Here is a 115,343-nt window from a genome sequence, read left to right on the forward strand (position 1 = left end):
ATTAGTCCTTTTAAAAAATCGCCAAAGCCAGCAACAACTATTTGATCTGGGAACCCACCCTTCTTTCCCAGAAAACACCAAAGAGATTCGCAATAGCGAATGGGCAGTTGCACCAATTCCTATGGATCTACAAGATCGAAGAGTCGAAATCACAGGGCCTGTCGACAGAAAAATGGTAATTAACGCTCTAAACTCTGGAGCCAAAACATTTATGGCCGACTTCGAGGACAGCAATGCTCCGCTTTGGGAAAACTGTCTTCAAGGGCAAAAAAACCTAAAAGATGCGGTTAACAAAACTATTTCGTTTTATAACCCTAAAAAAGATAAAACCTACAGGCTTAACGAAAAAACAGCCACATTAATCGTACGACCAAGAGGCTTACATCTTAATGAAAAACATCTTTTATCAAAAGGTGAAGAAGTATCTGCTTCTCTATTTGATTTTGCTTTGTACCTGTTTCATAACAATGAACAGCTTAAAGAAAACGGTACCGGGCCTTATTACTACATCCCTAAACTAGAGCATTTTACTGAAGCCATATGGTGGAACGATGTAATTGATTTTTCTGAAAACTACTTAGGCATCAAACACGGAACAGTAAAGGTGACAGTTTTAGTAGAAACTATTACAGCAAGTTTTCAACTCGATGAAATTATCTATGCATTAAAAGATCACATCGTTGGACTGAATTGCGGAAGATGGGATTATATTTTTAGCTACATCAAAAAACTAAGAAATCACCCAGGTTTTGTAGTTCCTGATCGTGCCCAAGTAACAATGACCAGTCCTTTTATGGATGCATATAGCAAGCTGGTAATTCAAAGATGTCACAAAAGAAATATCCTGGCAATTGGCGGTATGGCTGCACAAATCCCAATTAAAGATGACGAAGACAGAAATGCAATTGCATATGCCAAAGTACAAGCAGATAAAGAGCGAGAAGTAAAAAACGGTCATGACGGTACATGGGTAGCACATCCGGGATTGGTAGCACTGGCAATGCGCGTATTTGATACTCATATGCCAAATCCAAATCAAATGGATGTAAAACGTGATGATATAAACATTACCGAAAATGATCTTTTAGCCATCCCAAAAGGTACGATTACCGAAAAAGGAATCCGGCAAAATATTAACGTAGGAATTCATTATATCGCCACCTGGTTGGGAGGGAATGGAGCAGTAGCATTATATCATCTTATGGAAGATGCCGCTACTGCAGAAATTAGCAGAACTCAAATATGGCAATGGCTACAACATGAAGTAGTTTTAGAAGATGGCAGAACACTTAATAACTCATTATTCACTACTCTTTTCAAAGATGAACTTGAGGTAATTAAAAAGCAGGTAGGAAACGTACTCTTCGAAACCGAAAATTATCAAAATGCCATCCAGATATTCGAAAAACTGGTAACCTCAGATGAGTTTGAAGAATTTCTTACCACCAGAGCATATCAATACATATAAAGTAAATCAATATATAGTAAAATCAATAAGTCATGAACACAGAACAAAGAATAGAAGAATTGATTATCGATTGGACCACAAATCCAAGATGGAAAAATGTAGAACGTCCTTATACTGCCCAAGAAGTAGTAAAGTTACAAGGTTCATACAAAATCGAGCATAGTGTAGCTAAACAAGGTTCTGAAAAACTATGGATGAAACTAAAAACTCAGAATTTTGTAGCGGGATTAGGAGCACTAACAGGTAACCAGGCTGTACAGGAAGTAGAAGCAGGATTAGAAGCAATATACTTAAGTGGGTGGCAAGTGGCCGCCGATGCAAATCTTGCCGGACAAATGTATCCAGATCAATCTCTATATCCTGTAAATAGTGTTCCGCAAGTTGTAAAGAGAATTAATAATGCATTACTGCGAGCAGATCAAATACAAGTAGTAAATGGCGAGGAAAACAAAAAGGATTATTTGGTTCCTATCGTTGCAGATGCCGAAGCCGGTTTTGGAGGAAACCTAAATGCTTTTGAATTGATGAAGTCTATGATAGAATCGGGTGCCAGCGGAGTTCATTTTGAAGATCAATTAAGTTCTGCAAAAAAATGCGGCCATCTTGGCGGAAAAGTATTAGTTCCCACCCAGGAAGCTATTAATAAATTAGTTGCCGCTCGTCTTGCCGCAGATGTAATGGGAGTACCTGCAGTTATTATTGCACGTACCGATGCTGATGCTGCTAATTTATTGACCAGTGATGTAGATGAACGCGATAGAAAGTTTGTTACAGGAGAACGCACAGATGAAGGTTTCTTTTATGTTAAGAACGGGATAGAACAAGGCATTGACAGAGGGTTATCATATGCTCCTTATGCCGATCTTATTTGGATGGAAACCAGTAATCCCGACTTAGAACAGGCTCGTGAATTTGCCGAAGCTATCCATGCCAAATATCCAGATCAAATGCTGGCATACAATTGCTCTCCTTCTTTTAACTGGGCTGCAAAGCTTTCTGTTTCAGAAATGGAAACATTTAGAGAAGAGTTGGCTGCTATGGGGTACAAATTTCAATTCATTACTCTTGCAGGATTTCATGCATTAAACACAAGTATGTTTGAATTATCTAAAGCATATAAAGAAAGAGGAATGGCTGGCTATTCTGAATTACAAGAAAGAGAATTTGCGCTACAAAAAGACGGATTTCGTGCAGTAAAACATCAGGGATTTGTAGGCACCACATACTTTGACGCTGTACAAAATACAGTAACTGCAGGTAAAGCTTCGACTGTAGCTATGGAAGGTAGCACAGAAGTCGAGCAGTTCTAAACATAAAGCATGATTTTTTCCGATTTTTACAATTATTGTGCTTTAAAACGGCACTCATTAAGGTGAGTGTCGTTTTTTTAATCATTACTCGCCTCTAAAAACAACAAACGTTAATCACATTTCCACCTAAAATCTGATATTTTATACTTTGTGTTTCCTTTAAAATTATAGTGCCACCATTCTGTTCTAATGGTCTTAAAGCCATGCTTCTCCATAGTTTCCTTTAACAACTTACGATGCCCAAGTACCGTTTTCGAAAGCGATTTATACGAATGATGCGCTTCTTTTCCGAAATGATCAAAACCTGTCCCCATATCAACATGCCCACCTGCCGATCTAACCAAAGTTATATCTACAGCTGCTCCTCTATTATGTACAGATCCTCCTTTTGGGTCTGCGACATATCCAGGGTTAGGAAAAATCTTCCACATTTTTTTCTGTACACTATATGGTCGATAGCAATCAAAGAATTTTATTCTGTATCCTTGAGTAAGCAAATCATTATTTACCTTTATAAGTGCTTCTGCCACGTCTTTTCTAACAAAGCATTTGGCGCAAGAATATACTTTTTCTTTTAAAAAATTATCAGAAGTAGCATATTTCATATCCAAAATAAACTCATCAGACAAGCTTTCTATGTTTACAAAATCCTTATCATTCGAAGAAACTTCTATACTCGGTCCACCGATAAGCATTACTATCGAATCTTTTTTTCTGAGCATACTCTGTTCTACTTTCTTCCCTCGTAACTGTAGTGCTTTAGATTTTTCTATAAGAGCAATCGTCTGGACCGTAGGTCCAGGAGTCATTTTTGCTTCACTACAGGAAAAAAAGAGTACAGAAAAAATCAACAAGATTAATTTTTTCTCAATCATATCCTTTTTGTTTTATCCCAATTACAATACTAATCCAGTACGTATTAATGCCTTAAATTTCCCTCAAAATTCAGTTTATTTACGCACTTGATTCCTTATAAATATAATCAATATTTCCATTATAAGTATTTTCTTACTTCTCTATAAGTGAAATATATTTTATATTTTATGTTAAATAACACGAATTTACCTGTTACTTAAAGGTTTTTTCTACATTTCCGCAGGCAAGCATTTTTTTTCCATAATATGGATTTCTAACTTCTTTAGAATCAGATAACCAATACCCTCCTTCTCCATCAAATGCCATAGGACAAAATTGCTTATACACTTCACCCGATGTAATTTCTGCTTTACCTATCAGTTTTTCTACTTCACTAGTTAGTGTTACAAAAAAATCACGTTGTTTTTTGATGTCTTTGGTTAGTGAAATGAGTTTTGAAACTGCTTTAAGCTGCTCATTTTCTTTTGAATCCTCTATAACTGCTTCTAATTTTTTTGTTTCTCCCTGCACAATACTACTTTCAGAATTTACTAAAGCTGCTTTTACAGATAGATACAAACCATATATTTCTTGAATTTTTACATCAGAAAACTTAACTTCTGATCTAGAATCGGTCTTATTATAATCGGCAATTTCATTTACACTATCATCTACAGTAACCGATTCGGGTTTCTTATCTTTATTACAGGAAACTCCTGCCAAAGTTATAAATACTATTACTATAAAAAATCTTCCTGTTGTTCTCAAAATACTACTACACATGCAATTATACACTAAAAATTAATCTAGTTTCTTTACTATTAAGATGTCAAAAATACTCTATATATAAAACAATCGCCAATGCATTTTTACTTTTTAAATGATTTTTTAACAAAACAATACCATTCTAAATAAGAGGCTTTTATATTTTTTTTAGATATTTTTGCCGGGAAAAAATTGTTAGGAATGCTTTTTGAAGATTTAAAACCCCAGATTACTTATATACTTAAAGACAATGACGAATCTGTTACAGACAGATTGTACATGATTTGCAAGCTACTTAAAGACAATATAGATCACTATGATTGGGTTGGTTTTTATTTTAAAAACGAAGACAAAGAAGAATTAAAACTTCGTACATACGTTGGTGAAAAAACAGATCACGATATTATTCCTTTCGGAAAAGGAATCTGTGGTCAGGTTGCTATTTCTAATGAGAATTTTGTGGTTCCTGATGTGCAGGCACAAAATAATTATATTGCATGTAGTCTAACTGTTAAATCAGAAATCGTAATCCCTCTATTTAAGAACGGAGAAAATATTGGGCAGATTGATATTGACTCTGAGAGCTCAGATCCTTTTACAGAAAAAGATGAACGATTTTTAGAATTTGTAAATCAAGAAGTTGCTAAAATCCTTTAATTATTGTTCCTTCGTTGGTGCAAATATTAAATCATTTTACATATGAAAATCTTAGTCACGGGGGGATTGGGGTTTATTGGTTCTCACACCGTTGTAGAGTTACAAAACAAAGGGTATGAAGTTGTTATTATCGACAACTGTTCGAATTCATCACCCGATGTGATTAAAGGAATTTGTGAAATCACAGGAAAAGATCTCATTTTCGAAAAATTTGACCTTAGAGAAAAGGATAAGGTTCAAGATTTTTTTAACCGTCATAATGATATAGAGGGGGTTATTCATTTTGCAGCATCAAAGGCTGTAGGTGAAAGCGTAGAAAAACCTTTGTTATACTACGAGAATAATTTATCGACTCTGGTATATATCCTTCAGCAATTAGCTAATAAACCATCGGCAAGTTTTATTTTTAGTTCTTCTTGTACGGTATATGGTCAGGCAGATGAGTTACCAATTACAGAAGATGCCCCGGTTAAAGCAGCAGAGTCTCCTTACGGAAACACAAAACAGATCGGGGAAGAAATCATAAGAGATACCTGTAAGGTATATCCTGCCTTAAAAGCCATTGCATTACGTTATTTTAATCCAATTGGAGCGCATCCTTCGGCAGAAATCGGAGAACTTCCTATTGGAGTTCCTCAAAACCTGATTCCTTTTATTACACAAACAGCAATAGGGCTAAGAGAGCAATTATCTGTATTCGGTGATGATTACCCCACATCAGACGGAACCTGCATTAGAGACTACATACATGTCGTAGATCTTGCAAAAGCTCATGTAGTAGCCCTACAACGATTATTAGAAGGCAAGAATGCTTCTAATTACGAAGTATTTAATGTAGGCACTGGTACAGGAAGTTCTGTTCTAGAAGTGATACAATCCTTTGAAAAAGTATCTAAGCAAAAACTAAACTACAAAATTGTAGAACGAAGAGAAGGTGATATCACAGCAGCTTATGCAGATACTACTAAAGCAAATAGTGAACTAGGTTGGAAAGCAAAAAGTAGCTTGGACGACTCTCTTACTTCTGCCTGGAAATGGGAACAAAAGGTTAGAAGCTAGACACAAAAAAATAGAACTAGTATATAAAAAACCCTGAAGAATAACTCTTCAGGGTTTTTTATTTTAATATATCAACCTACTTTTTAGTAGAATTTAGATCTCTTATCTTCTATTTCTGCAGCTTCTTTAAGTGCTTCAAAAACTTTGGTATTCACTGCTCCTGTCTGAGCTTTGGAAACTTGTGATGCATAACTCATATATGTATCTAAACCGCTAGCTGGTGTTTTCTTAGTTACTTCTATAACATATACTCCGTTGTTACCAACAATAGGACCAGATACTTTTCCTGCTTCTAAAGCAAAGGCTGTTCCCACTACTTTTGGCTCTGTTCCTGCTCCGCTAATAGTTGGAGTTTTCATAGTTAATGCAGAAGCGACTTTTACAGTTTGCCCCTGACTTTGAGCAATTGCATCTAGTGCGCTACCAGAAATTTTACTTTTTAATTTTTCTGCCTTCTTTTTATTAATCAAGATCGGCTTTATAGTTAGACTTGCATCTTCTACTTTCATTGATCCCTTATCTTCTTTTTCGGTTAATTGAACTACCGCATATCCTTCAGGGATATCAAAACGTTTTATTTCACCTACTTTAGATTCTTCATTAAAAGCCCATTGCACAACTGCTCTTCTAGCTCCTAATCCAGGGATATTCTCATCTAATTCTTTGATTTTATTTACAGGTCGTACTGTTAATTCATTTTCTTTAGAAACTTCCTCAAAATCTTTGTCTCTAGCCGAAATCTGAAACTTGGTTGTTTCTGTAAAAATAGCATTGATCGTTTTTTCACTTGGCTCAACCTTTTGAGCTACTGTAGCTACTTTTATAGCTTTTTGCTCATTTTTTTGATCTTCTATATTTATAATATGATATCCAAATTGTGTTTCAATAATTCCCTGATCTCCAGTTTTATTTTCGAAACAATAATCATTAAAAGCAGGAACCATTCTACCTGGTGAGAAATACCCAAGATCTCCTCCTTTATCTTTACTAGAAGTATCTGCAGAGAATTGTGTTGCCAGCGCCGAGAATTTTGTATTATCTGCTTTGGTTACTACAATAATACTATCTGCTAAGGTCTTTGCTTCTTCTTTAGTTCGTTTTGTATCACCTGCAGTACCTAATCCAGCCCAAGAAACCAAAATATGACTTGCTTTAACCGAGTCTGGCATTTGTTTTTGGGCAACTACTTTTGAAATTTTAATATAATCTCCATCTTTATATGGCCCATATACACCTCCTATACCTAGATTATAAATTGTATCTGCTTCTGTAGTGGGTAAATCTTTTTTAAACTTGAATCCCCCATCAAATTTTAAAGCAGAATTTTGATTTACAAACTCTTCTGCATCTTTTACATCAATGTTTTTGAATCCTAAAACCGAATCGTTCGTTTTGGTTGCTTCATTAAACTCTACTTTATCATCTAATAATGCAGCTACTTCTGCTTTTATTTGATTCTCATCTTCTTCGCTAGGAACTTCATTAAATAGCACATAACGTATACTTCTCGAAGCTTCTGCCTTATATTGATCTTTATGAGCATCGATATATGCTTTAATTTCTGCATCCGTCACTTCTACTTCTGTATCTTCAATACTAGAGAATGGAAGCTGTATATATTTGATATCTACATTATCATTTTCCATTTTATAAGCCAGCTCTCCTTCTTTTAGTGTAGATCCTACACCAGCTTTAATCATATTGAGATAAGTTTGCTCTCTAGCACCTTTACTTACAGAAACTTCAAAATCTAACCATTGTTGATATGCTTGTGGCGAAGTAGCTTTTACATTAGCAACATATTCTTGCATTTTGGCTTTATCAAAAACTCCAGCTTCATTCAAAAACGTTGGGTTATTTGCTAATGACTCTTCTAATAACTGGTTTACCTGATCTTCTCCTACTCTAATGTTCAGTTCTTCGAATTGCTCTTCAAAAACTGTTTCTCTCAATTCTTGATTCCATACATAATTTACAGCCTGGATACTTGATGTTCCTCCTCCAAAACTTCTTGATGCTAGCTCTACTTTTCTAGCAAACTCTGTTCGATCAATATCTTTTCCGTTTATTGTTGCAATCGTATTTTCAGCTTTCTGGGAAATAGCTCCTCCATTACGAATCAAATCTGCTAACACAAAAGAGAAAAGTGCTAATGCAATGATTACGATTAGAAAAACCGAACGCTGTCTGATTTTATTTAAAACTGCCATGGTATATTATAATTTATTCAAAATATAGTGGGCGAAAATACCATTTTATTGTAATAATACCAATTAAAAAACTGAAAGTCTTATGAAGTTTTAACTCTTTCGGTTTTTAATATAGAATAGTGTGGTTTCTACGTACTTTTATTACTTTAAAAAATTTGATTTTTTTGTCTTAAAACACCACAAACAATCAAAAGCTGAGCTGTTGCATATGTAGTCATAATCCATATGTTACTCATAGGCAAAGGTTGATAAAACATTGTAAATGCCAAAATGCTATCAGAGATCATAAAAAACAGGGAACCTATAAAAACCATAAGAAAACTCATTTGAGAGACTCGTTTCTCTCTTAAATATGATGCATTTGACATTAACAAAATCACGATCATATACACCATCACAGGGATTAACATATCTCCTAGCCCAGGGTATAACAAATAGAACAAACCTGCTCCATAAGCAACGGTTAGCATAAGAAAAATCTTGTTTTTTTTGTGCTTATTATGCTTTTTAAGAAACACCAAAATATACATTACATGTGCCAACAAAAACATAACTAGTCCTGCAATAAAGAAAAGTTGAGATTGTATAACAAATAAAAGTAGTATATCTCCGGCCAAAGAAAACAACAAGGCCAATATCATTAATCTAAATATAGAAATACCCAGTCCTTTTCTATGTGCCAAAAAAAAGATGATTAATGAACCCAGAATTGAAGGTTTCGTAATATTTCTAAGATCCGAGTACGCTTCATTACTACTACAAACCAGATCACATATCACAATAATGATATAAAATACAACAAATACTACAATCCCCTGGTTTCGTGTTTTTTTGCTCATCGCAATAGTATTATTAATCCTCTGGTATCACATGTAATTCTACAATCTCAATTTTGGTATTAGAAGTCTCTATAATTTTAATTTTGAAACCATCTATTTTCACTTCTTCTCCTTGTTGAGGAATTTCTTCGGTATGGTTTACAATCATCCCTCCCAATGTTTCATAATTTTCATCTTCTGGAAGGTCTAATTTATAGGACTCGTTGATGTGGTCTACTTCTATTCGTGCAGAAAATCGATAATCATTTTCTGACAATTGTTCTTCGATAAGTTCTACAGAATCATGTTCGTCTTCAATTTCACCAAAAAGCTCTTCTACAATATCTTCTACTGTAATAATACCACTGGTACCTCCATACTCATCGATCACCACTGCTATACTTTTATGTTTTTTGGTAAGAAGATTAAGCACATCTTTAACAAACATTGTTTCTGGCACAAAAACTACTGGCAAAAGAATTGATCTTAACGATTTAGGTTTTTTAAATAACTCGAAAGAGTGTACATACCCAATGATATCGTCTACAGTATTGTTATACACAATTATTTTTGACAGACCTGTATCTATAAATAAGGTACTCACTTCTTCTATTGATTGTAATTTCGCTACGCCCACTATCTCTGTCCTGGGAACCATTACTTCTCTCGACTTAACGTCTGAAAAATCCAATGCATTTTGAAAAATCTGGATTTCACTATCAATTTCGTCATGCTCCTCGATAGTTTCCATTTGCTCGTTTATATAATCTCCTAATTCTGTTTTACTAAAAGCAAGTTGAACTTGATCCCCATCTGTTTTCAGAAATTTTTTGAGCACAAAATCAGAAACCCAAATTACAAATGATGAAATAGGTGTAAATACAACATAGAAAACATATGCCGGAAATGAAAAGGCTTTGAGTAACGTATTAGAATAAATTTGAAAGAACACTTTAGGTAAAAATTCTGCTGTAATTAGAATCACCAAAGTCGAAATACATGTTTGCAATAGTAACGTAATACTACCTGCTATTTCAGGAAAATACCCAGCTATTATTTTCATCAGTATTTCACCCATATAAAACCCATATATAACTAATGCTATATTATTGCCTACAAGCATTGTTGCAATAAATTTGGAAGGTTTTTTTGTTAAACGGGCTAGGATATTTGAGATAAATCCCCCTTGTTTTTTCTCAATCTCTATGTGTATTTTATTAGAAGAAACATAGGCGATTTCCATTCCTGAAAAAAAAGCTGAAAGAATAAGGGAAAGAATAATAACAATGATATGTAATTCCATGAATTAGTCTTTGTTATTGGCGTCAAATCGTTTTCTAAAGTTTCTTTTAAAGAAAAACATAAAAATTGCGGCAATTGCAAAGAAAATATAGAGCATACTTCTTCCGCCTTCTTGTCCCCATTCTGCATATGCTTCGTAGATAAAAAAACACATGATCGCCAAATAGGCATATTCAAAAAATCTAAATACTTTCATCATAGTACTGGATTACTCCTCTATAAACATTACCCCATCATTTATTCTTGAATTCAAGATAGTAAAATCCTGATTAGCATCAAAACCATCTGCTTCATTAATTGTTCCATCTGGCAAATAACTTTTATAGGGCTGGTCTGTAAATATCCAATTAATATTTTGGTCCCAATATAACTGCTTGGCTTGCAAATGGGTACTATCTGCAGTTCGTATATCTACATTACCTCTCATATCGATTAAGCCTGTTTGCTGGTAAGAAATTGCATAATCTGAGGTAACCACACTTACTTTTCCTTCTTTATCAATAATATCTAACACAATACCTTCTGGGAATTCGTGATATACGAAAGGTTTATTAGAATAATCTAATATTTTTGATGTTTTAAGTATTGCTGTAAGCCTTCCTGAGTCTGTATATTTAAGATTTATCTCATACCCTTCTGCAATAGGGGCGTCTTCTAAGATTAAACCTCCCAGATCATTTTTTGTTGTTGATTGACATGAAAAAAACATTGTCACAGCAAATGCTGTGACAATGTTTACTATTATATATATATATTTATTTTGCATTATAGCTTTGGCACTCTAACCGTTTCACCAATCCAGCATCCAATACTTACAGATTTTTTTTCTGGGTTGTTAAAAATATCAGTTTTTGATGGTGCTTTAGCATGATAGTTAGCTGCAAATTTATTTGCCGTAGATTTTAAACTTGGATCTACTTTTCCTGCTCTTCGAGCATAGTTTTCTGCCAACCAATATACTGCTCTTTTACTAAACACATCGTCTCCACAGCTATTTGCACTACTTGCTATCATACTTGCAATTCTAAGATAACAAACTCCCATAGATGGTCTATGCTTAAGTGCTTTTCTATAGTATGATCTAGCTTTTCCTTTACTTCCTTGTCTTTTCATCACTTCACCAATCTTGAAATAAACTTTAGCCTTATCTCTCGTTTTAGTTTCTAATTCTGCAGATTGATTAAAATACTTTAATGCAGTTGTTGTCTTCTTATCTTTTAATGCTAATATCCCTAAATAATAAGCTGATTTTGCAGATGGTTCTGTTTTATGTAGTGCTTCTACTAACTTAAAAAACAATGGATCATCGGTACAATCTTTAGACGACATTCTTCCTGCTGCTCCTTTTAACCAACCTGCATCTGTTTTTTTAGATTCAAACTGTCCAGTATAAAGAGGTATTAGGTTTTTACAATCGGCTAACTCTCCAAGTTTCTGGTTAATCCCTGCTTTTACTTTACTAAAGGCATTTAGGTTAATACCAGAATTTTTTAGTTTTCTTTTTTCTTTAGACGATAATGTAGTTCCTGATTCTTCTTTTTCTGTAAGCTCTGCAATTGTTTTTGCCAACCTACTTTCTTCATTCTCTATCTTTTCTGTAATATCATCATATAGATCAAAAACTCCCTGAAGTTCTTTTTTTCCTTCACCATGAAGATCAACAAAAAGAGAGAAATAAGTATATAATTTCTTAGGTCTTTTAAAGTTTTTCTTATCTTTTGTATATGCTTTATCAAACTCTACAAACTGATTTTCTTTACTATCAATTTTATTATCATACATTAACTGACCTATATCAGAATGCATATCACCTATTTTAGTTTTTGCCGGGAAGTACTGAAAACGCTCTTTCCATAATGTAATGATTTCATTTGCAAGAGCAGATTTCTCTGCAGCAGAAGCTTTTTTATATTTAGCTGCTAACAATTTTTGTCCAAATTGATATGTTGCGACGCTATATGTAGGACATTCTTTTCTCACCTTCCACAGAGGTTCCTCTGCAGCAGTATAATTCTTTACCTTAGCATGCTCATAAGCGATGGATGCTGTAGTTGCACAGTCTGTAGCCTGAGCACTTACTTTTGTAGCACTTAAAACTAATCCTGTTGCTATTATAAATAAAACTTTAGTATTCATAGCTGTAGTAATTATTGTATTTAATTAAATTTTATTTTTCTGAACCATTTATCATTTAATGACAAACTTAAAGAGATATTAAAAAACTCTTCTTTAACAAGTCCAAAATTTGTTGTTCCCCGTTGACCATACTCAAAACCTATATTAGTATTCGAGAATAATCTACCAACTGGTAAGCCTACTCCAAAAGATATGCCAAACTCATTAATCGAACCGTTATTAATATTTAATCCTGTCTCCTCATAACGAAATCCAGCACGGTATACAACCCTGCTAAAATAGCCTGTTAACGAGTTATAATTAGGAATATAATATCCTCCCGTTTTGAATTTTGAAGCGTTCTCGTATACAACATTATCCTGGTTAGATACAAGATTCGTAAATTTTCCAGAATCCATGTATATATATTCTGCGCCTACAAACCATTTTTTAGGTTTCCCAATCCCGGCACCAAATTTAAATTCGGCAGGAAGATCTATTTCTTTGTCTTCTACAGCAACATCTTGTCTTTCTATAACTCCTTCTCTACCACTATTATCAATTACAATCGTAGCAAGTTCCCTCGTACTATCTGTTGTTAATTCAAAAGAAGGTGTTGACACTGCAGAAGCAACTAGTTCTAGTTTTTCTGTGATCATAGTTTTATACGTCACTCCAAAAGATAAGCTAAAGGATGATAAATCTGAACTATTTATTTCTCTTGTATCAAATTGAACACCTGGTCTTCGTAATATTGTTTTGTTTTCAATATTCCCAAAGTTATAATTTAAATCTAAACCTACGCTTAGATTCTTGTTAACTTTGAACCCTGTAGACAAAAAGACCTTATTCAATCCTCCTTTTCCGGTGAATCGAAGCTCGCTTCCATCATCTTTAACACTATTAAGTTCATACCCTACAGAAGTAAGAGGAATAACTCCAAAACCAAAACCAAATTTGCCAGCAGGAATACCAATAGCCAAATAATCTAATGAGGCGTTTTCTCCAGATGATGATTGATTGGCATTACTAATCTTATATCTACGATATGAGGCTCCTACTGTATATGTTGTGAGTCTCAATTCTCCATAAGACGCAGGATTTTGAAGATTTAAATGGATACTATCTGTATATATACTCAATCCCCCCATCGACCTGTTTTCTACTGTTCCTTTGAATTTCGGAATCCCTATCCCATAAAAAGAATACGGAGACGAAGTCCCTTCCTGAGCGTAAGATATTATGGTAACGTGTACCAATATGATTACTAAAATCTTCTTTATCATTTACTATTATTAAAAGCTAAAATGCGGTTTAATCCCTCCAACAAAAAATTAGAAGTGGCAAATATGCTATTTTTTAATCTTTTAGACAAAAAATGTGCATCTCCACCAGTTAAAATAACTGTTAAATCAGTATAAATGTTGCAATATTCTTCAATTACTCCATCAATTTCATGCAAAATTCCAAAAACTACTCCCGAATGTATTGCTTCTTCTGTACTGTTTCCTATATGATTTTTTGGATCAGTTACCTGTAACAATGGTAGTTTTGCTGTATAATTATGAAGACTCTCATATCTAAGTCGCACTCCCGGCCCAATTGCGCCACCAAGATACTCTTCTTTTTTGTTTTTAAAATCATATGTTATACAAGTTCCTACATCAATTACCAATACATCCTTATTAGGAAACTGATCTACCGCCGCTGCTACCAAAGCTAATCGATCTATTCCTAGTGTAGTTGGGGTCTTATACAGGTTTTTGAATGGCATTTCTACCTGATGATCTAACATAAGCGTATTATACAAACGCTTAACATGTGTTATATGATTCTCTTCTATAGTAGATACTGAAGAAATTATGGCATTGGTGATCAAAGGGTATTCTTCTTTGATATTTTGGATTGTTTCTTTAAAATGATATTGTTCAATCCTTTTTTTATAGACAATTTTCGATTCTTCAAAAACTCCTATTTTGGTATATGTATTCCCTACATCAATAATGAGATTCATACTTTTATTTGTAAGTCGTAAAAATACAAAACGATTTTTTTAATTTTTTCTTTTGAGTATTAAAAAAAGCGTTCTATATTTGCATCCGCTTACAGCAAGGTGCCTTAGCTCAGTTGGTAGAGCAAAGGACTGAAAATCCTTGTGTCCCTGGTTCGATTCCTGGAGGCACCACCTTAAAAAACCCGAACAAATGTTCGGGTTTTTTTATTACATATCATTAAAAGGTTTATACTATTCCTCTACCGGAACTGTTTTTGTTGGTATCGTGAAACACTTATTCTCTGTATTGCACAACCTTTGAGAGGCAGGTGGTATATTACCTCCCTTAACTACGCTTGTGTTCACCAATTTGGTGATTTTTATCTTTTCTAACCCTAATGATTTTATATTCTTATTTGTGCTCATAACAATTCGGTTTATAGGTTCTCGATACTAAAAATATAGTTTTTAACTAACTTCCAATACAATATACTAATTGATATTTATAAATTTAAAGCATAAAACACTGAATTTGATACTACAGGGCTTTACCTCATATCTCTAAATGCTTGATAAAATAGGATGGATAAATACCTGTTTTTTTATAGAATGCAGAAGAAAACGATTGTGCATTTTTAAACCCTACCTCTTCTGCAATGGCCTTTATCGTATAAGAACGTAATGATTTATTAGATGTAAGCTCATCTACCGCAAAATCAATCCTTAAATTATTAAGGTAATTGGCAAAGTTGACATTTTTATACACATTTATAATCTTTGATAAATATGCGCTATTCGTATTCAGCTCTTTAGCTAATGAATTAAGTGTGTAATGTTTTTTAGAAAATTTAACCGAATTCTCAAAATTATGAAGCTTTTTTAATACCGTTTCTACAACATCTTTTGGGATATCTATATCTTGTTTTTTTGAAATATTAGTATTGATATCAACAAACTCTAGTAGATTATGTTCTTTATTTTTTTGATCTTCAAGTAATCTTAAAAAACGTTTTCTATTTACATAGCTTTTGCGAAAACCATATGTAGCAAGTATGATCAAAACAACAAGAAATACAATTAGAATAGTTATCGTTTCTTCTTTTAAGAATTTATCGCGCTGCAATTGATCTATTAATTTTTCTTTTTCAGAAATTAATTCTACAGTATCATATCTCTCATTAATGTTTTTGGTTAAATATATTTGATTAGCATGTCTTATGCTATCTAATCTTAATAATGTATTGATGTATTCAATTTGTTTTTCAAGATTTTTTTTTGCTTTAGAATCAGCAATCAAATAATCGTATGTATCGATTAATTCGGGAATAACATCTTCAGTTTCTTTGAGAATACGATCTACATTTCTAAAATATTGTATACCCTTCTCTACCATACCCTGATCCTGATATGAACGAGCAATATAATAATCACAGATAGCAACTCTTGTCTTTATCTCATCTGATTTTTGTATTAAACTTTTTCCTTTTTTTAGACTATCAATTGCCTTATTGTAGTTTTTAGAGAAATATTCATACATCCCCGAATACATCACAAAATTAGAATAGATAGATATATCATTTGTTTTTAATGCTTCCCGAATTCCTTTATCAATATAATCTTCGGCCAGTTTAAATTGATTACTATAAATGTATGAATCAGTAAGAGCAAATAGAACTCTATTATACGTGCTTGAGGTTTTAAATTTAGGGTTTTGATCTAAAAAGTTTAAATACTCCAAAAATATAGTTTGAGCCTCTTCCCTTTCTCCTGCCGTATTTTTTAATAATCCTATATTAAATTTCAGCTTTAGATATAACAGCTCATTCCCATTTTCTTTAGCAGATTTTGATGCTATGAGATAAAGTTCTAAAGCCTCTTTATAGTTTCCTTCTTCATAACGCGTATTACCCTTACGTAAATAACCCAATGCCGGATATCTTTCATAATTTTTACTCTTGGTAATTGCAATAAGACTATCTGCATAATGTAATTGATTAGAACGGCTTAGTTTGGATAAAAAATAATATGCATCGGCCATACGCAATGTATCTAATTGATATATAGCTTTATCGAGGGAGACCTGTGCTATTTTTAATTTTAGGGAGTCTTCTTGTTGTTCTGCAATTATCTCTTTTAACTCATCAAAATCTAGTAAAACCTGAGCATCATTAGGCCTTTTAACTTGTCCGCGTAATGGCTGCGCAAAAACAAATAAAATTAGCAGATAACCTAAAAATGAATACTTCCTGATCATTAAAGTGATTTTTATAGTATTTGAAACCTGCTCAACAGAATTCGAAAACCATATCTTATTAATTCAATATATAAGTGAATGACATAAAAAATAATACGAAATAAAACTACCAAAAAAAACAATGTGAATGATTTATTCAATACATAGTTTGGTATACAATAGCAAAAATCAAACTCTTGCAACATACACAAAGTATCAGTTTAAATTTATAAATATCAAGAATATTACTTTGTATTTCATGTACTCATCGTCATATTTTTGAATTCTGTAGAAGGTGAAATACATACCAATCTTAAAACTAATTTCATCAAATACTAATTTTTAAAACTCTTAAAGCCATGAAAAAAACCAAATTCTTAGTTTCAATTTTAAATTTGACTTTTGTAATATGTTTACTACTGACTTCTTGTGAATCAGAAAATGAAGAGTTACCTCTAGAACAAGTTTCTAATGCAACCGAAAACAGTAGCAACACCAAATCAAGGGCCTTGAGTTCTCAAAATGTGTATCGATATTATAGTGGGGGGTCTGCATCTCTTCATACCTATAAAACACAAGGAGGTCAAGGTATTGGAATAGGTCGTAGAGAAGGGGTTTCCTTTAGGACCGACGTAGCCAGATCTCGTCGAGAAATTGATTTTAACACATATAACGAATTATACTTTTTGTTACATCCGAGAAAAATAGATTTCGTTTTAACAACTAGCCCTACCGAAATTTTAACTTTAATAAGTAAAGGGTGGAAAGATGTTTCCCGACTTGTTTTAATACATAAAAAACCAGGTAACGGAAGAAAAAAACTCTATCGCTTTTACAATACTCAACACTCTGATCACCTGTATACCAAAAATTATTCTGAAGGTATTAACGCCGGATATAAATATGAAGGAGTAACTGGCTGGGTGTATTAAAAATATAATCGATAAGAAAAGGTGCCTTCAAAAATCATTTTGAGTTTGTGAGTAAAATACATGTTGATATTTATCTGAAGGAGTTACACCACGAAAAACCCAAACATCTGTTTGGGTTTTTTGTTTTTATAACATGAGTCAAAAGTCTAACATTCTAGGTTTATCCCGACACTTTTATGGTCTCTGTTAGAACATATCCATCGGTTGTATTTCCTGTTACAGAATTCGCTATACTGCGATTAATATCACCAGAAAAAATACCATCCTGAGCATTCGAAGTATCAAAATCTCCTTTATAATTCGTAGTAGCATAGACTGCTTTAGAAATATCTTCGGGAAAAGCAACTTGAGTAATAAGCAATGATTGCCCCGATGATTTTAAAATTTCTAAGTGAAGATGAGGAGCTCTACCTGGGTACCATCCAGGATATATACTTATAAACGAAGCGTTACCACTGGTATCTGTAGTTTGTCTTCCTCTTAAAAATTTTTGACTTGTGAAATCTCCATCTAACTGACCAGAATATTCAGAATAATTTCCCTTTGCATCACATTGCCAGATATCTACAAACGCTCCTGCTAATGGTTTACAATTGTCATTTACATTTTGCACCTGTATTGTTATTTTTAAAGGAATTCCTGTACGATCACCAATTATATTTTCTTTTACCAAATCTGCTGGTGTTTTTATTGGAAACGGCCCTGCTGTTTCTACTGGAGAGACAACACATGATCCTGCATCTACTACGCCTCCTGCATCATCATCTTTATTACAAGATGTTATTAACGTTGGAATTGCTATAATAGAGCCTATTCCTGCCATTCCATTTTTTAAAAATTTCTTTCTATCCATAATATCATCATTTGTGGTTGCAGGGGCGTAATTACATTACTATAATATAGAAACGCCCCACAACACTTTATTAATCTGTATTTTCTATTACAACATTTACTATGAATAACACCTCGGCTACTACCTCCTCTCTCAAAAGACTGAAATACATTTAAATGTTACAAAATGTTATATATAAACAACAACTAAAGTTAATTATACCCTATTTTTTACTTTTTCCTAAATTCTTAAAAAATTACTTCTTGTCTAATTCAGAGGTATTGGTGACCATCGAGGTTCATACACATCTACAGAAGTCTGCAATTGAAATCCGACATTAGAAGTTTCAGTGGTTTTAGCAATGCCTCCTTTTCTATTTTCATCACCAATTTCAAAGACAATATAATTACCTCCTTCTGGTGATAGTGAACCTCCAGAAACTTCTTTAGAAATCCCAGAAACAGTAATTTGTTTTATACGGCTATCTAAGAAACTGTAATAACTTAAATCCAGAAAAGACAATTTCTTATTATCAATACTCCAGATTGGCTGATCTTTATTCTCAGCAATCAACGTATTAGAACTTCCGTCTGGTTTGATAGTATAAGCATGAGTATAAGACACATCGTCTTCATCATAACGCCAGGTTTTTGTATATGCCAGTACAGGATTAGTTGCGTCATGATTCCAACTCAACTCTTCGTACCAAAATTGATCTTTATTAGGCGAACTTTGAATAACCGTAAGATCACTCATTACTATTTGAGTTCCCGAATCAATTTTTGACTCTACAGTAACCATTGGGATTGTATACAAATTAGTGGAAAATTTCGTCAAATCATCATTGTTACCATCAATATTAGAATTACCGGTCATTACAGAGATTGCTAATGTTTTTCCATCAGGGGAAACTCCTAGAGATCTTACATCCAAACCAAAATTTGATATTTTGGACAACTCTTTTGTTTTTACATTTACTCTAAAAGCTTCCCAGGCACTTTTTGCTGGTCCCTTTGCACTAGCAAAATATACGTATTTGGCATCTGGACTCCACGACACATAACCAGATACCGGACCGGCATCTGCTAATTCGACCACATTAGAACCATCTGGATCCATCATATATATTTTCCTGGTATCACCAAAGGCAATTTTATGGTTCCCAAGATCTTTTTTTATCTCTTGTAATATGGTACTGGTTGGTTTCGTTGTAGTTGGTATTGTATCTGGAGTATCATCTGCTTCGCAAGAAAGAAAAAAAGTAATGCTTACTACAAAAATCACACCCTTCATTAAAACTTTATTTTTCATTTTATTTATTATTCTTTTGTGGTTTTTGGATTATAATAACAATCTCTAGATCAAAGAAAACGCCCATAATACCTCATTAATTCTTAATATGACGTACTGCTTCTACTATGTGAATATCTTCTCCTGCTGTAACTTGGGCAGTGGTAGGTATAGATAATATATCGGGAGTTATACCAATTCCTTCAAAAGATTGAAACGTATTGTTATATTTAATTTCTACATCATGAGTTGAAACCCGGGTTTTCCATTTTCCTCCTCCATTAGTTAAGGTAAAAATGTCGCTCCCTGCAAAGATTCCAAAAGTCGTACTTCCTATTGTTCTACTATGAGACTGGGTTTTCATTGCAGCTGTAAAATACTCTGCTGCACTTGCCGTTCCTTTTGAAGTTAGCACTGCAACTTTTTTGGTAAATTGAAATGCCCCTGAAGCTACAATGGTATTATCTTCTGGAAAAACTCCCGCGACAAAACCTCCTTCTACTCTCGCATCAGGATATCCTTCGAACTCCTTTGTTGCCCATTCGCCAAGAGAAGCAACAGTACTTCCTGTAGATGTTTTTATTCGTTGTCGTATCAATTCTATCGGGGTATTATTTGTAAAAAATCTACCTGCCAAATAATATGCAAATGGTCCTTGCCCACCTCCATTAGTACGAACATCTATAATAATTCCTGCTTTATTTTGTAGTGCTGTTAATGCTTCGTCAACAATAGCTTTAAAATTATTAAACTCACTGTCATTTTCATTTACAGGTTCAAAATTTTTGGAATTGATATATCCAATATTAGAATCACTTGTTACAGTACCATACGATAAATATGGGTTATTGGCACTGCTCGAGACGATACTTACTTTACCAGCAGTATTGTTTTGGATCATATTTTGAATATTCCTATCAAATTCTGGTTCAAACCCTGCTTCTTGATTAGCATTAAAAGTTAAACTACTATGCCCATCTTTGACAATAGTACCCATTATCGTTTCGAAAATCCCAAACAACTGATTATCCGAAGTTGTACTAGTGATTTTCGGATAATATGTATCATACACATTCTGCCAGTCTATATTTTTTCTGTGCATTAAAGGATAATGTCTATCATAGATTTCCCAAAATTCTTTAAACACCTTTTGTTGTTCTATTAAAGTGCTATTACCATCTGGTATTGTTACATCATCATCTTTACTACAAGAACCAATAATCAATACCAACAAAAAACCTAATAGCGGCAATCTAAATATATTCTTCATCATTATTTTCTTTCAGTAGTTCAAAAACCGAACACATCTTTTAAACATTTCAATTTATCTGGGTTGTAATCAAAAACCAGATGTATTCGGTTAATTTTATTTATTATCTTTTATAGGTACCATCTGGCAATTTTGCTGGCATTTTATATGCTGGATTTGTAAATATTACCCAGGCTTTTGTATCGGTTGCTTCTACTTTGGCTCTAGTGTTTAACCTCCATTCATTGTCAATTTCACTTAATCTATTTTCTTGTGCCCCAAGCATAGAACTCATCACCCAGTATAAATATTCGCCAACCTGGCAATTGTAGTCACAGGTAGTATCATCATAAGTATACCAGGCATTGGCAGGATAGCTAGCTGGCGGAGATTGAAAGTGCCCTCCACGGGCAACATCCATTGCTTTACTTATTTCTGATCCCGATTGAGAACTAAAGACTCTGGGATAAGCTCTTTCATGCCCGCCATTAGTGATAATATGCCACACTTCTTCTAAAGCAGCATCAAATGATCCCGTATGCCCGTTTGTATGCCATGCTGGCACGGTTTCGTCTGCTCCTAGATCTTGGCCAACTTTAAACCCTGCAGGAGGATTAAAATTATCTCTATCTGCTTCTGTTTTCCACATAAATAAAAAAGCTTTGTTAGATTTCATCGAATTGTGAATCGTTGTATTATCAATCGAACCATCTTCGTCATTATCTAAATATTGAGCCATTAAATTAGCTGCATGTAACAGCTTAACATCTTCTACCGCAGCTACAGCATAAATTGGAATATCAAAAACCATAACTTTTCTGTTAAATGCACTAAAACCCGTATCTGTATTTTCTACAATTTTAAAATTTGGATCATTACCTGCATTAATCGTTCCTGTTGTTGGTATTGTTGCAATATCATCGTCATTTGAGCAAGCTACACAACTTAAAATGGTGCAGGTTACTACTATCACATTTACTATTCTAAAATGGTTTTTCATACTTTATTATTTTGTTATTTTATATTGGGTTATTTCTTCTTCAGTCATCCAGTGAACCCTTTCTGCAGGAGCAGCATTAATCGTGAAATAATAAAAATCTTCTGCTTCTTTCTGTGTAAATCCAACCGACTTGTAATAATTGATATATGGTAAATGCACAGCGTGACCTACAGGATACGAAGTAGCGATTGGTTGTCCGGGAGCTGCTCCCCAGGAATGTACTCCGATGCGACTTCCTTGTTCGCGTGTTCTTTTTACCCCTCCTACATACATATCTACTGCTCCAGAGGCGATAACAGAACGTGCAGACAAATGAAATTCTATTCCGCTATTATGCATTTTTTTGGAAACTATCAAATTAGCATCATCATCTTCAGAACCAGGGCAATCCAACATATTTATCTTTTTCAACTTGGGATATTTTGCCAGTAGGTTATTAAAATGAGCAGGGGTAGCGCTTGTAATCGTACCATTCATTTCTGCAGTCGTTTCATTTATTGATTTAAAAATTCCAAAATCACCTTGAGCTACATTGTTATCATCATCATTAGTACATGCCAAAAAGCTTACAGAGATTAAAAACAGGATGATAAGTTGATTTTTTTTCATTTTCATAATTCTAAAATTTTATTGTTTATATCTACAACATCTAAATGACGCTAAACCCTAAAAATTATTCCACAGAACAAGTCCGAATGCTTCTATCTGGACTTTTTTTAATTACTGCCAATTTGATTTACAGCACTTACGGCATTGACAGTAAAATTGCCCAGGACAACTTTATTTGAGCCTGAGTTTGTAATATTTCCCAAGAGATTTACGGGAGGTGTTGCAAACAATTGACTCGGATCTCCAGAGCTTTCACTATCATTTGCTTCTAATTGTAAACTTTGATTTAAGTAGAATTGGTAAGAGTCGAAATTGATATTACAAAAAGTAACTTTTATTTCATCATAAAGAACTGTAATATCATCATCATCATCCTGTAACCTAAACAAATCAACTTCTACAGATGCACTTTCTTTGCCATTAAATACTACATCATTAGATTGTGATGTATTAGATGAGACTAATTGTCCTTCACTAAATAACTCTACAGTAAACTTATAAAAGTTGGTATCATCACCTGGGTCACTAAACTCTATCTCTAAAATATCTCCATTTTTAATACTTGTATTGTTAATAAGAACAACAGGTTTTAACAGCTCTTCTTTTGATTTAAATAGAGTTCCATCATTTAATCGTACTTCTATCCAATACGAATAACCTATTGTAGTTGAAATAGATTGAACTGAAGTATAAACGCCTTGATCAATCACAAAATCATTTGTAACTAGATTTGTATTTCCCGAAGTATCTTTTGCATACAACGATACCGAAGCATCATTTACAGGTTTTGAAGATGATGAATCTTGTAAAGGAACCGATTGCTGAATACGTATCGAAACCGGAACATTTTCATTAGAAATAGAACCAAAAATGATAGTTTGAGGCTCATGAGTAACATCGAGGCTTATTTCTTTGGTACAACTGGTAATACAAAAGATAAGCAAACTACTTGCTATTATTTTTATATATATACTTTTCATCTTACTTAAAATTTAAAATTATAGGTTATAAAGGGTACTGGTGCTCCGATTACAGAATATTGAAATGTTTTTAGTTGATTATTTCTCACAGAAGAATACACCGAGAACGGGTTTTTATGACTGTATACATTATAGACTCCGAACACCCAATTACCACTCCACTTTCTGTTTGGTTTCTTTTTAGGTGTATATGTAAAAGAGATATCTAATCGGTGAGTAGGTTTTAAGCGAAATGCATTCCTGTCTGAGTAGGTAAAAAACTGGTTGCCACCCACTTCAAACTTGCCTGTTGCATAAGTTGTTGGTCTCCCTGTTTGATACGTAAAAAAGGCTCCGACACTCCATTTTTTAGACAATTCATAATTAGAAGTAATATTAAAAATATGAGGACGATCGTAATTCGAAGGATAATAATTTCCGCTATTAATATTCTCAGAATTAAATGAACTTGTAGTTTTTCTTTTGGTTACTGAATACGTATAATTAGCATTTCCTGTGAGCTTTCCTTTTGTTTTATATCCACTTAATTCTAAGCCGTATGAATATCCTTTTGCAGTTAATAGCTGAGTTTCTAAGTTTTCATTCAAAAACAAATCTGCCCCATTTTTATATTCTACCAGGTTTTTAAAAGTCTTGTAATATCCTTCTACAGAAAAGTTATATTTCCTGTTAGGAGTATCATAAGCATATCCGGCAGAAATCTGGTTCACCTCTAATGGTTTTATATGATATCCTGCAGGTTTCCAAATATCAAAGGGTAGGGTAGAATAGCTATTAGAGATCAGGTGTATATATTGAAACATCCTATTGTAACCCAATTTTATAGCTTTCCTTTGGTTAAGATCATACTTAAGTGCTAATCGGGGCTCAAAACCATGGTAATTTTTAATCACTTCATTGCTTTTATAACTACGTGATCCCGTAATACTACTCACAGTTTGTGGTACCTGCGCATCATAAAAGGATACTTTATTCGGTCCTAAGTTTCCGAACCAGGAATATCGGAGGCCAATATTTGCAGAAAACTTATTTAATTTCTTTTCGTAAGACACATAAGGTGCTATTTCCAGGCCTTTTTCTGTACCAAAGTTCACTGTATTTATAGAAGTATCGTTTCCTGTAATCTTTGCAGGAGTAAAACGATATAATGTACTATTAACTCCAAAACGAATTTTGGTATCTGTATTCTGAAAGAATGTAAAATCGGGTTTAAGTATCCAATTTTCTACGGCCGATTTCCAGGTAAAATTACTAGCTGATCCTGCTGGCCCACCACTACTATTTTCTGATGACAATGAATAATTATAACGACTGAAGACTCCAGATAAGTTCATAAATAATCTTTCAGAAAAAATGTGATTCCATCGTACTGTAGCTGTACTATTTTTCCACGAGAAATTTATACTTTCATTGGTATTTTGCTGGGTATTCTGCTGATCCTCATCGGTATCATCAAATTTTAGTTTCATCACATCGGCTCCAAAATATCCAGAGGCAAATAATTTATTTTTCTCATTGATATCCCAGGAGAGTTTAGCATTTAAATCATAGAAATACACTTTATTTCCTTTTAAGCTTTTTATGAGCGGAAATGCTAAATCAAAATAAGAACGCCTACCAGAGACTAAATAACTTAGTTTATCTTTTTTAATAGGGCCTTCGAGAGTTAATCTAGAAAATAAAAGCCCCAGTCCTCCTTCTCCTTTAAATTGTTTATTACTCCCCTCTCGCTGTCTAATATCTAATACCGAAGAAGCTCTACCGCCATACCTTGCTGGGATTCCTCCTTTGTATAATTTCATATCTTTTATCGCATCCGAATTAAAAATGGAAAAGAATCCCCAAACATGCGAAGAATTATAAATGGGGGCTTCGTCCAGAAGAATCAAATTTTGATCAATATTACCTCCTCTCACATTAAAACCAGATGTACCTTCTCCTACAGAAGATACTCCTGCTTGTGTAAGCATAGCTCTGGTTACATCTGGTTCTCCTAGCAAAGCTGGTAGTTTTTTTATATCCTGAGGTTTCAGGTTTATAGAACCTGCAATAATGTTTCCTGTCTGACTTTTGTTATTTGTATTGGTGGTTATAATAACTTCATCCAAATTATTGCTGATTGGCTTTAATTCGATGTTTATTTTTTTATTTCCCGTTAGATCAATATTTTGAATTATATCCTCATAACCTAGATAAGAAATAATCAATGTATGTTCTCCTTCTTTAAGGGTTAAAGAAAAGAACCCATATTCATTGGTTACAGCTCCTTTTCCTGATTGCTTATCATAGATTGTAGCTCCCAATAGTGTTTCTCCCGTCGTGCTATCATTAATAGACCCACTGATACTATGAGACTGGGCCTGTAACGTATAAAAGGCAGAAAAAAAAGTAAAAATTAAAAATAGGTGTTTCATAAATTGTATGTATAAAAATTAGGTACATACAAAATAACGCCCCTATCCAGGCATAGTTTCACTCAACAAGTCCAGCTGCTTCTATTCGGACTTTTTTAGCGATAGTTCATACTGCTTAGGAGTCATACCTTCTAAGGTCTTGAAGGTGTTATAAAATGTTGATTTAGAAGAAAACCCTGCTTCTTGAGCTATCCCTAAAATCGATAATTGCTGAGCCATTGGGGTTTGTACTAATCTTTTGAATTCGGTGACCCGAAAACCATTTATAAAATGATAAAAATTAGTTTTAGTATGAATATTTATAAGCCTGGAGAGTTCTTTTTCTTTTATTTGAAGAGATTCGGAGAGTGTTCGCAAATTTAATTCAGAATTTGCATACAACTTTTCTTTTTCGATTGTACCCTTAACTTCTTCAAATAGTTTTCGATCTTCAGCACTAGTTTCATCTATAGTAATCGTATGCGCTCCGAATGATTCTGAAGGTAGATCTTGCGAATCATGGATAAAAAGAGATGCTTTAAATATCTCTGATTGAGAAAACCCATTGTAGGCTATCCAATACACCATTATAAATGAAAGCACTATCGAAATCGAACCTAGGTACGGGTCTACCACTTCTTCTTCAAAACCTATAAAACCTTCTACAAAATCAAATACAATAAATGCAAGACTAATATAAATGATAGTTTTTATCCAGGATAATCTCTTATTTTCTAATTCTGAATAGAAATTATTTAATTCTGATTTAAGTCCTTGTAATTTTTTCAAAATCAATACGTATAATATAATTTCTATTATATATTCGATTAAATCGATACCCCAAATCATTTCTTCAGAGTTTATAACAAATAGAATAACCAAATAGGTTACAAATAAAGGGATAAACAAATACTTCAACATTTTTATGTAAGGCTTATTTATCGTTTGATAGGTATACATGTATAAAAGCGGAGCAATACATAAAGAAATAAGAAAAAAAATACGATCAAGTAGAGCACCCTCTTCCATTTCGTAATCCAATAAATCCATAAAAATACCAAACGAAAAAATCCAAAGAAATAGCCCCAAAAAAATATTAGCTTTTTTATTGGCAGACTTCATTGTAAAAAAGAGAAGTCCCAACATAAGGGCTCCAGAAAATGTAAGAAGCTCTAAAATTGAGAAAAAAGATAGCTCTATAACCATAGATCCAAAGTAAGAATTATTTAATAAGATTTTAAAGAATCTCCTTTTGTTTTCTATTATTAAAATTCATTTTTAAACAATAAACCCTTGCGAGTAATTATTCGCAAGGGTTCCTATCATAAAAAATCAATCCTCAATTATGAAATAATCACATTTCATATTTTTTTGTAATCCTGTTAGTTTACTATTTAGAACTATTGATTTCCTTAACAATATCTTTGGTAGTAAAAACATGACTAGCGATCATCTGAAAGTTTACCACTGCTGCCTCATAGGCATTTAAACCTGGTAAAATAGCTCCTGCCGTAGCATCTTTTACTACAGCTACATCAAAACCTGATTCTACAAGATCTCTCATATGTGATTCTGTACACAGGTTCGCAGACATACCTGCCAATATTACTTTACTATATCCATGTTTGCGTAATTGTAAAGCTAAATCATTAGATTCTGGCCCATATACTTTGTGAGGACTTGTTACAATTACATTATCCTTTTTAATATATTTTTTATACTTATCCAACCAATCTGCTCCAGAGCCTTCAAAACCTTCTGTAGATAATGCATCTTTTCTATCAAACATATTAATTTTATGCATTAATGCTTCTAGTGCTCCTTCTATTTCCCAGGTATGATCATGAGGATAATAATAATGTGGAGAAACAAAAACGGTAATGTTTTTTTGTTGCGCTACTTTAAATAATGCTTCGATATTATCAACAGTATTATTTGCTGTAACACTTTCTCCTACTACTCCCCAGGTTACACCGTTAGGACTTAAAAAATCGTTTTGAGGATCTGTAATTACGATGGCTGTATTTTGATCTACAGTAAATCCCGGATCAGGCAACTGTGCATATACACTTGTTAAACCTGATATGATTAATGTTAATGTTATTACTAAATTTTTCATTGTCTTATTCTTTAGATTAATACTTAATTTGACAATGCAAAGATGGTGTAGAGAAGCAAGTCTTTGTTAGGTAACTATTCCCGAAGTGTTGGCAATTTTTCCTAGCTTACTTTTTCTTTGAATTCTGAAGGAGAAATCCCTTCCTGATTTTTAAAAAATCTACTAAATGCCTGGATATCCTCATACCCAATTTCATAAGCGATTTCTTTTATTTGCATACTTGTATAGTGTAAAAGTCTTCTTGCTTCCAACATTTTACGATCTTGTATATATTGCAAAGGTGTTTTAGAGCCCATCTTTGAAAAAATATTAGACAATGTCTTTGGAGACTTATATAATAACTCGGCATACTCAGATACATGATGCTTTGTCTTGAAGTGTTGTTCTACCAAAAAATTAAACTCTCTTACAATATCAGAATCAGCTTTTTCATTGGGATAATTCTCTTTTGACTTATATATTCTGGCACAAAGAATCAAATATCTTTTAAGCATCATTTGCAACATTTCTATTTGCAAACTATCATTAGATTGCATCTCTATGGTAAACATTTTCCATAACGTCTCGAATTTGACTAATTCTTCTTCTGGAATTTGAATGATTGGTAATTGTGATGCCCCAAAGAATAAAATACCTTTACAACCTACCTCGGTATCATGATCAAGAATACAATAGAAAGGTCTATTAAATCTTAAAAATCTAATGCAGTCAATTTTTTCGATTACCACATTGTGAAACTCTGTTAAGAAAACAATTTCATTCTTAGAAAATGCCTGCTTTTTTCCATCAATTATGAGTTCATTGTAATCAGATTCAAACCATAAAATAGTTAGGCTACTTTCTATAGTTTCATTTATTATTTTACTATTTTGATTATTAATGGTCTCTAATTGAAGATACTCCTTTATGTTTCCTAAAAATATCATACAAAGTAAGTTACGGTAATTCTGTTTCTTTTGTACCTTCTCGAATAAACGAATTAGTTAATTCTGGTTTATTTTGTGCTTTTCTGGTAAACAAATATATCCAAAATATCCTGGCATACTTATAATTTGTAGTGCTCAACAATACAGCACTCACAGATAAAATAATAAAGAAATGAACTGGTCTTGTTATAAAAAAACTACTTAACAAATAAATTATAATCCCTTCGGCAACGGTTAGACCATAACTCACATACATTGCTCCATAAAAGTAACCCGGTTCAATCAAAAATTTATGATTACAATGCGGACATTTCTCATTCATTTTAGGCAATTGTAATGCAAATACTCCTCCTTTTTTAATAAAAACATTTCCTTCTTCACACTTTGAACATTTTCCCTTTAGGATATTTATCACGGTTTTCATAAAAACTATTATTTTTACTGCAAAATATGGATATTTTAGTGTTTTTATATTTCATTATTTACACTTTTATTTGTATAATTAAGACATTTATTGCATCTTATGAATCTTCCTATTTTAGATATTACGCAATTTCACGATACCGGAAGTGTTGAAAATTTTTATGCAAATGACTTTGCTACTCATCTATCAAATAATAGAGATATCATATCTCATCCCCACAAGCATAATTTTTATCTTTCTGTTTTATTTATTGAAGGAACAGGAGTTCACGAAGTTGATTTTGAATCGTATCAAATTAAACCCGGTAGTGTTTTTCTTTTAAGGCCCGGTCAGACACATTTTTGGAAATTTACTACAAAAGGCAAAGGGTATATTATTTTTCATTCTAAGGAATTTTACGAAACCAGAGGGCAGAATAAAAATCTTTCTATTTTTCCGTTTTTTTTCTCTAATCAAAACTCTCCCTGTATCTATCTGGATAAAAAAACACAGACATTGATTGAGCCTCTTTTTATTTCTATTTTAAATGAATCTCGATCTAATGCACTATTAAAAAAACAGAAACTAGTTAATCTTATTGATCTCATTTATATAGAATTATCACGTCTTGTTCTAAAGGACAATTTTGAGGATCTGGTAAATTCTAAAAATATTACGATGAAACTACATCAGTTTGAACAATTGATAGAAGAAAAATATAAGAGGCAAAAATCTGCTATTGCCTATGCAGAATCTATGAATATAAGTGTAAAACATCTAAATCGAATATGCAAAGAGACCATCGGTAAAACGACAACAGATCTTATTTTGGAAAGAGTTATTTTAGAAGCTAAAAGACAAATTCTATACTCAGAAAGTAATCTAACAGAGATTGCCTGGGATTTAGGATATGATGATTATTCTCATTTTTCAAAATTATTTAAACAAAGAAGTGGTATATCTCCTTCTCAATTTCAAAAAATGTATCTAAAAAAAGCTTAAGTTTTTATTCTTGCATCACATTTCGATTTTTTGCTCAAATATTTCCGGTCGTATGATTTATTTATGAATAAGTTACTATTTTTGCATTGCAAATCCCTACTATGAAGTACACTAAATCACTGCTAATCTGCATTTTATTAGCCTCTACATTCTCTATTTACGCTCAGGATTCTCATGACATGCAAGATTCTCAAAATGTTGGTGATACACTAGACACTAAGTCCAAAATGACCACCTGGCAAATGATAAAACATGATGGTGTGTCTGTATATGGTGGTGTAAAACATGTTTATACAAGTCCATTAAGGTGGAAAGGAAAAGACTGGTTAACTTTTGGTGGAGTTATTGCCGGGAATGCCATTCTTTTGGCAGTAGATGAGCCTGCCAATGATGTTTTCAGAAAACAAGGCGATGGGGTTCCCGACCTTATAAAAGAAGCCGGTTTTAGATTTGGAAAACCATTGTTAAACTATGGTTTAACTACTAGCGTTTATACTTTAGGACTTATTACAAAAAATGAAAAAATCAGACGAACTGGTGTTCTTCTTATTGCATCTGCAACTGCGGGAGGGCTTCTTCAAACATTAGGTAAAACTGCTGTGGGTCGTGCACGACCATTAGAAGGTGAAGGGAACTTAAGTTTCCGTTTTTGGTCTAATGAAGCTGGATATCATTCTTTTCCCTCTGGGCATGCAATTTTGGCGTTTACTACAGCACATGCATTTGCTAAACAATTTGATAACTTATTTGTAAAAGGTGGAATTTATGCTCTAGGCTTGGTCACTCCAGTTTCGCGATTGTGGGATGGTGCACATTGGTTGACCGACGTAACACTTGGAATAGTAATGAGTGTATTTATTGTTGACAGTGTTGATAATTATCTAAAGAAGGATAAACGTTATGCTTTTGGCTCTAAAAAACATAAAATTCGATGGAATTTACGAGTAGGTGTAGGGCAAATAGGCGTTGTTGGTAGGTTTTAACCTATTTACATAAATTCTTTTTCATAATAAGTAGTAGCATCCTGTAATAACAAATCAAGATATCTATTTTCGGTTTCGATACGAATTTCATCCCAGTTTAAATATTCAACAATATCTTCTTGAATCAATATTCGATATTTATGAACACTATTAATATTGAAATAGAGTCTCCCCGTTCTTCTTACAAAGAAATCTGCTAAGCCATTGGTCATTTCATAGTGAATACAATACCACAGTTCTGCCCGTATCAATCGTTCTATCATTTCATCATTTGAAAAACGCTTCATATTATCTATAATAATATCTGCTTGTTTACCATAAGTCGAAGTAAGGTACCAACCATAATAAAAATCCTCTAGTTTTAAAGCTTTGAGTTGTTGAATAATCTTATACTGGTATGCATGTACTTCTTCGGTATCTTTAAGAGGTGTACTGGTAAGTGGTATTTTCTGTGTATGTGATTCAGAAAACTTACTACTCGTTTTATTACTCATTGTTTTAAGTACGGTATCAATTACACGTTGTGCCATTTTACGATATCCGGTAAGTTTTCCTCCTGCTATAGAAATTAATCCTGTTTTTGACACAAAGATTTCGTCTTTTCTAGACAATTCTGAAGGGTCTTTACCATCTTCATGAATTAAGGGACGTAATCCCGCCCAATTCGACTCAATATCATTTCTGGTAAGTTTTAAATCGGGAAACATGTGATTTACTGCTTTCAGTAAATAGTCTGCATCTTGTTTTGTAGCGACTACCCGATTAAGGTTTGCATTATAATTAGTATCTGTGGTTCCTACATATGTTGCTCTTCCTCTGGGAATAGCAAAAATCATTCTACCATCTGGCACATCAAAGTAAATAGATTGTGTAAGAGGAAACCGGACTCTCGAGAAAACAAGATGCACACCTTTGGTCAAATGCAAATGTTTACTACTCATCGAGTGATCTTTTTCTCTTAGCAAATCTACCCATGGCCCTGCTGCAGAAATATAGCTTCTAGATCGAATTGAAAAGCTTTTCTTTGTATTATGATCTATACATTTTAGACTTTTGATCTTACCTTCTTCATTATAATTAAAAGAAGTCATTTCACAATAATTGATACTATTAGCACCAAAAAAAGCTGCTTTTTTTAGCAATTCTATAGTAAGTCGTGCATCATCTGTCCTGTATTCTGCATAGTATCCTCCTCCTGTAAGTCCTTCTTCGCTAAGCAAAGGTTCTTTATTTAATGTTTCTTGCGCAGTAAGCATTTTTCGCTTGTCATCACCTTCTACATTAGCCAAAAAATCATAAATTTTTAATCCTACAGATGCCATTAACTTACCGTATGTTCCTCCTTCGATAATAGGAAGTAACATCTTTTCTGGCATTACCAAATGTGGTGCTAACTTATGTACTATTGCCCGTTCACTTCCCGATTCTTTAACCAGGCCGATTTCCATTTGTTTTAGATATCTAAGTCCGCCATGAATAAGTTTAGTAGATTTATTACTGGTACCCGAGGCAAAATCATTCTTCTCTACCAGGCAAACTTTTAAACCTCTAGAAGCAGCATCTAATGCAGTTCCTGCTCCTGTAACTCCTCCTCCGATCACAACAAGATCATACGTTTCATTTTTTGCATTTTGCAACTGCATATCACGGTCTAAAACCGAAAATCTAATCGAATTTTCTTCTTTTGCAGTACCCTTATCTTTATTCACTATACTTGTTTAGATGTTTACCTCTGCTAATATTTTAATGGGTAGAATCTCTTAAAATTAAAGATGTTTTAACGATTTCGGTATTGGTTTTGTGATTTTCAACAAAATCATCTAATTGGTTTACTAAAATCTGGGCAGCTTTTACTCCTAAGTCCTCTGCATGTTGAGAAACAGTTGTAAGTTTTGGATACGAATATTTAGACAACAAACCATCGGTAAACCCAATAACCGAAATATTTTCAGGGATTTTGTACCCTAACTTATGTGACATATTTATAGTGATAGCAGCAGCCGTCTCATCTAATCCAAGAACCGCATCAATATCATTATTTTTAAGAAATTTTTCTATTTCTTGCTCATTATTATTAGAGTCTTTTACCACCAATTCTATTAAGGATACCTGATCATTAACACCTATAGCTTCTCTTGCTCCTTCTAAACGCAAATTGGCGACACTTAGACCACCAATTGTTGTAATTACCGCTATCTTTTTACAACCTGTATCAATGAGATATTTTACAGCTGTTTTTGAAGCTTGTTTATCGTCAACAATCACTTTATCACAATCGATCTCTTCTGTAACTCTATCAAACATTACAATCGGTACATTATCTCTTTTTAACTCTTTGAAATGTTCGAATTTATTGAGAACCTGAGTTTCCTGACTCAGTGATACAATAAATCCATCAACACTACTATAGTTTAACATCTCTACATATTCTACTTCTTTTTTATACGATTCGTTTGTAATGCAGGTCACTATTTTATATCCATTTTCTGAAGCTTCCTGTTCAATTCCGTAAAGTACTTTTGCAAAAAAATGATTAAGAATTTCGGGTAGTATTACTCCTATAGTTTTGGTTTTATTGCTTTTTAAACTTACCGCCAGAGCATTTGGTTTATAATTATAAAAATCTGCAAGTTCATGCACTCTGGTAATAGTCTTTTGACTAATCTCTGAGTCGTTTTTTAACGATTTTGAAACTGTAGAAATAGAAAGATTTAATTCTCTGGCAAGTTGTTTTAGGGTTACTTTTTTCCTCATAGCTTCAATTTTGACTTCATAGTATTAGAAGAAGAACTGTCGAACTTCAACGCCTAAATTAAGCTTTTTTCTTAACGTAATATTAATATAGTGATGAGTTTGTAGTGTAATTCCTATATTTTTGCCAAAAAAATAGTTCATTTATTAATTAGGGTTTTTTATCTTACATATCTTTAAGAATTCGCATACTTTTTAAAGAAATAAACAATTTCTAATGTAAGTATAACATACCATCAACGACATAATATTGCATGTCTGTAACTCAAAAAAAATAATTCCATATGTCAAAAACATATTATGACCCTGCCGACTTAAGAAAATTTGGAAAAATCACTGAGTGGAGTGAAGAATTAGGTACTAAATTCTTTGATTACTACGGTAAGGTCTTTGAAGAAGGAGCGCTAAGTGCTCGAGAAAAATCATTAATTGCACTTGCTGTTTCTCATGTTGTAAAATGCCCTTATTGCATTGATGCTTATACCAAGGACGGACTACAACGAGGGATTACAAAAGAAGAAATGATGGAAGCAGTACATGCAGGTGCTGCTATAGAAAGTGGCGCTACTTTGGTTCATGGAGTACAGATGATGAATAAATATGATAAGCTTTCTATGTAGGTAAATTTGGATGTATAGAAGCAAAGCTTTATGAGTCTAAATATTAGCTTGTATTGAGGGAAGTGAAACCAAAAAAGATCGCCCAAATTAGATTAGCCCCAAAAGAAATATAACCCAAGAACAGAAGATGTCAGAAGTTAAATCAAAACAATCTTTACATAAACGAAATGATCAGTTAGCAAATGCAAACAGACAACTAGAAATCCTAAACAACGGTATTTTTGCTAGTGGTGAACTCCCTCGGTTTTCTGATAAAATTGCAGAAATCGGTCACTCTACTTTGCGCCCTAATAAGTTAGAAATTTTGCAAATTAATGTAGGGTATATGTGCAATCAGGTTTGTGAACATTGCCATGTAGATGCGGGTCCTGATCGTAAAGAAATTATGACTAGGGAAACCATGCAGCAATGCCTGGATGTTATAAAAAAAACCGGGGCTCATACTTTGGATTTAACAGGAGGAGCTCCCGAAATGAATCCTAACTTTAGATGGTTTGTAGAAGAAGCAAGTAAAGCAGGAATCAAAGATTTTATTGTACGTAGTAATCTTACGATTATTAGAGCAAATAAAAAATATTATGATCTTCCTGATTTTTTCAAAAAACATAATGTACATGTAGTCTCTTCTATGCCCCACTGGACCAGAGGAAAAACAGATAAGCAACGTGGTAATGGTGTTTTTGACAAATCTATAAAAGCACTTCAGGAGCTTAATGACAGAGGGTATGGTATGCCGGGTAGTAGCTTAAGGTTAGATTTGGTATACAATCCTTCGGGAGCATTCTTACCAGGAGATCAGGCATCAATGGAGAAAGATTTTAAAAAGGCATTGTTAGAAGATTTCAATATTCAATTCCATAATCTTTTTGCAATTACCAATTTACCCATTAGCAGGTTTTTGGATTACCTAATTGCTTCAGAAAATTATGAAGATTACATGTATGCTTTGGTAGAAGCGTATAATCCGGATGCTGTAGCAAATGTAATGTGTACTAATACAATCTCTGTAAGTTGGGATGGATGGTTATATGATTGTGATTTTAATCAGATGTTAGATCTTAAAGTAGCCAGTAAAGTAAAACATATAAGTGAGTATAACGAAGAATTACTTCAGGACAGAAATATTATCATTTCGCAACATTGTTATGGGTGTACAGCGGGAGCAGGAAGTAGTTGTCAGGGAACAGTAGCCTAATATTTCTTGAAACCCAAAATGAGGATTTTTATACTTTCAATATCATTATTTTTTTCTATTATAGCTAGTGCTCAGAGTTCATTAGATGAATTACTACGTCTATACAATAACCAAAGTATTCCTTATATATCGGTTTCAACATTAAAAACTATTCAGGATACAGTACTAGTACTGGATGCAAGAGAGAGAAAAGAATATCAGATCAGTCATTTAAAAGAAGCAATTCATGTTGGATATGATAACTTCAAAATAGATTCTATTACAAAACAACATATTCCAAAAGACTCACATATAGTCGTCTATTGCAGTATTAGCATTCGATCAGAAGATATCTCAGAACAGCTTAAAAAAGCTGGATATACTAATGTTTATAATTTGTATGGGGGTATTTTTGAATGGAAAAATAGAGGCATGCCTATTCTAAACGCTAAAGAAGAATTAACAGATGAAGTTCATACCTATTCTGAAGAATGGAGTAAATGGCTATTTAAAGGAAAAAAAATCTATTCAAATTGAAAGAAAAAAATCTACTTCTAATCTTTACCCGAAATCCAGAATTGGGTAAATGTAAGACTCGGCTGGCAGCCACTATTGGGGATCAGGCAGCTTTGGATATCTATAAATTTCTGCTACAACATACGGTTGAAATTACTAAAAATCTAGATGTTCATAAAGAAGTTCATTATTCTGTAAAAATAAGAGATAATGACTCTTGGAATCCTGAGATTTATACCAAAAAACAACAGGTGGGAGATGATTTGGGGCAGCGAATGGAGTATGCTTTTGCAGCAGGTTTTGCTAATGGATATCAAAATATTATCATTATCGGAAGTGATCTGTATGATGTAACCCAAAAAGATATTGAAAATGCGTTTCTGGCTTTGGCATCTCATGAGTATGTAATTGGCCCCGCAGAAGATGGAGGATACTATTTATTTGGAATGAAATCCTTAAATTCACAAGTTTTTAAAAACAAAACCTGGGGAACAGAAACTGTTCTTAAGGATACATTAAAAAATATTCAAAACGAAAACCTAAAATTATTAGAAGAACGCAATGATATTGATTATTATGAAGATATTAAAGACATTGCAGTTTTTCAAAAATTTCTAAGCTAACAAACAATATGATCAAGTACATCGAAGAAACCACAGAATTCCTTCAGAAAAAAGGCTTTGAAAATCCTGAAATAGGAATCATACTAGGAACAGGGTTAGGACAATTAATTAATGAAATAGAGGTCATTAAAGAAGTAAGTTATAATCATATTCCTAATTTCCCGACAGCTACTGTAGAATTTCATAAAGGAAAACTAATTTATGGAAAACTAGGAGGCAAAAATGTAATCGTTATGCAGGGGCGTTTTCATCTTTATGAAGGATATTCGCTTCAGGATGTGACCTATCCGGTGCGTATTATGCATAAACTGGGAATCAAAACCTTATTAGTTTCTAATGCCTCTGGAGCTGTTAATCTCAATTTCAAAAAAGGAGAATTAATGCTTATCGATGATCATATTAACTTACAAGGAGGCTCGCCTCTGGCTTTTAAAGGTGTAGAACAATTAGGAAGTCGTTTTACAGATATGAGTGCTCCTTATAATGCAGATATAAATGCAAAACTCGAATCTATTGCCAAAGAAAATAACATCAATCTTCACAAAGGAGTATATGCCTCTGTAGTGGGTCCTCAACTCGAGACTCGTGCAGAGTATCGATATCTTAAAATTATCGGTGCCGATGCAGTAGGAATGAGTACTGTTCCCGAAGTGATTGTCGCTAATCATCTGGATCTGTCTGTAGCTGCTGTTTCTGTTCTTACCGACGAATGTGATCCCGACGATCTAAAACCAATCAATATCGATGAAATTATTGCAATGGCAGGAAAAGCAGAGCCAGAAATGATCCTATTATTTAAAGAATTAATAAAATCATTGTAAACGGTAGTGAAAGTTTTTTTTCCACTTTCCGACAAAACTGATTATAACCCAAAATAACTTATATTTCCTTCTTAATTGGAAACGACAAAAATTAATATATGAGCTACTTAAATACCACTCACGATGTGTATAAAGAAGCAGCATTAACCCCAGATATAGGTTTATGCTGTACCACTAACCCCATTTGGGAACTACCTGGACTTAAGATTCCTAAAATTATGCAGGAAATGAACTATGGTTGTGGTAGTACGGTAAATGCACGTGACTTAACTAATTCTCCCAAAGTCTTATATGTTGGCGTTGGAGGCGGAATGGAATTATTGCAATTCTCTTATTTCTCTCGTCAGAAAAGTGGTGTTATAGGTATCGATGTTGTGAATGAAATGTTGGATGCTTCTCGTAAGAATTTTGAAGAAGCCGAAGCTCAAAATGACTGGTTTAAAAGTGAATTCGTTGATCTAAGATATGGAGATGCTCTTAATCTTCCTGTAGAAGATAATAGTATCGATGTTGCTGCACAAAACTGTTTGTTTAATATTTTTAAGGCAGATGATCTTCGAAAGGCGATCAAAGAAATGTATCGTGTATTAAAACCACATGGAAGATTAGTTATGAGTGATCCAACTTGCGAACAACCAATGAATGATACACTACGTAACGATGAGCGACTAAGAGCTTTATGCTTAAGCGGAAGTTTACCTATTGCAGAATATGTAAAAGCACTAACTGATGTAGGTTTTGGTACTATAGAAATCAGAGCGCGTAAGCCTTACAGAATTTTGGATCCAAAACATTATAATACCGATGAATTGATCTACATTGAATCTATAGAAGTAGCAGCAATCAAAGATCCAATGCCAAAAGATGGCCCTTGTGTATTTACAGGAAAAGCAGCAATATACTACGGAGACGAAGATTATTTTGATGATAAAAAAGGGCACGTATTACTAAAAAATCAACCAATAGCAATATGCGATAAAACCGCTAGTGCTATAGCTGATTTAAACAGAGATGATATATTTATTAGCGAATCTACCTACCATTATGATGGAGGTGGATGCTGTTAAAAGCGAAGGCTAATTAACTATAACCAGAGAAGTCGAAGACAAGTATTTGCCTTCGGCTTCTTTTTTTGTTTTCTTTTATCGATACTGTAAGGTAACTCAAAACAATACGTCGGATTATGAACAATTAATTCTTAACTACATACATCTCGATGATATTGATTCTTCTTTTTATTGCTGCTTGTTTTTTGGCGTATAGTAATGGTGCTAATGATAATTTTAAAGGCGTTGCCACACTCTTCGGAAGTGGAACTACGAATTACAAAAAAGCAATAAATTGGGCTACAATAACAACATTCTCAGGTTCTGTCGCTGCTATCTTTTTAGCAGAAGAACTGGTAAAAAATTTTTCTGGAAAAGGACTGGTACCTAATGAATTAATCCAGATGCCAATTTTTGCAATCTCTATTGCCCTTGGAGCTGCTTTTACCGTATTTATCGCTACAAAAATAGGAATGCCAATATCAACAACTCATAGCCTTGTAGGTGCCCTTTTTGGTGCTGGAGTAATGGCCATTGGTGCCGAGTTTAATTTTGCAAAACTCGGAAAAACGTTTTTAGTTCCTCTTATTGTAAGTCCATTAATGGCAGCCGTATTAAGTTTATTATTGTATATCATGTTTAGATATATCAGGAAAAAACTTAATATCACAAAAAACAGTGGTATCTATATTGATAAAAAACAAGAAGCAGAGGCCATACCAGTTTCTGCACATCATATGAATACAGTTGCTGCAGAAACCAAGATTACAACTTCTATCCGCCACACCAAAGTAGAGACCTATAATGGAAAATTATTAGGTGTTAATTCACAGAAAATATTAGACAGTTTACATTACCTAAGTGCCGGGATTGTTAGTTTTGCACGAGGACTTAATGATACTCCTAAAATTGTAGGGTTATTATTGATTATTAATGCTTTGGATATTAAGTGGGGGATGATAGCCGTTGCTATTACAATGGCATTGGGAGGACTTATAAATGCCAAAAAAGTTGGTGTTATTATGAGTAAAAAAATCACTCCTATGAATTCTGGCCAAGGATTTACTGCTAATATGATTACTGGTCTATTAGTAACCACAGCAAGTATTCATGGCTTACCCGTTTCTACAACACATGTATCTGTTGGTTCTATATTTGGGATTGGTACCGTAACCAAAAAAGCAAATCCTAAGATGATTTCTAAAATATTATTATCCTGGGTGCTCACACTTCCGATAGCAGCTATTGCTAGTGGATTATTATTTAAGTTACTTCAAAGTATACTATAGTCAAATTTCAAAACTTACGAAGTTTAATTAAATCCATAAGAACTTTAAAATCAATAAATTGTTATCTTTAGAAAGCAAATCATTTTAAAGATAAAATATCATGGATAGAAGACAATGGTTAAAATCTACTTCGTTGGGAGGGAGTTTTGCATTATTAGGAGGTATAGGTATCACTAATGCGCTAACATTAGAAGAAATCAACACATTTAATCCCAGATCACTATCAAAACATATACGATTAAGTTCTAATGAGAACCCTTATGGCCCTTCAGAAAAGGTAAGGAAAGCCATTATAGCTGCTTTTGATCATAGCTGTCGATATCCATATGCTTATGCCGATGAATTAGCTACAATTTTAGCTCAAAAAGAAGGAGTAACCAAAGATCATATTATCATCTGCGGTGGTTCTACAGAAGGATTAAAAATCACGGGGCTTACTTTTGCTGCAAATGGAGGAGAAATTATTGCAGGAAAGCCTACTTTTCTGGCTATGATGACATATGCCAAGCAATGGGGAGCAGCCGTAAACTGGGTACCGGTGGGTGATGATAAAGGGTACGATATGGCTGAGATCGAAAAACGAATTTCTTCAAAAACAAAACTAGTTTTTCTCTGTAATCCCAACAACCCAACCTCTACTATTCTTCCTTCAAAAAAGCTAATAGATTTTTGTGATGCTATTAGTAATAAGACTATTTTATTTAGTGATGAAGCTTATTATGACTATATCGAAGATCCTAATTATCCCTCGATGGTCGAACTCGTAAAACAAGAAAAAAATGTCATCGTATCCAGAACATTTTCGAAAGTATATGGTATGGCGGGTCTTCGTATCGGTTATCTTATTGCAAAACCGGCTTTAGCAGAAAAGCTTCGAAGAAATATGGTGGCCTATAGCAATGTTCCCGCTATTGCTGCAGCTAAAGAAGCACTAAATGATAAGGAATTTTATAATTTCAGCCTACAAAAGACTCGGGAAGCAAAAGAAATGATTTATAAAACTCTGGATACTTTTAAACTACCTTATGTAAAATCGCATACCAACTTCATCTTCTTTAAATCTGGAAAAGATATACGCACATTACATAAAGAAATGTTAGAAAAAGGAGTCTTAATTGGTCGACCGTTTCCTCCTTTCTTTGATTGGTGTAGAATAAGTACAGGAACTATCGAAGAGGTCACACTATTTACCCAGGCGTTAGCCAGTCTTTATGAGTAATTTATATGATATTATTACAGATTAGGCCCTACATTTAAAGTCATAATTTTTAAAGAAACAAATCGCATAACACACTACAAATAGTCTATTAACCCATTAAACATTAGTCTTTTACCCCTTGATCACTATTTGTATAATACTTTATTTTAAGTTCCAATATTAACAACAAAAAAAACGAGTATGGACTTAGGAGAAGTAAAAATTGCAGTTGGTATCAACGTAGATATTATTAAGGGGATAGTTACTCATTTATATGCTACAGAAGTTATTCCTTCATCATTTGAATTTGGAGATATTCAAATTCAAATCAATGAACCAACAATAGAGGTTAGAGAGCCTGCCACTAACAATGCCAGGCTAGGTTTGCATATTACTGGTGAGTTTAAGAATGGAGATTCTGATGCTTCTCCATTTGATATTTGGATGAAACTTAGACCTTTTGTAAGAAGTGTTTCTGGTTCATCTCCCGTTGCAGCATTATCTGTTGATGAAGTAGAAGAAGCTACTCCAGAAGATATCGGTGGACTTGTAGGTACATTTGCTACTGGTTTAATCGATGATATCTTACAAAATATGGATATCCCTATTTATAATTCGCTGATCGGAGGAATAGAAGGGTCTGTTTTTGAAGAAGATGAAATTCCTAACCGATCCACCTGGAATACTGATTTCTATCTAGGAGCTATCTCACAAATAGAACATGTACAGGTTGGGTTTCCACCGGGACAGCCACAAAATCCACAAGTAAACGATAGTACGATGTTGGATACTACTCCTGCATTAATCGCCACATTAGCATTACCTGGAGAATCTGCTCAAATGCCTGAAAACCATTCTATAGTTCCAGAAAACACCGGAATTCAAATTGTTATATCCAGAGATGCTATGGATACTGTATTGGCCAAAAAAGCAGAAGAAAAAGTAGGAGAAAGTATTGAAGGAGCTACCATAAATGCTATGCAAATGAGTATGCATGATTTAGGAATTCAGATAAGTGGTGAAGCCGAAAAATCGGGAGCAACCATAGAATGGGATGGGGTTTTACTTCTATTTTTCAGAAAATTTTATAATGTAAAAGGCTCTATTCGCTGGCATGATGGATTTGTAAATGTATTTACTAGTGGAATTGATGTTGATGTAGACATCCCTTGGTATATAAAATTGTTGAGAGCATTTTTATTTGTTTTAGGGCCTATTGGCTGGATACTTGACGCCACTTTGATTGCTCCAAAAATTAGTGAGGCAGATGAAGCACCAGATCTTGTACGAGGAGCTTTTAGAGAAGAGGTTGGTGAAGCACTTCGGGACATGATTGGTAATGTCGGAGGGCTTTCTGGAGAAGATGAAGTTCCTTTTATGGATTTTGGACAAGATTCCTGGGTTCTTAATGGACATTACACACATAGTATTCTTGCTTTTTCAGGACTTAATCGCGATGAAATAGATAATGTAGAACACGATGTATTCGAAATAGAAGGAGCCCACGGTTCTTCTGTAGGAATGATTAACCTGGCTAGCGGGTATCGACTTCATCCCGAAGAATTGGGTAGATTATTAAAGAATGGTATTATGGAGATTCCGAATGTACATGGTGTAGAGGCCGATTTTGGGTTCTATGTTAGAACTAATCCTAATGATGATACTTCAGATAACTTAGTCGATCCTTTAGAGATTCATACAGATTGATCATCCAGAACCTTCGATCTAATGAAATTAAAATAACACTTCTACATCACACTCTAGGCTTGTCGAAGCAAACTCTAACCAAAGTTCTTCGACAAGCTTAACAGAACTATCGAGAAAAGGGTTTTTATTACAAAACTCTATTCTCGATATACTTGACCCAAAGTTGAGGCACTCGAATTGGCGAATTTCAAAATAAAAAAATATCAAAAAGTAGGTCACCGTTTAGTTTTTCAGAGAATCTTCATCGTAGTCAGAGTTTTATCCAACAGGAAATGTATCTTAGTTAAATTAAAAAGTGATTGCCAAATGAAGAACCTATTTTTTATCGTATTAATTTGTGTATTTGTTGCCTGCGGCGGAAGTAAAAAAGCCATTCAAAATACTACTCCCAACGAGTATACTACACCTGAAGAAAAGGAAAATTCTCCTACAGTTACTGTTCCAATAGAAGAAAAAGCACCAGATACAGCGATTAAAAAAGTAGAACCCGAAGAAGTTAAAGTTGAAGAAGTTTCACAGCAACAAAAACAAACAGTAACACCAAAAGAAGATCCAAAAGTTGGTATCATTGAAGCATTTAATCATCAATCGTGGAATGATTTACTACAGAAGCATGTTTCTCCTACTGGCACTGTACGTTATATCGGTTTTAAACAAGATTACCTTGTATTGAAATCATATCTAGAAGCATTAAGTAAAAATATCCCCGCAGAAAACTGGAGTAAATCTGATGTTTTGGCATATTGGATAAATGTATATAATGCATTTACTGTAAAATTAATCCTGGACAATTATCCTATAAAAAGTATTAAAGACATTAAGGAACCATGGGATTTGCGTTTTTTTAAACTAGGAAACAAATGGTATACTCTTAATGATGTAGAGCATAGAATTTTACGAAAAATGGGAGATCCCAGGATTCATTTTGGTATCAATTGTGCCTCGATTTCTTGCCCTCCATTATTAAACAAAGCGTTCACAGCTCAAAATGTAGGTCATGAGCTAGAAAAATTAGCGATTAACTTTATCAATGATACTAAACAAAATACAATAACTCCTAATAGTATTCAACTTTCTAAAATATTTACCTGGTTTGCAAAAGATTTTAAAACCGAAGGTTCTTTGATTCATTTTTTAAATAAATATTCTAGAATTACTATTAGTTCTAATGCGAAAAAGAGCTTCAAAAAATACAATTGGAGTTTAAACGAATAGTAAAACACTTATAATATTTTACTCATTTATTGTCTAAATTCTTATTCCAATCCAAAATTTAAGAGGAAATAAGTAGTTGATTCTGGCTTTTTAAAAAGTTAAAATTTACCTAAAAAACCTTAATCTAATACTGGCAGAGCTACTCTAGTTATTTAAAAAACCAACACTATCATTAATTACTGATAATCAGGTGTTTAAATTCTATTTTTAAATCACAAACTACCTCTTCTCTTTATACTTTACACTTCTAATCATTCTCCCAAAAATCAGCTAAAACTAAATTTTAACTGTAAGTTCATTTCCTGATTCTCTACTAAAAACATAGATTTTAAAAAAAGAGTTGATAAAAATTAAATAATAACCATCTAAAAACCTAAAAAAATGAAAGCTCCAAAAATTATAATAATACTATTCGCAATATTATCTTTAAATCAGATTCAATCACAAAACAGTTTTGATCACACCATTTGGGATCAAGCATTACTACTAAATGTATCTGATGATGGAAAAGTGGATTATAATGGTTTTATGAGAGACAGTTCTCAATTATACCGATATTTTAAACAACTTTCTGATAATCCGCCTCAAGAAAATTGGACAAGAGAAGAGAAATTAGCGTATTGGATTAATGCTTACAATGCTTATACTATAAAACTTGTTATAGATAGTTACCCATTAAAAAGTATCAAAGATCTTGAAGATCCCTGGGGTAAAAAATTCTTCAAAATTGATGGAGTATGGTATAGTTTGGGTGAGTTAGAACACAAGATTCTAAGAAAATTTGGGGATCCAAGAATCCACTTTGCCATTAATTGTGCTTCGATTTCTTGCCCTGTGGTATGGAACAGAGCTTATACTGCAGACAACCTTAATAGTGCTTTGGATAGCCAAACTGAAAAATTTATTAATGATCCTACCCGAAACACAATTACAAAAGACAAAGTCATAGTTTCGAAAATATTTAGCTGGTATAAAAGAGATTTTAAAGTAAATGGAGGTGATGTTAAGGATTTTATTAACAGATATGCTGCAATAAAAATTGAAAAACAACCAAAGAAAGGGTATAAAGAATACAACTGGGGATTAAATGAACAGTCAAAAGATTATCCTTCGGCAGTTGTACTAGATTAAAAACAAAAAGAGAATAAAGAATATGATTGGAGCTTAAATGAGTAAATTTACAGTATAATCGAATTCTTAGTAAAATTGAAAATATCTATTATTATCCCCATTTTAAACGAGGCAGAAACAATTAGTCGTTTGATTTCTCACTTAATTAGATCTTGTGATACTAAAGAAAATATAAAAGAAATTATTATTGTAGATGGTGGTAGTGATGATGATTCTCAAGATATTGTAAATACCATAATAAAGAACGAATCAACTTTGATTAGGCTTCTTACATCAAAAAAGGGTCGTGCCAAACAATTAAATACGGGAGGTAATGCTGCAAAAGGTGATATTCTGTATTTTCTTCATGCAGATTCTTTTCCTCCGCAAGGTTTTGATAATGATATCATAACAGAAGTAAGAAAAGGAAATAATGCGGGTTGTTTTAGGATGAAATTTGACTCTAATCATTGGTGGTTACGTTTTCTTGGGTGGTTAACACAATTTAAAAGTAAGCGATGTCGAGGTGGTGATCAGAGTCAATTTATAACCTCAACGCTGTTTCAACAAATCGAAGGTTATGATGAATCTTTTATCGTTTATGAAGATAATGACCTTGTCGACCGACTGTTTGCCATCAAACAGTTTGTAATCATCCCTAAATACGTGATTACTTCTGCCAGACGTTATGAAGAGATTGGTGTCTGGCGTTTGCAATATCACTTTTTAAATATTCATATGCGAAAATGGATGGGAGCTTCTTCTGAAGATTTATATCGGTACTATAAAGAAAAGGTTGTTAATCTATAACTCTTAGTTCTTCAATAGTATTGGTAATCTTATTTTTAAACACTACGATTTCTGTACTTTGATCTTCTGTATTATCTACATCGATGTTATATTTCTTTATTTTTCCATCAGACATTTGTACTACTAAATAAAATGCTCCCTGATCTACGCAATCTGGGCACCCATATGACTTGCCAGTTCCATTTTTTAATTCATCAGGAATACTGGATAATAATGAATTATATTTTTCGAATACTTCTCTAGAATACACAAAAGAGTTTTTAAATGTAAAGTCGTTGGTGTAGTGCTTTACAGTAGTATCTTTTGTTATTTTTTCTGTATCTATTTTAAATACAGTAAAACAATTTTCAAGGCATTCTCCAGCATATTTGCCAAAAACTAAAGATTCAATAGTATTTTCTGTAGTATCATCATCGTTATTGCAGGACAAAAACAAAAAAGTGAAGGAAATTAAAATAAGGTAAAACGATTTCATCTGTATATATTTTTATACTTAGTAGATAACAGACATAAAAAATGGTTGCGTATACCCAAATACCAAAATTAGAATTAAATAGCACTACATACAACAGAAAAAAACGACTTTTATATAGGTTAATATAAAAGTCGTTTTGCATCGTTTATTGATTTAAGCACTTTACTTAATGTTATTTTTCTTTAAAAAATTAAGAATATAACCTGCTATTTCATCTCCTTTTTCTTCTAGTGCAAAATGCCCAGTATCTAATAAATGAAATTCTATATTTTTTAAATCTCTTTTATAGGGATATGCACCTTCTGCCGGAAAAATATCGTCATTTTTACCCCAAACAATTAATGTGGGTGGTTGGTAATCCCGTAAGTATTTTTGCCACTTAGGGTATAGCGAAATATTGGTTCTGTAATCATAAAACATAGCTAATTGAATCTCATTATTCTCTTTTCTTGTTAAATGCTGCAAATCAATTTCCCAGTTATCAGGACTAATCTTATTAACCTCTTTAACACCATGAGTATATTGCCACTTTAATCCCTCTATGCTATGAAAACCTTCTAAAGTTTTACCATTTTTAATCGATGGGTCATTCCAATATGTTTTAAGAGGATCCCAAAACTCTCTAATACCTTCATTGTATGCATTACCGTTCTGAATGATTAGTGACTCTATACGGTTAGGGTATTTAGAAGCGATTCTAAACCCTACAGGAGCACCATAGTCCATAAGGTAGATACTAAACTTCTTTACTTCCAGTGTAGTCAAAAAACCTTCAATAATAGTAGCCATATTATCAAAAGTATAGTCAAATTCTGATAGTAATGGTTGTTCCGACCTTCCATATCCTGGGTAATCTGGCGCCAAAATATGATAATCATCTGCAAGATCAACAATTAGATTTCTAAACATATGGGATGACGTGGGGTATCCATGCAACAATAGAATGGTAGGTTTATTTTTTGTTCCCGCTTCTCTATAAAATATATCCAATCCATGTACTTCAACAGTTTTATATAGTGTTGATGTATGTCGTGATTTAGTATACTTGTTTTCCGTTTCTAAATTCTTCGTAAAAGAATACATTGTTAGTGTAATCATTGCAAATACCGCAATTCCTAATGTGATTTTTATTATTCTCATGATTTCAAAAAGTGTAATGTTAGTAATTCAATTTAATTACCGAACGTTCGGTAATTTTATTATATAAAAAAATAATACGGTTACTATTTTTTTCTTTTCTGTTGTATTTTAACGAGTTCTATGTTCGTTTAGGTAACCCGCCAAGATAAATTTTGTTTCTTGCTGAGATAATTTCTAAATATACTTTCTCTCCTCTTTGGTTATAGCAATATCATTAATACTTGCATATCTCTTTTTCATTAAACCATTTACGTCAAATTCCCACATTTCATTTCCATATGCTCTATACCAATCTCCTGTTTTATTCTCATACTCATATTCGAATCTTACCGCTATGCGATTATCTGTATGTGCCCAATACTCTTTCTTTAATATATAGGTGAGTTCTTTTTCCCATTTTTGGGTAAGAAACCCAACGATTTTATCTCTTCCTTTCAGAAACTGATCTCTGTTTCTCCATTCGCTATCTATAGTATAGGCCAGGCTAACTTTTTCTGGATCTTTTGTGTTCCAGGCATCTTCTGCCATTTGTACTTTTTGTCTTGCTGTTTCTTCTGAAAAAGGAGGTAGTGGAAATTTCTGTTCCATAACAATTCGGGTTTTGGTGTTTATAATTTTCTATGACTAAACTTTGTATTTAACTTCTAATGAGAGTACAAATATAGAAACATATAGTTTTTTACCAAACGTTCGGTAAATAATTAACTTCTTTTTAACGAATAGGTGTGTATGGGTACAAAAAGGCGATTATGAATAAAGAATTTACTTCTTTTAAAAGCTAAATATAACCTTAAGCCAATAATGACATTAAAAAAATTCTTGCAAGAATAGACATAAACCTGAATGTCTCTAATTGTTCAGGAAAATTATATTTTTAAAACCTTAATTATGTTAAAAAACATTTTGAATTTAAGCGGTGCTCAAAGACTTAGTAAAGATGAGCAACAATCTGTTCATGGGGGTCGTCGAGTAGGAAATTGCCCAACATATCCTCCCGAAATATGCACCTTTTGTGGTGGTGGTTCATTGCCTAATGGTTGTTGTAAGGGATCTCCTATAGTACATCAATGCTTAAGTGATTTTCTTTAATCATTTATACTATTAACTCAATAGGGTTTGGTTTATTTAAAGTCAAACCCTTTATTATATTGGATAAGCCCAGGTTGTTAAAAATATTGCCCGATACCAAATACAAATCCTTTGGTAGCGTCGTCTGTAACTCCATGCCCGTAATCAATTCTAAAAATGGCATTAAAAATTCGTTTATGCATAAGACGTAAACCCACACCTGGATATATTCTAAAATTTTGAGAATCTCCAAAATCTCCAAAATCTCCTCCGGGATTACGCCAGCTTCCTCCGTCTACGAAGACATTGCTTTGCAATACAAACCAATCTTTCTCATACAGTGTGTGTCTATACTCGGTATTAAGGACAATCACTCCCGTTCCTCGATCAATAGTGTTACCAACTCCTCTAATATTAAGATTATTATCTACCGCAAATGGCGCAAATGGAGAATCATCATTGCTTGCTAATCCTAATCGTAACCTGGAAGACCAATTTCCTTTTTTACCTATTCTTTTATGGTATAAAAAATCATTCCACCCAATAAGAAAATCGGGCAAGACGTTTTCGGTACTCACCACATATTGTGCATTTAATGTGCTTTTAAATCCCGATACATATTGGTAATCATAATCCAGGTTATCGTATTCGTATATTAGTTTATATAATAGCTTATTAACATCAAAATCTTGCGGTATTCCTACTTCGGTAGCACCACGTTTGTATGTATAATCTTCATTAAAGTAATTCACACCCAACTCAATACGATTCTGAAGATTAAATTGATATAACCCTAATACTTCATACGAGGTATTGTTATACTTATAATCTGCAGTACCATTTTCTAGAAACACGGGTTCTTCGGTAGTAAGATTACTATAATTAAAGGCTATTCCTAATTTCTTACTAAATAAAAATGGCGCTCTTAGATTTGCTCCATAAGAGCTATAAATATCATTTTGATACAATCCTCCCAAAACTATATTTTGGCCAAATAAATTAAACTCATATAATCCTACTCTAAAAGCGAACTCATCATTATTGGTTGTATAGAGATTGGCAGAAGGAATGATCGTAAAATTCTCTTCTATTCCATAAACTACCTCATAGCCTTCTTCCTTCTCATAAACCTCATAATAGGCATGTGCTATAGAAGGTAATCTTTTCAGTCTTTTAATATCTGCCTCAATCTGTAAAGAATCCAGGGTTTTTCCTTGCTCAATATTGGTGAGTTTTGTGATAGCCGAGGTTCTGGTCTTCTTATTTCCTTGTATACGAATTTCGGAAACCACTTTGTTTTGCCCAAAAGCAACACAAGTGGTAAAAAATATGAAAAAAACTAGTCTAGAAAAATTCATTTTTTTGTTGAGTAAAACTCTTTTATTAGTTGTTCTGAAGGTTTATTTTGTATCGTAAATCGATTATTACGTTCTCCTCCAACTTTACTGTGATTATGGTACCATTTCCAAAGAAATCCTCCTGCGAACCAAGGTTCATTCCAGAATTCCTGATACAAAGCGGTCAATGCATTATTTTGCCCTTCGAGATCAACTTTACCATCAAAACGGCTAGAATCCCAGGGCTCTTTCCCTGTAAAATGAACACTTCGATAACCGTATTCTGTAAATAAAACAGGTTTCTTCATTTTGGTTTGTACTGTGATAATATCATTTTTATGTTTTTGCCATCCTTCCTTAAGCTCTTCTACCGTTGGTGTTTTACTTTGAGAAATTGGGAAATAGGCATCTACACCTATATAATCCAATTGTTCCCAAAAGGGTGCTTTATCAAACTGATCCCAGTTTTCTGCATAGGTTAATTCTCCTTTATAAACCGATCGTATTTTAGTAATCAATTGATTCCAAAACTCGGGTCTTGTCTGAACAAACGTATGCAACTCTGTACCGATACAAAGTATAGGAACCTGCATTTCTTCTGCCAATACTGCATAAAGCAGTATAAAATCTTCGTATGATTTTTCGAGTGTTTTCCAGTCTTTTTCAGATTTCATACTGATATTTCCTGTAAACTCTCCTCTCCACACCCAAATTTGAGGTTTTAGCATCACCTTAATCCCTCTATCATGCAATAATTCAATTGTTTTTTTGGCTCCATCTCTTCGCTCTCCCCACCATTGTCTCTCGATATTAAAAACTACAGTCGGGGTCTCCAAATTTTTTATAAATCCAAAAGGCATCACTGCAGCCCAATTGGCATTGACTTCTACAACAGGTTCAATCTCTGCAGCAGTAATCTCCTCTGGAGCACCTACAAAACTAACTCCATTAATCTTAGGTCCTTGTCCAGAACACGTACAAAAAATAAAGGCTAACAACAGTAGAAAAATATTTTTCATGCTCTCTTTTTACTGCTGAAAATACAATTTTTATACTAGTATTCTAGAATAATGCTCTTAAACCTAAACTAAATGTCTGCCCTAATCCCTGAAAATTATTTCCTCTAACAATCTTACCAAAAGACGCTTCCAGGTTAAGAACTTTAGTAAGCTGGTATTTACCTCCAAATCCTAACTGTGTATAATCCTGATCAAAATCATTTCCTAAATCAAACAAAAAAGCCTGCTGGGCATTTACAAAAACTGTAGATTTCGAGCTTGGGAAATAACTCAAAAAAGCACTTAATGGTACAAACAAACTATTATTTGCAAATCGCTCTGATATATTTTCGCTAGCTGGATCAGCATCTACTGACTTTTCTCCAAAATTATATCCGAAATCTGCTTCTGTAAAAATCTGCCATTTGTTACCTCCAAAGGTTTTATCATAGAAAAACTTAGTCTCCCAGAAAAAACTTCTTTTATCTAAATAAGGTGCATTTGGAACATCTTCAAACACAGGGATAAAAAACGAACTGGTAAAAGAAAAATTTGCTACATTTTTAAAAGGTTGTATTCTTATTGACGGTGCAATTGTGGTAAGTCCACTTCTGGCATCTGTAGTATTATCTTTAAAACTCAATGCTTCCAATGCTCCTGCTCCTCCGTAAGTATTTGCTCTAACCTGAAAAATAAGCCCAACATTCACTCTCGAATTTTTACTAATTCCTGTAAATATTTCAGTAGTATTGGTAAAAAAAGTTTGTCTATCTATAGTTACCGATTTAGATCCCGAGTCGGTTTGTTCTGTTTGCGTATATATGCTATTAAAAAACTTAATATCCCATTGTCCTTTCTTTAAAAGTTTTGAAGGTGTAAACTCCTGGATATTTGATTTTCCTGAATCCTCGTCCTGTGCAAATCCTATAGTCAGAATAAAAAGGCTTATTGTTGTTATTAGTATTCTTTTGGTTTTCATTATTGCTTTTTTTTACATAAGTATCCTCCTTCAAAGTAGCTTTGATATAAAAAACTTTGATAAAAATTCTTATTTATTGTTAAAGATTATTTTGAAATAATTGTGATTATTTAATTTGATTTAAGCTCCAATCATAGGAGTAATATGATACTTTGGCTTTTGCCGGAATTTTCTCTTTTCGGAATTTATTTACAAAATCTACCTCTGATCCATTCTGAGTAAAATCTACCTTATACCATTCAAAAATTTGTGATAACTGTACTTTATTACCCTTTACTTTAATAAAATTGGGGTTATTTAAAGCTTTTACCGTTTGTCGTTGTAATTGATCTTCTAATGTTGACGGTTTATAAGCCGAAGGTATAATCGGAGGGCAACCCAGACCTGCACAAACTAACACAAAGTGAAATCGAGCTTCTTTAGGGAAATTTTTGCGAAGGATCTTATTTTCCAGATCATTAAGTGTTGTTTTTTTGCCTCCTAATGTATAGGTCGTTTTATCAAAAAAACCTTTAATATCTAATGGAGATTTTGTCGGATATTTATCTACTATCCCTTTTATTACTGCCAAGTTATACGCGTTGATATAAAACGCCTGGTAGGTTTTAACGTCACTTGTCGTAACCTTTACATTTGAAGCTATTTTCAATAACTCTTCTAACGAAGATGGGTCTTTTTTTATGGTTTTATAATCAATTCTTCCGTTAGATACATAGGTTTTAAAAAAGCTATCTGCTTTAGTAAAAAATTCTGTACTACTTTGCGAAAACCCAAATTGAATTGAGAGAAGAACTAATAGAATTGTTATTTTTTTCATCCTTTACCTTTTTATCAGTGCTATCAAAAACTGAATTTATCGTATTTTAAATTGTTAAAATTTACCTTGGTAATGGGCATTCAGTCGAATGGAAAATCATCAACTTACAAACAATTTTAGATTTTATTTTTCTACACAACTTCCTAATTATAGGTATGAATGTGTCCTGATTCTTTTATAATCAAGAAATCAGGACATACATCGTCACCCACCTATCTAAATTCGCCGTTCAACAAAAAAACCAAAATCATGATCGTATTAACACAAAAAAAATGGATATGCAGTTGTATTGCATTAATAACACTTACCCTATCACTACAAGCTCAGGAAGTTATTATTCCTGATGCCCGATTTAAAAGAGCATTACTCGAAGATCATAATATTGACACCAATAATAATGGCAAAATAGAAGTTAGCGAAGCCCAGGCATATACACAGCATATATTTGTTTCTGGCAGTCAAGTATCTAACCTTATTGGTATTGAAGCTTTTAAAAATATTAATAGTTTATCAATTTGGAAAACTCGTATTAGAGAAATCGATCTTAGCAAAAACACAAAATTATTAGCATTATTTTTCTATAAAAACTATAAAGTAACCCGTTTAGATCTTAGCAAGAATACTAAATTAGAAAGTATAAGGTGTAACCGAAACAACCTAGAATCGCTAACAATCCTCAGCCGTAATTTGATCGAATTAAATTGTAGTAACAATAAGTTAAGCAAACTGTTTTTGCCAAATAGCAGGAAAGTACAAGAATTGAATTGTCGTAATAATAAGATAACCGAACTAAAACTAGGCAGACAAAAAGAATTAAAAACATTGTATTGTGAACATAATAAACTAACACAATTAGATATAAGTAACAGTACTAAATTAGAGCATTTAAATTGTTCTTATAATAAATTAAAAAGCTTAAACACAAGTAAAAGCACTAAATTAATTTACTTAACACCTGCATTTAATAATCTAACAAGTCTAAATGTAAGTAAGAATACTAAATTGAAACAATTACGTTGTCATAGTAATAAGCTAAAGAGTTTAGATGTAAGTAAAAACACTACTTTGGAGATTTTAACATGTGGCAGTAATAATCTAACTAGCTTGATAGCATCCAATAACAGTAAATTAGATTATATGAATGCTCGATACAATTCTATTGATTGTATAGTAGGACATCCAGCAAATGGGGCTAATTGGTTAAAAGATCCTGAAACAGAATTTTGCCCAGAAAAAACCAGAGCAGCAAAAAAAGAAAATCTTCATCAAAAAGAGATAACAACCTATCCTAACCCGGTTCAAAATATACTGTATATACAAACTGGCCAGGTAGAAAAATCACCTGTTACTATAGCCTTAACAGCATTAAACAATGCGAGAAGTAGTACCCAAAAACGTATCACAGATAACAAAGGTGTAGTTTCTATTGATATGAGTGCCTACAAAACAGGATTGTATACTATAAAAATGATAACCAAAGATCGAGTGATCACTCGTAAAATAGTAAAGCAATAAAAGAATACCTAGAAGTACTAATACCAAACTCCATTTGGTATAAAATCCAGGGTAAACAAAAAAAGTAAAACTGCCTGAGAAGCTTTTTCTCAAGCAGTTTTTTATTTCATCAAAAACACATCCCTCCTGTTCGATATAAAGTGGCAACCCTTACAAAATCATCAGTTTTTAGATTCATTCTAAATTAATCCAGCTATTTAAGTTCTTATATTTATATACGACTTACTGACCGAAGTGTTCACTTCTTAATGAAGTGATTTAAACTTTTTTGATTCTGGCGAAAAATAGCTGTTTTTTAATCAATTGAAGTGTTTTTTGCACTTCATAGCAGCGCTACGGAGTAATAAAAAGACAAAAATTGAGTGAAAAAGAGCATTTTTATAGCGAATTGAAAAAAGTTTAAATCACTTCAATAACTATTGACAACCAACAATTATCTTTTATGGAACACATTGCAATTATTGGAAATGGAATTTCGGGAGTTACTGCTGCCAGGCATATACGTAAAATGTCTGACAAAAAAATCACTATCATTTCTGCCGAGACCGAATATTTCTTTTCGCGTACTGCTCTTATGTACATTTATATGGGACATATGAAATTCGAACATACGCAACCTTACGAAAACTGGTTCTGGGAAAAAAACAGAATTGAACTTAAAAATGGTTTTGTTTCCGAAGTTAATCACCAAGCTAATGAGCTTGTATTTGTGAGTGGAGAAACTATGAGCTATGACAAACTGATTATTGCAGTAGGTTCTAAACCCAATAAATTTGGTTGGCCAGGTCAGGACCTTGATGGAGTGATGGGTATGTATCACAAACAAGACCTCGAAAATCTAGAAAAACATGCCCCAAATAATCAAGTATGCAAACGTGCCGTAATTGTTGGAGGAGGATTAATCGGTATCGAATTAGCAGAAATGCTTCATTCTCGTAATATACCAGTTACCTTTTTGGTACGCGAAAATAGTTTTTGGGATGCAGTCTTACCTGCTGGTGAAAGCGGAATGATTAATAGACATATCCAAAATCATCATATAGATCTTAGATTAGGTGTAAACTTAAAAGAAATAGTTGCTGATGATAACGGCAAAGTTAAAGCCGTAGTTGTACAAGAAACAGGAGAAGTTATTGATTGTAATGTTGTTGGGTTAACACCAGGTGTCTCTCCCAATGTAGATTTCTTAAAAGATTCTGGTATAGAACTGGGCAGAGGTGTAAAAGTGAATAGATTTCTCGAAACCAACATCCCCAACATTTATGCTATTGGTGATTGTGCAGAACAACATGAAGCTATAGGAAATCGACGCCCTATTGAAGCCGTTTGGTATACCGGTCGTATGATGGGAGAAACACTAGCACAGACTATTTGTGGAAATAAAACCGAATACAAACCAGGACATTGGTTTAATAGCGCAAAATTTCTTGATATCGAATATCAAACCTATGGTTGGGTATTTGGTAAACCCAAAGAATACGAACAACAGTTTCATTGGATACACGAGGATGATACCAAATGCATTACGGTATCCTATCATAAAGAAACCGCAGAATTTTTAGGAATCAATACATTCGGAATCAGAATGAGACACGAAGTTTTTGATCGCTGGCTTACAGAAAAAAGAGATGTGAATTATGTGATGCAACATCTTGCAGAAGCCAATTTTGATCCAGAATTCTATTCGGTCTATGAGTCTGATATTCTTTCGGCTTATAAAAAATCACAGCTTCAAACCGCTTAAAAAATAAATTATAGACCTCACAGGCTTGTACTAAACTTGTTTTAATATCTCCTGTGAAGTCCGACTAAAATATATACGATGAGTAACAAATTAGATCATAGCATGTCTCTTGCAAACCCTAATACCAAAGGGGTTTCAATACAGCAAAAAATAGCTTTAGCCATAGGTTTGGTTGGGCTCTTTATTTTGGCTCTTGCCATTTTTAATACTAATTTCCCAAATCAGGGAGTGTTTCTAACCCTTTCCCTAGTATTAATTACAGCAGGTACTATATTGTTTGCAAACGATATATACTTAAAAAAACTAGAAGGAATCAAAAATGATGGAGTCTGGTTTAAATCTATCTCTTCGCGAGGTATTTTGGGATGGCTCACAGGAGTAGGACTAACTGCTTTTTATATTGTATTATATTTTAAAGCAGAATTGCTTGGGTTAGGCACTAATGGTGAAGCCAATACTGGATTAGTAGCTTTATTCGATCCTCTAAGTAGAATTTTAAGTGGTAATCCCGCCAGCCAATGGTTTGTGTATGGAACTCTTTATACTATAGCAATTATTGCTTTTGGATATAAATTTATTCTAAAATACAGACACAATCGTTATCAACAGATACGAACTGTTTCGGTAATGTTTTTTCAACTTGGATTCGCATTCCTGATTCCAGAGTTTATGGCACGATTAAACACAAGTCCAGATTATAACCTTCCTTATTATGATCTAAAAAGTGTATGGCCACTTAATTATTATTTATTTGATGGATGGTCTATCGATGGTCTTTTATCCTCACAAAACCTTGGACTGGGAATGTTAATTTTTGGAGTGGTATCTATCTTTGTAATAACTCCTATTTTAACCTACAAATTTGGAAAAAGATGGTATTGCTCATGGGTTTGCGGTTGTGGTGGATTAGCAGAGACTGCAGGAGATTCTTTCAGACAATTATCAAGTAAAAAAATGAGCGCCTGGAGAATAGAGCGTTGGTTAATACATACCGTTTTAGTCTTTTCTGTAGTGATGACCATAGCAATGATATATACATACCTGGGGAGTGATCCTAATAAATACTGGTTAACCCGAGGTACTTTTCTTGCTGGGGCAGCCACTTTTCTGACTCTTGTTTTTGCTGTAGTGATGATTTTTAAAAGAAAAGAGCTCGGTAAAGATGCCAGATATGGTGCGATCGGATACTTTGCAATTATAATTTCATTACTGGTGATGCATTATACCGGTACTACAAACGAAGTATTCTTTATTAAATCAGGGAGTCTTAGATCGGCCTATGGCTTATACATTGGTTCTATATTTTCTGGTGTTATCGGTACTGGTTTCTATCCTATTTTGGGTAACCGCGCCTGGTGTAGGTTTGGTTGTCCTATGGCGGCAATCCTTGGATTTCAACAACGTCTATTTTCTAGATTTAGAATTACCACCAATGGTGGGCAATGTATATCTTGTGGTAATTGCTCTACCTATTGCGAAATGGGAATTGATGTACGTTCCTATGCTCAAAAAGGTGAAAACATAGTACGATCCAGCTGTGTAGGTTGTGGGGTTTGTTCTGCAGTTTGCCCACGCGGAGTACTAAAGCTTGAAAATGATACACTAGATGGACGTATCAATTCTAATGAGATTTTATTAGGTAATGATGTAGACTTAATGGATTTTGTAAATAAAAAATAATTCTCGAATCAAATTGAGCTAGAATATTTACTAGACACAATAAAAGTCATATCCAGAATCTAACTCTGATATGGCTTTTTTTATCAAATAATTTTAAAAAAAATGTTAGTATGGATATTTGTTTTCGTCTAAGAGTCCATATAAAACTGTAACCATGATTCAAAAGCTTTGTATACTTTTAGTTATGTTTTCCTTCTCTGGAAATCAAATCATAGCTCAAAAAGAATATCATTATGAATATTATACTAATGGTGTACTTAAAGCTGAAGGGTGGAAATTAGGAGATCAAAAAGTAGATTTTTGGCATTTTTATCATCCTAACGGAAAAGTATTAAAAGAAGGGCATTTCAGAAATAATAAAAAAAATGGATACTGGTATTTTTACTCAGAAAACAGTAAATTATTGAAAGAAGGGCATTTTGTAAACGATAAAGCCGAGAAATGGTGGATTATTTACGATATTGCAGCCGAAATAACTCGAAAATATCAATATAAAAATAATAAAAAAGAAGGATACTGTCTATTGTACAAAAACAATAAACTTTTTAAAGCCGAACGCTATATCGATGATAAGAAGACCGGTGAATGGACTGATATTTTTAGTTTTAAAAGAGACAATCCTAACGCTTCCCTATAAATGCCTCCCATTATAAACGTAATCATACCTGCTTTTAACGAAGAAGATTCCATAGCACATGTAATCAAAGAAATACCTAATATCGTTTCTGAAGTTATTGTGGTAAGTAATAGCTCTACAGATCAAACCGAAAATGTTGCAAAAAAAGCAGGAGCAACAGTGCTGCAAGAAAAGCAAAAAGGATATGGTTATGCATGTCTGAAAGGGATGGAGTATATAGCATCAAAAGATGCTAAACCAGATATCATTGTATTTTTAGATGGTGACTATAGTGATTATCCTGCAGAGCTTACTCATATAGTTGCCCCTATAATAGAACAAAATGTTGATTTAGTTATTGGTTCTAGAGTCAAACACTTACGAGAATCTGGATCTATGACATTTCCTCAAATTTTCGGAAACTGGCTTGCTACAGGATTAATGAAACTTTTTTTTGGTGCAAAATTCACAGATCTCGGGCCTTTTAGAGCCATTAAGTATGAAAAACTATTAGCTCTTGAGATGGTTGATAAAACCTATGGTTGGACAGTAGAAATGCAATTAAAAGTGTTAAAGAAACGTTATAATTATACCGAAGTCCCAGTGCATTACAAAAAGAGAATTGGCGTCTCAAAAGTTTCAGGAACCATAAAAGGTGCTATATTTGCAGGCGTTAAGATTTTAAGTTGGATTTTTAAATATAGCTTTACGTAATGGATATTGCTATCATCATAACCTACACACTAGCCTTACTAATCATATTTATGTATAGTTTGGCACAGCTCAATCTGCTTTTCAACTATCTAAAGTCTCGAAAACAAGCTGATACTTCGCCAACTTTTGATTTTTCTAAAAAAGAAGAAATTCCGCATGTAACTGTTCAGCTACCAGTATTTAATGAACTATATGTAATGGATCGTTTACTGGATAACATTGCCGAACTTGATTACCCAAAAGATAAATTAGAGATTCAAGTACTGGATGATTCTACAGATGAGTCTGTTATTACTACAGCAAAACATATAGAAAAGCTGCAACAAACAGGCTTAGATATAAAACACATTTGTCGTAAAGACCGAACCGGATTTAAGGCTGGAGCCCTAAAAGAAGGACTTAAGATTGCCAAAGGTGAGTTTATAGCTATTTTTGATGCAGATTTTTTACCTGGTAAGAATTGGTTACTGCAAACTATCCCATATTTTAAAGATCAAAATATAGGTGTGGTACAAACCCGATGGGGGCATATTAATAGAGATTACTCGATGCTTACCAAAATTCAGGCATTCGCTTTGGATTTTCATTTTACTATGGAACAGGTAGGTCGTAATTATAAAGATCACTTCATTAATTTTAATGGTACAGCCGGTGTTTGGAGAAAAACTTGTATTGAAGATGCCGGAAACTGGCAAGGAGATACACTAACCGAAGACCTTGATCTAAGTTATAGGGCACAATTAAAAAAATGGAAGTTTAAATACTTAGAAGAAGTAGAAACTCCTGCAGAATTACCCGTGGTTATTAGTGCAGCCAGATCACAACAATTTAGATGGAATAAAGGTGCCGCAGAGAACTTCCAGAAGTTATACTGGAAAATGCTTAGAGATAAAACCGTTCCTTTTAAAACTAAGTTTCATAGCTTTTTTCACCTATTAAACAGTAGTATGTTCTTATTAGTATTATTGGTTGCTGTATTGAGCGTTCCGGTAATGTATATTAAGAATAGTAATCCATTATTTAGCTGGTATTTTAATGTCATTGCATTTTTTGCCTTAAGTACAGTTATATTTTTCTTTTGCTATTGGTTTACTTTTAAAAAGATTCATGGTAAAGGATTCTGGAATTTTATGGAATACATAAAAATGTTCTTTACCTTTTTCTCTATTGCAATGGGCTTCTCTGTTCATAATTCTATGGCAGTTCTCGAAGGACATTTTGGGAAAAAGAGTGAATTTATACGTACTCCAAAATTTAATATCAATACTCTAAAAGATTCCTGGAAAGGAAATAAATATGTAAGCAAGAACATCTCTGGAAACACCATTATAGAAGCATTACTAATGGGATATTTTGGTTTTGCTTTATACAGTGCTTTTAAGCTTCAGGATTTTGGGTTATTCTTGTTTCACATTATGTTATTTCTTGGATTTGGATTTGTATTCTTTAAATCTGTAACGTCCAAATTTTAATGTTTCAGCAATGGAAACATAATCGATTTTCTATTCTCCTTATTGTTGCTGGTTTACTTTTTTACTGGAGTTTTTCTTATCAGTTAGAACGAACAGATTTTATTAAAATGATCAGTCTTTGGGCTGCTTTATTTTTTGTTTCTTATAAAATTATTCAACTCAATCCTTGTAATTGGAAACTACTGGCCATTACAGCATTATTATTTCGGATAGTTTTTTTGTTTGCTATACCTAATTTATCACAGGATTTTTATCGATTTATATGGGATGGACGTATGCTCCTCGAAGGTTTTAATCCTTACTTATCTCTTCCCGAGGTATGGATAGCGCAAGGAGATGCTCCAATTGCACAAGCACAAGAGCTGTATACTGGTATGGGCACACTTAACGGAAGCCATTATACCAATTACCCTCCCGTAAGTCAGTTTTGCTATTTTATTGCAGCTTTATTTGCCAGTAAAAGTATTTTGGGATCTGCAATGGTATTTAGAATACTTATCATTTTAGCAGATATCGGTACATTTTTCTTCGGAAGAAGATTATTACAATCATTTAATCTTCCCGAAAAAAGAATCTTCTGGTATATTCTTAATCCTTTTATCATTATAGAACTTACAGGTAATCTTCACTTTGAAGCTGTGATGGTATTTTTCATCATATGGTCATTATATCTTTTACATAAAGGCTATTGGTACTGGGCTGCTGTTGTTCTGGCACTTTCTGTTTCAGTGAAACTAATCCCTCTATTATTTTTACCTTTATTTTTTCAGAAATTTATTCTTAATAAACAAAAGAGTTTCAATACATCCAGTCTTACTATAGGATTGCCAAAATTAGTTGGCTTTTATAGTATCGTTATAGGCACATGTCTTCTAATTTTTGCTCCTTTCTTATCAGGAGAATTCTTAGCCAATTTCAGCAAAACAATCACCCTTTGGTTTCAGACTTTCGAATTTAATGCAAGTATTTACTTTATTATTCGCTGGATCGGATTTCAAGTTGTAGGATGGAATATTATTGAGACTACAGGTAAAATTTTACCTCTGGTAGTTATAGTAATTCTTTTAGGGTTAACCTTCTTTAAAAACAACAGAAGCACTCCACAACTAATTACAGGTATGCTTTTAGGGATTTGCATCTACTATTTCTTATCGACTACAGTGCATCCCTGGTATATTGCTGTACCATTATCACTTTGTGTATTTACAAATTACAGATTTCCTATTATTTGGTCTTTTGTGGTTATTTTTAGTTATACCGCGTATCTTCATCCTGATTTTAAAGAAAACCTATGGATGGTAGGGCTAGAGTATCTTTTTGTTTTTACTATCTTTAGTAAAGAGATTATAAAGGCCTATCAAAACAGAATCCATAATACATTAGAAAACAACTCATAAAAGCATATCAATTTTGAAAATTAATTTCAGGAAAATAGGTCGTAGATTTGCAAGATTTATAGTATTTATTGTTATTCTTATTCTTTCTGGATACCTGTTTTTATATCTAAGGCAAGAGCGTTTTTTCTTTAACCCAAAAATTTTGGAGAAAGATTACGTTTTTTCTTTTGATCAGCCTTTTGAAGAGATCAATATCGATGTAGAAAAGGATGTTGCTCTTAATGCTTTGCTTTTTAAAACAAATACCACCAGCAAAGGTCTTATTCTATATTTTCATGGTAATGCCGGGGCAATTCATGAATGGGGAACACGTGCTTCTTTATATACCGAAAACAAGTTTGACATTCTATTTGTCGATTACAGAGGCTACGGAAAAAGTGATAGTTTTTACGAAGAAGAATCAGAACTATATAACGATGCGCAAAAAGTCTATGATTATGCAAAGACACGATATGACGAAAAAAACATTATTGTTTTAGGCTTTTCTCTGGGAACAGGGTTTGCTGCTTATACCGCAGCAAAAAACAATCCTAAACTCCTTATACTCGAAGCTCCCTACTATGCCTGGAATGATTTTATAGCAAGTATTGCTCCGGTGCCAAAAATGCTTATTAATTATGAAATCCCTTCTTATAAATTTTTAAAAGAAGTAACCTGCCCTATTCGAATTTTTCATGGCACTCATGATTTTCTAATTAAACCAGAAGAAAATTCTAAACGACTAGAAGCCTTATATCCAGACAAAATCAAACATACAATGATAAAGGGTGCTGGTCATAATGGTATCTATATTACAAAACAATACTATGATGAACTCAAGAACTTGTTAGAACGGTATTAATAAAGATGTATCTCAAGGCAGGTACTCTTTAGTTTAAAACAAGTTTTGTAAAATTGAAGAAGTTATTACTCTACAACATATCTTTTATTTTAAAACCTACATCATCCTAAGATTAATCACTTCTTGTTCTGTAAGTATTCTCCAGTGACCACGAGGTAAATCTTTTTTGGTTAATCCTGCAAAGATTACTCTATCTAATTTGACTACACTATAATTAAGGTGTTCAAAAAGCTTATGAATAATTCCATTTTTAGCAGATTGCAATTGAATTCCTATTTCGTTTTTAGACGCACCTTCTATATAAGAGATTTCATCTACATTTATAAAACCTTCTTCTAATTTGATTCCATTCTCTATTTTCTGAAGATCTTCAAATTTCAAGTTACGTTCTAATTCTACATGAAATATCTTACGAACTCCACTTTTATGATGTGTTAGTTTTTTTTCTAAATCCACATCATTAGTAAAGAGTAATAACCCGGTCGTATTTCTTTCTAGTCTACCTACAGGTTTTAATACAGATTTAGATGCATTTGCTACTAAATCCATTACTGTTTTAGTTTTTTCTGGACTAGTACTGGTTACAAAACCTTTAGGTTTATTAAGTAGTACATACTCTTTTTTATAAGGGGTAATAAGTCGTCCATCAAACTTAACTTCATCGGTAAGTTTTACTTTATATCCCATTTCGGTAATGGGCTTACCATTTACCCATACGCTTCCCGTTTTAATATATAAATCGGCGTCTCTTCTGGAGCAAACACCAGAATTAGCTACATATTTATTAAGTCTTATTTCATCAGAATCGATGAGTTTTTTTGGTGCTGCATTACTAGCTTTTTTTGCTAATGCCTTACCTCTTACATAAGGTTTATTTCCATAATTGGATTTACCTTTATCATGTGTATTCGATTTACTCTTTCCTTTTCCTTCCTGTTTTCTGCTAGTTTTCCCTTTACCAGAATTATCTCCACGACTCATATCTTAAATTTTGTGCAAAGATAATTGTTTAAAGCATAGGTACAACAACTATTATTCATCAAACCGAACTGTACTTTGGCGCTTTCTGTTTATATGTAATTGGGTCACATCTGGTCTCGAATAGTGCCCAACAGGGTCAAAATTCTGGCGCTCTTGTAACACTCTGCTAAAATCTAATGTTTCGATTAACAGTCCTTCTTTATGTAATACAGGTTTCATTATCCATTCTCCATCAGGACCTGCAATACATGAGCCTCCATTACCTAAAATATCGGGAGCTTTCTTTAAAATCTCATCCAAGTGCGGCGTAGTTTTAGGAAAATCTTCTGTTCGCATCAAACTAGAGACCGAAATCACATACGAGCGAGATTCTCTGGCAATAAAACGAGTAATGTCTTTGGTATTATAATCACTACCCGGCCAAACCGCTATGTGCAAATTTTCTCCTTGCCCATATAATGCTGCTCTGGGTAAGGGCATCCAATTTTCCCAACAGTTTAATCCTCCAACAGTAAAAGCTTTTAATGGATGTACCAGCAATCCATTACCATCTCCCGGTGCCCAGGTTAGTCGTTCTTCGTATGTAGGTTGTAATTTACGGTGTACAGATCTAATCTCTCCCTTTTGATCAATGTATACTAATGATGCGTATAAACTATGTCCCCCCCGATCTATCGGTCGTTCAATGATTCCTAAATATATTGCAATATTGCATTCGGCAGCAAGTTCACATATGGTATCTAAATCTCCATTTTCGATAACAATCGAATTCTGAGCATAATGTGCATGAATTTCTTTTTGAATCTTACTGTCGAATTTTGCACCATCTGTTAATGATACCCAGAACGGATATCCTGGCAACAGTGACTCTCCAAAAACGATAAGCTCTGCTTTCTTAGAAGCTGCCTCAGCAATAGAGTTTTCAATTTTTTTAATTGTAGCTGTTTTATCTAACCAAACCGGAGAGATTTGAGCCAATGCAACTGTTAGTAATTGATCTTTCATGAAAACGTATTAATAGTATGTATTTATTTCTAATGATCACGTGTTTTTAATAGATTTTCAAAATATGATTAACAAATAGTTAACATATAAAAAATTGATTTGCAACACATTAAACATCATAAAAGTGATATGGTAAAACCCTAATTTAACCTTATGGTAACATTAGAATTCTATTTAAAACCTAAAAATCGGCATTATTATGATACAAATGTTAAGGATTTACTATTCTATAACCAATTTTATATCCATTCTTAAAAAGTAAACATATAAAAAGTATTTATTCTGCAAAGTTTAATTTACGTTAAAACATGTGCCTTTTAACATAATCGTAATCATTGTAATACATTCTAATAAAATAAAAAACAAAAATAATGGAGTATTCGAATCTACATTTGCCCTGTACAATTAAAACAAAATAATAGTTCAAGCTCAAATCTTAAAACACAAAAAAATGAAAAAGTTAACAATTTTATTCGCAGTATTCGTATTAGGGTCAACGCAAATTTTTGCTTCAAATAACCCTATTAATTCAGAACAGCAATTAAGAAAGCAAATTGCAACTCTTTTAGAGAGTCCAGAAATTAAATTAGACAAACAACAACTTAAGGCAAATATCGAATTTACTTTAAACGGTGAAGGAGAGATTGTAGTTTTAACCGTAGATTCAGAAGATCTTAATGTAAAAAGTTTCGTGAAATCAAGATTGAACTACAAAAAAGTAGATTCAAAAATATCAAACATAGGAAACAAAGTATTTAAAATTTCTTTAAAAATTTTAAAGCCAGAAGGAGTATAAACTTTCTGCTTATACATGATTAAGAAAGCAGTTGTATGTATTTACAGCTGCTTTTTTTTTACCAAAGAATTCTATCCAGGATCATATGTACATCAATTAGAATAATACTAAATGTTCCTGCAACAATAATAAGTTTTAAAATGTTATGTAACCATACATAATGTGTTCTTCCCTTTGATTTCCATAAGCCGAGTAAAAATGCAAAAAGGAGTATAATACACGCATAAAAATACAGGTACATAAATCCTATCTCATATCTAGTGAGCAATAAATAAATAGGAACGCAAGAAGCCAGAATCAAAATAGTTACTATTCTTTTTGAGACTAATTCTCCATACACAATAGGTATCGTTTTATAGTTCTGGGCAAGATCTCCTCTTAAATTTCCTAAATCTTTAATCATTTCTCTCATGATCAACATCAAAAACAAAAATGTTGCATGAACAAAAATAACTTCGTCAAAGTTTTTATAATAAATAAATACAGCGAAAAATGGAGTTATTGCTAATAGAGAAGCGATAATATTTCCAATAATAGGAAATTTCTTTAGTTTATGAGAATAGAACCATATCCCGAAAATATATAAAGAGAAAAAAACAACTGCTCTAAAAGAAACATAACTGGCACATACTACAGAGAGAAAATTAAGGACAAAATACCCCGTAAGTTTTGTACGTTGACTCACTAACCGATCCAACATGGTCTTTTGTGGCCTATTGATTAAATCTTTTTCTTTATCATAAAAATTATTAATGATGTATCCTGCTGCAATCACACCGGCAGAAGCCAATACAATAACAAATAGATTTGGATCCAGAATAACATTTCGCAATCTGATCTGAGGTGCTAAAATAAATATTGATGTAAGATATTGTGCAAATACAATAATCAGAATATTATACCCTCTAACTACAGAAAATAAACTCAATAACTTGAGAAAAATGAGTTTGTTTTTTCTGGTAAGCATAATAATGCTTATTAAAAATTGTAGACTACCTCTAACTTATAATCCTTAAGTGAAGCCTGTGCTTTATCAAAATCCTGCGTAAACCCTAAAATATAACCACCGCCTCCAGAGCCACATAACTTAAGATAATAATCATTGGTTTCTATACCATGTTTCCATAAGGTATGAAATTGCTTTGGTATCATTGGCTTAAAATTATCCAAAACCACGTGAGAAAGCTCTTTTATATTAAAGAATAGAGATTTAACATCTCCTTTTAAGAAATCATCTACACAAGCGTCTGTATATTTTACAAACTGATTTTTGAGCATACTACGAAAGCCTTCCTGCTTCATGTTTTCCATAAAAATACTAACCATCGGGGCAGTTTCCCCAACAATACCGCTATCTAATAAGAAAACAGCTCCTTTTTTATTCTCTACACTTTGTGAAGGAATTCCTGCAGGTTCGATATTATCTTTAGAATGAATGAGAATAGGCAGACTAAGGTAGCTATTTAAAGGATCCAGTCCAGAACTCTTTCCGTGAAAGAAAGATTCCATAAGTCCAAAAATCTCTTTCAGTTTTAATAATTTATCTCGAGTAAGGTTTTCTAAAACAGTAATTTTATTAGCTGCATATTTATCATAAATCGCCGCTACTAATGCACCGCTACTTCCTACTCCATATCCCTGAGGAATACTACTATCAAAATACATCCCAGAATTGATATCTGAATGAAGTTTTTCGAAATCAAATTTCACAACTCCTTTATCCTGAATTTCTTCGAGATAGGTTGCAAAATTTTTAAGATTTTCATTGGATTGTATGGCCTCTTGATCAGGTGTTTCTGATACTTTTAATGCACCTTTAAAAAAATTATAAGGTATAGAAAGACCTTTAGAATCTTTAATAATACCATATTCTCCAAACAGAAGTATTTTAGAATAAAATAACGGTCCTTTCATCTATTTATTTATATTGTTTTAGAGGTTAGATAAAATCTTTGACGATTACAATAATCATTATTTTGCATGATTAAAGTTTTTTAATCGAGTTAATTTCATCATCTCTATAAATAGTTATATCTAATTTGTCGCCTTACTAGGATAAAGTTACACTATTTTTGCACCTAATCCTATTTTGTCACAAATATACTGTCCATTCTGACAATACGCAACTAACTCGTTGGTAATGAAATCTAAAACTTGATTTTTTTCGGTATTTGGATACAACACATGAACATTTGCTCCTGCATCAAGTGTAAAACAAACTTTTGATCCTGTTGTTGCGCGATATTCCCAAATTTTATGAATTACAGATAACGTATTAGGTTTCATTAGTATAAAATAAGGTAAAGACGTCATCATCATTGCATGTAATGTCAACGCTTCACTTTCTACTATCTTGATAAAGGCGTCTAAATCCCCCGAAATTAATATCTCTTTTAATTTAGTAACATTGCCGGTTGCTTGTTCAAATCGTTTTTCTGCAAAAGGATGACCGTACATTAGATTATGACCTACACTACTACTTACTTGTTTTTCTCCTTTATCAATTAATAAGATTGTATCCTGATAATCATTAAAATTTTGATGAACCGGAAACGGAAACGGTATTGCATATGCATCACTACTCTCGTTTATATCTGAATGTTCTCCCCAAACGGTAACCGGTCCTTCTATACTTCGACATGCACTCCCTGAACCTAAACGAGCCAAAAAAGAAGATTTTTGAAGACATTCTGAATCTGAAATATCCGGGTTTATCTTTTTTTCTAACTGCATCAGGCAATATGCCAGTGCACTCATCCCGCTAGCTGATGATGCAATCCCACTACTATGCGGAAATGTATTACTGGTTTCTATTCTGAATGTATATTGCTTTAGGAAAGGAAGATATTCTTGAATCCTTTCAAAAAAACTTTGAATCTTAGGTTTAAAATCTGGTTTAGGTTTTCCTTCAAAAAAAAGTTCAAAATCAAAATCTTCTCCTGCATCATCTCGTCTTTTATATGCTAAACTTGTTGTTGTTTTACAATTATCCAACGTAAAGCTAATCGACGCGTTCTCAGGTAATTGCACAGGTTTTTTACCCCAATATTTAACTAGAGCAATATTACTGGGTGAGGTACAAGTCACGATACCTTCTTCGGGTAATTTTGAAACTATAGGTAAGGTAAATTCTGGATAATCCGACATAGTATACAATGATTTTAAGCAAAGATAAGTGTATCCTATATTTTAATCTGTTTTATGTATTAGAAAATCTGGTATAGACTAAAATTATTTGAAACATTATTGCTTTATTTTATTTTTTAATTTAATTCGGGGTTATCAATAATCATGCAATACCAAAATTAAGAAAGCACATGTATGTGTTGTACTTTTAAAATTCTAATACATAAAGCGGGTTTAAGCGCATTGGTAGTAAAAATAAATTGCTATTTTAGTACTGCGCTAACTTGTTTCAATGAAAAAAAAGTTATTTCGTATTGGTATTGCGGTATTGGTATGTGGTTTGATCGGATTTTTGAGTAGTATTGCTACCCAAACTTCTATTAATACGTGGTATGCTGCTTTAAATAAACCTTCTTTTACTCCACCAAATTGGATCTTTGGACCAATATGGGTTCTGTTGTATATTATGATGGGGATTGCGGCCGGAATTGTTTGGAGCAAAGGCTTTTATCATAAATGGGTAAAAACTGCGTTATATCACTTTGGATTTCAATTGTTACTCAATGCAGCGTGGTCTATTTTTTTCTTTGGACTACAAAACCCATTGATTGCACTATTGGATATAATTGCCCTATTTATCCTATTGCTGTTTACCATTAAATGGTTTACCGTAGTAAATTCTACCGCTGCCTACCTACTTATCCCTTATGTTGTTTGGGTTGCTTTTGCGACTGCTTTAAATTTTGGTATATGGCAACTAAATTAAACCAGGAATAAGGAATATGATTTTTTATGAGTAAAAAAGCAATAGTCTTACAGACTACTCTAGAATTAATAACTAAACAAGGTATCCATGCCACATCTCTTTCTCAAATTATTAAAGAATCAGGCGTAGCAAACGGAACTGTATATCACCATTTTAAAAACAAAGAAGAGATCATTACAGAACTCTATTTAATGCTTACCCAGGATTTTGGCACTGTTGTCATGCGTAATACTCCAGAAGATGACATAAAGAAACAATTTACTGTAATGTGGCTTAATCTGTTCTATTATTTTGTCAATAATCCCCTTGCTTTTATATTTTCTGAACAGATTGCCCGTTCTCCAGAAATTCCTCAATCTTTAAAAGATAAAGCAAGGCAATACTATGGCGAAATCGAAAGCTATTTCAAAAAAGGTGTAAAACAAAAGGTCTTTAAATCTTATAATACTCTAATCATGGAAGAACTCTTCTTTGGTAATGTGGTATCACTGGTAAAGATCCATGAGAATGAACAAGTAAAACTGCAGGAAAAACATATCAATCAAGCTATCGAGATTTCCTGGAGAGGTTTTCTAAAAGATCAAACAATTATTTAATACACATTAATTAGATAGAAATTGTTACGAAAAAACACATCCTACTTTTCAGTAGGATGTGTCAACTTAGTATAGAACTTGTTTCATACATTTAATTAAATGCAATATTTACACAAGATTCGTTATATAGATTCTTAAGCACGAATTCTACCGCTTTTCGAGAATTACTCGTTTGCCCGATTAATCCTCCTTTATAGGTAAGTTTTCCTGTATTTTCATTCCAATAATACTCTTTGCTATCAGATTTAATAATACGTTTTTTATCTTTGATCATTACTTGAAAAGCATTGAGTTTCTGGCTATATTCGAGGCCAGACGGGAAATATACTTCGGCAATAAACTTAGTAGTACCTTTCTCATAAAAATAGCAAACACATTCTCCTATATCTTTTGCCTCAGAGACTCGAATCATATTATTTTGTACGATCTTCCATCCGCCATTAATACGTATAGCAACCACATCCATTAACATAGTTCCCTTTTCGGCAAGTCTTTTGTCTACAAATGATTCAAAACTGATAACCGCAGAAATGGTTCCTGCTCTTTCTTTTTGACTTTGAAAAACGATTTTATCTATGGTTAATCTAAATTGATAATTATTATCATTGACAATATCACTTAATTGAGTAGAAACATCTTTTTTGGTATAGTTTTTTCTCACCAAAGCTCCAGATAGATTAACATAGACAGTATTTCCTCTATATTTTTCGTCAAACAAATTTAGTACATCTTCTTTTTGGGTTCCCTGGGTTAATGCATTCATTTTATTGACATAATCTACCAATAACTTTTTTATAGGGTCGTTCTCATTAAATGCTTTGACCGGGTGAACACTACTAAATAAAAATATAAGGATAAGAATAAAAGTAATTTTTTTCATAGTGGTGGGGTATTAGTTAAACCTTATTAAGGTACGAAAAATTACTCAGAATCGCTAATATTAACGCACTATTCTTTATCTCAAATTACTTAATTACAATAACTTAATTACTGTTTTTTTTTAAAGTTTTCGACAATGGTATTATATTTCATTTTTTCAACAACTATCAAGATGTGATTGCTTTTGCTGCAATAAAAGCTCCGGTCCATGCATTCTGAAAATTAAACCCTCCTGTAATTGCATCTATGTTTAGTACTTCTCCTGCAAAATATAAATTATGACACTTTTTGCTTTCAAAAGTTTTAAAATTAACTTCTTTAAGATCAATTCCACCCGCAGTTACAAATTCTTCTTTAAATGTACTTTTTCCTTTTATCATAAAAACTCCTTGTGTAAGCTGTTCTGACAATGTTTTAAGCTGAATTTTACTCACATCGGCCCAACGTGTATCATTTCTTATTTCTGAAGCCGAAATTAAACTCTGCCAAAGTCTTTTTGGTAATTCAAATTGAGTGTATTTACTTATCTGCTGTTTCGGATATTGATTTTTTAGCGCTTTAAGTTCCTCTAAAACCTCTTGCTGTGAATAGTGCTGAAGCCAATTCACTATAATTTCAAAATTATACCGACATGCATTTAACTCTATAGCTCCCCAGGCCGAAAGTTTTAGAATTGCTGGTCCACTCATCCCCCAATGCGTAATCAACAATGGTCCCTCGCTCGATAGTTTTGAATGTTTGACTCGTACTGACGCATTTGTTACCACACCTGGTAGATTTCCAATTCTTGGATCTTTACTATTAAAGGTAAACAACGAAGGAACCGCATCGACAGTCTGGTGCCCTAAATCCTGAACTATTTTCCAGATTTTAGGATTACTCCCAGTGGCAATCATTAACATGGTAGTCTTAAAATCTCCTTGACTGGTTTCTACTAGCCATTGCTCACCTTCTTGATAGAAATTTTTAACGGCATGGTTTTTTAAAATTTCGACACCATATCTTTTTGTTTCCGACAGAAAACAATTAATAATCGTTTCTGAAGAGTTTGAAACAGGAAATATTCGACCGTCATCCTCTATCTTAAGTGTTACTCCACGGCGATCAAACCATTCCATCGTATCACCTGTCATAAATGTATGAAAAGGTCCTTTGAGTTCTTTTTCTCCCCTAGGGTAATTTTTACTTAATTCGTTAGGGATAAATTCTGCATGAGTTACATTACATCGCCCACCGCCAGATACTCGAACTTTGGACAACACTTCTTTCCCTCGTTCCAGAATAGCTATTTTTAGCTTTGGGTCATTTTCTGCTACATTAATAGCTGTAAAAAAACCAGCTGCACCACCACCAACAATTATTAAATCATAGTTCATCATGCAAAATTCGGAAAATCTGTGATGATACCCTCAACTTTCCATGATTTTGATTGCTCAATTTGCATTGCTGTATTTACGGTCCATACATATATGTTATATCCCTGATCCTTGGCAAGATTTACCTCATCTCGAGTCAGTGATAAAATTGGAGGATGTATAGAAAATGCTTTTAATCTCTCTGCTACATGTAAAGCCCGGGTTATATTTTTTTCAGTTAATACTCCTATCTTAAAATTAGAAGTAGCAGCTTTCAATTCGAACAACTGTGGGTGATCAAAACTAGAGATGATAAAATGATCATATTCCCAATCTGTATTTTCGATATATTCTTCTAGTAATCTAATAGTAGGCAAGGCTGTGTTTTTCCCTTTCAATTCTATGTTAAGTTCGCATTGCCCATCGATCATATCCAGCACTCCGCGCAATGTAGGTATCGTAAATCCTTCTTTTGTTTCAAACTGTTGTAACTCCTGTAAAGTATATTCTGATACATTTCCTGTACCATTAGTAGTTCTATCCAAAGTTTCATCATGAATCACTACCAATTCTCCACTTTTACAGCAATGTATATCAATCTCGACACCATCTACTTTATAATGCAAAGCTTCGGTGATCGATTCTAATGTATTTTCGGCGACTAAACCAGCTGCACCACGATGTCCGAATATTTTCATGAGTTATCTAATTAAGTTTCAGTCTTTCTACAGATTCAAGACATATTTTGTTTAGGCAATTATAATTTTCATCGATCCCCTCTAGAGCTTGTCGTAGGGCATATCTATTATTTTACATTCTTAATTATATGTTATTATATTGATATCAAAGAAACTAAAATTGTTACTTTTACAACAATTTAACATCACCCAAAGGTAACAATCTGTTATTATAGTACATGAACCTATGAATACTACCGAGGATCACAAAATTTTGGAAGGTATCGTCACCGGAAATGAGGTTGTCATTACTACATTTTATAGAAAAAACCTGCCCTATATAAGACAATACATCCTACAAAACTCTGGCAATGAAGAGGATGCCGAAGATGTGTTTCAAGATGCGTTGATTTTGGTATATCAGAAATTAAAAACGGATTCTCTGGAGTTACATTCTTCACTACGAACCTATTTTTATGGGATTTGTAAAAATATGTGGAGAAACAGATTACGAAAAAACAAAAAAATGATCATTACAGAAAAATTACCTGAGGATGCAGAAATAATTACCCCCACAGTGATCCAAGATATAGAATATAAAGAACGAGAGCATATATATCGAAGACACTTCTTAAAACTAAGTGATACATGTCGTGAGGTACTAAGCTTACTTTTTCAAGGAAATAGCATGAAAGATATTGCACATATCACAGGATATTCTGAAGGATATACCCGAAAGAAAAAATTTGAATGTAAACGATATTTAATAGAAATGATCGAAAAGGATCACGCCTTTCAAGAATTACAACTAAACCCTGAAAAAGAATTATAGTATGGAAAGAACTCCTGAAATATTCGATAAAATAGAAGGGTACCTTGCACATACGTTACCTGAAGAAGAAATAATTGCTTTTGAAAAAGAATTAGCTACTAATTCAGAACTGCAACAAGAAGTCGAAAAGCACAGGGTTCTGCATAAAACCTTAAGTGATCAAGATACTTTAGATTTTAAAGAAAAATTAATGCAGATTAGCACTACTATCAAAGAGGAACAAAACAACCCTTCTGCTCCGACATCTGCTCCTTATTGGAAAATTGCAGCATCTATTGCTATATTATTAGGTGTAGGAATGCTATTATGGTATACCTATATTAATCAGCATAATAATACTCAAGACTTATATGGCACCTATTATGAGCCTTTTCCTGTAGAAGATGCAATGAGAGGTAATACCAATAGTGAAGAAATGCAGAGCGTTGTAAAAAACTATGCTAAAGGTGCTTATGATTCTGTCGCTGTTGTGTTAGAAAAACACCCAAATTTAGATAATCAACTACAGCTATATCTAGGCAATAGTTATTTAAATATTGATCAGGAAGAAAAAGCTGTTTCTTTATTTAAAGACATTAAAAGTAGTGGTAAGTATTATGAAGTTGCCAAGTGGTATTTATCGCTCACCTATTTAAAATTAAATACTCCTAAAAAAAGTATTCCACTTCTTAAAGAAATCATTACTTATAATGGAGCATATAAAGATAAAGCTACAAGGCTACTTAATGCCTTAGAAAAAAACAAATAATATTTTTCTCCATATCAGCTTATATTAAATTGTATAGATCTAAAAAGATTCTGAAACAAGATCAACACAATTCTATAAAGCACTTATCTCTTATATCTTTTCTCTCTCACTATATACTATAGTTAAAACACTTGTTTTTCGGCACATCACATTCATAACTATAGTACTCTAAACAAAACATTTATAACTAATCTAACTAAAAAAATATTACCCGTTAAAAAAATAGGATATACGAGGTAACAAAATTTTATGTCATGACATAAATATATGAACCCCATATATATTGATTAATCTAATAATTCAATCTTCACTCTAAAGAAATAATTATGAATGTTATCATCAAACACGTTGAGCTTATGAATCGAATCGACCAACTAATTCGTTTAAAAGCTACAGGAAACCCTGTAGAACTAGCAGAGCGATTGGGAATTTCAAAAACAAAACTCTATCGTATCATCAACATTATGAAGGAACTAAATGCTCCTTTAGAATATGATATCGACCTACAAAGTTATGTTTATGTAAAATCTGTAGGTTTTAAATTTGGATTCTTTATTAAGGAAAGAAGTACAACAGAATTACACTCTTCTGTTGGATAATAAGATCATGATATACTAAACCAAGTCATTCTTCACCAAAAAACTGAACGCAGTATAAGTTTATGTAACACTGAACCGGTCGAAGCCATTTGAAAGTGGGTAGCCAAATGGTCCTTGACTGGTTCAGATTAATAAGTTATAGGTATTTATTTTCAGACAACTTGATATAAGGAATTTCAGCGTTTCTTATTTAAAAGCAGGCATCCCGGTAATATCCATTCCTGTAATTAATAAATGTATATCGTGTGTTCCTTCATAGGTAATTACACTTTCGAGGTTCATCATATGACGCATGATACTATACTCACCAGTAATTCCCATTCCGCCAAGAATTTGTCTGGCTTCTCTTGCGATATTAATTGCCATTTCTACATTATTACGTTTTGCCATAGAGATTTGCGCACTAGTAGCTTTACCCTCATTACGCAACACTCCTAATCGCCATGCTAATAATTGTGCTTTGGTGATTTCGGTAATCATTTCTGCCAGTTTCTTTTGTTGTAATTGGGTTGCTCCAATAGGTTTATCAAACTGAACGCGTTCTTTGGCATATCTTAGAGCGGTATCATAGCAATCCATAGCAGCACCAATCGCTCCCCAGGCAATACCATATCGTGCAGAATCCAAACATCCCAGTGGTGCTCCAAGCCCACTTTTAGCTGGTAATATATTTTCTTTTGGCACTTTTACATTATCAAAGATTAGCTCTCCGGTTGCAGAAGCACGAAGTGACCATTTATTATGTGTCTCTGGAGTTGTAAATCCTTCCATACCACGTTCTACGACAAGCCCATGGATTCTTCCTTCTTCATTTTTGGCCCAAACCACTGCAATATCAGCAAAAGGCGCATTAGAAATCCATAGTTTAGCCCCATTAAGCAAGTAATGATCTCCGTTATCTTTAAAATTAGTAGTCATCCCGCCAGGGTTAGATCCATGATCGGGTTCTGTAAGACCAAAGCATCCTATAAATTCTCCAGATGCTAACTTGGGTAAGTATTTTTTTCGTTGTTCTTCAGAGCCGTATTTCCAAATTGGATACATCACCAATGAAGATTGTACAGAGGATGTAGATCGTACTCCAGAATCTCCTCTCTCTATCTCCTGCATAATCAAACCATAGCTAATTTGATCTAACCCAGCACCACCATATTCTTCGGGTATATAAGGTCCAAATGCTCCTATCTCAGCAAGTCCTTTAATAATCTGTGTAGGGAATTCTGCTCGCTGTGCAAAATCTTCTATAATAGGAGATACTTCGCGTTTTACCCAACTACGAGCAGCATCACGAACCATTTTATGTTCATCACTCAATAATTCGTCAATTTGGTAATAATCTGGTGCCTGGAATAAATCTGGTTTCATTTTTTAAAATATTTTCTAAATTACTGCATATAAGTGCAAAACAAATGTAGGTAATGCTAAAAAAGCAAGCAATTTTTTTGACATTTTTAAAGAGATTGATCATTCTGCTATTGCATTTAATATTTTTTGATCAAAAAGACATCCAAATACGTTACTTTATTGCATTCATTTTGATAACAAAGTCAATTTAGTTTTTTACAGAGGTTAAAATTCATTATATCCGTCTACCAAAAAATTTGTGTATAATTTCCGCAGTTCACCTCTTTTTTCTACACAAACAAAGCCTTTTAAAGGAAAAAATATTATTCCAAAAAAAACATTTAATAAACTGTTTATCAGTCTTTTAAGTTTAAAAAAATATCTCTTATTTCTTCTGGCATAATTATTCTATACATAAATACATAATAGCATTAAAAATTTATTAAAACTAAAATTATAATAACAATGAAAAATTTATTTGTATTACCGGTATTAGCTTTTGGATTATTAGTAGGAACTCAAAACATGAATGCTCAGGAAGTAGCTTCTAATGATGATACAGAAGTAATTACTCCTGTTCAGGAAAAATATATAGATCTAGCTATAGAAAACTTACCTCAACCTGTTCTTGATGCAGTTGCAAAAGATTATGCTGGTGCGACTATCAAAAGTGCTGGAGCTAAAGAAGATGCTTCAGAATTTAGATTAATATTGAAACAAGGTGATAAGGAAATGGAAGTTTTCTGTGATGCAGATGGAAAATGGATCTCTAAAAAGGGATAAACCTTTAATGGTATATAAGAAAAGGTTTAATTTATTGGTGATATAAATTAAACTGTAGAGTGATTGAATTTAGAAAAAGGAAGATATACATCTTCCTTTTTTTTATGAATTACATTTTTAGATAAAATGCCTTGGTAAGGTTTATATATTCATCTGTATAATGATGTCGTTTCGTTTCTATAACCAATTCATTAGCTTCAAAATTCATTTGATCCCGACCAAATAACAACAAGCTTCTTTTTATTTCTGAAACTGGTGTCCCTTTTACTCTTGTGATCTTTTGCGGAAACAAATTTACCTGTGCAGCTATATCAATAGCACGTGTTTCTTCTTTATATGGTATAATCATTGCAAATTTCCCCTTATCTGATAACAGTTTTGACGCTCCGATTAAAAGATGTTCAAAAGGAAGAGCATCTTCGAATCTAGCCATATCTCGTTTTATATCCGACGTTTTATAGTCCTCTGCATAAAATGGGGGATTACTGATTAGCAAGTCGTATTGATCGTCAATTTCTGATACAAACTCCTGAAAAGAGGCATGATAACAAAATAGTCTATCTCCCCAGGGTGATGCCTCAAAATTTTCGACAGCTTGCTCATAAGCATCTACATCGATTTCTATAGCGTCGATCACTTCTGCCTGAGAACGTTGTGCTGCCATTAAAGCTATTATTCCTGTTCCTGCTCCTATATCAAGAATTGAGGTTACGGTATCATTAATAGGAGCCCAGGCTGCAAGTAGGACTCCATCTGTACCTATTTTCATGGCACATCGATCTTGATGAACCGTAAAGTCTTTAAATACAAAAGGCTTAGTCATAATCGGGGTGTAAAATAAGATTAAAGGTACAAATCAATGAGTCCTTCGGGAGTACGAACAGTAATCGTTTTTGACTCTCTATCAATTTTATCAATAAATTCATCATTCATAGGAATAAGAATCTCGATACCATTACGATCAACCTCGAACAAAGCCTGAGCAGTTGTGTCATTAATAGCTTTAATAATTCCTACTTCTCCAAAAACAGTATCAATAATAGTAAAACCAATTATTTCGTGATAATAAAACTGAGTTCCTTCAAGTTTTGGTAACAACGTAAGTGGTAAGTATAGTTCTGCTTTCATGAGATCGTCTGCATCTTCTTCTGAATCTACATCCTCAAATTTTATACGTAGTAAATCACTTTTATGTAGTGAACATTTTTCAATAAAAAATGGAACCAGATTATTGTTATAGTTAACAAATACTGATTCCATTTTCGTATAACTTTCGGGCTCATCAGTATCTAATTTAACCAATACCTCGCCCTTAAAACTAAATTTACTTACGATTTTACCTAGATAGAAGCATTCTTCTTTCTTCATCGTCAATAATGCAACTATTCTTCTTCGTTGCTAGCTTTTTCTGTTACCTCTGCTTCAGCAACTTCTTCTGTAGCAGCTTCTTCCGCTTCAGCAGCAGTTTCTTCTACTTCTTCAGCTTTTGCTGCAGCTTCACGTTTAGCATTTACTTCTTTCTCTGCTTCCAAAGCTTTAGCTTTTGCCGCCGCTTCAGCCTTTGCCAATGCATCTTTCTTTGCATCAACAGATCCTTCTTTTTCAGATAACCAAGCTTGGTATTTTTCTTCGGCTTGCTCCTCTGTTAAAGCACCTTTCTTTACTCCAACAGCAAGGTGATTTTTTAGTAAAGCTCCTTTATAAGATAAAATAGCTTTTGCAGTATCGGTAGGTTGTGCACCGTTCTGTAACCACTTTACAGCTCCATCAACATCTAAGTCAATACTTGCTGGGTTTACATTAGGATTATAAGTTCCTAATTTTTCAAGAAATCTACCATCTCTTTTTGATCTAGCATCTGCTGCTACGATCCAGTAAAAAGGCTTCCCTTTTTTACCGTGTCTCTGTAATCTAATTTTAACAGGCATATAAATTAATTTTTGGGTACTCGACCCTATTCATAATTAAGGGCGCAAAGATAACTATTTTTAATCAATTCGAATCAACAAATAAAAGTTTATTCTCTGTAAAATAATCATTTATAGAAATAATGTATAAAAAACAGGTTCACAAACTCTGTTTTTATGGCAAAAAACACTCGTCAATCCCGGTTTTTATTAGGAAAAAATATCATTTTGTGTATTTCGTCGATGAAATATGCTTTTTTTTCGATAAAAAAGTTGTTTTCTTAATATTTTCATTATATGTTTGTAGGTGTAAACATATTTTTACGGTTTTTCCGTAAGAAAATCATACTAAAGCCCCAAGCCTATGATTAAAAAAATTACCCCTCTAATGGCAGTAATCTGCCTTTTTTTAACTTCATGCTCTACAGATATTGAAATAAACACACCAGCTTTACAAGCAAAAATTGATGGTGAGTTATTTAGATCATCTATTAAAAAAGCTGTTATTTATGAAGATGGTACATTAGTAATATCAGGAAGCTCGGGAGATAAATCTATAAGCTTTACGACTACATCTACTAATGTTGGAACATATAAGACTGCTCTTCAAACTATAAGTAAGGTTAGTTTTCAAAAAAATCAAACAAAATTCATTTCTAAAGACGGAGAAACCGAAGGTGAAGTGTCAATAACAGAAATATATAACAATGAAATTTCTGGTAATTTTCATTTTAAAGATCTTAAAGATGACAATGGCAATCCAGTAGATTTTAATAATGGATGGTTTTATAGACTACCATTAGAAAATGGTACAATTGAAGAAGAGGTACCCGAAGAAATTAACCCTTGTTTGCTTAATGCATCTTTAACTGCTTTGGTGAATAATACAGAAATGATTACTGATAATCATACTGCCAAATTATTTGGTGTAGATGATGCTTCTATTCTCATTACTGCTACCAATGAAACCGAAGAAGTAAATATTGTGTTTATGGCTAATGTAGCACCAGGCACATACCCACTAACCGGATCTGGAAATTATAGTGCTTCTTACGAAGTAAATAATGATAAGTCCTCTGCATTGTCAGGAACTCTTATTATTACGAGTCACGATATCGAAACCAAATGTATTAGTGGAAGTTTTGAATTTGAAACCAGAAGTGGTTCTCAAATATCACAAGGTTCCTTTGATTTTGGTTATTAATATTTATTACCCCTAAATAATTACCCTACTCGACTTTGCTCATAAAAAGCGATCATTAATGAAATGATCGCTTTTTTCATACACTTACCTTCCTGTATCGATAACACATAAAACTATAGTTAATAATTCTGAATAACTTTTCGAAAATCGAAGTATCATTTTGGTTATTTTTGAAAGTCCTTTGTAAGGGATGATTTTCTTGAAATACCACTTTTTATGTACTTAGTTTTTGATACTGAAACCACCGGGTTACCCAAACGATGGGATGCCCCTATTAGCGATACCGATAACTGGCCAAGATGTATACAAATCGCATGGCAGTTACACGACGCTATGGGAAACTGTATCGAACATCAGGATTACCTGGTACAACCTGATGGATTTAATATCCCATATGATGCAGAAAAAATTCATGGTATCTCCACTGAGTTAGCAACACAAGACGGGATTACACTACAAGAAGTATTAGATAAATTTAATATTGCCCTATCCAAAACTAAATTTGTTGTCGGACAAAATGTTGGATTTGATGTTAATATTATGGGTGCAGAATTCTACCGCCTTGGCCTAGAAAATAATTTACAAGAGCTTCCTGTTTTAGATACCTGTACCGAAGTCACGGCAGAATTATGCCAAATCCCGGGAGGTCGTGGAGGTAAATTTAAACTCCCTACACTTACAGAACTTCATCAACACCTATTTGGCACTGCATTTGGCGAAGCACATAATGCTACTGCCGATGTAGAAGCTACTACCCGATGTTTTCTTGAATTGATCCGTAAACAAGTTTTTACCATTGAAGAACTTGATGTAGCACCAGATTATTTTCAAAATTTCGTAGAGGCTAACCCTCAAACGATTCAGCTAATAGGTTTAAAACACATAAATCTCAAAAAAGCTTCTCAAAAAATCCAAGAAGCTCTTACAAAAAAAGGAGATTCTGACTTATCCCAACAAGAGATCGATGATAATATTGCTGTTCTGGATAAAGTTGACTTTGCCCATCTGCATAATCATACTCAGTTCTCGGTATTACAATCAACAACCAGTATCCCTGATTTAATAAAAGTAGCTGCACAACATAAGATGAATGCTGTCGCCATGACAGACCATGCCAATATGATGGGAGCTTTTCATTTTGTTCAGGGAGTCTCTAATCACAATAAAACTGTAAAAGCAGCTAATGCTGAAGCAATAGAAAATGGACAAGAACCCGAAGGTATAGAAATGAAGCCTATCGTAGGCTGTGAGTTCTTTGTTTGCGAAAATCACACAGATAAGTCCAGAAAAGATAACGGATATCAAATAGTACTGCTAGCCAAAAACAAAAATGGGTATCACAATCTGGCCAAAATGTCTTCTACCGCTTTTGTTAATGGTTTTTATTATGTTCCCAGGATTGACAAAGAAGTCATCAAACAATATAAAGAAGATGTTATTGTCCTTACCGGAAACTTGTATGGTGAAGTTCCTAGTAAAGTGCTCAATATTGGAGAAAAACAAGCTGAAGAAGCATTACTATGGTGGCATCAGGAATTCGGAGATGATCTCTATATCGAGATTATGCGTCATAACCAAGAAGATGAAAATAGAGTAAATCAGGTATTGATTCAATTTGCCAAAAAACACAACATTAAACTCGTTGCCTCTAACAACACATATTACTGTGAAAAAGAAGATGCTAATGCCCACGATATTCTTTTATGTGTAAAAGACGGAGAAAAACAAGCTACTCCTATTGGTCGTGGTAGAGGATATCGATACGGATTACCCAATCAAGAATACTATTTTAAGTCTCAGAAAGAGATGAAAAGCCTTTTTAAAGACTTGCCTGAAGCCATCATAAACATTCAGGAAATTGTAGATAAAATAGAACCTTTTGAGCTTGCCAGAGATGTATTGTTACCAGCTTTTGATATCCCAGAAGAATTTCAATCTGAAGAAGATTTAATCGATGGTGGCAAGCGAGGGGAAAATGCATATCTACGACATATCACCTATGAGGGCGCAAAGATTCGTTACAATGAAATTACTCCTGAAATAGATGAACGTCTGGATTTTGAATTAAAAGTAATTGAAAAAACCGGATATCCGGGATATTTCCTGATTGTAGAAGACTTTATTCGTGCAGCTCGGGATATGGGAGTCTCTGTAGGCCCCGGTCGTGGATCGGCAGCAGGATCAGCAGTAGCTTATTGTCTATGGATCACTAATCTCGACCCTATTAAATACGATTTACTTTTTGAGCGTTTTTTAAATCCAGATCGTGTAAGTATGCCCGATATTGATATTGATTTTGATGATGAAGGTCGAGGTCGTGTTATGGATTATGTAATCGAAAAATATGGCGCAAATCAGGTAGCACAGATCATTACTTACGGTACAATGGCGGCAAAATCTTCTATACGAGATACTGCACGAGTACTAGACCTTCCTCTTGGTGATGCAGATCGTATTGCAAAGCTTATCCCTAACATGTCGAAACTCGGAAAGATTTTTGGTGTAGACGAAGCTATATTAAAGAAAAAATTTAGAAGTGATGAGTTAGAAAAAGTTAACGAACTTCTTAATATTGCCGAAGGTAGTGACCTTGAAGCAGAAACACTTAACCAGGCAAGAGTATTAGAAGGCTCTGTTAGAAACACTGGGATTCACGCCTGCGGTGTTATTATCACACCAGACGACATTACCAAATTTGTCCCCGTAGCATTAGCTAAGGATTCTGATATGTATTGTACACAGTTTGACAACTCTGTGGTAGAAAATGCCGGGTTGCTAAAAATGGATTTCCTGGGGTTAAAAACATTAACCTTAATTAAGGATACTGTTAAGATTGTAAAAGCAAAACATGGAGTAGAATTAGATCCCGAAAATTTCCCTCTTGACGACGAAGAAACCTATGCTCTTTTCCAAAGAGGAGAAACTGTTGGGGTGTTCCAATATGAATCTCCCGGGATGCAAAAATACATGAAGGAACTTAAGCCTACTGTTTTTGCCGATCTTATTGCAATGAATGCCTTGTATCGCCCAGGACCATTAGAATATATCCCTAGTTTTATCAATAGAAAACACGGTACAGAGGAAATTATCTATGACCTCGAAGCTTGTGAAGAATACTTAAAAGAGACTTACGGAATTACAGTGTATCAAGAGCAAGTGATGTTGCTTTCGCAAAAGCTAGCAAATTTCACCAAAGGTGAAGCCGATGTACTTCGTAAAGCAATGGGTAAAAAACAGAAAGCAGTACTTGATAAGATGAAGCCTAAGTTTATAAAACAAGCTTCAGAAAAAGGCCATGCAGAAGACAAACTAGAAAAAATATGGAAAGACTGGGAAGCTTTTGCTGCTTACGCATTTAACAAATCTCACTCTACCTGCTATGCCTGGATTGCATATCAGACAGCATATCTTAAAGCACATTATCCCGCAGAATATATGGCAGCTGTGCTTTCTAATAACATGAACGACATCAAACAGGTTACTTTCTTTATGGAAGAATGTAAACGCATGAAGCTAGATGTTCTTGGACCCGATGTAAATGAATCCTACCGTAAATTTTCGGTAAACAAAGATGGGGCCGTTCGCTTTGGAATGGGAGCTATTAAAGGAGTAGGAACTGGCGCTGTAGCCACCATAGTAGAAAGCCGAAAAGAAGACGGACCATACAGATCGATCTTTGACCTCGCTAAACGTATCGATCTTAGGGCAGCTAACAAAAAAGCATTTGAAAGCTTAGCTTTGGCAGGAGGTTTTGATTCCTTTTCTGAAACCCATAGAGGACAATATTTTCATGAAGAAGGAGATGGTGTCACTTTCTTAGAAAAAGCAGTACGATATGGATCCAAATTTCAGGAAAGTGAAAATTCTTCACAAGTTAGTTTATTCGGAGAGTCGAGCGATGTACAAATCCCAGAACCCATTGTACCACCCTGTGAAGAATGGGGAACAATGGAAAAATTAGCCCGAGAAAAAGAAGTAGTAGGAATATATCTTTCTGGTCATCCGCTAGATGATTTTAAATATGAAATGAAATATTTCTGTAATGGTACCTTGCTTAATTTTGCAGATCTCGAAAGCAACATTAATCGTGAAATTTCTTTTGGGGGAGTAATTTCTAACGTAGAACATCGCACATCCAAAAACGGTAAAGGCTGGGCTACATTTGTGATAGAAGATTATAACACAGCCCATGAATTCAGAATTTTTGGCGAAGAGTATTTAAAACATCGTCCTTTCCTGGTTAAAAGTACATTTGTATATGCCAAAGCTTTTATTAAAGAAGGCTGGGTAAATCGTGATACAGGCAAAAAAGGAGATCCAAGGATACAATTTAATAGTTTCCAACTACTACACGATGTGATGGAAACCTATGCAAGAAAGCTTACAATTCAAATGGATATTAATGAGCTTTCTGATTCTAGAATAGACAACCTAAAAGAATTACTAACAGAACATTCGGGAAATCATACACTTAATTTTGTAATCTACGAAATGGCCGAACAATTAAAATTGCACATGCCTAGTCGAAAACAAAAAGTAAACATTTCTCAAGAATTACTCATAGCTCTTGAGGATGAATCCATCTATTATAAGTTAAATTAAACTATCTATATACAGAAGTAGTTTGTGATTTATGAAAAAAACTGGTAATGAAAAAACAGTTAAGTCGAATATAATTTTCTTATTCCTAGAAAACTACCAGAAACTTATCGCTTATTACTTTTCTTGTCATAAGTCAAGAATTTTGATTTGGGAACCTACTACATTTGTTTTGATTATATGTTGTAACAAAAAACATGTACTCAAATAACACCAAGTACAATTGCTCATAACACTATATAATACGCAGCAATTTTGTTAGGTATAAAACTCTGTTATGTTAGAAAATTTAGCTCCCTATATTTCAATTATTTTTATTATCACCACGTGTATTACTGTTTTTTTATTTTACAAAGCATCGCATAGTTCAAAAAGAGTTTTGTCTCTTATTATAATATGGGCAAGTATACAGGCGATATTAGGATATTCATCTTTTTATTTAGATACTTCATTACCTCCTCGCTTTAGCTTAGCTATTATTCCTCCTCTACTATTTATCATTCTCTTGTTTTTTATACAAAAAGGAAAGACATTCATTAGTAAGCTTAATATCAAAATACTCACATTACTCCATACTATAAGAATACCGATAGAGTTCGTATTATACTGGTTATTTTTACACCAATCTATACCAGAACTCATGACTTTTTCGGGTAGAAATTTTGATATTCTTGCAGGAATAACAGCTCCATTTATATACTATTTTGGATATATACACAAAATCGCCTCTCCCAAATTTCTATTAGGATGGAATTTGGTATGCTTATTCTTATTATTATTTATAGTTGTAAATGCTATACTTTCCTTTCCTTTCCCATTTCAGCAGTTTGGTTTTGATCAGCCTAATATTGCTTTGTTGTATTTTCCATTTGTTTGGTTAGCATCAGTAGTAGTTCCTATTGTATTATTTTCTCATCTGGTTTCAATACAACATCTATCCAAACAACTTAAAATTCTAAAATAATTAAGCTCATATCACTCATTTTTGAGATGTAATTTGCTATAAAGTAATACTTTCATATTATATTTGGTATCAGAAAACCAAATAACCCTATAGTCAAAACAAATATTACTGATGTAAGCTTTGGTAGAATTATTGACTAATTTTGTGAATATTTAAAATAATAAGAATTTTTAAACAATAAATAACTATGGCACTAGAAATAACAGACGCTACTTTTGACGAGGTAGTACTTAAAAGTGACAAACCTGTATTGGTTGATTTTTGGGCAGCTTGGTGTGGTCCATGTAGAATGGTAGGCCCTATCATCGAACAAATTAGTGAAGAGTATAATGGAAAAGCCGTTGTAGGCAAAGTAGATGTTGATGCAAATCAAGAATTTGCTGCAAAATACGGTGTAAGAAATATTCCTACAGTATTGGTTTTTCAAAATGGAGAAGTAGTAGGACGTCAGGTAGGAGTTTCTCCTAAGAATGTATATGCAGAAGCATTAGACTCTCTTTTGTAGAAGAACATTATTAAAAAATAAAAAAGGTTTGGCTATATGTCAAACCTTTTTTTTATGAATACTAATTTTGTAATACGTATATTGTTATCATTAATATATTAAGGATATAGATCTTCGCTTTTTATAAAAGAACATTACCTATGGACATTCAAAAAGAGATTAATAAAACTGGAGGGTTTACTAACCTGGAGCTACTTGCAAAGCAAGTCGTAGAAGGTTTTATCTCTGGCATGCATAAGAGTCCTTTTCATGGTTTTTCTGCAGAGTTTGCAGAACATAAAGTGTATAATAACGGAGAAAGCACTAAACACATAGACTGGAAACTTTTTGCCAAAACAGATAAACTATTTACCAAGCGGTATGAAGAAGAAACAAATCTAAGATGTCATATCATTATCGACAATTCTTCTTCTATGCATTACCCTTATGTAAAGGAGCATCACCTGGGCTCATTAAACAAAATTAGTTTTTCGGTGTTAGCAACGGCCTGTTTAATGAATATTCTTAAAAAACAACGTGATGCTATTGGATTAAGCATTTATAGTGATGAATATGATTATTATGCTCCAGAAAAAGGTAGTGAGAGACATCATCAAATGCTACTTAACCAATTAAATAAAACTATAACGAGTACCTCCAAAAGCAAAAATACGGATACGTTTAAGTTTCTACATCTGATTGCCGAAAAAATACATCGTCGATCATTGATTTTTTTGTTCACAGATATGCTACAAGCGACCTCTAATCCCGAAAAATTATTTGAAGCTCTTAGACATCTTAAATACAACAAACATGAGGTTATTCTTTTTCATACATTTGATAGTGAGAAAGAATTAAATTTTGATTTTAGCAACCGACCTACTCGATTTGTAGATGTAGAAACAGGTGATCATATCAATTTATATGCCGATAACATAAAAGATAATTATCAAAAAGCAGTATCTTCTTATTTTTATGATTTAAAAATGAAATGTGCTCAATATGGTATAAAATATGTTGAGGCCGATACCACAAAAGATTTTGATAAAATATTAACCACTTATTTTGTTGAAAGACAGAAATTTATATAAGTTAACTATTTCAAAAACAAAAAAAACAAAAAAAACATTTGCAGGTAATAAAATGAGGTGTATATTTGCATCCGCAATAAGGCTTTGGTCTGGTAGTTCAGCTGGTTAGAATACCTGCCTGTCACGCAGGGGGTCGCGGGTTCGAGTCCCGTCCAGACCGCAAAATTGCAAAAAAGCCTCAATATTTGTTGAGGCTTTTTTTAGCAAGAAAATGTTGTGTTGTCTCACGTTTAATGTGAGAATGGTTTAGTAGTAAACCGATGAGAAGCTTTTCCATAAATTTGGAGAGGCTTTTTTTAATTCAATATAAAATGAATCCAATATACACAGTATACATAATTCAAAGTTTGAAAGATGATTCTTTTTATATCGGATACTCTGCTAATATTGAAGAAAGAATAAACAAACACAATAATGGAAACAGTAGATATACTTCTAAAAAAATTCCGTGGAAACTAGCATATACCGAAGAGTTTTCTTCAAAAAGTGATGCAATCAAAAGAGAACGTTTTCTTAAAAACAGAAAAATAAAAATTTCTACCTCAGGTTAATTCAAAATAAAAATTGACATCGCGGGTTTCCCGAGTCCTCGGGATCCAGACCGCAAAATTGCAAAAAAGCCTCAATTTTTGTTGAGGCTTTTTTTAGCAAGAAAATGTTGTGTTGTCTCACACTTAATGTGAGAATGGTTTAGTAGTAAACCGATGAGAAGCTTTTCCATAAATTTGGAGAGGCTTTTTTTAATTCACAAAAATTTCTCTTTTTCTAATCAAGTTCAAAACAAGAACACATAATCATAATTTCAACAATTAATCATCTAAAATTCACTGTATTCTGGGGATTTCAACGCTTTTTTTATGCTTACCTTAGACCTGCATAAAATTTCAAAAAAATGAAAACCAATATTAGTTCTGTTTTATTTTCGTTAGCCATAGTTATTTCTTCTATAGTTTTAGGGAATGCGTATATGAATCGCAATAAACCCGAAAGAACAATTGCAGTAACAGGTCATGGTACCACCAATTTCACTTCAAATCTTATTGTTTGGGAAGGAGAATTCATCAAAGCAAATACCGACCTGCAACAAGCGTATAACGATCTTAAAGAAGATAAAAAAACGGTTACCGATTATTTAAGTGCTAACAGTATCGATATAAAAACTGTAGTTTTTGATGCAGTGACAACCAATCGTATTACAAAATCAAATTACTCTAGTACTGGTAATTATCTTGGTGAAAGCTTTACAGGATATCAACTATCGCAAACCATAAAAATAAACTCTAATGAAATCGAAAAGGTTGAAAAAATATCTAGAGAGATCACAATATTATTAAACAAAGGAGTTCAGTTTTCTTCAAAAAAACCACGATATTACTATACAAAACTAGCAGAGCTAAAAATCGAAATGATTTCAAAAGCAACCGAAAATGCGCAATTAAGAGCAGAAAAAATAGCAAAGAATTCTGGATCAACACTCGGCGAGCTAACTCTTGCCAAAATGGGTATTTTTCAAATAACTGGTAAATATTCTGGAGAAGATCATTCCTGGGGTGGAGCACTAAACACTTCTTCAAGAGAAAAAACGGCTTCTATTACCACAAAACTTATCTACACGCTAAAATAATGTAATTATAGTATTTGCACAGGAACTTAAAACAGTTCTCCCCAATTCTCCCATACTTTTACAAAAAAGAATATAAGGAATCCTACAGATACGATAAACTTAAGAAATGTACCAGCCAAAAAACCAATAAAGGAACCAAAAGCAGCCTTTAATGCTTTTGAAGACTCACTACTATCTCTTATAAGTTCACCAATAAAAGCTCCTGCAAAAGGACCTATTATGATACCAAAAGGCCCCATAAAAATGATCCCAATAATAAGGCCAATAGAACTACCTATCATCCCATATTTGGTACCTCCAAACCGTTTTGTACCCAGAGCAGGAACGATATAATCAAGAACCCAAACCACTATAGATATCCCTAAAGTAATTCCTAAAAAAGTCCAGTTTTGTGGGATAGCATCTGTAAAATGAATAATCAACAACCCTATCCACGAAGTAAACGGCCCAGGTAATACAGGAAGAAAACTTCCTACCAAACCCAGAAGGCAAAATAAAAATCCTATGATGATTAACGCTATATCCATACTCTTTATTTATATGACGAAAATGTTTCTGATTTGTTACGCCAATATCAATTAACAATGCGTTTCATCTATTAATGCTTTCATATCTATTTTAATACATTTTTATTTTATTTTTTTGCTCCGGCAAATACAAATAAACCTATAATTGATTTAAAACTACCCCAAAATTATGCGATCTTTTTTAGTATTACTTTTTGGATTGATGATATTTTCGGCATCTTTTTCCCAAAATAATCCAATTCTAAAATGCAAAGATTCGACCAATGAACGCATAAGACAAAACTGCATTATTACCGTAATACAAGAATTTGTAGATGCCAATTATAATATTGCCGAAATAACACCATATGCAAAACCAGGAACCAACAGAGTGTACGTGCGATTTAAAATCGATCAAATTGGTCGAATAGTTGATATCCAGGCAAAGTCATCAACTATGGAGCTAGAATTAGAAGCCATAAAAACTCTACAATCTTTTCCGTATACAATTCCAAAATCGGAAAAAACCTCTTCAAAAGAGAAAGAAATTTTTGAAGACGTATATACCTTACCTATTGTATTTGAAGTACAAACAACAGAGGTCAACTTATCTTCACAAAAACGAATAACGGGTAACGATTAATTCTGAATCTTAGTTTTTTAACACACATCCTATCCTCATTTTTTTAACTAAAAAATTAGTTTAAACTAATTTTTTAGTTATATTTGTTTTATAGAACTAAGTTTTTAGTTAAACTATTTTCACTTTACTGAAACAAAATTTAATAACAAATAGATGAAACAACTCACAAAAGCAGAAGAAGAAGTAATGCAGTGGTTATGGCAACTAGAAGAAGCTAATGTCGCTTCTATTATTGAGCAAATGCCAGAACCCAAGCCTGCATACAACACCATTTCTACCATCATAAGAATTCTGGAAAACAAAAAATTTGTTTCTCATCGTAAAAAAGGCAAAGGATATATCTACTTCCCTCTTGTTAAAAAAGAAGAATATAGCAATCAATCTCTCAACAAGTTGATGAACAATTATTTTAATGGATCTTTTAGAAATATGGTCTCTTTTTTTGTAAAAAAGAACGATATGGATATCAAAGATCTCGAACAGATTTTAAAAGAATTAGATAAAGAAAAATAGAAATCATGCTCTACTATCTTCTACAAACTGTTATTTTTCAAGTGCTATTTCTAGTGCTTTATGATGTTTTTCATAAAAAGGACACCTTCTTTAACTGGAATAGGTTGTATTTATTAAGCACCTCTATACTTTCCTTTATCCTTCCTCTTATCAAAATAAAAAGTATACAAGAAAACATTCCAGAAGAATACATCATCCAGTTACCAGCAGTATTTATAGGTCAACAAACAGGATCTGAAAACTTTTTTAAAACAATCACTAAGCTATACATTTCGAACCCTATAGATGGCATGAATTGGTGGCAACTGTGTTATGGAATTGGAGTTCTTTTTATGCTTATTTTATTCATAAGAAAAATAATAGTTCTTAAGGCTATTCAAAACAACGCAACTTACAATTACATTCGCGGTTATAAAGTCTACACCATACGAAATAGTAAAGATGCTTTCTCTTTTTTAAAAACAGTATATATTGGCGACCAATTAAATAAATTCGAGAAAAAACAGGTTATCACACACGAAATTGTTCATCTGCAAGAAAAACACTCTATAGATCTTTTATGGTTCGAGTTACTCAAAATAGTTTTTTGGTTTAATCCTTTAGTATATGTATATCAATTAAGAATAAATGTTATACATGAATTCATTGCAGATGCAAAAAGCATTAAAATATTGGGTAAAAAAGAGTACTATGAACAATTACTAAATACCGTTTTTGCCACTGAAAACATAAAATTTATCAATCAATTTTTCAATTATTCATTAATAAAAAAACGAATTCTTATGTTACAAAAATCAAAATCAAAAAAAACGCTGAAACTAAAGTATTTACTCTTATTACCTATAGTTTGTAGTATATTGGTATATACCTCATGCACAGAAGATTTAAGCAGTCAGGAACCTGAAAAAATTATTGAAAAGCAAGCAGATCAAAAAAAACCAATAGAACTTATTAAAGATCTAAAAGATGCTATTATGGTTACTGGTGGATTGACTGACGATGAAGAAGAAGCTTTAAAAATATTGCTTAAAAAAGATGGAGAGGATTTTTCAAAATACAAAAACCATCTTGGTGCTCTTGAAATTCCGTTTTCAATAATTGATAAAGTACCTACCACCAAAAGTTGTAACGGTACGATAGATAACTGGCAGAGAAAGAAATGTGTATCTAATGAAATTAAAAAGTTTGTAAACACCAATTTTAATATAAAAATAGCCGAATCTAATGGTCTAACAGGAATTAATAGGATTTATGTTCGATTCAAAATTGATAATACTGGTAAAATAGTCGATATACAAGCAAGAGGACCTGTTCCTGAACTTGAACAAGAGGCCAAAAGAGTAATACAATCTTTTCCTCAAATGATTCCGGGAGAGCATCAAGGAGAAAAAGTAGGGGTTTTATATTCGCTACCTATAGTCCTCATGATAGAGTAAAAGAATTAAAAAAAAAAACTTTTAACGCCTTTTAGAGTGTATCATTATCGTTTATAAATTTCACTAGCCAATCCATAATAAAACCAAAAATGATTAATCCTTCTCTCTTAAAAATTTCACATAGTTTGGTTATTCAACTTATGCTACACTAAAAAAAGTAATGTCTTTTTAACCACATTACTTTTCTTATATAAAACCGATACAAAACAACCATGGGTAGAACTCTAATATTTATCTTCTGCATAATCATTCATCAAGCCAAAGCTCAGTCTTCAGCCTTAACCATAGCCGATAGTTTATATAGTTTTGGGGATTATTCTAATGCGATTAAAAAGTATCAGAAAATAGTGCCTAAAGATCAATATATACTATTACAAATCGCAAAATCACATAGAGCCAAAGGAACTTATACAGATGCATTATCGTATTACAAACAAGCATTAAAAACCACGAACCTTACCACTTCTGTAAAATTAGAATATGCCAAATTATTAATGATCACGGGTAAACTAAAAAAAGCAGATAGCATGTATACAGACCTTGTTTTGAAGCATCCAAAAAATCCTGATTTTCAATATCGGTTAGGTGTAATCAAAAAAAGATTGAAAGATACAGTGGCAATCTCTTATTTTAAAGAAGCTTTTCGTCTAGACAGTACGCATCAGAAAAGCTGTTTTGAAATCTCTAAAAATTACCTGAAGAAAAAAAATTATGACATGGTCTGGAAAACAGCAAATATAGGTTTGCGTTCATACCCAGAAAATGTCGAACTCATAAGCATTTTGGGGCAGAATTTTTTATTTCGCAAAGATTATGATACCGCACTTCCCTATTTTCAAAAACTGTTTGATTTAAACCAGGAAAGTGAATTTATACATTCTAAATTAGGATTATGTTACAGCAAAACCTATGCATATGAAAAGGCGATTTCTCATTTTAATGAAGTACTAAAATATAATAACAAATCTCCGAATACATATTCATTACTAGGATACGCTTATCAACAGCTCAAAAAATATGACAATGCATTAGAATATTACAAAAAAGCACTTGCATTAAAAGATATACCCGTAGACGAGGATCTTCTTTCTATCGCATTAATATATCGGTTTCAGGAAAAATGGAAAAATGCCATACAGTATGCCAAATTAGCTATTAAAGAAGATCCAAATAATGATAGAGCACACTATCAATTAGCAATGTTTGCAGACGCACACTATCAGGATCCTGAAATTAAACTAAAATATTATAAAACCTACCTGAAAAAGTTTGACACCGATAAAAAAGATTATTTTAATATGATTGTCAAAAAAAGAATAGTTCAACTGGAAGAAGAAATCCAAAATAAAACCAAAAACAACTAATACTTCTCTCTCTTAAAAATTTTATGTAGTTTGGCTATCCGAAATAGTCTACGCATAATGAGTGTAAGGAATTGGTATATAGGTCTATTGGTTTTTACGTTGTTTTCATGTAAAGATTTTGTGCTTAAAAAAGAACATAAAGACGATATCATAAAAGAAGGATTAGAGAAACTAAATTGGAATGAGGTAGAACAACCCCCGCTATTTGCAGTTTGTAAACGAAAATCTGAAGAAGAGCTAGAACAATGCTTTCAGAATACAATCACACAACATATACATAACGATCTTATAAAACATACGATTACTGTAAAAGAAGCTGTTAATGATACCATCTGGGTTCCTTTACTTATAACCAATGAGGGGAAAATCATACTCGAAGATTTTAATTTACCGCCCGATATAGAAGCGCAAATTCCAGATCTAAAAGACCGTTTAGAAAAAAGTATTCGCTCTCTACCAGAGGTTAAACCTGCTCATACACGTAGCACACCTGTCACTACACTCTATAAGCTTCCTTTGGTAATACATATCGATTAAAGCTGTACTTATTCTTAATTGCGTAGTTTTGTAGTATAAAACATATTCTTTCTTTTGAGTAACGAAAAAATTATACTTGGTATTGATCCCGGAACCACAATTATGGGGTTTGGACTTATTAAAGTTCAAAATAAAAAAATGTCTTTTCTACAATTAAATGAGCTTCAACTTGGTAAGTATGACGATCATTATATAAAACTAAAACTTATTTTTGAACGTACTATAGAACTTATTGACACCTATCACCCCGATGAAATCGCAATAGAAGCTCCTTTTTTTGGTAAAAACGTACAATCTATGCTTAAACTTGGGAGAGCTCAAGGAGTAGCCATGGCAGCAGGGCTGAGTCGCGAAGTACCAATTACCGAGTATTCTCCAAAAAAAATCAAGATGGCAATTACCGGTAATGGTAATGCTACTAAAGAACAGGTTGCAAAAATGTTACAGAGCCTCTTACAACTCAAAACCTTACCCAAAAACCTGGATTCTACCGATGGTCTGGCCGCAGCAGTATGTCATTTTTATAATATGGGCCGAGCCAACATCGTTGGCAAAAGCTATACAGGTTGGGCGGCTTTTGTAAAACAGAACGAAAAACGCATAAAAAAATAATTACAAATTATGATTTTTGATGATTTCAAATCTATAAATCGTAATTCTAAAATCTATCAATATCAACGGTATTTATATCCATATTCCTTTCTGTAAGCAAGCTTGCCACTATTGCGATTTTCATTTTTCGACCTCAATGAAGAAAAAGGATGAAATGATTACTGCCCTATGTAATGAAATTAAACTGCGAAAACCAGAAGTTGACACTAACGAAACGATCAAAACCATATACTTTGGTGGCGGTACACCAACTGTACTATCAATAGATGAGTTACAGCGTATTATTGATGTGATTTATAAATACTATCGTGTTGCTGATCATGCAGAAATCACAATCGAAGCTAACCCCGATGATCTTACCGAAGAAAAAATAAAATTATTGACCAAAAGTAATGTAAATCGCTTGAGCATAGGTATTCAATCGTTCTTTGAAGAAGATCTCAAAATGATGAATCGTGCTCATAATGCTAAAGAAGCTAAAAAATGCCTCTCTGTGGCGACTCGTTACTTTGATAACATCTCGATAGATTTGATTTATGGTATCCCAAATATGTCAATAAATCAATGGAAACAAAATATCCAATTAGCATTAGATTTTAAAGTGCCGCATATCTCTTGCTATGCCTTAACAGTAGAGCCTAACACCGCATTACCAAAATTGATCGAGAAAGGAAAAATTCCTTCGATTGATGATGATTTGGCACAAAAACATTTTGAAATCCTCGTAGCGTCTATAGAAAAAGAAGGCTTTGTGCATTATGAATTATCTAATTTTGGTAAACCCGGATATTTTAGTAAAAACAATACTGCTTATTGGCAAGGGAAACGCTATTTGGGCATTGGACCATCTGCACATTCCTATAACGGAAAACAACGAAGTTGGAACATTAATAACAATGTAAAATATATCAAAGCATTACAACAAAATCAACTACCCCGAGAGATTGAAAACTTAACCGTTACCGATACTTACAATGAATATATTATGACAGGATTACGTACCATTTGGGGTGTATCTCTGCAAAGAATAGAAAAGGATTTAGGAGAAAAATACAAAGAGTATATTCTTAAACAAGCTCAAAAACATATCGACACTCATCTCTTATGCTTAGATGGTGATACATTATTGGTAACCAAAAAAGGAAAGTTTTTAAGCGATGGTATTGCAAGTGATCTTTTCTTACTAAATTTAGAGTAATTTTCTCCTTAAAAATAGTTGGAAGAACATATGATTACAACAATAGAACACAATAATCAGTCTTACAAAATTGATCTTTCAAAACCGTTAGATATATCCATTCCTTTAAGAGCATCGCAAGAAAATGTAAATGCCTGGTATATTGATTCCCCAAAAATTGAACCTGTAAGAGATGGAGAATGGATCGGAAAAGTATCTGAAGGCGCTTCAACCAACTTTAATAATATTTATTTCAACCCTCATGGTCATGGTACTCATACCGAGTGTGTTGGCCATATCACTCCCGAATTCTATAATATCAATGATGCATTAAAACACTACTTTTTTATCGCCGAAGTCATTTCTATCTTACCAGAAAAGCAAGAAGAAGATCATATAATCACCAAAGATCATATTGAAAATGCGATCACTTCTGTACAGCCCGAAGCACTTATCATAAGAACGCTTCCAAATACAAAGAATAAATGCGATAAACACTACTCTAATACCAACTGGCCGTATCTTACAGAAGAAGCTGCTACCTATATTAGAAAGTTGAATATAGAACATCTTCTCATTGATTTGCCGTCGGTAGATAAAGAAAAAGATGATGGAAAATTATTAGCCCACAAGGCCTTCTGGGACTATCCCAAAGCAACCCGACATCATGCCACCATCACAGAAATGATTTATGTAGATCCCAAAATCCCAGATGGACAATATCTTCTTAATCTTCAGATAGCATCTTTTGTAAATGATGCCTCACCAAGTAAACCTATTTTGTATAAAATGTTGTAAAAATGAAAACAACTCTACAGCTTGAAGAAATTGCAATGCTCGGATTAGGAGTATATTTATTTGGTTTATTACCCTACTCATGGTGGTTATTTTTAGCTTTATTCCTTATACCCGACATTGGAATGTTAGGATACATTATAAATAATAAAATTGGAGCATTCACTTATAATATATTTCATCATAAAGGGATAGCAATTTCGATATATGTTATAGGAATATACTTCTCGAACGAATTAATACAACTTTCAGGAATCATTCTTTTTTCGCACGCTGCTTTCGACAGGGTTCTGGGATATGGTCTAAAATATGAAAAAGGGTTTAAATTCACACATCTGGGCGAAATAGGTAAAAAGGGACTAGATTAAAATTTTTAACTAAAATATAACAATCTCTACAGACAACTTTTTTGATAGCATTTCATCTAGGTAATAGATCAAAGTTCAAAAATCATGAAAACAATACCATTTTCTTCCTTACTGAAATTTTTTAGTGTTCTTTTTTTATGTACTACTTTTTCATTCTCCTGTTCTGGTGATGATAACAAAAAAACAGATTCTAATACCGATTTGGCAAAGCTTAAAATAACGACTAAGCAATGCAAAGAACCGTGGTTACATGCAGAAGGAAATACATTAGAAAATAAAGTGTACAACTACCTAAAAGACTTAAACATCGAGCTTAAAGATTTCGAAAATATTACTCCAAAAGATATCGCAATGTGCGAAGCCTGCGAGGTTTGTTCTGGCCCTACAATTACTATAAAAGTAGGCAAAAATCATGTTGATCGTTTGATTAAAGAAGGGTTTTCTCTAATGGTTAATTAATATAAACACCTTTATTTTCTTAAACGATATTCTTCATATCTTTACGCCATGGAGTTATTGTTTATTGGACTTTTAGGGGGGGCTATTCTAGCCTATTTTATTTTTGCAAGATTTAGTGCCGCAAAAAATAAATCATCTGTACAAACACAATCTATTGTACTTAAAGAAAAAATCAAAAGCGTTTGCAAGTTAGTTACTGTTGAAGGCGATTTTGCTGAAATCTACCATTATGAAAGCGTAAAAGAAAAGTTTTTCAAATTACTCTCAGGAACCAAAAAAGCATTAATTATTATTGAAGCCAAAGCATATGTAGGATTTGATTTATCCCAAATAGCACTAGAGAGTGATACCAAAAATAAACGAATTATCCTTACCCATTTTCCGCAGCCAAAACTCTTAACTATAGAAACCGATTTTAAGTACTATGACAAAAAAGAAGGTTGGTTAAATCCTTTTACCTCTGGTGACCTTACAGATCTTAACAAAGAAGCTAAGCAATTTATAAAAGATAAAATCCCTCAGAGTGGACTCATGGAATCTGCAAAAAAAGAAGCCCTAACAGCTATTTCACTTATGGAAACTCTTGCAGGATCTATTGGATGGACATTGGATTATTCTGCTTTAAAAATCGAAAACAATAATAAAGACGCAAAACAGTTAGAATAAAGAGCAATGAGTATAGTTATTTCTACCGATAAAGAAAAATTAGATATCAACTTTATCCATGAGTTTTTAACTCGCTCGTATTGGGCAAAAGGAAGGACTAAAGAACAAATACAAACCACTATCGAACATTCGATGTGTTTCGGGATTTATCTCGATGAAAAACAAATCGGTTTTACAAGGGTGTTAACCGATTATGTAGTATATGCATACTTAATGGATGTATTTATTATAGAACAACAACAAGGAAATGGATATGCTAAGCAATTAATGCAAGCTGTTATGGGTCACCCCAAACTACAAACCATTCGAAGATGGATGTTACTTACAAAAGATGCTCATAAATTGTATCAGCAGTTTGGATTTGATAGTATAGACAACCCTTCATGGGTGATGGGAAAATTAAATATATAACCTTTTAAAAATGAACATCGAAGCATTTAGAGAATATTGTTTATCAAAAAAAGGAGTTACAGAAGAATTCCCTTTCGATGAAAGCACCTTGGTTTTTAAAGTAATGGGTAAAATGTTTGCTTTAACAGGATTAAATCGAATGCCTTTTAGTGTAAACTTAAAATGTGATCCTGATCGTGCTATCGAACTTCGCGAATATCACCCAGAAATAACTCCAGGATATCATATGAGTAAAAAACATTGGAATACTGTTAACTTTTCTGGTAGTTTACCTACTAATATGATACTCGAATTGATCAATCACTCTTATGACTTAGTAGTAAGTGGTCTGACCAAAAAGGTAAAACAAGAATTAGAAAATCTTTAATAGTAAAAAAACATTAGAATCATTGATAACCATCTCTAGGGATAATAAGGGAGTTTTGTAGTCCCAACCCTTTTTACAGAGAGGTATTCGACATTCTCATTTGATAAGTACAAAATGAACAACCCACAACAATTTTATAAAGAGCAAATTTCTCTTCATACTGTATCGCTAAAAAAAATAAAAAAACAACTTACCATCTCTAGTACTATACGTCTGTTTGTTTTTTTGGCAATAGTAGCCGGGATATACTTTGGGTATCCCAATACCCAGATTATCATTGGTAGTAGTATTATAGGAATTACAGCTTTTATATTTTTAGTAAACCGACATACCGATCTCTCTTATTCTAAAAATAAACTACAAAAGCTAATCGATATCAACACACTAGAGCTTGATGTTTTTGAAGGTGATGTAACAAAGCTTACTCCAGGAAAAGAGTATATCGATGCTACACATCCTTATAGTCATGATATCGACCTTTTTGGAGAGCAATCTTTTTTTCAATATACCAATCGCACAACTACCCTTGCCGGAAAAAACAAATTAGCAACTATCCTTAGTGCTAATGCTATTGATCATATCGAGAAAAAACAAGAAGCAATAAAAAACACCTCAAAACTCCCCGAATGGCGACAAGAATTTAGTGCCATTGCATCATTGGTTAATGTAACAGTTTCGGTTTCTTTAATACAAAAATGGTTACAAAACTACACCTCTTTTGTCCCTAAGGTAATGCGTAGACTCCCTACAATAGTATCTGGCATCTCGTTGATATTATTAACGCTACTATTTCTGGATATGATTACTTTTACTATGTTTTTGATTTGGTTTTTTATTGGCTTAGGGATAACCGGGACACAGCTTAAAAAAATCAACAAACTATATAGTAATGCCAATAAAGTAAAAGATACCTTTGAGCAGTATTATAAGCTAGTAGATAAAATTGAAAATGCGAATTTTGAAGCCGCCCTATTACAAGAAAAACAACAATTGGTAATTAGCGACAAAGAAAAAGCTTCGCAAACCCTAAAACAGTTTGCCAGTATTCTTAATGCCTTTGATCAACGTAATAATATGATGTTTGGAGTTCTTGCCAACGGATTACTATTATGGGATATTCTACAGAGTTATCGTATCGAACGATGGATTGCCAAAAATCATAATAAAGTAGCACAATGGTTCGAGGTTATTGCCTTTTTTGATGCGTATAATTCTCTGGGTAATTTTACCTTTAATCACCCCAACTATGTATACCCAAAGATAACATCAAACAATAGTATACTCAAAGCCAAAGAACTGGGGCACCCAATGCTTAATACTCATAAAAGAATAGATAATGACATTACTATAGACAAAGAGCAGTTTTTAATCATCACTGGAGCCAATATGGCTGGGAAAAGTACGTTTTTGCGTACCGTTGCTTTACAAATTGTGATGTCAAACATAGGATTGCCTATTTGTGCAAAATCATGCGAATATCGCCCTATTAAATTGATTAGTAGCATGAGAACATCAGACTCTTTAAGTGATGACGCCTCTTATTTCTTTTCAGAGTTAACACAGCTTAAAAAAATTGTAAATGCCCTAGAAAAAGATGAGTACTTTATTATCCTTGATGAAATCCTAAAAGGCACTAATAGTAAAGACAAAGCAGCAGGATCTCGTAAATTTGTAGAAAGACTAGTTAAGGCAAAAGCAACAGGTATTATAGCAACACATGATCTAAGTCTTTGTGAAATTGCATCAGAATTACATCAAGTAGAAAACCGCTTTTTTGATGCTCAAATTGTAAATGACGAGTTATTCTTTGATTATAAATTTAAAGATGGAGTTTGCCAGAATATGAATGCTTCATTCTTATTAAAGAAAATGGGGATTGTGTGATCCTGAAATCGAAAAACAACTATAATTTAGATAGTTATAGATAATAAAATATAATCTTAGATTTGAAGAATAAAACCATCAAAATAAGTATTTGATGTAAAATTTTCTAATTCTCAACTAGATTCAATACTAAACCTATGCAGAAAGAAGACCTGATTCAAACTCATCAAAGAATTGAGCCATATATTCATAAAACACCCGTGTTTAGCTCTCAATTAATTGATGAAATAGCAGAAGCAACTCTTTATTTTAAATGTGAAAACTTTCAAAAAACAGGAGCGTTTAAAATGAGAGGAGCTACAAATGCAATTATGCAACTTACCGAAGAACAGAAACAAAAAGGTGTCGTTACACATTCTTCAGGGAATTTTGCACAAGCACTTTCTCTTGCAGCTCTAAAATTGGGCATCAAAGCATTTATCGTAATGCCCTCTAATGCCCCTCAAGTTAAAAAAGATGCGGTTAAAGGTTATCAAGGAAATATCATTGAATGCGAACCTACACTAGTAGCAAGAGAAAATACAGCCAAAGAAATCTCACAAAAAGAAGGAGCTACTTTTGTGCATCCCTATAATGATATTAACGTTATCCTAGGACAAGGAACAGCTTGTAAAGAACTGTTAGAAAAACAACCTGATTTAGATTACATATTTACACCAGTTGGTGGCGGAGGCTTAATTGCAGGGACAGCTTTATCTGCTCTTCATTTTGGAAATGATTGTACTGTAATTGGAGGAGAACCTTTTGAAGTTGATGATGCATATCGATCTTTACAAAGCGGAGTTATCGAATCTAATTTGACTACAAATACTATTGCAGATGGGCTTAGGGTACAATTAGGAGATAAAAATTTTCCTATAATCCAGCAATATGTAAAAAAGATAACACGAGTTACAGAAGAAGAAATTGTAGAGGCCATGAGACTAATTTGGGAACGCTTAAAAATTGTTTCAGAACCATCTTCTGCTGTGGCATTGGCAGCTATGCTAAAAGAGAAAAACATTTTTAAAAATAAGAAAATAGGTATTATTATTTCAGGAGGAAATGTTGATCTAAATCAATTACCTTTTAGTCTTTAACCAATAAGAAAAAAATCTACCATTTTTAATGAAGTAGTTAGCAAACTTAGTATTGAAAATAAAATGGCTACGCAATTTTTTGAACATATCAACAAGTTTGTCAAAATTGACGAAAAAGATTTCCAAAGAATACTAACTTTCTTTGATTTGCGTAGCGTAAACAAAAAAGAAATTATTGTTAAGGCAGGAGATACATGTAATTTCAATCATTTTGTAGTAAATGGGTGCCTTCAGATGTTTTATATCAACGATAAAGGAACAGAACGAACTATTCAATTTGCCATTGAGAATTGGTGGATGACAGACTTTTTGGCCTATCATAACCAAAATATAACAGGCTTTTATATTCAGGCAGTCGAAAACACAAAAATCCTTACTATCTCTTACAAAAAGCAAGAAGAGTTATTATACGAATTCCCAAAACTCGAAAAGTATTTTAGAGTAATTTATCAAATTTCGTACGGAGCATCTCTGATCAAAACGAAGTATTTACTTGATCTTTCTAAAGAAGAAATCTATTTTCATTTCACAGAACATTTTCCCGAATTTGCCCAAAGAGTTCCGCAGTATTTAATTGCTTCTTTTTTAGGACTTACACCAGAATATGTAAGCGAAATCAGAAATAAAAAACGTTCTTAAACCAGTTTAAGTTTTTTCTTGACGACAGCAAATACCTTTACATCAAATTCAAATACTAAAACAATGGAAAAAAGAATTCAAATTGATGTAAGCGAGCCTTTAGCATATAAAGCCATGTATACCCTTGGAAATTATGTAAGACAAAGCCAGTTAAGTGATATTCATAAAGAACTTATAAACATAAGAGTATCGCAACTAAACGGCTGTGCTTTTTGCATAAATATGCACACCAAGGACGCCCTTGAAAACGGAGAAACCCAACAACGTATTTTTTTACTTGATGCCTGGCAGGAAACCGATATATTTACAGAAGAAGAAAAGGTTATTCTACAAGTTACCGAAGAAGTAACAATGATCCATAATAAGGGATTAACAACCAAAACATATCAAAAAGCTATTGAAAATTTTGATGAAAAGTATGTATCCCAAATAATAATGGCGATAATAAATATAAATGCATGGAACAGAATTGCAATAAGCACTCATAAACCTATCGATCAATAACTCGTCTTTAGTACACATAATATTCATAACACTTCATAAAAACGATAGCGATTTGATTATAAAGTCAAATCGCTATCTCTTTTTGTGACTTATTTTAGAATATACAAGTAACATTGAGAATAACAGCCATTCTCAACATTAATTAAGCAATATGAGTTTTAAAAACATACCGATAAGAATGTTTTTTGTATATTTGTCATATGAACCAAAAAATCAAATCCAAAGAAACTCAGAATTTGATCATCAATAGTGCTTTTGAACTATTCTACAAGCATGGTTATAACAAGACTAGTATTCCTGAAATCATAAAGGGCACAGGGCTTTCTAAAGGTGCTTTTTATCATCATTTTAATAGCAAGAAAAATATTGGGGAAAAAGTAATTGATCTTACCGTAAGGAAAAGAGTCTATGAAAGAATGGTTGCGCCTCTCAAAAATCCGGACGACGCACCCGTAATACCATTGTTATGTGATGTCTTTATCAAACGTATCGAGGGGTATTCTGATTTGGAAAAAGATTTAGGTTGCCCTGCTAATAACTTGATTAATGAAATTGGGTATTCAGAAAATTCATTCAGGGAAATGCTTAGGGATATAATTGATCATTGGCAGGAGATTATGGTCAATCTATTAGAGCAAGGCAAAATTAAAGGTGAAATTAGAAAAAATGTTGACACATCGGCAACAGCCATTTTTCTGATAAGTGCTTTTGAAGGGGTAAGAGGTATTAGAAAAGTATATAATAATGATAAAATATTAGACGAATATCTTATAGCTGTAAAAAGTTATATAGAGCAGTTAGCATAATTTTTTAATTAGATGAATGAAATGGAAGCAATTCGAATAACACTAGAACAAATATCAAATACAGCAATGCAATTAAACAATGACACTATAAAAGTTATTGTAGATCGACCTATAAGTCAAGGTGGTGGCGGTAATGGGTTAATGGGAGGTCAATACTTATTGACAGGTATTGGTGGCTGTTTTTGTAGTACATTTTTTGCTGCAGCACAATCCAGAAGTTTCGAAATTGAAGGATTTCAGGTTGATGTTATCGCAACTAAAAGCGAAGATTTACCCAAACGTTTTACAGATATACGCCTTGATGTATCTTATAAAAAATGCAGTGATCCAGTAGTTTTTAAAAAGTTACTCAAAATTGCAGAAATGGGTTGTATATCAATTAATACTATTAAAGAAGGGATGGGGTTTAAAGTACATCAAAAATAAAAGATGAAAAAGATTATTCATACCAGCACAATGTTTAAATGTAATATGATTAATCTCAATAATTTAAAATAAAGAGGATATGAAACTTATAGAAAAATTTAAAGATATTACAGACTATTTCTCTCCAAAAATAATTGGAGAAGTTAATGATACTTACGTTAAGCTCGCAAAAATAAAAGGTGATAAAGTACCCTGGCATAACCATGAGCATGAAGACGAACTCTTCTACATTATCGAAGGAAGCCTTCTTTTTGAAGTAGAAGGGCAAGACCCTTTTGTCATGAATCAAGGAGATTTGTTTATTGTAAAACGAGGTATTAATCATAGAGTTTCTTCGACAGAGGAATGTAAAATCATGCTAATAGAAAACAAAACGACAGCACATACAGGAAAAGTAAACTCCGAAATCACTAAAAATATTAAAGAACAACAACTAGAATCATGAAAAGTCTATTCTAAATTCAAAACTAATAGTATAAAATAATTTATGAATTACCTAAATGGCTCCAGAAATATGAAAAATGGATCATCTCTCCTGTTTTTATATTGATAGCTTAAGGGGGATTTTTAAATATGTTGAAGTTTTTAAACGAATAAAACAAGCAAAATTTAGTAGATTAGATGCTATCTTTTTTCTCCATTGTGTCTGATTATTGGATTAATAATAGCGCTAACAAAGTAATAAAGCAAGTGAATACCAAAGATAATTTTATGATGAATGGCTATGAAAGCCTAAATAATTACTGGGCAAGAACAAAATTAAATTTGCTGCAGAAACTAAAAGTACATACTGCTGCTATTTTAATTACCATATTTAAATTTATCATTAAACCTATCAGATTCGTATTGGGTAAAAACTTTAATTTACTCGCTAATATTGATGAGGATTTAGGTGAATTTGACATATTAGGAAATAAAAGAAAAGAAGAATTTGGACAACATTACCTTACGCAACCAGAAATAGACAAGTTTATAAATAGTGGTATTCATGGGCCATTTCGCGTATTAGACACTATAGAAGCCGAAAATCTTGCGAATGAAAGTGATGACCTATTTAGAAAACATTTTCACAAAACTACTCTATTTGGTGAAGATATTTTGAGCTCGTTAAAAGCATCTGGTGATTACTCTATTAATTATCTGGGGTTTTTTCAGGGATCAAAATACAAAAGGCTTTGGGATGTATTAGTACACCCTAAACTATCACAACCTCTTCAAAGTATTCTGGGTGATGATTTATTATGTTGGAGATCCCAGTTTTTTGAAAAAAAGCCAGACCAGGAAGGTACATTTTGGCATCAAACGGGTACATTTCGAGAATCTGATGAAAAGCCAAAATTAGAACCCACTCACCCTACACACCCTGCAATTGCGCAACTATCTGTATGGATTGCTCTACGGGATACCAATAAAGAGACAGGATGCCTACGTATGATAGAAGGCTCATTTCGGGATGGGCGTTTCGAAAGAATTGTAACGAATATCCAAGATGATTTATCTGGTTATCTAATGTCCCTGCCCTACTCAGAAATTATCAAAACCTTAAAAACAATTTGGTATACTACAGGTAATTTCAAGAAAGCACAACTAGTATTCGAAAAAATTAAAAAAAAAGTGCCATCTCTTTTTGAGAATGTTATTATTAGAGACCTGGAAATGAAAGCAGGTGAGGCAATTATTTTTACTTCTTTAAATACTCATGCGTCGTATGCAAATACTTCTAATGACCGTGTGCGTCTTGCTTTGGCAGGAAGATATACTCGATCAGATGTTCATATATTTAAACATGAATCTACTTCTGTATTACCAACCAAAAGTGGTGGTATTCCGTATAATGTACATAAAGAACCTTCTATCCCTGTATGTGGTAACCCTAAACATTCAAAAACTAATAATATTATAGCAGAATATCCCTCGTCCTGAAAGAAGTCAAAATTAACTAAAACTCGGTTCATGTAATCTTTTTTTATAATCAGAAGGTGTCATCCCTTTTATTTCCTTAAATTTTCTATTAAAATTAGAGAGGTTTTTAAAGCCACTCCGATAAGAAACTTCAGAAATAGTGATATCCAATTCTCTCGATATTAACCTGCATGCATTCTCAATTCGTACCTCGATCAAAAACTGAAAGAAGGTTTTATTGGTTCGTTGCTTAAAATATCGACAAAAAGCATTAGGTGTCATATTTGCTAGATCAGCAACCTCTTTTAGCGAAAAATCTCTATTAAACTCATTCATTACCACCTGAAAAACTTTAGCCATTCTTTTTCCTTCATTATCGGTATATGCTCTTTTTGAAATGAACGATGATATGGTTTTGATATTTGATGTTTTCAGTATTTTTAAGATCTTCAAAAAAATGGTAAAACGATCTAATTTTTCTTTTTTCTCAACAATTTTCAAAAACTGTTTTTTTAATTTTTCTTTTTTAGAAAACACCCTAATCCCATATACCGAATTTCTAAAAAACCCCGATAAATCATTAAACTCAGGAAGTTTAAAAAATAAATTCCCAAAGGATTCTTTGGTAAAAAAAAGAGAAATCATATACGACTTTATAGGAGAAGAAGCACTCTTTAATACGTGAGGAACATTACTCCCAAAAATCAAAATATCATTCGCTTTATAATCGGTGATCGTATCTCCAACAATTAAACTCCCTTCTCCCGATATTATGATCGATATCTGTATCTCCTCATGCTGATGAAATTTATCATAAAAGACAACTTCCTTATCTTCCTGAACAATTAAGGTGTCAGTCGAGGATTTCGGTATTTTAAAGGGTAACGCTTTCATTTCTAATTCATCTATGAATCAATATTAATCATAATTATGCATATATTAACAATAAAAGGTAATATAGTATCAGATATAGATAATTTCTCAATGTATCTTTCATCGCTTTCATAATATCTTTGAAAAAATTTAAATATGGCTATAGATTGGAAAGGTGTAATGCCTGCAGTGACTACAAAATTCACAAAAGACGATACACTAGACTTAGAAATGTTTGAAATTAATATCAATGCACAACTTAAAGCTGGAGTTCACGGAATTATACTGGGCGGGACCTTAGGCGAAGCAAGTACATTAAGTGATGACGAAAAAAGAATTTTGGTTAGAACCACTGTTGATATCGTTAAAAACAAAGTTCCGGTTATCATTAATATTGCAGAACAAACGACAAAAGGAGCGATTAAAGCTGCTAAAAAAGCAAAAGAAGATGGAGCTAGTGGTTTGATGATGCTCCCACCAATGCGATATAAAGCAGGAGATCGAGAAACTGTAGTGTATTTTAAAGAAGTAGCCAAAAGTACAGATCTGCCCATAATGATTTATAATAATCCTGTAGACTATAAGATAGAAGTTTCTTTGGATATGTTTGAAGAGCTATTAGTATTGAATAATATACAGGCCGTAAAAGAATCTACAAGAGATATTTCTAATATAACACGAATTAAAAATCGCTTTGGTGATAGATTAAAAATTCTAAGTGGAGTAGATACATTAGCTCTCGAAAGTTTACTGATGGGTGCAGATGGTTGGGTTGCAGGACTAGTAGATGCTTTTCCAGAAGAAACTGTAGCTATTTATGAACTTCAGAAAGCTGGTCGGATTAAAGAAGCTATAGCAATCTATCGTTGGTTTTTACCTTTGCTGGAGTTAGACATAAACCCTAAATTAGTACAAAATATAAAACTGGCAGAAGTAGCTACCGGAATCGGCACAGAGTATGTGCGCCCACCCAGGCTACCACTCGTTGGAGATGAACGTAAAAAAGTATTAGAAATTATTGAAACCGGCCTAAAAACAAGACCACAATTACCCAAATACAAAAACATTGAATTAATAGATTAGTCTTTAAAGTGATGTATCAAAAAATAATAAAGACAACATCATTCTTTCATTAGAAATTGATCTATTTTCACATTAAATCATTTTGAAACTATGATAACAGGCAAAAATTATATAGGAAATCAACTTTCGGCTATAGGAAGTAAAACCTACACGACTTTTAACCCTAAGTTGAATATTGAAAATGAACATACATTTTTTGAAGCTTCAGAAGAAGAAATCGAAAAAGCTGTATCATTAGCTTCAGAAGCTTTTGAAATTTTCAGAAAGGTTTCTGGCGCTAAAAAAGCAGAATTTTTAAATGCAATTGCTGATGAGATTCTGGCTTTAGATGATCTTCTAATAGAAACATACAGATCAGAGACTGGTTTACCAGAAGGAAGAGCAAAAGGTGAAAGAGGTAGAACCATAGGACAATTAAGAACTTTTGCTGATTTGGTAGCCGAAGGATCATGGGTAGAAGCTTCTATAGATACTGCCAATTTGGATCGCAGTCCTATTCCTAAGCAGGATATTCGTAAAATGCTCGTTCCTCTAGGACCTGTTGTTGTTTTTGGAGCAAGTAATTTTCCTCTAGCCTACTCTACAGCCGGAGGTGATACCGCCGCTGCATTTGCTGCAGGATGTCCTGTTATTGTAAAATCACACCCTATGCATGCAGGAACCGGAGAATTAGTATCTGCCGCAATTATCAAAGCAGCCACAAAAACAGGAATGCCAAATGGAGTATTTTCTAACCTAAATAGCTCAGGAATTGAAGTAGGTGTTCAATTAGTAGAACATCCTGCAGTAAAAGCTGTTGGTTTTACAGGAAGTATTAGAGGAGGTAGAGCTTTATTTGATTTAGCTTCAAAACGACCAGAGCCAATCCCGGTATTTGCAGAAATGGGAAGTATAAATCCTGTAGTCTTATTACCTGAAGCAACAATTACAAAAGGAGTTGATTTGGCTAAAACCTATGCAAAATCAATAACGCTAGGAGCTGGTCAGTTTTGCACAAATCCTGGCTTGCTTATAGGTGTTAAAGGAGAAGCCTTAACTAATTTTATAACGACACTTTCTGAAGAAATTGTAAAAATTGAACCTTCCTGTATGTTGCATCCCAACATTATTGGAAATTTTGAAAGAAACAAAACAAATGCATTACAACAAAATGGACTATCTGTCACCGCAGAGCTTGATAGTGATGTTGCTGTAAATTATGCAAGACAAACAGTTACTACAGTAGAAGGAAAAACATTTTTAGAAAACACAACCTTACATCAAGAAGTATTTGGGCCATTCTCTATGGTTGTGCAATGCCAGGATATCGAACAATTAGAAATCATAATTAATACCTTAGAAGGGCAACTCACAGGAACCATTATTGCAGAAAGTGAAGAAGCACTACAATACAATACAGTAATTGATGCATTACAAAACAGGGTAGGAAGAATCATATTTAATGGCGTTCCTACAGGGGTAGAAGTATGCCCATCTATGCTACATGGTGGTCCATATCCTGCATCAACAGATAGTAGGTTTACAGCAGTTGGTATTCATTCTATTAAACGATGGGTACGCCCATTTAGCTACCAAAGCTGGCCTAATAATTTATTACCTAACGAACTTAAAAATGAAAATCCTCTAGGGATTTCTAGACTAGTTAATGGTAAGCATACAGATTCTAAAATCTAATTTTTAGAATTAATATTAAAAAAATAATACTCGTTTAGCATGAAATTTTTTAAAATCATAGCAATTCTAACATTGTTTTTCTGTTTTAGCTGTAAAGAACAAAAACAGAAAGACCCATCGGCTTCATTACATCAAATTATTACAGAAATTGATGAAAGAGAAGGGTATGATGAAAAGGCATATCCTTTAGGTCTTTTTACCAAAGAGTATTTCAAAAAAGAAGCTGATTTTGCTCAAAAAAAGATAGAAGAACTAAATGGTATTGATGCTACATTACTTAAAGAAACTGATAAAATATCTCTTGAGTTATTAAAATTTACTTTACAAAGAACTGTTGATTTTTATGAGTTTGAAGCCTATCTCAATCCCTTATTATCTGATTCTGGATTTCATAGCAATCTCAATTATATGGTTAGGCCATTGGCCAATTACAAACAGGCTAAAAATTACCTAAATAAACTTAATGCAATACCCGAATTTGTTGATCAGCACTTTATAAACCTAAGAGAAGGTCTTGAAAAAGGAGTCTCTCAACCAAGAGTCATTTTTAAAGGATATGAATCAACATATAATGACCATATCGTTGATAGTGTTAAAAACAGTTATTTTTATTCTCCTTTTAAAAGCTTGCCAGAAATACTAACAAAGACTCAAAAGGATTCAATACGTAATGCAGCCGAAGAAGTAATTAAAAACAAGGTTATTCCTCAGTTTAAAAAAATAAAGACATTCTTTGAAACCGAATATTTACCTAAGACAAGAACTACTATTGGTGTATCTCAAACTCCAAATGGCGAAGCTTATTATCAAAACAGGATTAACTTTTATACTACAAGCACTACATATACTGCAGATGAGATTCATAATATCGGATTAAAAGAAGTTGCCAGAATAAAAGCGCAAATGGAGATCATCATAAAAGAGCTTAATTTTCAGGGTAGCTTTTCAGATTTTTTTAAATTTCTTCGTACCGATGAGCAATTCTATGCAAAAACACCAGATGAGTTACTTATGATTGCCCGAGATATGGCTAAGCGAGCAGATGAACAGCTACCTCGTTTTTTTAAAACATTACCCAGAAAACCATATGGGGTAGCCCCTGTACCAGATGCTATTGCTCCAAAATACACCAGTGGTCGATATGTAGGAACAGAAGCCAATAGTACCGATCCAGGATATTATTGGGTAAACACTTATGATTTACCAAGCAGAACACTATATACACTACCGTCGCTTACCGTACATGAAGCTGTACCCGGGCATCATTTGCAAGGTAGTTTAAACAATGAATTAGGAGATAGCATACCACAATTTAGAAAAGATCTATATCTATCTGCATATGGAGAAGGCTGGGGATTATATGCTGAGTTTCTGGCAGAAGAAATGGGAATGTATACTACTCCTTATGAGCAATTTGGGAAACTAACCTATGAAATGTGGCGAGCATGTCGCTTGGTAGTAGATACAGGAATCCATGCAAAAGGATGGACACGAGAACAAGTCATAGATTTTATGTCTTCGAATACAGCATTATCATTACATGAAATACATACAGAAACCGATCGATATATTTCATGGCCAGGCCAGGCTTTGTCTTATAAAATTGGTGAATTAAAAATTAGAGAATTGCGTAAAAAAGCTGAAACTGCATTGGGAAATAAATTTGATATCCGCGAATTTCATGAAGTCGTTCTTGAGCAAGGTACAGTTACGCTTTCAATTTTAGAAAATAGAATTAATACTTATATCGAAAAAACAAAAAATGGCTAGAACCACTTTTAAATGTATCGATGCTCATACCTGTGGAAACCCAGTAAGAGTAGTTACAACAGGTAGACCCGATCTAATTGGAAAAACGATGAGTGAAAAACGGCAACATTTTCTCACCACTTATGATTGGATAAGAAAAGGGCTAATGTATGAGCCTCGAGGACACGATATGATGAGTGGTAGTTTTTTATTCGAACCCCACCATCCCGATAATGATTTTTCTATTCTATTTATAGAAACCTCTGGGTGTCTTCCTATGTGTGGTCATGGCACTATTGGAACCATCACCATAGCTATAGAAGAAGGATTGATACAACCCAAAACTCCTGGAAAAATTAGAATGGAAGCTCCAGCAGGATTGGTAGAAATAGAATACCAACAAACCAATAAAAAAGTAGATTGGGTAAAACTCAAAAATGTAAAATCATATCTAGCTGCAGAAGGTTTAACTATAGAATGCCCAGAATTAGGTGAACTCGTTTTTGATGTTGCCTATGGTGGAAATTTTTATGCCATTGTAGATCCTCAAAAAAACTTTAGCGGGGTTCATGATTTTACAGCAAGTAAGTTAATCCAGTATTCTCAAGTGGTACGAGAACGTATTAACAAAAAATATCCTAATGCATTTATTCACCCAGAAAATGATACGATTAGAGATGTAAGCCATATGCTTTGGACAGGAGATCCTATCAATCCCGATTCGTCGGGTAGAAATGCTGTTTTTTATGGAGACAAAGCCATTGATCGTTCTCCCTGCGGAACAGGAACCTCTGCAAGAATAGCACAGTTATATGCCAAAGGAAAACTACAACAAGGAGAAGAATTCGTTCATGAAAGTTTTATCGGAAGTACATTCATAGGTAGAATCGAAGAAGAAACACAATTAGGTGACATAAAAGCCATTATCCCAAGTATTCAGGGCTGGGCAAAAGTTTATGGATACAATACTATCATTATTGATGATGAAGATGATCCATATGCACATGGTTTTCAGGTTATTTAGCCAACACTAAATAAGACGTAATAAAATACTAAGTAAACACAACAGAATATCACACTAAGCTTGTCTAAGTGTATTACAATTATGAGCAAAGAAGTTATTATCATAGGAGGCGGAATCATAGGATTATGTTCTGCATATTATTTACATAAAGAAGGGCATCATGTTACTGTAATTGATCAATCTGCTATGGATTCTGGTGCTTCTTACGTTAATGCAGGCTATCTTTCGCCAAGTCATATCATCCCTCTTGCAGCACCAGGTGTAATGAAAAAAGGATTAAAATGGATGTTTAACCCTACTAGCCCATTATTTATAAAACCCCGTCTCAATTCGGATTTCTTACGTTGGACATGGGCATTTAACAAATCTTGCTCGGTAAAAAATGTAAATCAAGGTATTGCTGCCATAAAAGATATCGCAGTATTAGGTCGAGATTTGTATTCTGAAATCAGATCTGATGAAAATTTTACGTTTCAGTTAGAAAAAAAAGGGCTTTTAATGGTCTGCCAAACCGAAAAAATGCTCGAAGAAGAAATTCATGTCGGCAAGATGGCAACCAAAGAAGGATTGCCCGTAAAAGAGCTTTCATTTGACGAATTAAAACAAATGGAACCCAATGTACAATTGCAAGCAAAAGGAGCTGTACTGTATGAATGTGATTGGCATACTACCCCGCAAACCTTTATGGATGAAATGAAAGCTTTTCTTGAAGCTTCTGGGGTAACGATTCGCAAAAATGAAAAGGTAGAAGATATTAGTATACAAAACAATAAAATTACTTCGATACGTACTAAGAATACATCATACACAGCAGATGAATTTGTACTAGCGGCAGGATCATGGTCAAATTTACTAAGCAAAAAACTAGGAATCAAACTGTTACTGGAAGCCGGAAAAGGATATCGTATTAATACTGAAAGAGATTTAGGAATAACCATGCCGGCTATACTAACTGAAGCTAAAATTGCAGTAACCCCAATGCAAGGATTTACCAGATTTGCCGGTACTATGGAAATAGCGGGTATTAACCATAAGATTAATAAGGTGAGGGTCGAAACTATCGCAAATGCCACGCAGCGATACTATCCCGATATTAAACTTTCTAATGCAGAGAAAGAAGCAGCTACATCTGGTCTTAGGCCGGTTTCTCCAGATGGGCTACCCTATATTGGTAAGTCTAGTACTTGCAACAATCTTACTATTGCTACCGGGCATGCTATGATGGGCTGGACTATGGGGACCTCTACAGGGAAACTGGTTTCAGAAATTATTTCTGATCAAAAACCTTCTTTGAGTTTAGAAGCTTATCATCCCGATCGTAAGTTTTAATCAAAGATGGTTCTATAGTCAAAGAAGGTCTCTATTTTTTATAAATAATAAGATCTTATTATCTATTGCATGAATGATTCGCGCCATTTATAATACGAGATATTAAACTACCATCTGTACCGTCAACTTTAACAAGATCATCCTTATTTCCTCCTTTTATTCTGGCAATATTAGAATCGGTAAGTTTGGTTACATTCATTTTTTTAAATTCTAGTTTTACTTTCTTATTCGTTTTCATGATGAGTTAATTTGAAATTTGTTATAATGTAAATGTAGCCAACAAACATTAATTGTTATATACATTTCTTATATGTTCTAGGTAAGATTTATAAATATGTAGTTGTTTTACCAAGCACGCCATTCTTGTAACCTATTCACTATCAAACTCTTTTATATACTCAGCAGGATTGCATCCATTTTGTTTATAAAAAGCCTTAACAAAAGACTGAATATTATTAAAGCCTACTTCTTTTGCCATAGATGTTATAGAATAGTGTCTAAATTTTTTATTACTTTTTATTTGTTGTATACAATATTCAATACGTAAATCATTAATATAGTTGGCAAAGTTTTTTTGTTTATCCATATTGATAATTCTGGATAAATATGTAGAATTTGTTTTTAGTTTTTTGGCAACTATAGCTAATGTTAAACCATTTTTTAAAAAAGTTTTATTTTTCTCAAACTCTTCTAAATTCTTTAAAATATCATCTCTTAATTCTGGTGCGATTTCAATATCTTTTGTTTTCTGCGTTTTCTTTTTATTTAGATGTTCTGCATTTAGAAGTTTTTCTTGGTATACTTTCTCATAGCTTTTCTTTCTTTTTTTGTAATAAAATAAATACCCCAGACTTATCAATACGATAGTTAATACACCAAAAATCCATAACTGGTTTATAGTTGTTCTACTGTGATTTTTAATACTATCTATTAATCGTTCTTTGTCTTTGATAAGTTGTACGTTATCATATTTTTTTACTA

At 33.2% G+C, this 115,343-nt stretch carries 116 protein-coding genes and 2 tRNA genes (2 of these 118 only partly in view); 70 read left to right on the forward strand and 48 right to left on the reverse strand.

Annotated features, from left to right (window positions below):
• Together aceB and aceA are read left to right on the forward strand one after the other, a co-directional pair.
• A protein-coding gene (gene aceB, locus NNL09_RS04195; RefSeq protein ID WP_196909231.1) for a malate synthase A crosses the window boundary here: on the forward strand, positions 1-1,468 show its 3' portion. It extends 131 nt beyond the left edge of the window; 1,468 of the gene's 1,599 nt are visible here — the last part of the coding sequence; the start codon falls outside the window, past its left edge; its stop codon occupies positions 1,466-1,468.
• Between the two features lie 32 nt (positions 1,469-1,500).
• Positions 1,501-2,778 (forward strand): isocitrate lyase, encoded by a 1,278-nt coding sequence (aceA, locus tag NNL09_RS04200; RefSeq protein ID WP_025663358.1) that lies wholly within the window; start codon positions 1,501-1,503, stop codon positions 2,776-2,778.
• Between the two features lie 110 nt (positions 2,779-2,888).
• Here the strand turns inward: aceA and NNL09_RS04205 are convergent, their stop codons facing one another.
• Positions 2,889-3,653 carry a M15 family metallopeptidase gene (locus NNL09_RS04205; protein WP_025663359.1) on the reverse strand — a complete coding sequence of 255 codons (765 nt, stop codon included), beginning with the start codon at positions 3,651-3,653 and terminating at the stop codon, positions 2,889-2,891.
• Between the two features lie 193 nt (positions 3,654-3,846).
• The gene (locus NNL09_RS04210) at positions 3,847-4,416 is read right to left on the reverse strand and encodes a DUF3347 domain-containing protein (RefSeq protein ID WP_196909232.1); all 570 of its coding nucleotides are present in this window, start codon (positions 4,414-4,416) and stop codon (positions 3,847-3,849) included.
• Between the two features lie 183 nt (positions 4,417-4,599).
• Between NNL09_RS04210 and NNL09_RS04215 the strand changes: the two genes are divergently transcribed.
• Both NNL09_RS04215 and galE read left to right on the forward strand, forming a co-directional pair.
• Complete coding sequence (locus NNL09_RS04215; protein WP_025663361.1) at positions 4,600-5,055, forward strand: GAF domain-containing protein; 456 nt, start codon at positions 4,600-4,602, stop codon at positions 5,053-5,055.
• Positions 5,056-5,097: 42 nt separating this feature from the next.
• Positions 5,098-6,114, forward strand: coding sequence for a UDP-glucose 4-epimerase GalE (galE, locus tag NNL09_RS04220; protein WP_025663362.1), 1,017 nt, complete (start codon positions 5,098-5,100; stop codon positions 6,112-6,114).
• A gap of 83 nt (positions 6,115-6,197) precedes the next feature.
• Here galE and NNL09_RS04225 read toward each other — a convergent pair whose 3' ends face one another.
• The 8 genes from NNL09_RS04225 to NNL09_RS04260 form a co-directional block, all read right to left on the reverse strand.
• Positions 6,198-8,324, reverse strand: a complete 2,127-nt coding sequence (locus tag NNL09_RS04225; RefSeq protein ID WP_196909233.1) for a peptidylprolyl isomerase — start codon at positions 8,322-8,324, stop codon at positions 6,198-6,200.
• 146 nt (positions 8,325-8,470) lie between these two features.
• Positions 8,471-9,163 (reverse strand): lysoplasmalogenase, encoded by a 693-nt coding sequence (locus NNL09_RS04230; protein ID WP_025663364.1) that lies wholly within the window; start codon positions 9,161-9,163, stop codon positions 8,471-8,473.
• A gap of 13 nt (positions 9,164-9,176) precedes the next feature.
• Positions 9,177-10,445 (reverse strand): hemolysin family protein, encoded by a 1,269-nt coding sequence (locus NNL09_RS04235; RefSeq protein WP_196909234.1) that lies wholly within the window; start codon positions 10,443-10,445, stop codon positions 9,177-9,179.
• 3 nt (positions 10,446-10,448) lie between these two features.
• Positions 10,449-10,640, reverse strand: coding sequence for a hypothetical protein (locus NNL09_RS04240; RefSeq protein WP_051475962.1), 192 nt, complete (start codon positions 10,638-10,640; stop codon positions 10,449-10,451).
• Between the two features lie 12 nt (positions 10,641-10,652).
• Complete coding sequence (lptC, locus tag NNL09_RS04245) at positions 10,653-11,210, reverse strand: LPS export ABC transporter periplasmic protein LptC (RefSeq protein WP_196909235.1); 558 nt, start codon at positions 11,208-11,210, stop codon at positions 10,653-10,655.
• Positions 11,210-12,580 (reverse strand): M48 family metallopeptidase, encoded by a 1,371-nt coding sequence (locus NNL09_RS04250; protein ID WP_025663368.1) that lies wholly within the window; start codon positions 12,578-12,580, stop codon positions 11,210-11,212. The genes lptC and NNL09_RS04250 overlap by 1 nt, the downstream gene beginning before the upstream one ends.
• A 20-nt stretch (positions 12,581-12,600) precedes the next feature.
• A complete protein-coding gene (locus NNL09_RS04255) occupies positions 12,601-13,845 on the reverse strand; it encodes a hypothetical protein (protein WP_196909236.1) in 1,245 nt (414 codons plus the stop codon).
• Positions 13,842-14,573 (reverse strand): type III pantothenate kinase, encoded by a 732-nt coding sequence (locus NNL09_RS04260; protein ID WP_196909237.1) that lies wholly within the window; start codon positions 14,571-14,573, stop codon positions 13,842-13,844. The genes NNL09_RS04255 and NNL09_RS04260 overlap by 4 nt, the downstream gene beginning before the upstream one ends.
• Positions 14,574-14,671: 98 nt before the next feature.
• Here NNL09_RS04260 and NNL09_RS04265 point away from each other — a divergent pair.
• Positions 14,672-14,744, forward strand: a tRNA-Phe gene (locus NNL09_RS04265).
• A gap of 60 nt (positions 14,745-14,804) precedes the next feature.
• Here the strand turns inward: NNL09_RS04265 and NNL09_RS04270 are convergent.
• Both NNL09_RS04270 and NNL09_RS04275 read right to left on the reverse strand, forming a co-directional pair.
• Positions 14,805-14,978 (reverse strand): hypothetical protein, encoded by a 174-nt coding sequence (locus NNL09_RS04270; protein WP_160170042.1) that lies wholly within the window; start codon positions 14,976-14,978, stop codon positions 14,805-14,807.
• Between the two features lie 127 nt (positions 14,979-15,105).
• Positions 15,106-16,806 carry a helix-turn-helix domain-containing protein gene (locus NNL09_RS04275; protein ID WP_196909238.1) on the reverse strand — a complete coding sequence of 567 codons (1,701 nt, stop codon included), beginning with the start codon at positions 16,804-16,806 and terminating at the stop codon, positions 15,106-15,108.
• 338 nt (positions 16,807-17,144) lie between these two features.
• On the opposite strand from NNL09_RS04275, the gene NNL09_RS04280 reads away from it, so the two are divergent.
• Complete coding sequence (locus NNL09_RS04280; RefSeq protein WP_025663372.1) at positions 17,145-17,717, forward strand: hypothetical protein; 573 nt, start codon at positions 17,145-17,147, stop codon at positions 17,715-17,717.
• A gap of 160 nt (positions 17,718-17,877) precedes the next feature.
• Here the strand turns inward: NNL09_RS04280 and NNL09_RS04285 are convergent, their stop codons facing one another.
• The 11 genes from NNL09_RS04285 to NNL09_RS04335 form a co-directional block, all read right to left on the reverse strand.
• Positions 17,878-18,570, reverse strand: coding sequence for an intradiol ring-cleavage dioxygenase (locus NNL09_RS04285; protein WP_025663373.1), 693 nt, complete (start codon positions 18,568-18,570; stop codon positions 17,878-17,880).
• 246 nt (positions 18,571-18,816) lie between these two features.
• Positions 18,817-19,860 carry a hypothetical protein gene (locus tag NNL09_RS04290; RefSeq protein WP_025663374.1) on the reverse strand — a complete coding sequence of 348 codons (1,044 nt, stop codon included), beginning with the start codon at positions 19,858-19,860 and terminating at the stop codon, positions 18,817-18,819.
• Between the two features lie 76 nt (positions 19,861-19,936).
• Positions 19,937-21,112: a S41 family peptidase gene (locus tag NNL09_RS04295; protein ID WP_196909239.1), complete on the reverse strand. Its 1,176-nt coding sequence runs from the start codon at positions 21,110-21,112 to the stop codon at positions 19,937-19,939.
• Positions 21,113-21,212: 100 nt separating this feature from the next.
• Positions 21,213-22,088, reverse strand: coding sequence for a hypothetical protein (locus NNL09_RS04300; RefSeq protein ID WP_196909240.1), 876 nt, complete (start codon positions 22,086-22,088; stop codon positions 21,213-21,215).
• A gap of 6 nt (positions 22,089-22,094) precedes the next feature.
• The gene (locus NNL09_RS04305) at positions 22,095-22,703 is read right to left on the reverse strand and encodes a hypothetical protein (RefSeq protein ID WP_196909241.1); all 609 of its coding nucleotides are present in this window, start codon (positions 22,701-22,703) and stop codon (positions 22,095-22,097) included.
• A 101-nt stretch (positions 22,704-22,804) separates the two neighbouring features.
• A complete protein-coding gene (locus NNL09_RS04310; RefSeq protein ID WP_196909242.1) occupies positions 22,805-23,677 on the reverse strand; it encodes a DUF4249 family protein in 873 nt (290 codons plus the stop codon).
• Between the two features lie 5 nt (positions 23,678-23,682).
• Positions 23,683-26,091, reverse strand: coding sequence for a TonB-dependent receptor (locus NNL09_RS04315; RefSeq protein ID WP_196909243.1), 2,409 nt, complete (start codon positions 26,089-26,091; stop codon positions 23,683-23,685).
• A gap of 81 nt (positions 26,092-26,172) precedes the next feature.
• On the reverse strand, positions 26,173-27,276 hold the full coding sequence (locus NNL09_RS04320) for an AraC family transcriptional regulator (protein WP_025663378.1): 1,104 nt from the start codon (positions 27,274-27,276) through the stop codon (positions 26,173-26,175).
• A gap of 184 nt (positions 27,277-27,460) precedes the next feature.
• The gene (locus NNL09_RS04325; protein WP_025663379.1) at positions 27,461-28,189 is read right to left on the reverse strand and encodes an isochorismatase family protein; all 729 of its coding nucleotides are present in this window, start codon (positions 28,187-28,189) and stop codon (positions 27,461-27,463) included.
• 101 nt (positions 28,190-28,290) lie between these two features.
• Positions 28,291-29,115 carry an AraC family transcriptional regulator gene (locus tag NNL09_RS04330; RefSeq protein ID WP_035094620.1) on the reverse strand — a complete coding sequence of 275 codons (825 nt, stop codon included), beginning with the start codon at positions 29,113-29,115 and terminating at the stop codon, positions 28,291-28,293.
• A gap of 10 nt (positions 29,116-29,125) precedes the next feature.
• Positions 29,126-29,539 (reverse strand): DUF983 domain-containing protein, encoded by a 414-nt coding sequence (locus NNL09_RS04335; protein WP_196909244.1) that lies wholly within the window; start codon positions 29,537-29,539, stop codon positions 29,126-29,128.
• A gap of 99 nt (positions 29,540-29,638) precedes the next feature.
• Between NNL09_RS04335 and NNL09_RS04340 the strand changes: the two genes are divergently transcribed.
• Both NNL09_RS04340 and NNL09_RS04345 read left to right on the forward strand, forming a co-directional pair.
• Positions 29,639-30,520 carry an AraC family transcriptional regulator gene (locus NNL09_RS04340; protein WP_025663381.1) on the forward strand — a complete coding sequence of 294 codons (882 nt, stop codon included), beginning with the start codon at positions 29,639-29,641 and terminating at the stop codon, positions 30,518-30,520.
• A 101-nt stretch (positions 30,521-30,621) separates the two neighbouring features.
• Complete coding sequence (locus NNL09_RS04345; protein WP_025663382.1) at positions 30,622-31,503, forward strand: phosphatase PAP2 family protein; 882 nt, start codon at positions 30,622-30,624, stop codon at positions 31,501-31,503.
• Positions 31,504-31,508: 5 nt separating this feature from the next.
• On the opposite strand, the gene NNL09_RS04350 is transcribed toward NNL09_RS04345, so the two are convergent.
• Both NNL09_RS04350 and NNL09_RS04355 read right to left on the reverse strand, forming a co-directional pair.
• Positions 31,509-33,212 carry a glycerol-3-phosphate dehydrogenase/oxidase gene (locus NNL09_RS04350; RefSeq protein WP_254514206.1) on the reverse strand — a complete coding sequence of 568 codons (1,704 nt, stop codon included), beginning with the start codon at positions 33,210-33,212 and terminating at the stop codon, positions 31,509-31,511.
• 34 nt (positions 33,213-33,246) lie between these two features.
• Positions 33,247-34,257, reverse strand: coding sequence for a LacI family DNA-binding transcriptional regulator (locus NNL09_RS04355; RefSeq protein WP_196909245.1), 1,011 nt, complete (start codon positions 34,255-34,257; stop codon positions 33,247-33,249).
• 281 nt (positions 34,258-34,538) lie between these two features.
• On the opposite strand from NNL09_RS04355, the gene NNL09_RS04360 reads away from it, so the two are divergent.
• The 12 genes from NNL09_RS04360 to NNL09_RS04415 all read left to right on the forward strand — a co-directional run bounded on the left by NNL09_RS04360 (position 34,539) and on the right by NNL09_RS04415 (position 46,383).
• On the forward strand, positions 34,539-34,874 hold the full coding sequence (locus NNL09_RS04360) for an arsenosugar biosynthesis-associated peroxidase-like protein (RefSeq protein WP_024771685.1): 336 nt from the start codon (positions 34,539-34,541) through the stop codon (positions 34,872-34,874).
• A 127-nt stretch (positions 34,875-35,001) separates the two neighbouring features.
• The gene (arsS, locus tag NNL09_RS04365) at positions 35,002-36,069 is read left to right on the forward strand and encodes an arsenosugar biosynthesis radical SAM (seleno)protein ArsS (RefSeq protein ID WP_196909246.1); all 1,068 of its coding nucleotides are present in this window, start codon (positions 35,002-35,004) and stop codon (positions 36,067-36,069) included.
• 18 nt (positions 36,070-36,087) lie between these two features.
• Entirely contained in the window at positions 36,088-36,585 is a 498-nt protein-coding gene (locus tag NNL09_RS04370; protein WP_196909247.1) for a rhodanese-like domain-containing protein, read from the forward strand.
• Entirely contained in the window at positions 36,582-37,187 is a 606-nt protein-coding gene (locus tag NNL09_RS04375) for a TIGR04282 family arsenosugar biosynthesis glycosyltransferase (RefSeq protein WP_025663387.1), read from the forward strand. The genes NNL09_RS04370 and NNL09_RS04375 overlap by 4 nt, the downstream gene beginning before the upstream one ends.
• Before the next feature lie 8 nt (positions 37,188-37,195).
• On the forward strand, positions 37,196-38,008 hold the full coding sequence (locus tag NNL09_RS04380; protein WP_025663388.1) for a purine-nucleoside phosphorylase: 813 nt from the start codon (positions 37,196-37,198) through the stop codon (positions 38,006-38,008).
• 98 nt (positions 38,009-38,106) lie between these two features.
• Positions 38,107-39,075, forward strand: coding sequence for an arsenosugar biosynthesis arsenite methyltransferase ArsM (gene arsM, locus NNL09_RS04385; RefSeq protein ID WP_196909248.1), 969 nt, complete (start codon positions 38,107-38,109; stop codon positions 39,073-39,075).
• A 149-nt stretch (positions 39,076-39,224) separates the two neighbouring features.
• Entirely contained in the window at positions 39,225-40,343 is a 1,119-nt protein-coding gene (locus NNL09_RS04390) for an inorganic phosphate transporter (protein ID WP_025663390.1), read from the forward strand.
• Between the two features lie 100 nt (positions 40,344-40,443).
• Entirely contained in the window at positions 40,444-41,562 is a 1,119-nt protein-coding gene (locus tag NNL09_RS04395) for a histidinol-phosphate transaminase (RefSeq protein ID WP_025663391.1), read from the forward strand.
• Positions 41,563-41,742: 180 nt separating this feature from the next.
• Positions 41,743-43,248, forward strand: coding sequence for a hypothetical protein (locus NNL09_RS04400; RefSeq protein WP_025663392.1), 1,506 nt, complete (start codon positions 41,743-41,745; stop codon positions 43,246-43,248).
• A 306-nt stretch (positions 43,249-43,554) separates the two neighbouring features.
• Positions 43,555-44,463: a DUF547 domain-containing protein gene (locus NNL09_RS04405; RefSeq protein ID WP_196909249.1), complete on the forward strand. Its 909-nt coding sequence runs from the start codon at positions 43,555-43,557 to the stop codon at positions 44,461-44,463.
• Positions 44,464-44,844: 381 nt separating this feature from the next.
• The gene (locus tag NNL09_RS04410; protein ID WP_025663394.1) at positions 44,845-45,594 is read left to right on the forward strand and encodes a DUF547 domain-containing protein; all 750 of its coding nucleotides are present in this window, start codon (positions 44,845-44,847) and stop codon (positions 45,592-45,594) included.
• 75 nt (positions 45,595-45,669) lie between these two features.
• Entirely contained in the window at positions 45,670-46,383 is a 714-nt protein-coding gene (locus NNL09_RS04415) for a TIGR04283 family arsenosugar biosynthesis glycosyltransferase (protein ID WP_231389156.1), read from the forward strand.
• Here the strand turns inward: NNL09_RS04415 and NNL09_RS04420 are convergent.
• The 3 genes from NNL09_RS04420 to NNL09_RS04430 form a co-directional block, all read right to left on the reverse strand.
• Complete coding sequence (locus tag NNL09_RS04420; protein WP_196909250.1) at positions 46,373-46,858, reverse strand: hypothetical protein; 486 nt, start codon at positions 46,856-46,858, stop codon at positions 46,373-46,375. The two genes, NNL09_RS04415 and NNL09_RS04420, sit on opposite strands and share 11 nt — an antisense overlap.
• 162 nt (positions 46,859-47,020) lie before the next feature.
• A complete protein-coding gene (locus NNL09_RS04425) occupies positions 47,021-47,998 on the reverse strand; it encodes an alpha/beta fold hydrolase (RefSeq protein ID WP_196909251.1) in 978 nt (325 codons plus the stop codon).
• A 174-nt stretch (positions 47,999-48,172) separates the two neighbouring features.
• Positions 48,173-48,586, reverse strand: coding sequence for a nuclear transport factor 2 family protein (locus NNL09_RS04430; RefSeq protein WP_196909252.1), 414 nt, complete (start codon positions 48,584-48,586; stop codon positions 48,173-48,175).
• Positions 48,587-48,886: 300 nt separating this feature from the next.
• Between NNL09_RS04430 and NNL09_RS04435 the strand changes: the two genes are divergently transcribed.
• A complete protein-coding gene (locus NNL09_RS04435) occupies positions 48,887-49,087 on the forward strand; it encodes a hypothetical protein (protein ID WP_152538245.1) in 201 nt (66 codons plus the stop codon).
• Between the two features lie 77 nt (positions 49,088-49,164).
• On the opposite strand, the gene NNL09_RS04440 is transcribed toward NNL09_RS04435, so the two are convergent.
• From NNL09_RS04440 to NNL09_RS04455, 4 genes are all read right to left on the reverse strand, one after another.
• Entirely contained in the window at positions 49,165-50,424 is a 1,260-nt protein-coding gene (locus tag NNL09_RS04440) for an FtsQ-type POTRA domain-containing protein (protein WP_196909253.1), read from the reverse strand.
• Positions 50,421-51,422, reverse strand: coding sequence for a glycoside hydrolase (locus NNL09_RS04445; RefSeq protein WP_025663401.1), 1,002 nt, complete (start codon positions 51,420-51,422; stop codon positions 50,421-50,423). The genes NNL09_RS04440 and NNL09_RS04445 overlap by 4 nt, the downstream gene beginning before the upstream one ends.
• Before the next feature lie 43 nt (positions 51,423-51,465).
• On the reverse strand, positions 51,466-52,380 hold the full coding sequence (locus NNL09_RS04450) for a hypothetical protein (RefSeq protein WP_025663402.1): 915 nt from the start codon (positions 52,378-52,380) through the stop codon (positions 51,466-51,468).
• A gap of 106 nt (positions 52,381-52,486) precedes the next feature.
• Entirely contained in the window at positions 52,487-53,197 is a 711-nt protein-coding gene (locus tag NNL09_RS04455; RefSeq protein WP_025663403.1) for a DUF547 domain-containing protein, read from the reverse strand.
• Between the two features lie 249 nt (positions 53,198-53,446).
• Between NNL09_RS04455 and NNL09_RS04460 the strand changes: the two genes are divergently transcribed.
• From NNL09_RS04460 to NNL09_RS04495, 8 genes are all read left to right on the forward strand, one after another.
• Complete coding sequence (locus NNL09_RS04460; RefSeq protein ID WP_196909254.1) at positions 53,447-54,712, forward strand: T9SS type A sorting domain-containing protein; 1,266 nt, start codon at positions 53,447-53,449, stop codon at positions 54,710-54,712.
• A 442-nt stretch (positions 54,713-55,154) separates the two neighbouring features.
• Complete coding sequence (locus tag NNL09_RS04465) at positions 55,155-56,456, forward strand: NAD(P)/FAD-dependent oxidoreductase (RefSeq protein ID WP_196909255.1); 1,302 nt, start codon at positions 55,155-55,157, stop codon at positions 56,454-56,456.
• Positions 56,457-56,534: 78 nt separating this feature from the next.
• Positions 56,535-58,136, forward strand: coding sequence for a 4Fe-4S dicluster domain-containing protein (locus tag NNL09_RS04470; protein ID WP_196909256.1), 1,602 nt, complete (start codon positions 56,535-56,537; stop codon positions 58,134-58,136).
• A gap of 154 nt (positions 58,137-58,290) precedes the next feature.
• Positions 58,291-58,773, forward strand: a complete 483-nt coding sequence (locus tag NNL09_RS04475; RefSeq protein ID WP_025663407.1) for a toxin-antitoxin system YwqK family antitoxin — start codon at positions 58,291-58,293, stop codon at positions 58,771-58,773.
• Positions 58,774-59,466 (forward strand): glycosyltransferase family 2 protein, encoded by a 693-nt coding sequence (locus NNL09_RS04480; protein WP_025663408.1) that lies wholly within the window; start codon positions 58,774-58,776, stop codon positions 59,464-59,466. It abuts the gene before it with no gap.
• The gene (locus NNL09_RS04485; RefSeq protein WP_196909257.1) at positions 59,466-60,938 is read left to right on the forward strand and encodes a cellulose synthase family protein; all 1,473 of its coding nucleotides are present in this window, start codon (positions 59,466-59,468) and stop codon (positions 60,936-60,938) included. The genes NNL09_RS04480 and NNL09_RS04485 overlap by 1 nt, the downstream gene beginning before the upstream one ends.
• Positions 60,938-62,335, forward strand: coding sequence for a mannosyltransferase (locus NNL09_RS04490; protein WP_196909258.1), 1,398 nt, complete (start codon positions 60,938-60,940; stop codon positions 62,333-62,335). Before NNL09_RS04485 ends, NNL09_RS04490 begins: the two co-directional genes overlap by 1 nt.
• Before the next feature lie 13 nt (positions 62,336-62,348).
• Positions 62,349-63,176, forward strand: a complete 828-nt coding sequence (locus NNL09_RS04495; protein WP_108808973.1) for an alpha/beta hydrolase — start codon at positions 62,349-62,351, stop codon at positions 63,174-63,176.
• A 96-nt stretch (positions 63,177-63,272) separates the two neighbouring features.
• On the opposite strand, the gene NNL09_RS04500 is transcribed toward NNL09_RS04495, so the two are convergent.
• Together NNL09_RS04500 and NNL09_RS04505 are read right to left on the reverse strand one after the other, a co-directional pair.
• On the reverse strand, positions 63,273-64,157 hold the full coding sequence (locus NNL09_RS04500; protein ID WP_196909259.1) for a pseudouridine synthase: 885 nt from the start codon (positions 64,155-64,157) through the stop codon (positions 63,273-63,275).
• A 51-nt stretch (positions 64,158-64,208) separates the two neighbouring features.
• Positions 64,209-65,162 (reverse strand): carbon-nitrogen hydrolase family protein, encoded by a 954-nt coding sequence (locus NNL09_RS04505; protein ID WP_025663413.1) that lies wholly within the window; start codon positions 65,160-65,162, stop codon positions 64,209-64,211.
• 451 nt (positions 65,163-65,613) lie between these two features.
• Between NNL09_RS04505 and NNL09_RS04510 the strand changes: the two genes are divergently transcribed.
• The gene (locus tag NNL09_RS04510; RefSeq protein WP_025663414.1) at positions 65,614-65,958 is read left to right on the forward strand and encodes a hypothetical protein; all 345 of its coding nucleotides are present in this window, start codon (positions 65,614-65,616) and stop codon (positions 65,956-65,958) included.
• Positions 65,959-66,016: 58 nt separating this feature from the next.
• Here the strand turns inward: NNL09_RS04510 and NNL09_RS04515 are convergent, their stop codons facing one another.
• The 3 genes from NNL09_RS04515 to NNL09_RS04525 all read right to left on the reverse strand — a co-directional run bounded on the left by NNL09_RS04515 (position 66,017) and on the right by NNL09_RS04525 (position 69,105).
• Entirely contained in the window at positions 66,017-66,925 is a 909-nt protein-coding gene (locus NNL09_RS04515) for a geranylgeranylglycerol-phosphate geranylgeranyltransferase (protein ID WP_025663415.1), read from the reverse strand.
• 11 nt (positions 66,926-66,936) lie between these two features.
• Positions 66,937-67,872 (reverse strand): mevalonate kinase, encoded by a 936-nt coding sequence (locus tag NNL09_RS04520; RefSeq protein ID WP_025663416.1) that lies wholly within the window; start codon positions 67,870-67,872, stop codon positions 66,937-66,939.
• Positions 67,873-68,019: 147 nt separating this feature from the next.
• Complete coding sequence (locus NNL09_RS04525) at positions 68,020-69,105, reverse strand: diphosphomevalonate/mevalonate 3,5-bisphosphate decarboxylase family protein (RefSeq protein ID WP_196909260.1); 1,086 nt, start codon at positions 69,103-69,105, stop codon at positions 68,020-68,022.
• Positions 69,106-69,376: 271 nt separating this feature from the next.
• On the opposite strand from NNL09_RS04525, the gene NNL09_RS04530 reads away from it, so the two are divergent.
• On the forward strand, positions 69,377-69,850 hold the full coding sequence (locus NNL09_RS04530; protein ID WP_025663418.1) for a TspO/MBR family protein: 474 nt from the start codon (positions 69,377-69,379) through the stop codon (positions 69,848-69,850).
• 26 nt (positions 69,851-69,876) lie between these two features.
• A complete protein-coding gene (locus tag NNL09_RS04540; RefSeq protein ID WP_025663419.1) occupies positions 69,877-70,446 on the forward strand; it encodes a TetR/AcrR family transcriptional regulator in 570 nt (189 codons plus the stop codon).
• A gap of 91 nt (positions 70,447-70,537) precedes the next feature.
• Here the strand turns inward: NNL09_RS04540 and NNL09_RS04545 are convergent, their stop codons facing one another.
• From NNL09_RS04545 to NNL09_RS04555, 3 genes are all read right to left on the reverse strand, one after another.
• Positions 70,538-71,326 carry a hypothetical protein gene (locus NNL09_RS04545; RefSeq protein WP_025663420.1) on the reverse strand — a complete coding sequence of 263 codons (789 nt, stop codon included), beginning with the start codon at positions 71,324-71,326 and terminating at the stop codon, positions 70,538-70,540.
• A 166-nt stretch (positions 71,327-71,492) separates the two neighbouring features.
• A complete protein-coding gene (locus NNL09_RS04550; RefSeq protein WP_196909261.1) occupies positions 71,493-72,704 on the reverse strand; it encodes an NAD(P)/FAD-dependent oxidoreductase in 1,212 nt (403 codons plus the stop codon).
• A complete protein-coding gene (locus tag NNL09_RS04555) occupies positions 72,701-73,378 on the reverse strand; it encodes a glycerophosphodiester phosphodiesterase family protein (protein WP_025663422.1) in 678 nt (225 codons plus the stop codon). The genes NNL09_RS04550 and NNL09_RS04555 overlap by 4 nt, the downstream gene beginning before the upstream one ends.
• 226 nt (positions 73,379-73,604) lie before the next feature.
• On the opposite strand from NNL09_RS04555, the gene NNL09_RS04560 reads away from it, so the two are divergent.
• From NNL09_RS04560 to NNL09_RS04570, 3 genes are all read left to right on the forward strand, one after another.
• Positions 73,605-74,189, forward strand: coding sequence for an RNA polymerase sigma factor (locus NNL09_RS04560; RefSeq protein WP_025663423.1), 585 nt, complete (start codon positions 73,605-73,607; stop codon positions 74,187-74,189).
• Position 74,190: 1 nt separating this feature from the next.
• Positions 74,191-74,937, forward strand: coding sequence for a hypothetical protein (locus tag NNL09_RS04565; protein WP_196909262.1), 747 nt, complete (start codon positions 74,191-74,193; stop codon positions 74,935-74,937).
• Positions 74,938-75,293: 356 nt separating this feature from the next.
• A complete protein-coding gene (locus NNL09_RS04570; protein WP_051475966.1) occupies positions 75,294-75,536 on the forward strand; it encodes a hypothetical protein in 243 nt (80 codons plus the stop codon).
• A 186-nt stretch (positions 75,537-75,722) separates the two neighbouring features.
• Here the strand turns inward: NNL09_RS04570 and NNL09_RS04575 are convergent, their stop codons facing one another.
• Positions 75,723-76,901: an acyl-CoA dehydrogenase family protein gene (locus tag NNL09_RS04575; protein ID WP_025663426.1), complete on the reverse strand. Its 1,179-nt coding sequence runs from the start codon at positions 76,899-76,901 to the stop codon at positions 75,723-75,725.
• A 444-nt stretch (positions 76,902-77,345) separates the two neighbouring features.
• On the opposite strand from NNL09_RS04575, the gene NNL09_RS04580 reads away from it, so the two are divergent.
• Positions 77,346-77,663, forward strand: a complete 318-nt coding sequence (locus NNL09_RS04580) for a hypothetical protein (protein ID WP_025663427.1) — start codon at positions 77,346-77,348, stop codon at positions 77,661-77,663.
• Positions 77,664-77,772: 109 nt separating this feature from the next.
• Here NNL09_RS04580 and NNL09_RS04585 read toward each other — a convergent pair whose 3' ends face one another.
• Genes NNL09_RS04585 through NNL09_RS04595 form a run of 3 tightly spaced genes read right to left on the reverse strand, consistent with a single transcriptional unit; the run spans position 77,773 to position 79,591 of the window.
• Positions 77,773-78,486, reverse strand: a complete 714-nt coding sequence (locus NNL09_RS04585; RefSeq protein WP_196909263.1) for a tRNA1(Val) (adenine(37)-N6)-methyltransferase — start codon at positions 78,484-78,486, stop codon at positions 77,773-77,775.
• A gap of 20 nt (positions 78,487-78,506) precedes the next feature.
• Positions 78,507-79,031 carry a ribosome maturation factor RimM gene (rimM, locus tag NNL09_RS04590; RefSeq protein ID WP_025663429.1) on the reverse strand — a complete coding sequence of 175 codons (525 nt, stop codon included), beginning with the start codon at positions 79,029-79,031 and terminating at the stop codon, positions 78,507-78,509.
• Between the two features lie 14 nt (positions 79,032-79,045).
• On the reverse strand, positions 79,046-79,591 hold the full coding sequence (locus tag NNL09_RS04595) for a 30S ribosomal protein S16 (RefSeq protein ID WP_025663430.1): 546 nt from the start codon (positions 79,589-79,591) through the stop codon (positions 79,046-79,048).
• A 343-nt stretch (positions 79,592-79,934) separates the two neighbouring features.
• Between NNL09_RS04595 and NNL09_RS04600 the strand changes: the two genes are divergently transcribed.
• From NNL09_RS04600 to NNL09_RS04635, 8 genes are all read left to right on the forward strand, one after another.
• Positions 79,935-80,774, forward strand: coding sequence for a DUF6252 family protein (locus NNL09_RS04600; protein ID WP_025663431.1), 840 nt, complete (start codon positions 79,935-79,937; stop codon positions 80,772-80,774).
• 216 nt (positions 80,775-80,990) lie between these two features.
• Entirely contained in the window at positions 80,991-85,376 is a 4,386-nt protein-coding gene (dnaE, locus tag NNL09_RS04605; RefSeq protein WP_196909264.1) for a DNA polymerase III subunit alpha, read from the forward strand.
• A gap of 274 nt (positions 85,377-85,650) precedes the next feature.
• On the forward strand, positions 85,651-86,337 hold the full coding sequence (locus tag NNL09_RS04610) for a hypothetical protein (protein ID WP_196909265.1): 687 nt from the start codon (positions 85,651-85,653) through the stop codon (positions 86,335-86,337).
• A gap of 187 nt (positions 86,338-86,524) precedes the next feature.
• Positions 86,525-86,842 carry a thioredoxin gene (trxA, locus tag NNL09_RS04615; protein WP_025663434.1) on the forward strand — a complete coding sequence of 106 codons (318 nt, stop codon included), beginning with the start codon at positions 86,525-86,527 and terminating at the stop codon, positions 86,840-86,842.
• A 140-nt stretch (positions 86,843-86,982) separates the two neighbouring features.
• Positions 86,983-87,912, forward strand: coding sequence for a DUF58 domain-containing protein (locus tag NNL09_RS04620; protein ID WP_025663435.1), 930 nt, complete (start codon positions 86,983-86,985; stop codon positions 87,910-87,912).
• Positions 87,913-87,998: 86 nt separating this feature from the next.
• Positions 87,999-88,072, forward strand: a tRNA-Asp gene (locus NNL09_RS04625).
• Positions 88,073-88,223: 151 nt separating this feature from the next.
• Positions 88,224-88,463: a GIY-YIG nuclease family protein gene (locus tag NNL09_RS04630; RefSeq protein ID WP_196909266.1), complete on the forward strand. Its 240-nt coding sequence runs from the start codon at positions 88,224-88,226 to the stop codon at positions 88,461-88,463.
• 341 nt (positions 88,464-88,804) lie between these two features.
• Complete coding sequence (locus NNL09_RS04635) at positions 88,805-89,536, forward strand: SIMPL domain-containing protein (RefSeq protein ID WP_025663437.1); 732 nt, start codon at positions 88,805-88,807, stop codon at positions 89,534-89,536.
• A 26-nt stretch (positions 89,537-89,562) separates the two neighbouring features.
• Here NNL09_RS04635 and NNL09_RS04640 read toward each other — a convergent pair whose 3' ends face one another.
• A complete protein-coding gene (locus NNL09_RS04640) occupies positions 89,563-90,063 on the reverse strand; it encodes a DUF456 domain-containing protein (protein WP_025663438.1) in 501 nt (166 codons plus the stop codon).
• Between the two features lie 169 nt (positions 90,064-90,232).
• On the opposite strand from NNL09_RS04640, the gene NNL09_RS04645 reads away from it, so the two are divergent.
• The 21 genes from NNL09_RS04645 (at position 90,233) to NNL09_RS04745 (ending at position 106,651) form a co-directional block, all read left to right on the forward strand.
• A complete protein-coding gene (locus NNL09_RS04645; RefSeq protein ID WP_196909267.1) occupies positions 90,233-90,685 on the forward strand; it encodes a hypothetical protein in 453 nt (150 codons plus the stop codon).
• 153 nt (positions 90,686-90,838) lie between these two features.
• Positions 90,839-91,198, forward strand: a complete 360-nt coding sequence (locus NNL09_RS04650; RefSeq protein WP_025663440.1) for a BlaI/MecI/CopY family transcriptional regulator — start codon at positions 90,839-90,841, stop codon at positions 91,196-91,198.
• Between the two features lie 5 nt (positions 91,199-91,203).
• Positions 91,204-92,634 carry a M56 family metallopeptidase gene (locus NNL09_RS04655; RefSeq protein ID WP_196909268.1) on the forward strand — a complete coding sequence of 477 codons (1,431 nt, stop codon included), beginning with the start codon at positions 91,204-91,206 and terminating at the stop codon, positions 92,632-92,634.
• A 212-nt stretch (positions 92,635-92,846) separates the two neighbouring features.
• Positions 92,847-93,998: a tetratricopeptide repeat protein gene (locus NNL09_RS04660; protein WP_196909269.1), complete on the forward strand. Its 1,152-nt coding sequence runs from the start codon at positions 92,847-92,849 to the stop codon at positions 93,996-93,998.
• Positions 93,999-94,055: 57 nt separating this feature from the next.
• On the forward strand, positions 94,056-94,535 hold the full coding sequence (locus NNL09_RS04665; protein WP_025663442.1) for a hypothetical protein: 480 nt from the start codon (positions 94,056-94,058) through the stop codon (positions 94,533-94,535).
• A gap of 54 nt (positions 94,536-94,589) precedes the next feature.
• Positions 94,590-95,147 carry a crossover junction endodeoxyribonuclease RuvC gene (gene ruvC, locus NNL09_RS04670; RefSeq protein ID WP_025663443.1) on the forward strand — a complete coding sequence of 186 codons (558 nt, stop codon included), beginning with the start codon at positions 94,590-94,592 and terminating at the stop codon, positions 95,145-95,147.
• Between the two features lie 61 nt (positions 95,148-95,208).
• Positions 95,209-96,345: a radical SAM family heme chaperone HemW gene (hemW, locus tag NNL09_RS04675; protein WP_196909487.1), complete on the forward strand. Its 1,137-nt coding sequence runs from the start codon at positions 95,209-95,211 to the stop codon at positions 96,343-96,345.
• Between the two features lie 30 nt (positions 96,346-96,375).
• Complete coding sequence (locus NNL09_RS04680; protein WP_196909270.1) at positions 96,376-97,122, forward strand: cyclase family protein; 747 nt, start codon at positions 96,376-96,378, stop codon at positions 97,120-97,122.
• Between the two features lie 2 nt (positions 97,123-97,124).
• Positions 97,125-97,487, forward strand: coding sequence for a DUF4260 domain-containing protein (locus NNL09_RS04685; RefSeq protein ID WP_025663446.1), 363 nt, complete (start codon positions 97,125-97,127; stop codon positions 97,485-97,487).
• Positions 97,488-97,571: 84 nt separating this feature from the next.
• Positions 97,572-97,946, forward strand: a complete 375-nt coding sequence (locus NNL09_RS04690; protein ID WP_025663447.1) for a hypothetical protein — start codon at positions 97,572-97,574, stop codon at positions 97,944-97,946.
• 48 nt (positions 97,947-97,994) lie between these two features.
• Positions 97,995-98,612 carry a DUF4230 domain-containing protein gene (locus NNL09_RS04695; protein ID WP_196909271.1) on the forward strand — a complete coding sequence of 206 codons (618 nt, stop codon included), beginning with the start codon at positions 97,995-97,997 and terminating at the stop codon, positions 98,610-98,612.
• Between the two features lie 6 nt (positions 98,613-98,618).
• Positions 98,619-99,023 carry a GNAT family N-acetyltransferase gene (locus NNL09_RS04700; protein ID WP_035094633.1) on the forward strand — a complete coding sequence of 135 codons (405 nt, stop codon included), beginning with the start codon at positions 98,619-98,621 and terminating at the stop codon, positions 99,021-99,023.
• A 10-nt stretch (positions 99,024-99,033) separates the two neighbouring features.
• Complete coding sequence (locus tag NNL09_RS04705) at positions 99,034-99,390, forward strand: MmcQ/YjbR family DNA-binding protein (protein WP_025663450.1); 357 nt, start codon at positions 99,034-99,036, stop codon at positions 99,388-99,390.
• Between the two features lie 114 nt (positions 99,391-99,504).
• Positions 99,505-101,274: a DNA mismatch repair protein MutS gene (locus tag NNL09_RS04710; protein ID WP_196909272.1), complete on the forward strand. Its 1,770-nt coding sequence runs from the start codon at positions 99,505-99,507 to the stop codon at positions 101,272-101,274.
• A gap of 137 nt (positions 101,275-101,411) precedes the next feature.
• Positions 101,412-102,353, forward strand: coding sequence for a threonine/serine dehydratase (locus tag NNL09_RS04715; protein WP_196909273.1), 942 nt, complete (start codon positions 101,412-101,414; stop codon positions 102,351-102,353).
• Positions 102,354-102,416: 63 nt separating this feature from the next.
• Positions 102,417-102,992: a Crp/Fnr family transcriptional regulator gene (locus NNL09_RS04720; RefSeq protein ID WP_196909274.1), complete on the forward strand. Its 576-nt coding sequence runs from the start codon at positions 102,417-102,419 to the stop codon at positions 102,990-102,992.
• A gap of 63 nt (positions 102,993-103,055) precedes the next feature.
• A complete protein-coding gene (locus NNL09_RS04725; protein WP_196909275.1) occupies positions 103,056-103,496 on the forward strand; it encodes a carboxymuconolactone decarboxylase family protein in 441 nt (146 codons plus the stop codon).
• A 200-nt stretch (positions 103,497-103,696) separates the two neighbouring features.
• A complete protein-coding gene (locus NNL09_RS04730) occupies positions 103,697-104,302 on the forward strand; it encodes a TetR/AcrR family transcriptional regulator (protein ID WP_196909276.1) in 606 nt (201 codons plus the stop codon).
• Positions 104,303-104,314: 12 nt separating this feature from the next.
• Positions 104,315-104,728, forward strand: coding sequence for an OsmC family protein (locus NNL09_RS04735; RefSeq protein WP_196909277.1), 414 nt, complete (start codon positions 104,315-104,317; stop codon positions 104,726-104,728).
• Between the two features lie 79 nt (positions 104,729-104,807).
• Entirely contained in the window at positions 104,808-105,173 is a 366-nt protein-coding gene (locus tag NNL09_RS04740; RefSeq protein ID WP_109098046.1) for a cupin domain-containing protein, read from the forward strand.
• Positions 105,174-105,349: 176 nt separating this feature from the next.
• A complete protein-coding gene (locus tag NNL09_RS04745; RefSeq protein WP_196909278.1) occupies positions 105,350-106,651 on the forward strand; it encodes a phytanoyl-CoA dioxygenase family protein in 1,302 nt (433 codons plus the stop codon).
• A 12-nt stretch (positions 106,652-106,663) separates the two neighbouring features.
• Here NNL09_RS04745 and NNL09_RS04750 read toward each other — a convergent pair whose 3' ends face one another.
• A complete protein-coding gene (locus NNL09_RS04750) occupies positions 106,664-107,524 on the reverse strand; it encodes an AraC family transcriptional regulator (protein WP_025663459.1) in 861 nt (286 codons plus the stop codon).
• A gap of 135 nt (positions 107,525-107,659) precedes the next feature.
• Between NNL09_RS04750 and NNL09_RS04755 the strand changes: the two genes are divergently transcribed.
• The 5 genes from NNL09_RS04755 (at position 107,660) to NNL09_RS04775 (ending at position 114,362) form a co-directional block, all read left to right on the forward strand.
• Positions 107,660-108,586: a dihydrodipicolinate synthase family protein gene (locus tag NNL09_RS04755; RefSeq protein WP_025663460.1), complete on the forward strand. Its 927-nt coding sequence runs from the start codon at positions 107,660-107,662 to the stop codon at positions 108,584-108,586.
• 90 nt (positions 108,587-108,676) lie between these two features.
• Positions 108,677-110,260, forward strand: coding sequence for an aldehyde dehydrogenase (NADP(+)) (locus NNL09_RS04760; protein ID WP_196909279.1), 1,584 nt, complete (start codon positions 108,677-108,679; stop codon positions 110,258-110,260).
• Positions 110,261-110,299: 39 nt separating this feature from the next.
• Entirely contained in the window at positions 110,300-112,030 is a 1,731-nt protein-coding gene (locus tag NNL09_RS04765) for a DUF885 family protein (protein WP_196909280.1), read from the forward strand.
• Entirely contained in the window at positions 112,023-113,033 is a 1,011-nt protein-coding gene (locus NNL09_RS04770; protein WP_025663463.1) for a 4-hydroxyproline epimerase, read from the forward strand. The genes NNL09_RS04765 and NNL09_RS04770 overlap by 8 nt, the downstream gene beginning before the upstream one ends.
• A gap of 81 nt (positions 113,034-113,114) precedes the next feature.
• On the forward strand, positions 113,115-114,362 hold the full coding sequence (locus NNL09_RS04775) for an FAD-binding oxidoreductase (RefSeq protein ID WP_196909281.1): 1,248 nt from the start codon (positions 113,115-113,117) through the stop codon (positions 114,360-114,362).
• 58 nt (positions 114,363-114,420) lie between these two features.
• Here NNL09_RS04775 and NNL09_RS04780 read toward each other — a convergent pair whose 3' ends face one another.
• On the reverse strand, positions 114,421-114,600 hold the full coding sequence (locus NNL09_RS04780; protein WP_196909282.1) for a hypothetical protein: 180 nt from the start codon (positions 114,598-114,600) through the stop codon (positions 114,421-114,423).
• 132 nt (positions 114,601-114,732) lie between these two features.
• Positions 114,733-115,343 carry the 3' portion of a helix-turn-helix domain-containing protein gene (locus tag NNL09_RS04785; RefSeq protein WP_196909283.1) on the reverse strand. 1,036 nt of this gene lie beyond the right edge of the window, so only the last 611 of its 1,647 coding nucleotides appear in the window; the start codon falls outside the window, past its right edge; the stop codon is at positions 114,733-114,735.

Origin of the sequence: Aquimarina sp. EL_43 (genome assembly GCF_943422735.1) — a bacterium.
Classification (GTDB): domain Bacteria; phylum Bacteroidota; class Bacteroidia; order Flavobacteriales; family Flavobacteriaceae; genus Aquimarina; species Aquimarina megaterium.

Bases quoted from the DNA above. Each gene is read 5' to 3' on its own strand.
- NNL09_RS04600 (WP_025663431.1), top strand. From the start codon at position 79,935: ATGATTAAAAAAATTACCCCTCTAATGGCAGTAATCTGCCTTTTTTTA.
- NNL09_RS04525 (WP_196909260.1), bottom strand. From the start codon at position 69,105: ATGTCGGATTATCCAGAATTTACCTTACCTATAGTTTCAAAATTACCC.
- NNL09_RS04695 (WP_196909271.1), top strand. From the start codon at position 97,995: ATGGAGTTATTGTTTATTGGACTTTTAGGGGGGGCTATTCTAGCCTAT.
- NNL09_RS04760 (WP_196909279.1), top strand. From the start codon at position 108,677: ATGATAACAGGCAAAAATTATATAGGAAATCAACTTTCGGCTATAGGA.
- NNL09_RS04315 (WP_196909243.1), bottom strand. From the start codon at position 26,091: ATGAAACACCTATTTTTAATTTTTACTTTTTTTTCTGCCTTTTATACG.
- NNL09_RS04475 (WP_025663407.1), top strand. From the start codon at position 58,291: ATGATTCAAAAGCTTTGTATACTTTTAGTTATGTTTTCCTTCTCTGGA.
- aceA (WP_025663358.1), top strand. From the start codon at position 1,501: ATGAACACAGAACAAAGAATAGAAGAATTGATTATCGATTGGACCACA.
- NNL09_RS04215 (WP_025663361.1), top strand. From the start codon at position 4,600: ATGCTTTTTGAAGATTTAAAACCCCAGATTACTTATATACTTAAAGAC.
- NNL09_RS04715 (WP_196909273.1), top strand. From the start codon at position 101,412: ATGCAGAAAGAAGACCTGATTCAAACTCATCAAAGAATTGAGCCATAT.
- NNL09_RS04310 (WP_196909242.1), bottom strand. From the start codon at position 23,677: ATGAAAAGTATATATATAAAAATAATAGCAAGTAGTTTGCTTATCTTT.
- NNL09_RS04235 (WP_196909234.1), bottom strand. From the start codon at position 10,445: ATGGAATTACATATCATTGTTATTATTCTTTCCCTTATTCTTTCAGCT.
- NNL09_RS04480 (WP_025663408.1), top strand. From the start codon at position 58,774: ATGCCTCCCATTATAAACGTAATCATACCTGCTTTTAACGAAGAAGAT.
- NNL09_RS04380 (WP_025663388.1), top strand. From the start codon at position 37,196: ATGATCAAGTACATCGAAGAAACCACAGAATTCCTTCAGAAAAAAGGC.
- NNL09_RS04295 (WP_196909239.1), bottom strand. From the start codon at position 21,112: ATGATGAAGAATATATTTAGATTGCCGCTATTAGGTTTTTTGTTGGTA.
- NNL09_RS04470 (WP_196909256.1), top strand. From the start codon at position 56,535: ATGAGTAACAAATTAGATCATAGCATGTCTCTTGCAAACCCTAATACC.
- NNL09_RS04545 (WP_025663420.1), bottom strand. From the start codon at position 71,326: ATGAAAAAAATTACTTTTATTCTTATCCTTATATTTTTATTTAGTAGT.
- NNL09_RS04485 (WP_196909257.1), top strand. From the start codon at position 59,466: ATGGATATTGCTATCATCATAACCTACACACTAGCCTTACTAATCATA.
- NNL09_RS04420 (WP_196909250.1), bottom strand. From the start codon at position 46,858: ATGAAATCGTTTTACCTTATTTTAATTTCCTTCACTTTTTTGTTTTTG.
- NNL09_RS04680 (WP_196909270.1), top strand. From the start codon at position 96,376: ATGATTACAACAATAGAACACAATAATCAGTCTTACAAAATTGATCTT.
- NNL09_RS04610 (WP_196909265.1), top strand. From the start codon at position 85,651: ATGTTAGAAAATTTAGCTCCCTATATTTCAATTATTTTTATTATCACC.
- NNL09_RS04630 (WP_196909266.1), top strand. From the start codon at position 88,224: ATGAATCCAATATACACAGTATACATAATTCAAAGTTTGAAAGATGAT.
- NNL09_RS04515 (WP_025663415.1), bottom strand. From the start codon at position 66,925: ATGCTTACCAGAAAAAACAAACTCATTTTTCTCAAGTTATTGAGTTTA.
- NNL09_RS04730 (WP_196909276.1), top strand. From the start codon at position 103,697: ATGAACCAAAAAATCAAATCCAAAGAAACTCAGAATTTGATCATCAAT.
- NNL09_RS04405 (WP_196909249.1), top strand. From the start codon at position 43,555: ATGAAGAACCTATTTTTTATCGTATTAATTTGTGTATTTGTTGCCTGC.
- NNL09_RS04570 (WP_051475966.1), top strand. From the start codon at position 75,294: ATGAATCGAATCGACCAACTAATTCGTTTAAAAGCTACAGGAAACCCT.
- NNL09_RS04550 (WP_196909261.1), bottom strand. From the start codon at position 72,704: ATGATGAACTATGATTTAATAATTGTTGGTGGTGGTGCAGCTGGTTTT.
- NNL09_RS04500 (WP_196909259.1), bottom strand. From the start codon at position 64,157: ATGAGTCGTGGAGATAATTCTGGTAAAGGGAAAACTAGCAGAAAACAG.
- NNL09_RS04240 (WP_051475962.1), bottom strand. From the start codon at position 10,640: ATGAAAGTATTTAGATTTTTTGAATATGCCTATTTGGCGATCATGTGT.
- NNL09_RS04735 (WP_196909277.1), top strand. From the start codon at position 104,315: ATGAATGAAATGGAAGCAATTCGAATAACACTAGAACAAATATCAAAT.
- NNL09_RS04700 (WP_035094633.1), top strand. From the start codon at position 98,619: ATGAGTATAGTTATTTCTACCGATAAAGAAAAATTAGATATCAACTTT.
- NNL09_RS04650 (WP_025663440.1), top strand. From the start codon at position 90,839: ATGAAACAACTCACAAAAGCAGAAGAAGAAGTAATGCAGTGGTTATGG.
- NNL09_RS04585 (WP_196909263.1), bottom strand. From the start codon at position 78,486: ATGACTAAGCCTTTTGTATTTAAAGACTTTACGGTTCATCAAGATCGA.
- NNL09_RS04225 (WP_196909233.1), bottom strand. From the start codon at position 8,324: ATGGCAGTTTTAAATAAAATCAGACAGCGTTCGGTTTTTCTAATCGTA.
- NNL09_RS04370 (WP_196909247.1), top strand. From the start codon at position 36,088: ATGAGGATTTTTATACTTTCAATATCATTATTTTTTTCTATTATAGCT.
- NNL09_RS04720 (WP_196909274.1), top strand. From the start codon at position 102,417: ATGGCTACGCAATTTTTTGAACATATCAACAAGTTTGTCAAAATTGAC.
- NNL09_RS04690 (WP_025663447.1), top strand. From the start codon at position 97,572: ATGAAAACAATACCATTTTCTTCCTTACTGAAATTTTTTAGTGTTCTT.
- trxA (WP_025663434.1), top strand. From the start codon at position 86,525: ATGGCACTAGAAATAACAGACGCTACTTTTGACGAGGTAGTACTTAAA.
- NNL09_RS04320 (WP_025663378.1), bottom strand. From the start codon at position 27,276: ATGGTTATAGAGCTATCTTTTTTCTCAATTTTAGAGCTTCTTACATTT.
- arsM (WP_196909248.1), top strand. From the start codon at position 38,107: ATGAGCTACTTAAATACCACTCACGATGTGTATAAAGAAGCAGCATTA.
- NNL09_RS04345 (WP_025663382.1), top strand. From the start codon at position 30,622: ATGAAGTACACTAAATCACTGCTAATCTGCATTTTATTAGCCTCTACA.
- NNL09_RS04340 (WP_025663381.1), top strand. From the start codon at position 29,639: ATGAATCTTCCTATTTTAGATATTACGCAATTTCACGATACCGGAAGT.
- NNL09_RS04275 (WP_196909238.1), bottom strand. From the start codon at position 16,806: ATGATCAGGAAGTATTCATTTTTAGGTTATCTGCTAATTTTATTTGTT.
- NNL09_RS04330 (WP_035094620.1), bottom strand. From the start codon at position 29,115: ATGATATTTTTAGGAAACATAAAGGAGTATCTTCAATTAGAGACCATT.
- rimM (WP_025663429.1), bottom strand. From the start codon at position 79,031: ATGAAGAAAGAAGAATGCTTCTATCTAGGTAAAATCGTAAGTAAATTT.
- NNL09_RS04205 (WP_025663359.1), bottom strand. From the start codon at position 3,653: ATGATTGAGAAAAAATTAATCTTGTTGATTTTTTCTGTACTCTTTTTT.
- NNL09_RS04230 (WP_025663364.1), bottom strand. From the start codon at position 9,163: ATGAGCAAAAAAACACGAAACCAGGGGATTGTAGTATTTGTTGTATTT.
- NNL09_RS04460 (WP_196909254.1), top strand. From the start codon at position 53,447: ATGATCGTATTAACACAAAAAAAATGGATATGCAGTTGTATTGCATTA.
- NNL09_RS04560 (WP_025663423.1), top strand. From the start codon at position 73,605: ATGAATACTACCGAGGATCACAAAATTTTGGAAGGTATCGTCACCGGA.
- NNL09_RS04390 (WP_025663390.1), top strand. From the start codon at position 39,225: ATGATATTGATTCTTCTTTTTATTGCTGCTTGTTTTTTGGCGTATAGT.
- NNL09_RS04410 (WP_025663394.1), top strand. From the start codon at position 44,845: ATGAAAGCTCCAAAAATTATAATAATACTATTCGCAATATTATCTTTA.
- NNL09_RS04425 (WP_196909251.1), bottom strand. From the start codon at position 47,998: ATGAGAATAATAAAAATCACATTAGGAATTGCGGTATTTGCAATGATT.
- NNL09_RS04645 (WP_196909267.1), top strand. From the start codon at position 90,233: ATGCGATCTTTTTTAGTATTACTTTTTGGATTGATGATATTTTCGGCA.
- NNL09_RS04530 (WP_025663418.1), top strand. From the start codon at position 69,377: ATGAAAAAAAAGTTATTTCGTATTGGTATTGCGGTATTGGTATGTGGT.
- NNL09_RS04325 (WP_025663379.1), bottom strand. From the start codon at position 28,189: ATGAAAAATTTAGTAATAACATTAACATTAATCATATCAGGTTTAACA.
- NNL09_RS04435 (WP_152538245.1), top strand. From the start codon at position 48,887: ATGTTAAAAAACATTTTGAATTTAAGCGGTGCTCAAAGACTTAGTAAA.
- arsS (WP_196909246.1), top strand. From the start codon at position 35,002: ATGTCAGAAGTTAAATCAAAACAATCTTTACATAAACGAAATGATCAG.
- NNL09_RS04770 (WP_025663463.1), top strand. From the start codon at position 112,023: ATGGCTAGAACCACTTTTAAATGTATCGATGCTCATACCTGTGGAAAC.
- NNL09_RS04775 (WP_196909281.1), top strand. From the start codon at position 113,115: ATGAGCAAAGAAGTTATTATCATAGGAGGCGGAATCATAGGATTATGT.
- NNL09_RS04450 (WP_025663402.1), bottom strand. From the start codon at position 52,380: ATGAAAACCAAAAGAATACTAATAACAACAATAAGCCTTTTTATTCTG.
- NNL09_RS04705 (WP_025663450.1), top strand. From the start codon at position 99,034: ATGAACATCGAAGCATTTAGAGAATATTGTTTATCAAAAAAAGGAGTT.
- NNL09_RS04740 (WP_109098046.1), top strand. From the start codon at position 104,808: ATGAAACTTATAGAAAAATTTAAAGATATTACAGACTATTTCTCTCCA.
- NNL09_RS04745 (WP_196909278.1), top strand. From the start codon at position 105,350: ATGCTATCTTTTTTCTCCATTGTGTCTGATTATTGGATTAATAATAGC.
- NNL09_RS04575 (WP_025663426.1), bottom strand. From the start codon at position 76,901: ATGAAACCAGATTTATTCCAGGCACCAGATTATTACCAAATTGACGAA.
- NNL09_RS04285 (WP_025663373.1), bottom strand. From the start codon at position 18,570: ATGGATAGAAAGAAATTTTTAAAAAATGGAATGGCAGGAATAGGCTCT.
- NNL09_RS04510 (WP_025663414.1), top strand. From the start codon at position 65,614: ATGAAAAAGTTAACAATTTTATTCGCAGTATTCGTATTAGGGTCAACG.
- NNL09_RS04445 (WP_025663401.1), bottom strand. From the start codon at position 51,422: ATGAAAAATATTTTTCTACTGTTGTTAGCCTTTATTTTTTGTACGTGT.
- NNL09_RS04565 (WP_196909262.1), top strand. From the start codon at position 74,191: ATGGAAAGAACTCCTGAAATATTCGATAAAATAGAAGGGTACCTTGCA.
- NNL09_RS04665 (WP_025663442.1), top strand. From the start codon at position 94,056: ATGAGTGTAAGGAATTGGTATATAGGTCTATTGGTTTTTACGTTGTTT.
- NNL09_RS04465 (WP_196909255.1), top strand. From the start codon at position 55,155: ATGGAACACATTGCAATTATTGGAAATGGAATTTCGGGAGTTACTGCT.
- NNL09_RS04655 (WP_196909268.1), top strand. From the start codon at position 91,204: ATGCTCTACTATCTTCTACAAACTGTTATTTTTCAAGTGCTATTTCTA.
- NNL09_RS04250 (WP_025663368.1), bottom strand. From the start codon at position 12,580: ATGAATACTAAAGTTTTATTTATAATAGCAACAGGATTAGTTTTAAGT.
- NNL09_RS04710 (WP_196909272.1), top strand. From the start codon at position 99,505: ATGAACAACCCACAACAATTTTATAAAGAGCAAATTTCTCTTCATACT.
- NNL09_RS04580 (WP_025663427.1), top strand. From the start codon at position 77,346: ATGAAAAATTTATTTGTATTACCGGTATTAGCTTTTGGATTATTAGTA.
- NNL09_RS04685 (WP_025663446.1), top strand. From the start codon at position 97,125: ATGAAAACAACTCTACAGCTTGAAGAAATTGCAATGCTCGGATTAGGA.
- NNL09_RS04640 (WP_025663438.1), bottom strand. From the start codon at position 90,063: ATGGATATAGCGTTAATCATCATAGGATTTTTATTTTGCCTTCTGGGT.
- NNL09_RS04335 (WP_196909244.1), bottom strand. From the start codon at position 29,539: ATGAAAACCGTGATAAATATCCTAAAGGGAAAATGTTCAAAGTGTGAA.
- NNL09_RS04430 (WP_196909252.1), bottom strand. From the start codon at position 48,586: ATGGAACAGAAATTTCCACTACCTCCTTTTTCAGAAGAAACAGCAAGA.
- NNL09_RS04540 (WP_025663419.1), top strand. From the start codon at position 69,877: ATGAGTAAAAAAGCAATAGTCTTACAGACTACTCTAGAATTAATAACT.
- NNL09_RS04490 (WP_196909258.1), top strand. From the start codon at position 60,938: ATGTTTCAGCAATGGAAACATAATCGATTTTCTATTCTCCTTATTGTT.
- NNL09_RS04660 (WP_196909269.1), top strand. From the start codon at position 92,847: ATGGGTAGAACTCTAATATTTATCTTCTGCATAATCATTCATCAAGCC.
- NNL09_RS04455 (WP_025663403.1), bottom strand. From the start codon at position 53,197: ATGAAAAAAATAACAATTCTATTAGTTCTTCTCTCAATTCAATTTGGG.
- NNL09_RS04400 (WP_025663392.1), top strand. From the start codon at position 41,743: ATGGACTTAGGAGAAGTAAAAATTGCAGTTGGTATCAACGTAGATATT.
- NNL09_RS04280 (WP_025663372.1), top strand. From the start codon at position 17,145: ATGAAAAAAACCAAATTCTTAGTTTCAATTTTAAATTTGACTTTTGTA.
- NNL09_RS04765 (WP_196909280.1), top strand. From the start codon at position 110,300: ATGAAATTTTTTAAAATCATAGCAATTCTAACATTGTTTTTCTGTTTT.
- NNL09_RS04750 (WP_025663459.1), bottom strand. From the start codon at position 107,524: ATGAAAGCGTTACCCTTTAAAATACCGAAATCCTCGACTGACACCTTA.
- NNL09_RS04305 (WP_196909241.1), bottom strand. From the start codon at position 22,703: ATGAAAATGAAAAAAAATCAACTTATCATCCTGTTTTTAATCTCTGTA.
- NNL09_RS04635 (WP_025663437.1), top strand. From the start codon at position 88,805: ATGAAAACCAATATTAGTTCTGTTTTATTTTCGTTAGCCATAGTTATT.
- galE (WP_025663362.1), top strand. From the start codon at position 5,098: ATGAAAATCTTAGTCACGGGGGGATTGGGGTTTATTGGTTCTCACACC.
- lptC (WP_196909235.1), bottom strand. From the start codon at position 11,210: ATGCAAAATAAATATATATATATAATAGTAAACATTGTCACAGCATTT.
- NNL09_RS04255 (WP_196909236.1), bottom strand. From the start codon at position 13,845: ATGATAAAGAAGATTTTAGTAATCATATTGGTACACGTTACCATAATA.
- NNL09_RS04355 (WP_196909245.1), bottom strand. From the start codon at position 34,257: ATGAGGAAAAAAGTAACCCTAAAACAACTTGCCAGAGAATTAAATCTT.
- NNL09_RS04270 (WP_160170042.1), bottom strand. From the start codon at position 14,978: ATGAGCACAAATAAGAATATAAAATCATTAGGGTTAGAAAAGATAAAA.
- dnaE (WP_196909264.1), top strand. From the start codon at position 80,991: ATGTACTTAGTTTTTGATACTGAAACCACCGGGTTACCCAAACGATGG.
- NNL09_RS04260 (WP_196909237.1), bottom strand. From the start codon at position 14,573: ATGAATCTCATTATTGATGTAGGGAATACATATACCAAAATAGGAGTT.
- NNL09_RS04755 (WP_025663460.1), top strand. From the start codon at position 107,660: ATGGCTATAGATTGGAAAGGTGTAATGCCTGCAGTGACTACAAAATTC.
- NNL09_RS04395 (WP_025663391.1), top strand. From the start codon at position 40,444: ATGGATAGAAGACAATGGTTAAAATCTACTTCGTTGGGAGGGAGTTTT.
- NNL09_RS04440 (WP_196909253.1), bottom strand. From the start codon at position 50,424: ATGAATTTTTCTAGACTAGTTTTTTTCATATTTTTTACCACTTGTGTT.
- NNL09_RS04725 (WP_196909275.1), top strand. From the start codon at position 103,056: ATGGAAAAAAGAATTCAAATTGATGTAAGCGAGCCTTTAGCATATAAA.
- NNL09_RS04620 (WP_025663435.1), top strand. From the start codon at position 86,983: ATGGACATTCAAAAAGAGATTAATAAAACTGGAGGGTTTACTAACCTG.
- NNL09_RS04505 (WP_025663413.1), bottom strand. From the start codon at position 65,162: ATGAAAGATCAATTACTAACAGTTGCATTGGCTCAAATCTCTCCGGTT.
- NNL09_RS04595 (WP_025663430.1), bottom strand. From the start codon at position 79,591: ATGCCTGTTAAAATTAGATTACAGAGACACGGTAAAAAAGGGAAGCCT.
- NNL09_RS04360 (WP_024771685.1), top strand. From the start codon at position 34,539: ATGTCAAAAACATATTATGACCCTGCCGACTTAAGAAAATTTGGAAAA.
- NNL09_RS04780 (WP_196909282.1), bottom strand. From the start codon at position 114,600: ATGAAAACGAATAAGAAAGTAAAACTAGAATTTAAAAAAATGAATGTA.
- NNL09_RS04210 (WP_196909232.1), bottom strand. From the start codon at position 4,416: ATGTGTAGTAGTATTTTGAGAACAACAGGAAGATTTTTTATAGTAATA.
- NNL09_RS04555 (WP_025663422.1), bottom strand. From the start codon at position 73,378: ATGAAAATATTCGGACATCGTGGTGCAGCTGGTTTAGTCGCCGAAAAT.
- NNL09_RS04290 (WP_025663374.1), bottom strand. From the start codon at position 19,860: ATGAAAAATAAAGTTTTAATGAAGGGTGTGATTTTTGTAGTAAGCATT.
- NNL09_RS04520 (WP_025663416.1), bottom strand. From the start codon at position 67,872: ATGAAAGGACCGTTATTTTATTCTAAAATACTTCTGTTTGGAGAATAT.
- NNL09_RS04300 (WP_196909240.1), bottom strand. From the start codon at position 22,088: ATGAAAAACCATTTTAGAATAGTAAATGTGATAGTAGTAACCTGCACC.